Source organism: Gilliamella mensalis (assembly GCF_900103085.1).
GTDB classification, from domain to species: Bacteria; Pseudomonadota; Gammaproteobacteria; order Enterobacterales; family Orbaceae; genus Gilliamella; species Gilliamella mensalis.
Genome location: NZ_FMWR01000017.1, coordinates 57,672 through 167,669 on the forward strand (window position 1 = coordinate 57,672; position 109,998 = coordinate 167,669).

A 109,998-nucleotide genomic window follows, 5' to 3' on the forward strand; every position below is an offset into this window, starting at 1 on the left:
ATCGTTATTTTTTTGTGCAGCTCTTCTTCGTCTTATCTCTTTAGGATCATTGATTAAAGGTCGATAGATTTCAATACGATCGCCATGTTTAACCAATTCATTAAGATCACAACGTTTTCCATAGATACCAATTAGATGATCATCTAATTTAATCTGGCATAACGATAAGATATTAGATCTTGTAATTGCTTGCAAGACATTCGTTTGTTCGTCGACATTGCAATCAATAACTGTTGAGTTATTCGGTAACGCATAAACAACTTGGATATTTATCATTTTAATAAATCTGCCTTGCTCGTTTTGAAAATGCATTAACTAAGCCCATCATCACCTCTTTAAAAATAGGTGTAAAAGTCATATCTAATAACTTATTTTTGAACTCAAAATCTAAGTTAAAACTAATTTTACTTTTGTTTTCACCCAGTGAACTAAATTGCCATCGACCAGATAAGTGTTTAAATGGCCCTTCTAAAAGGGTCAAATCAATTGAGTTAGGTTCATTGAGTTGATTTAATGTTGTGAACGATTTTTTAAAACCAAACTTTTCAACCTCAATAAACGCCTCAACAATATTATCTTGTTTCCTAATAATACCAGCTGCTACACAATCTGGTACAAATTGAGGATAACTTGCGATATCATTAACCAATGCAAACATTTGCTCTATAGAATAAGGCTCGATAACTTCGTGAAACACATGTGCCATAATATTAAAATAAAAAGTTAAAATTAGTGGCATATAGTATCATGTAACTTTATAATAACGTACATTATGACTAAGAAAAAATTACATAAGCCAGGCTCGGCAACCATTGCATTAAATAAACGCGCACGCCATGAGTACTTTATTGAAGAGGAAATTGAGGCGGGATTATCCCTACAAGGTTGGGAGGTGAAATCACTACGCGCAGGAAAAGCTAATATTAGTGACAGTTATGTGTTACTTAAAGATGGTGAGGCGTGGTTGTTTGGCGCTACCATTACACCACTTAATGTTGCATCAACACACGTTGTATGCGAACCTATGCGTACACGTAAATTACTATTAAATGAACGCGAATTAAATTCATTGTTCGGTCAAATTAATCGCCAAGGCTATACCGTTGTTGCACTTTCGCTCTATTGGAAAAATGCCTGGGCAAAAGTAAAAATTGGTGTTGCCAAAGGAAAGAAAGAATACGATAAACGCACCGATATTAAAGAACGTCAATGGCAAGTCGATAAAGCGCGTATTATGAAAAACGCCAACCGCTAATATGTTATTACTTGGTAAAGCATAGGTCTAGTGGTGGCGTATAATTTGTGGCTTGATAAAAAATGCATGGTTTTTTAATTGTTTAAAGTTAAGTAAATCATCAATTACATTAACACAAGTATGAGCCATACTTTGAAAGTCTTGTGCAATAGCATTAATCGGATAGTAAGAATAATTAAGATAAATATTATAATCATAAGAACACAAACAGATCTGTCGCGGTTTAGCGTCCACTTCAACTAAATAGCTCAGCACTTCTTGCAGTAAATTACATGAAGGTGTAAAAATAGCTTTAGGCAGTCTTCCCAATTTTTTGTGAAGATTTTTAAGTAATTCATATCCTTTATTCGGGCAATAGTCATCACTGACTAACCATTGTGGCTTAACAGTTAAACCTACATTCTTAAGCCCTTGTTTAAATCCCTCAAGTCTTGCTTCAATAGATGTTAACTGTGTGTCACACCCAATAAAATAAAATTCATCTAATTGCCTTGCATACGGCTGAATTAGCTCAGCGACTGAGTTTAGTGATTCACTGGTAATAAACGGTAAAGGTGTATCTTTAAGGTAACGATCAAACAATAACACTGGGGTATTTTGATTAATACCAATATAAAATTCGTCGCTATCTAATGAAGTAACAACAATCATTGCATCGACTTTTCGCTCAACTAAGTTTTGTGCCACTTTAATTTCTACTTCTTTATTATAATGACTACAAGTGATTAACAATTGGATGTTTTTCCGTCTAAAAGACGCTTCTAAATAGTGCAGAAACATAGAAAAAAAAGAATTGGACATGTCCGGTACTATCACACCGATAGTATCAGTACTATTTGCTTTAACCAAATATTGACGTATATGAGCCTGTTCACTGTACTGCTCAGCAATAGATAATACCCGTTGCCGTGTTTGTGGTGAAATACGATATTTTTTATCTCGTTTATTAAAAATATGGCTGACGGTCGTTGCCGACACGCCAGCTAAACGAGCAATATCATTGATTTTTAATTTATTACTCGCCATAGATATCACTATCCCCTTTTCTATTAACGAGGAGTACGTTGTTGTTTGTCAGGAAATATGGGATTAAAGTTAACCGATGGATTTTGATACCAATATGCAACACTGGCAATATCATCACAACGCTCATATAATCTTATATCATCATTGCCTATTTGTTGAAAGGCAAGCTTGATATTTTTGTGAAATGCAATCGGATCGGGTAAATGCCAACGGTATAAACCATGCATAGGTAGAGCATCATCACCAAAGCCGTGCACTGGATTTGCATCTCCAGTTTGGAAAAAGTCGCGCGTTGCATCGCGTTTAGTCTGATAAGGATAACCCATAAATAACGTTTGAAAACACTTAGCTGATGGGCGACCTTGGCTATCACGATTGTGAAACGCCCATGCCCCACCAAAATAGTCTTCAGTGCCTGTTGAATGTTGAGTTGGATATTGACTATCATCATCAAGATAGAACTTAAATTCCCCTTCTCCCCACCAGTAACGCTCCAAAGCGGTTAAGGCTAAGTAAGTACCAACATAATAGCCATAGCCTTCGATATTATCTAATAATACATAATCTTCAGCATAATTAGTTACTCGTTGTCTACGCCATTGAGCATGAAAATAAAGTGGTGCTTCAAATGGTTTAGGCATTAAGGCATAATTAATAGTGAAAAAGAAATGCTGTAAATCTGCTTCATGTTCATTTTGAATTTCAATCCTCGCTTTTTTATTAAACGGCATTCTAAAATAGCTATTAAATCCACCTGTTGGATTGACTACAATTGGCATTGAGTTAATATCACACCGTGCGCCAAAACCATTACAGAAAAAATCACCGATTGGACTCTCAACTGATGGTACTAGTTCATCATCCCAATAAATCCGGATAACAACATCACGTAACACAAAACTGCCGCGATGAGTTTTATCTGTTAAGGTAAACCACATATGACGAATCTCTGCTGGTCCTGTAATTTCAGCTATAGTGACTGTTTTACCTGCTGGAATTGATATATAACCTTGTCCTTTACGACTTGGACCTAAAGCACTCGCTTTCATGCAAGATTGACCTTTTTCACCTGTCATATTTTCAGGTGAAATGGTTCTAGTTTGTTCAAAGTGAAACTGCGTAACTGAATTATATATGTTCATTGTAAATCCTTACTAACGTTTATTAAATATAATGTGCTAAAACTACGACTATTTTCTTTCTTTAACTATTTTTTATTTATCTCTTTTGTTTTTTTATCACTATTTAAGAAGAAAATAGCAAAAATCATAAACCCTAAAACAACTAGTCCAAGATTATTAAATGTTGTTGCCGCACCGGTGGTATCGTAAAAATCACCAACAAGCGTTGAAAACAAAATAACACCAACAGAGCCAGCCACCTGATAACCGATTAAAAAGACAGTTGCGGAAAGTCGAGCATTAAAATTAATATCAATGTATTTAAATACCGAGACTAAAATGGTGGAAATTTCTAAGCAATGCATAAGCTTAATGATGGAAATAATCGCAATACTATTCACATGTCCAGTAAGGAAGATACGAGAAGCTGAAATAAACGCTGCAAAAATCAACGCATTTTTTGCGCCCACACGATTTACAACAAATGGAACACAAAACATGACCCCCGCTTCTAAAAAAACTTGAAACGAATTTAATATGCCATATAAGCGATAACCATCATTGATATCGTTAAACTGCTGAGTAAAATAAACAGGAAATAACTGTTGATCATAAATATTATAAAGACTATAAGTTCCAAGCACATAGATAACAAATATCCAGAATTTTTTCAGTGTAAAAACTGATATAATTTCATTAAAACTTAACTTGTTCTTGTTTTTGAAGACGGCTTGTGATGATTGGCTTAAATCGGGTTTAAAATTGAGATTAAGTAGCATAAAGCAGATACCTATCCCCGATGCAGCCCAAAAATTTAGATGTGGATTAAGGCTAATTAAAATACCAGCAATAAAGGTTCCTACTGCATAAGCGATGCAACCCCATGTGCGACATTGACCGAATTCGAAACCGAAAGCACGGCTGATTTTTTCACAGTAAGAGTCAATTAACCCCATTCCTGCAACCCAACCAAAGCCTAAAAAGAAACTACCAAAGATGACACCAATGTAAAAACTATGCTTTAGTAGCGGTTCATAAACATAAATTAATGCAGGCGCGGCTAAAGTGATAATAATACTTTGAAACCAGATAAGCTGTTTTTTCAGTACTAATTTATCTTGATAAACACCATACACAATCATAATAATGAGCGAGACAAAATAATTAAATGAATAAATAATGCCAGTGTGTTTTGCCGTTAAACCAATCTCCTTACTTAGCCATATGGCATAAAACGAAAAAACGAAACTACCTGCAGCGTAATACATAAAACTGTAACAGGAAGCGAACCAATAAGACGGCTTGTTATAAAATGCACTTGTCATAATTTATCCTATAAAGAGTGAACCACTGCAATTGAGTATGCAGAGCTAAAAATTTAGCTTTAAAAGGTTTATTGGATAAATGTGATCAACATCAAAATTATTTTAATAGCCTTACTAATAAAAACATCCGAATCAGAAAATATAATATTTAATATCAATTGGTTATATATAAATAAAATAAATTTTTTATAAAAAGGGAGATATATTAAAACTAACCAAGATGTAATATAAACGATGAAAAAATAAAAAAAACAAATTAAAAACAGAAAAATATTATCCAGACCACAATCGAACAAACAATTCCTTATCTAAATCAATTTTTTCTCTACTATCAATATAGCCATTTTAGTGAAATGACTTATTGGTTAGTCATCTTTATTATTGTTACCCAAACTAAGATAACTAAATGAATATATTATTAAATAATTTATAGAAAGAGGTTTTTTATGCCTAAAAAAAATAGTCGTGTTCGATTCCACATAGCAATACTTATGTTATTTGCTATTGTGATTAATTATTTAGATAGAACTGTCATGTCTGCAGCTGCACCTATTATTGCGATTGATTTAGATATTTCACCTGAAGCAATGGGATGGATCATGTCTGCATTTTTCTTAAGTTATGCCTGTTGTCAAATTCCTGCTGGCTTCCTTGCAGATCGTTTTGGGCAAAGGAAAACACTTGCAGGATCGGTAACTTGGTGGTCTTTAGCAACTGGTGCAACGGCATTAGCAACCTCCCCTATCGGTTTTATTTTTGCTCGCGTGTTTATGGGCATTGGAGAAGCTGCAGCATATCCTTGTAATGGGGGAATAACTGCAAAATGGTTCCCTGATAGAGAAAGAGGACGCGTAACTGCACTATTTGATAGTGGTTCACGTTTCGGCACAGCATTTGCGATGCCTCTTGTTGTTTGGATTATTGCTGCTTGGGGGTGGCATGCGGCGTTTTTTATTTGTGGATCTTTAGGTCTTATTTGGGTTGTTTGGTGGATATATATTTACCGAGATCCAGAACAACATCCAAGTATTAGTACAACAGAATTAAAATATATTCGTGACGGCCAAATCAAAAAAGAAGGCATCGATACCATACAACCAATGAAATGGTATCAATTATTAAAATATCGCAATGTGGTTGCTATGTGCATTGGATTTTTTATGCTTAATTATGCGGTCTATTTTTTCATTACTTGGTTCCCTACTTATTTAATGAAAGAACGAGGTTTAAGCTTAACAGAAATGGGCTTTTTGGCTATGTTACCGCCTTTATGTGGTATAATTGGACAATGGATTGGAGGGTGGTTAACTGATTTTATTTACATAAAAACCAATAATATCAATCTTGCTAGAAAATGTAATTTGGTCGGAGGAATGTTAATTGCAACCTCAATTTCATTTGCTGGCTTAGTTGACTCTATAACCATAATGATGGCTTTACTTTGTATTTCATATATTGGTCTTGCCTTTGCTGGTTCAGCTATCTGGTGCCTACCTGGCGATGTAGCACCAAGAAATATGACATCGGTTTTAGGAGGTATTCAAAATACGGTTTCAAATTGCGGAGGAATATTAGGTCCCATTGTAACAGGATACATTATTGGCGCAACAGGCTCATTTATGTATGCTCTCGTGGTTTCAGGTTGCGCTTGTGCAATAGGTGCGCTTGTCTACTTACTTGTATTAAAAGATATTAAACCGATTACAGAAAATTAATCTACTTTATAACTTAGCCATTTTATTAGAAAATCCTATTAAAAATATTCGATAGGATTTTCTTAACCTCCTATTATTATAATAACATTATTGAGAAAATAATATGGGCAGAAGTCAAACATTAAGGCAAAATACCATTAATCAATTTATTGATTGCATTAATAACAAAATATTATCTTTTCCATTACCTTCTATTTCAATTCTAGCTGAGGCTTTTAATGTTAGTAGAACAACTATCCGAGCAGTACTAGAGCATTTATGCAAAAAACAAATCCTACTGTTTAATAATAATGAATACCATTTATTACGAGAGCCAACAAACGAAGATAAAATAGTCTGTATTTTTGAAAAAAGGTCGGTACAAGATAAAAAATTTGAAACCTATTTTTACCATTTAATAAATCATAAGAAGTTATTGCCAGGTGATAATTTTAACGAAATCCAACTTGCTAAAGATACAAAAGTAAATCCCGTTGTTGTACGTGAATTTTTATTACGTTTTTTACACTATGGGCTTATTAATAATATAAAAAAGGGGGAGTGGGAATTAGTTACATTTGCCAAAGATTATGCAGAAAAACTTTATGAATTTAGGAGTGTGTTAGAAATATTTGCACTTAAAGCATTTATGGCTCAACCAGATAATCATTTCAACTGGATAAAAGCACGAGAATTATTACAACGCCATAAAAATTTTCAGAAAAATATACAAGATGAATATACTCTTTTTTCAACGCTTGATCGTGATTTTCATAAGTTAATTTTATCTTGTAATGATAATCCGTTTTTCATGCAGTCTTTTGATTTAATTTCGGTCATATTTCATTTTCATTATCAGTGGGATAACAGCAATCTAAAAGAACGTAATAATATTGCCGTATCAGAGCATATTGCTGTTTTAACAGCAATTTTACAAAAAAATGAACAAGCGGCCATCGCAGCGTTGTGTCGACATTTAAATACAGCGAAAACATCAATGCAAGAGTCAATTGGTCGAGCATTAGCTATAAAAAACAGATAAAAAACAAAAAAATTTTATATTCAACACGAAACAATAAAAAAAATAAATACGACTTTGTATCTTCTTTTATAGTTCTCTTTACTTACTAGCTAATAAATTAAAGAGAACTATTCCATGGTTAAACAATTAAATAGATCTAACTTTTCTGGACCAAATTACCCTGAAAAGATTATCCAATTCGGTGAGGGTAATTTTTTAAGAGCATTTGTTGATTGGATTATTGATAATCTAAACCAAAAAACAGACTTCAATAGCGGTGTAACAGTTATCAGACCTATTGATACCCATCACCCCTCAATTAACGAACAAGATGGGCTTTATACAACGATTATTCGAGGTCTTAATGAACAAAATGATGCTATTGCTACTCCTCGAATTATCTATTCAGTTAATCGCGAAATCTTGATATATCAAGATTATCAGTTATATTTAAAATGTGCACAAAATCCTGATTTAGAATTTATTTTCTCAAATACCACTGAGGCAGGAATAGCATTTAGCGAGAAAGATAAAGCTACTGATACGCCACCAACAACCTTTCCTGCTAAATTGACTTGTTTTTTACATCATCGATTCAAATTTTTTAACGGAAAGAAAGATAAAGGTTTGATCATTATTCCATGTGAACTAATTGATTATAATGGCGAAAAACTCAAAGAGTTGGTACTAAAATATGCAAAATTATGGCAACTTAGTAATAGCTTTATTGCATGGATAAACGAAAGTAATACATTTTGCTCAACGTTAGTAGATCGTATTGTAACAGGTTACCCAAAAGATGAAGCCACTCAACTTGAACAACAACTAGGTTACCAAGATCAATTTTTAGACACAGCAGAATACTTCTATTTATTTGTTATCCAAGGACCAAATTGGTTAAAACAAAAATTAAAGCTCGATCAAGTAGACCTAAATATTTTAATTGTTGATGATATTAAACCTTACAAAGAAAGAAAAGTTGGCATTTTAAATGGCGCCCATACAGCAATGGTTCCGGTTGCGTATCTTGCAGGACTACGCACTGTAGGACAATGTATGGATAATTTGCAAATTGAAACGTTTGTTAAAAATTTGCTTAATCAAGAAGTTATCCCGACGCTATCTTTGGATAAAGAACAACTAAAACAATTTGCAGATGAGGTATTAAAACGTTTTAAAAATCCATTCATAAAACATGAATTAATATCTATTTCACTAAATTCATTAACTAAATTTAAAACTCGCTTGTTACCGCAGTTATTAACCTATAGTAAACAATTTAACCAACCACCAAAATATATTTCGTTTTCATTAGCTGCACTCATTGCTTTTTATCGTGGAAAATACCAAGGTCAAACTATTTCATTAACTGATGATGCTCATTTATTAGCAAAATTTAATGAATGGCAACCCCTTTATCAAAATGATGTAAAAACATTAGTCACAAATGTCTTAAAAATGACAGAACATTGGGGAGAAGATTTAAATAATGTCCCTGGATTAACCAATTTAGTAACGGAAAATTTGAAAAATATTTTATCCCACGATATTAAAAACTATATTCCAAACAATTAAACATTAGGAGTCAATTAAATGCCTAAAATGAAATATATTGTTATTCCAGAACCAGGAAAAGTTGAAATTAAAGAGATGGAAAAACCAACGTTACAAAAGGGAGAAGCAATCTTAAAAGTATTATATGGTGGGATTTGTGGTTCAGACATGGGAACGTATAAAGGGACTTTTCTTTATGCCAGTTATCCTCGTATTCCTGGTCATGAATTCTCGGCCGAAGTTGTCGAAGTCCAAGACAATGATCATGGTATCCAAAAAGGCATGATAGTTACGGCAAATCCTTATTTCAACTGTGGTCAATGTTACTCTTGTCGACGTGGATTTGTTAATTGCTGCACAAGTAATCAAACACTTGGCGCACAACGCGATGGTATTTTTAGAGAATATTACAGTATGCCAATTGAACGTATTTATGATGGTAAAGGATTAGATGCATTAACACTTTCCATGATCGAACCATTTTGTATTAGCTATCATTCCATTCAACGAACATCAGTAAAAAAAGGAGATAAAGTCTTAGTGGTTGGCGCCGGACCTATCGGCTTATTTGCAGTTATGGCTGCTGTATTAAAAGGGGCTGAAGTTTATGTCAGTGATGTAATGCAATCACGATTAGACAAGGCATTATCACTAGGTGCAAAAGGTGTTATTCGAACAGATAAAGAAAATTTTGAGGAAAGAGTAAAAAAACTCACTGAAAATGACGGTTTTGATGTTTGCATTGAATGTGCAGGACTACCACAAACTTTCCAAAACTGCATTGATGCAGCAGCTTTCCGAGGACGTATTGGGTTAGTTGGTGTAAGCAAGCAAAAGTTAGATTTTGCCTTTACCCAAATTCAAACAAAAGAGTTGGATATTTTTGGATCTCGCAATGCCCTAAAAAAAGACTTTATCGAATTAATTGATTTAGTCAGTTCAGGAAAATGTGATGTCAAAAAAATCATTACCGATGTATATGAGTTAGCTGATGCTGAAAAGGCATTCCAAGAAATGCGAGATGATCCAAGTGCTCGACTCAAATCAGTCATAAAAATAAGTTAAAACAATAACAATCTGCCAATTGTTTCCGCTACCAAACGTAGCGGAAATGAGCATTTATAGGAATTAGCTATGAAAAAAACAATTAAAATCAATGATAATGATAATGTCATTATTGCATTAGAACAATTACATCAAGGCGATAAAATCATTAGCGAACTATTGGTAGATCAACATCAAATTACTGCATTACAAGATATCCCTGCCGGTCATAAAATAGCAATAAAACCAATTGCACAAGGCGAAAATATTATAAAATATGGTTTTCCAATTGGTCATGCCACACAAGCGATTCAAGTTGGTGAGCATGTTCATACGCATAATGTAAAAACCAATCTTGGCGCACTTAATGAATATCAATATCAACCGGCTATAGGACACATTTCAACGCAATTTGATGATAGAGAAGTCAAACTTTATCGAAGAAAAAATAAAGATGTTGGTATCCGTAATGAGCTTTGGATTATTCCTACAGTTAGCTGTGTTAATGGTATTGCCGCACAGATTCGCAATCAATTTTTAGCCGATATTTCTCAAGAACTTTTACAAAAATCATATAATTTTGATGGTGTTTATTTACTTTCTCATCCCTATGGTTGTTCACAATTAGGTTTTGATCATCAAACAACCAAAACTATATTACAAGATATGGTTAAGCATCCTAATGCCGGCGGAGTTTTAGTCATTGGCTTAGGGTGTGAAAATAATCAACTCAATTCTTTTAAAGAAAGCCTTGGAGAGTATGATAGCGAGCGAGTACGCTTTATGATTGCTCAAGAAGTTGAAGATGAAATAAAACAAGGTGTCAATTATTTATTTGAAATCTACCAAGTAATGAAAACAGATCAACGGCAATTAGGTAAACTAAGTGAACTTAAATTTGGGCTTGAATGTGGTGGTTCTGACGGTCTATCGGGCATTACTGCTAATCCCTTATTAGGCAGATTTTCTGATTATATAATTTCACATGGAGGGACAAGTGTACTAACAGAAGTCCCAGAAATGTTCGGCGCGGAAACAATTTTAATGTCTCGTTGTGTTAATGAACAAATATTTGAAAAAACCGTAAATATGATTAATAACTTCAAACAATATTTCATGTCATACAATCAACCTATCTACGAAAACCCCTCACCGGGTAATAAAGCAGGAGGTATTACTACACTAGAAGACAAATCTCTAGGTTGTACGCAAAAAGCAGGTAATAGTACGGTTATTGATGTATTAGAATATGGTGATAGACTCCAAAAAACAGGCTTAAATTTATTATCTGCACCCGGTAATGATGCAGTTGCAACAGGCGCATTAGCTGCTGCTGGTTGCCATATGGTGTTATTTTCTACAGGAAGAGGAACACCTTATGGCGGAGTTGTACCAACCGTAAAAATTTCAACTAATTCAGCTTTAGCTCATAAAAAGCAACACTGGATAGATTTTGATGCAGGGCAGTTAGTAAATGGCATCAAAATGGATAAATTATTAGAACAATTTATTGATCTGATTATACAACTGGTTAATGGTAAACCCACATGTAATGAAATTAATCAATTTAGAGATTTATCGATTTTCAAAAACGGCGTGACTGAATAATTTCTTTTATTCTAAATCAGGGCTCAAATTTAATCACAGTGATAACTCTGGCATAGAACAACAAGTCAGTTACGACAAATTAAATTTGAGCAAAAGAAAATCAACTAACGTTGATCATCAATTGTTACACCTGCTGGCGGAGTAAATTTAAATTTATTCAGTTCTACTTTACCTAGCACTTGATGAGATAATTCGTAAAAGCTACGCTGACCGTCTTCTTCAACTATCGTAAAATTTGAGATCATTCCTGTTGGTAAAACCGAAATAACAAAGTCTTGATTAGAACCATCAGTCGCTTTAAGTGCAAATGAATCTTGCTTACGTGTAACGTTATAAGCATTCCAAATTGGATTATGGCTATCAGTAATCAATAGCATTAATCGGTTATCAATTGCTTTTTTTAAGTCCATCACACTTACTTGCTCAACCGCTGGCATATACACCCACATATTTTTTCCATCAGAAATAATTGAGGTTTCATCAGGCTCGTTCATTGTCCAATTAAAGTAGTAAGGTCTGCTGACCCATAAATCGCCTTTACCGTCTTGCACAACTTGATTATCGGCTGTTTTCACATTTTGAGAAAACCTAGCATAAAACCCTTCAATTTTATCTAAACGTTGTTGTAATACTTCTTTATCACCAGCCCATACTGATAAGCTCACCAATAATCCAATTAACAATAAACACTTGTTCATGCCCAATCCTTACTTTTCATCTAACCACTAAATAATAAAGTCCAATAACTAAATTAGTTCAAAATATTAACGTTTTTATTCTAATGGGAAAAGATATTTTCTTTTCTTTTTTCACTTATTAAATAACGAGTATATAATAGATTCAATTTATCAATTTGGATAATGACCTACCATGCCAAGTATGTCTTTTGAATTTACCACTGATGAGTTTAAACCATTAGCAGCGAAAATGCGTCCTCGAACCTTATCTGAATATATAGGGCAAGCCCACTTGCTAGGTAACAACAAGCCATTACCAAAAGCCATTGAAGCTGGTAATTTGCACTCAATGATTCTTTGGGGACCACCAGGCACCGGCAAAACAACATTAGCAGAAATTATTGCCCACCATGCCAATGCAAAAGTTGAACGAGTGTCTGCCGTTACATCTGGTATAAAAGACATTCGCGAAGCGATTGAACGCGCTAAAATTAATCAACAAGCTGGCATTCGCACTATTTTATTTGTTGACGAAGTTCATCGCTTTAACAAAAGTCAACAAGATGCCTTTTTACCCTATGTTGAAAACGGTACCATAACATTTATTGGCGCTACGACCGAAAACCCATCATTTGAACTCAATTCCGCCTTACTATCGCGCGCACGAGTTTATCTGCTTAAATCATTAACCAACTACGACATTGAACAGATTTTACAACAGGCAATGGACGATCCCGACCGTGGTTACGGTAACCGAAATATTCTGCTGCCCGAAGAAACCAAAAAACAGATTGCTGAATTTGTAGGCGGGGATGCAAGGCGTGCGCTTAATACACTTGAGCTATTGGTTGACATGTCCGATGGTCAAGATCTATCCCCTGAACTACTCAAGGAGGTAATGGGTGAACGCAGCGCTAGGTTTGATAACCAAGGTGACCGTTTTTATGATTTAATTTCAGCTGTCCACAAATCGATTCGAGGCTCAGCACCCGATGCTGCACTTTATTGGTATGCTAGGATTATCTCGGCCGGTGGCGATCCCCTTTATGTCGCTCGTCGGTTATTAGCTATCGCCTCAGAAGATGTCGGTAATGCCGATCCAAGAGCGATGCAAGTTGCACTAGCCGCATGGGACTGTTTTACCCGAGTTGGTCCAGCTGAAGGAGAACGCGCAATTGCACAAGCTATTATCTACCTTGCTTGCGCCCCAAAAAGCAATGCGGTTTACCTTGCTTTTAAACAAGCAATGGCCGATGCACAATCTAAACCAGATTATGATGTTCCAGAACACTTACGTAACGCACCAACAAAATTAATGAAAAATTTAGGTTATGGTGCTCAATATCGTTACGCTCATGATGAACCTAATGCTTTCGCTGCAGGAGAAAATTACTTTCCACCAGAAATGGCTAATACAAAATATTACCGCCCAACAACACGAGGCGCAGAAAAAAATTATGCTGATAAATTAGCATGGATAGAAGAACAAAACCGCACCAGCGCCATCCAACGCTACAAATCTTAAAAAAGAGCTAGATTTATGACATGTTTTTGTTTGTAATTTAATCAGAGATAATTTAGTTATTTTTTCCAAAATAACTAAATTGAATCAGAAACAAAAATCATTAAAATCCTAACTAAATGATTAATAGTAAAACCCTATTGTACATATAACCATTAATTTGTTTATGCTATTATTTATATCAAATTATTCATTTCATAGAATCAGTACTTTAAATCAAAATTTACGGTAAATGCGTAACAGATAGTTTTAAGTAAAATAGAAATAAGTAGTAGGTAGTAAAAAGAAGCAATATGAATAAAATCATAACCCCAAAAAACGTTAATAAAATGATATGTGCAGTCATTCCATTTCTTTTTTGCACTATAAGTCATGCATATCTAACAGTTCGAACCGCTAAAGAAATTCAAAGTAATCTTCCTTCGTTATCAACAGAAATCGAACAAAATATAGAATACTTCGAATTTTTTAGATTGACTATTGATGGTAAAAATTATTACGGCAATCAAGTAGCAAAAATGCCCCTATCATTTCCTTATCCATTTAAACATAAAATGACAATAACACCAAATTTAGAACAATATATCGATGGGGATGAATTAGGGTATCTTGCTATACAATCTCCCGCTAAAATAACTTGGTATGATGCCAATTCCGGTACATTCTGTGCACTAGCAAAAGAAGGAAAGTACTATCCATATAACATAAAAATATCTGGTCATTTAATTTTAGCTTTTAAATATGGAATTTTGTTTATTAATCACTACCTGAATAATAGTGTTATCAAACAACCATCGATAATGTATACAAATGAAGTAAGTCATGCGCCAATGGGTAAAAGATGAGGTAACATTCACCCAATAGATAAGTACATTATTAAGTCAATGGGGTAATTCTTCTCCAGAAGCTTACCCGAATTCTTAGGTAGCAAAACTTACTGGACAAAATAAACAAAATCATAGTTATCAACATATTTGGTTATATGATACTGTTGAACAAGAATTCTGTGACCCACACACTTATCAAGTTAAATATCACTGCTAAGGTAAAAGTGAAGGCAAACATGCCTAATGCCTCACAATTAAAATCATCTATCACATTAAAGATTCTAAATGCACTGCATTTTCCACTGCTGTCACTCATAAAATTAATTGCCCTGCATTTTACCTTGTTGATTGAGTTCTAACAACGTATCTAGACTTCTCTATGGAATATATTTTTATACTTTATTCTGACATTAAGCTGTAATTGACAATATACCCCAATACACACTTTCATAACGCCATTTATAGCTGAGCTTTTTGATACGATCAAAACATGTTAGTAAAACTCTTTCACTGGAATGTTGACTTGCGTATTTTTTAATAGTGATAAAATTTAATGCGAAACCATTTTGTTAGCGCTAAATACTCTTTTATTTATTATCATAAATAATTCTCTACTTTTTGATGAACTATGTTAGGTGGCAGTTGCAATATCAATATAAAAGCACATTAACAAAAAATCAAAAAAAACCATTAGTTACTAAATATAATAAAACAAATTCTACATATTAGAATCCCTTTTGTAGTTCAATTAACCATTATCGATAGGTATTACAATATATTTTTATACAAATCTATTGAATTAAACTATTTGTTTCTATCCCCAAAATTGCCTATTCTATTTAACGTTATATATATGTTTATATACAAATATAAAAAACTTTTTTGATTAAAGTCAATATAGTTAATTTTAAACGAAAATGATTAATATGGAAGATAAACAAACAATGAATCTTAACAAAAACCCTATTAAAACAATTATATATGTTTTATGCTTATTACAGTTCTCAACAATAAGCCATGCTGTTTTGTCTACAAAAAGTACCCTTACAATTGAGGGAAATAGACCAAAACTTTCCGATGCTATTGAAAACAGCATTGAAGATTTTGAACTTTTTGGTTTAACTGTTGATGGTAAAAATTACTATGGCGACGAAGTAAATAAAATGCCAATTCCTGTTAGCTATCCATTTGCAAACCGTATTCGCGTTGCACCATTAAAACAACCTGATGATAGTCAATTTTTAGATATTGATGGCGATGAATTAGACATCCTTAATACAAAAAAATCCCCTAATATAACATGGTATTATACAAACTCATCAAATCAATTAGTTGAATTTACGCCTAACAAAAGTGATACTTTTTGTTCATTAGCAAAAACTGAAAAATATCCTCCTTACAAAGTAAAAATATCGGCTGATTTAATATTATCGTCAAAATATGGTATTCCCAATTCAAATGAATATCCAAATGAAAACATCATTCAACACCCATCTAAAACTTATACAATAATTTCTGAGTCACCAATTTGTTACGCAAAACCAGAACTAACCCCGAAAGAGGCAACGGCAAGTAGCGCACAACAATGGGATTCAAATAATGGATTTTTAGTTCAATCTATTGTTGATCCAAGTAAAAACTTTCCAACGACCGCTTTTTATGGTGCTAAATTTGACCTTTTATTAGCCAAAAAAGGGATTGCTAACAATTACGATTGGACAATTGTGAAAGGAAGTGAACTTGTCACTATTTCTCACAATGAAAATTTTGTTACCGTCAAATTTAATACTTCCCAAGCATTGAAAAACGGAACCGCTTGGCAACATGTTATGAAATCGGGTGACGGATATACAGTTATCATTCAAGGGAGAAATAAAACCTCAGGCAATATTATTCAATACCCATTTAAAATTACCAAATGGTTTACTGGCTGGGATATACAAACTCATGGCACAGATATGGCTAGTAAGGGCGATGTAAAAGAGGTAGTTGCTGGATGCCAATCATTATCGGGTCGTTATCGAATTAGTTACGCAAATGAATTAAGTAATGCACAGCTTGGTAAAAAAGGCCATGCCGTATACACTCGAGAGATTGGCAAATTATTAGGTGAATGGGGAGATCCTTCTCAAGATGCTTATCCTAATTCTTGGGCAGCAAAAACTTCTGGTAAAAAACATCAAAGCGACTCTTTTCAACGTATTTGGGTCTGGGATACCAATGAGCAAGACTATTGCGACTATCACCCTTACAATGCAAAATATCACTGTCGTGATAAAGAAAAAGAGCATAAAAATGCGGTCTGTGTTGCCATAAAATAAGTAATTTCAATTAAACTTTCTAAAAGATCTGCTTAAAATAATAGGTAGATCTTTTTATTCATGATTTCATTAATATATTATTTTCTATATTATTACTTAAAAACCGGCCAATATTTAAATCAAAAGAAATATTGGCATCAAATTGGGTTATAATCATTTAGCGAAAAACATAATCATAAACGTCTAGAAAAACTTCAGCTATATTCTAATTCTAACTGATAATATTTTATGTTAATCATTAACCAATACAAGTTTTTATCCATTAATAAAACATCTATTTATTGATATTAACTATTATTCCCCCCCGCATTGAACGAATTAAACGATTTGTTTATATCCAATAAAGCGCCTACCCTAAACAAGATTTAATATAAACTTTAAACTAAGAACCTTGATTGTCATCACGATGATTGTTTTTAAATAAAGATAATTAATAATGGAAATAAAATAACAATGAATATAACTAGAAAACATTTAAAAACAATTACATATTTAATAGGACTACTACAGATCACAACCACAAGCTATGCGGTTTTATCGACCAATACAATACAGATAATTCAAGGAACTAAACCAAAATTTTCATCTACCATCGAAGCAAGTATTGATGACTTTGATCTTTTCGGCTTAACCGTTGATGATAAGAATTACTATGGCAATGAAATAAGTAATATGTCAGTACCCATTAGCAACTCATTTAAAAATAGAATCAAAGTAGCACCATTAAAACAACCCAGTAGCACCCAATATTTAGATACTGATGGCGATGAGCTAGATACACTTGATACAAAAGAAAATCTAAAAATGATTTGGTATTATACAAATGGTTCTAATCAATTAGTTGAATTTATACCCTCAGATAGCGATACCTTCTGCTCATTGGCAACAAAAGGACAAGTAGGTCCATATAAAGTAAAAATATCGGCTGATTTAACACTATTTTCAAAGTATGGTATTCCCAATGCTAATGAATATCCAAATGAAGATATTATCACGCACCCATCTAAAATTTATACTGTATTACAAGACTCAGGCATTTGTTATGCAAAACCTGAGCTCGCACCTTCACAAGCAGAAACAAGTACAAAATATCAATGGAACAAAAACTATGGATTCTTAACTCAATCTAATGTTAACGCCAATGAAAACTTCCCTACAACCGCTTTTTATGGTGCTAAATTTGACCTTTTATTAGCCAAAAATGGGCTTGCTAAAAATTATGATTGGCAGATCGTTAAAGGAAATGAACTTGTCACTATTTCTAGCAATGCCAATATAGTCACCGTCATGTTTAATACAGCTGAAGCAATGGATACTGAAAGAGCTTGGCAGCATGTTATGCAATCTGATAACGGATATACCATTATTATTCAAGGAAAAAATAAAGTTACAGGCAATATTATTCAATATCCATTTACCATTACCAAATGGTTTGCTGACTGGGATAAAAATTTTATTGGTAAACCAAAAGCCAATAGAGGTAAAGCAGAAGAAATTGTTTTAGGATGCAAAACACTAAATGGTAATTATCGTATAAGTAAAGCAGATGAATTAAGTAATGCTCCATTTGGAAATAACGCCGGTTCAGCCAAATTTACTCGAGAGATAGGATCGTTATTAGGTGAATGGGGAGATCCAAATCAAAAAGCCTACCCTAATTCTTGGGCGGCCGCTTCTAGCCAACTTTCGTCATTTAAACGTATCTGGGTGTATGATCCCGATAAAAAAGAGTACTGTGATTTACATCCTTACAACGCTAAATACCACTGCCGCCCAGAAAAGGAACACAAAAATGGAGTATGTATTGCAATAAAATAGACACTTTCAAGTAAACTATCCAAAATATCTACCTATAATAGGTAGATTTTCTATTTCATAATTTTATTTCCCTACGTTAATCAATTTTGATGATAAAAATATACTTTTTTATATAAATAAAAGTAAATTTGTTTTATTTCTTTTCAGAATATGATTAATAAATAATACTACATCTAGTAGTTAATAAATTAATAGGTACCATATATTGTATATTTTGATAAATATCAATTATTATAAATGAAAATATACTTTAAGATTAGGCTTAAAAGAATGAATAAATCTATACTAGTTACAAAACGTGATGGCAATAAAGAACCAATTAACCTTGATAAAATTCACCGTGTTATTACGTGGGCAGCTGAAGGTTTGGAAAATGTTTCGGTTTCTCAAGTTGAATTACGTTCACATATTCAATTTTATGACGGAATTCGAACATCGGATATTCATGAGACAATCATCCGTGCAGCTGCCGATCTTATCTCGCAAGATGCTCCAGATTATCAATATTTAGCAGCGCGTTTGGCCATTTTTCATTTACGTAAAAAAGCCTATAACCAATTTACGCCTCCATCACTATACGAACATGTTAAAAAATTGGTCGACAGTGAACGTTACGATAAACATCTACTTGAAGATTATACCCAAGAAGAATTTGAACAAATGGATAAAATTATCGATCACTGGCGAGACATGTCGTTTTCCTATGCTGCGGTCAAACAGCTTGAAGGAAAGTATTTAGTACAAAATCGTGTTACTGGCGAAATTTATGAAAGTGCACAATTTTTATATGTTCTAGTCGCAGCCTGTTTATTTGCCAACTACCCAAAAGAAACACGCCTTAGCTATATAAAACGCTTTTATGATGCAGTATCTACCTTTAAGATTTCACTGCCCACCCCTATTATGGCAGGTGTGCGCACCCCTACTCGTCAATTTAGTTCCTGTGTATTAATTGAGTGTGATGATAGCTTAGATTCAATCAACGCAACTGCAAGCGCTATTGTAAAATATGTATCACAACGGGCAGGCATTGGAATAAATGCAGGGCGAATTCGTGCTTTAGGTAGTTCAATTCGCGATGGAGAGGCCTTTCATACTGGTTGTATTCCATTTTATAAATACTTTCAAACTGCCGTTAAATCTTGTTCGCAAGGTGGTGTACGTGGTGGGGCTGCAACCGTCTTCTATCCTCTTTGGCATTTAGAAGTCGAAAGCTTATTAGTTTTACGTAATAACCGTGGAGTCGAAGAAAATCGTGTTCGCCATTTAGATTATGGGGTGCAAATTAATAAATTAATGTATCAACGGTTAATCAAAAACGAAAATATTACTTTATTTAGCCCATCAGATGTGCCAGGACTTTATGATGCTTTCTTTGCCGATCAAGATAAATTTGAAACGCTTTATCACCAATATGAACAAGATATAAATATTCGCAAACGAGTTGTGAAAGCGGTTGAACTCTTTGCACTATTAATGCAAGAACGCGCATCAACTGGGCGTATTTATATCCAAAATGTTGATCACTGTAATACCCACAGCCCATTTAATGCTCAATTAGCGCCAGTTCATCAATCTAATTTATGTATGGAAATTGCGCTACCAACAAAGCCACTTAATAATGTCAATGATGAAAAAGGTGAAATTGCACTTTGTACGTTGTCAGCCTTTAACCTTGGTCAAATCGAATCATTAGATGACTTTGAAGAACTTGCTGACTTAACGGTACGTGCGCTTGATTCGCTACTGGATTACCAAAATTACCCTGTTCCTGCTGCTCGAAACTCTTCAATCAATCGTCGCACATTAGGCGTTGGCGTTATTAACTATGCTTATTATTTAGCCAAAAATGGCGTTAAATATTCTGATGGTAGCGCTAATAATTTAACGCATCGTACTTTTGAAGCCATGCAATATTACTTGTTAAAAGCCTCTAATAATCTTGCTAAAGAAAAGGGTGCATGCCCACTATTTAACGAAACAACTTATGCTCAGGGCATTTTACCAATCGATACTTACAAAAAAGATTTAGATACTATTACAAAAGAACCTTTACATTATGATTGGGAATCATTACGAGAATCTATCAAAGCCCATGGGCTACGTAATTCAACTTTATCGGCATTAATGCCATCAGAAACTTCTTCACAAATATCCAATGCAACAAATGGCATTGAACCACCTCGAGGCTTTATTAGTGTTAAAGCTTCAAAAGATGGTATCTTAAAACAAGTTGTTCCAGATTATAATAATCTGAAAAACTTCTACGAATTACTCTGGCAAATCCCTAATAATACAGGTTATTTACAATTAGTAGGTATCATGCAGAAATTTATCGATCAATCAATTTCAGCAAATACTAATTATGATCCGACTAAATTCCCAAATGACAAAGTCCCAATGAAGCAGTTATTGGCTGATTTATTAAATGCTTATAAATTTGGTGTAAAAACACTTTATTATCACAATACACGCGATGGTGCTGAAGATATTCAAGGCGATATAGCACTGACGAAAAACGATGATGGTTGTGAAGGTGGCGCTTGTAAGATTTAGTTGCCATTGTTAAAACAAAATAATAGCTACACGCTAAAACTCAGTTTGTATGGGGGCAACAAACCACTTCCCCCATTTAATTTAACTTTTACACTGTCGGAAGGTAGCGGTAAAAACAACGATAAATTAGTAGGAGTTCTTTTATGAGTATGAATTACAGTACTTTCTCGCATGTGCATAATGATCAACTCAAAGAGCCGATGTTTCTTGGACAATCGGTAAATGTTGCTCGTTATGATCAGCAAAAATATGAGATGTTTGAAAAATTAATTGAAAAACAGCTGTCCTTTTTCTGGCGCCCAGAAGAAGTAGACATATCACAAGATCGTATTGATTACTCACACCTTCCTGAACATGAAAAACATATTTTTATTAGTAATTTAAAATATCAAACATTACTCGATTCAATTCAAGGACGTAGTCCCAATGTTGCATTGCTACCCTTGATATCAATACCGGAACTCGAAACCTGGGTAGAAACTTGGTCGTTTTCCGAAACCATTCACTCACGTTCTTATACTCATATTATTCGTAATATTGTTAATGACCCATCAGTCGTTTTTGATGATATTGTCACCAATAAAGAAATTCAAAAACGTGCTGGCGACATTGCAGGTTACTACGATGACCTTATTAGCTATGCAAGTTACTATAATTTATTTGGCGAAGGTAAGCACGACATCAATAATCGCACTGTTTCCATTAATTTACGTGAACTCAAAAAGAAACTTTATCTATGCTTAATGAGTGTCAATGCGCTTGAGGCCATTCGCTTTTATGTCAGTTTTGCCTGCTCATTTGCCTTTGCTGAACGAGAACTAATGGAAGGTAACGCAAAAATTATTAAACTAATTGCGCGCGATGAAGCACTACATTTAACCGGTACACAGTTTATGATAAACACACTTCGTAGTGGTGAAGACGATCCTGAAATGGCCGATATTGCCAAAGAGTGCGAACAAGATTGTTATGATCTATTTTTACAAGCCGCCAATCAAGAAAAAGAGTGGGCCGAATATCTGTTTGAAGGCGGTTCAATGATTGGTTTAAATAAAGATATATTATGCCAATATGTCGAGTATATTACTAATATTCGTATGCAAGCAGTCGGGCTAAAATTACCCTTTGAAGTCAAGTCCAACCCAATTCCTTGGATCAATAACTGGTTAGTGTCAGATAATGTTCAAGTTGCCCCGCAAGAAGCCGAAATGAGCTCGTATTTAGTTGGGCAAATTGATTCTGAAATAAATGAAAATGATTTAAGTGATTTTACATTATAATTTTATACTCAAACGCATACTTTCCTGAAACTTTTTAACAAAAGGAACAAATCATTGTTCCTTTTTTAGGATTAATATCATTATCTAATACTTTGCTTTCTGCCAACTGTAGCTTGACAGTCATTTAAAATCGAGTAACGATATGGCTATTGAATTGTCTTGACTTAATAATATGGCTATGACTAAAACGCATGTGTATTACCCTATCTCCCCCCTTGATTTTAGTGATGATCAGATAAATGTTAGCTACCTTAAACAGCAACTTGATGAATTTCAGCAATGGTCAATGGCTCAATTCAAGCAACAAACAGATATTGATATATTAGTGCATTTGCGCAGCCAATTTATTGATCGTTTACTTCAACGTTTATGGTATTTTTACCAAATTCCTAAACATGTTTCTTCTTTCTTTAAACGCAATCGCATCGCTTTGGTTGCCGTTGGTGGCTATGGTCGAGCTGAATTACATCCATTGTCAGATATCGATATTTTGATTTTAAGTGACTACCCATTGACTAAAGAGATTGAAAAACAGATCGGTGATTTGGTTCGCTTGTTATGGGATTTACATTTAGATATAGGACACAGTGTTAGAACATTAAGAATTTGCCTACAAGAAGCAAAAAATGACATCACCATAATGACCAATTTGATTGAATCGCGACTTATTTCAGGCAATCAATTACTGCTAGATGAACTACGCAAGCAAATTTTTAGCAAAAAAATATGGCCTTCTCGAGCTTTTTATAAAGCAAAAATTAAAGAACAACAAGATCGCCACCAGCAGTATCACAGTACCTCTTATAATCTAGAGCCTGATTTGAAAAATAGTCCAGGCGGATTGCGCGATATGCAGATAATCCAATGGATCGCCATTCGCCATTTTGGGGGTGAATTTTTACAAAAAATGGCTGACTTCAATTATTTAACCCCTGAAGATATTGAAGACTTCAAAACGTGCCGTAAATTTTTATGGCGAATGCGTTTTGCGTTGCACTGCGTTATCGCTCGTTATGATAACCGCTTGCTTTTTGATCGGCAGCTTAGCATTGCCAATATGTTAGGTTACAAAGGTGAAGGTAACACACCAGTAGAAAAAATGATGCACGACTACTACCGTGTCGCTCACAATATTACTGAACTCAATCAGATGTTATTACAACTGTTTTATGAATCGATACTTGAGCATACCCCCAAAAATAAACCTTATGATATTGATGAATATTTCCAAATTAGAGAAAGTCTAATTGATATAAAAGATGATAACCTCTTTAAAAAAGATCCTGTCATGATTATGCAGCTTTTTTATACCATTTTGCTTAATCCACAAATTACAGGGCTTTATTCAAACACCATTAGGCAGTTACGTTCAGCAAGAAGAAAATTAAAAGCTTTGCTATGTGAAGATCCTAAATCTCGGCAAATTTTTATGAGGATTATCAAACACCCTGATGCAATAAAAAAAGCCATTTTACCCATGCATCAATATGGCATATTAGCCGCATATATTCCAGACTGGAAGCATATCGCTGGCATGATGCAATTTGATCTTTTTCATGCTTATACCGTTGATGAACATACCATTCGGTTGCTAATTGAATTAGATAACCTAAAAACAGATAGCGGCAAACAAAAGCATCCTAATAGTTCAACCGTATTTGCGAAATTATCCAAACCTGAACTACTTATTATCACGGGTTTATTTCATGATATAGGTAAAGGACGACATGGTGATCATTCTGAAATAGGCGCACAGCTCGTTGAAAAATTTTGTCAATTACACCAGCTAGATGCCAAAGATACCGATTTAATTATTTGGTTAGTACGCTATCACTTACTGATGTCGGTAACCGCACAAAGTCGCGATTTGCAAGATCCCGCAGTGATTCGAGAATTTATTCAACAAGTAAAAAGTAAGCGTCGCTTACAGTATTTGCTCTGTTTAACTATTGCCGATGTTTGTGCAACCAACGAAACACTTTGGAATAGCTGGAAACAAAGCTTAATGCGTGAACTTTATTTTACCGCAATGCGATCTTTTGATTCAGGTATCCACCAAATTCCAGAGCAACGAAGTATTGCAAGGCAACACAAACAAGAAGCACTCGCGACTTTACTCAAACAAAATTACGATGAATGGCAAATCAAGAATCTTTGGCAAGACTGCCGAGTTGACTATTTTCTGCGGTATACAACGGAACAAATTGTTATACATGCTCAAAATTTATTACATCATGATTTAACGCAAACCTTAGTGTTAATCAATCCAAATCCATATCATGGTGGCAGTGAGATTTTTATTTATTCGCCTGATAGACCTTATCTATTTGCAACTGTTTGTAATACACTCAGTATGCATAATTTAACTATTCATGATGCACTCATTATTACCAATAAAAAAGGATTTGCCCTTGATACATTTATTGTACTTGAACCAAATGGGCAAACAGTGCAAGAAGATCGGCACCAAGGTATTATAAAAGCACTGGAAAAAGCACTACACCACCCCGTTTATCAAGGAGTGACAATTAAACCACCAAAGAAAAGATTGCAATCTTTTTCTGTACCAACACAAGTCAATTTTTTATCCGCTTTCAATGAGAGGCAAACGTATATGGAGCTCATTGCATTAGACATGCCTGGCTTACTTGCTTGTGTCGGCGAGATATTTGCTAATTTAGATTTATCATTACGGAGTGCTAAAATTGCCACTATTGGTGAACATATTGAAGATTTATTTATCTTAACAGATAAATACAACAATGCACTGGATGACACTACCTGTAATCAATTACGAGAATTTATCGTAACTACCATTGATTCAATGAACTAATTAATCAAATTAAAGACATCGCTTATGCAATTTTTTATTATTTTGTTTCCCATTTTTGCTATTTTTATTGTCGGATTTATCGCACAAAAAGCCTTAAATTTTGATGTTGCTAATCTATCGAAAATGTCACTTTATGTGCTATCTCCCTTTTTGGCATTTAAAACATTTTATACGCATACATTAACTATAGATTATCTATTTTATATCGGTTATGTTTTCGGTCTCTGTTTTTCATTAGTCATTATCATCTCCATTTGGTCTATGATACTGAAATATTCAGCCAAAGAGCGCTGTGCCATGATTTTAAGTTCATGTTTTATGAATAATGGTAATTATGGGACTCCAGTACTGTTAGTCTTTTTTGGCACAGTAGGATTTGACCTTGGCGTGATTATGATGGTATTGCAACAATTTGTAATGAGCACAGTTGGCATCTATTATGCAGCAAAAGGCAGTGCGCGTAGCGATATTGTCAGCCAAAAAGATGTCATCAATAAAGTTATCCGCATGCCGGTAGCTTATGGCGCTTTATTAGGTATGCTTTTTCAACTGTGCCATATTCCTTTGTCCAAATCCATAATGACATCCATTGGCATGATTGGCGATTGTTCAATCGTTGTCATTATGATTATTTTGGGAATGCAATTAGCCAAAATCAAGATCCAACAACTGGATTATCCTAAACTTTCATTTTCATTACTAACCCGAATGATCATTTCACCGCTAGTCGCATTTGGCATAGTCTATTTTATGCCTATTTTGCCAGTTTATAAGCAAATATTAATCGTATTAGCGGCCATGCCAAGTGCCGCCAATACAACTCTCATGTCAGTACAGTTTGATACTCATCCAGAACTGGTATCAAGTGCAACCTTAGTTAGTACATTATTAAGCTTAATCACATTACCTATTGTGCTATGGATTGTTGGTGCACCAATACCGTTTTAATCGTAAAAAGCGCTCTCTAGTCAGAGAGCGTTGCGCCAGATAGTTTAAAATCCGTTTTACAGTCGCCAAAATTATTGCCCACACTTTACCGTTTATAAAAATAAAACAGCGAGTAATTAATCCTTACCTAGCCACTCTTTTTCAAACTGATTTACAAACTGAACCAAAAAATGATGCCGTTGCTCAGCGAGCTTTTTAGCTATTGGGGTATTCATCTTATCTTTAAGCAAAAAAAGTTTTTCATAAAAATGATTAATGACGGTATTGCCTTGTTTATAATTATCTTCATTCAATGCAGTTCGTGGTGAAATATCAGGATCGTACATAATATGATGTTTATTGCCGCCATAATAAAAGGTGCGAGCAATACCAATTGCTCCCAATGCATCTAACCGATCAGCATCTTGCACAATTTGCCCTTCTAATGATAATGTTTTTTTCTGATTAAGATTTTTTCGATATGACATATTTTCAATAATGTCAAAGATCATTTTAATTTCACTCTCGGTTAATGCCTGTAATATTAAATAATCACGCAACTCCATGACAGCTTGATTCACATCAGCAACCACTTTTTCATCAATCACGTCATGTAAATAAGCACTAACAATCACAATAAAGCCATTCGCTTTTGGTTCATGCTTTAAAATCTGCTCGGCCAATCTCACCACGCGCTCAATATGCGCCATATCATGACCAGAAAAGTCATTAGCTAATTTTTGTTTAACAAAAACTTGTATGGCTTGAATCACACTCTGTTTATGCTTATTTATTTTATTATTCATAATATAATATCGCTAATTTAATTGACACAAACTGTGTTTCCATACAGCCAAATGCCAGCACTTCCCGTACTGGAGTATACGAGAAGATTATAAAGAGGTTCGAATGGAGGTTTATATGTATTTTGAGTCCAATAAGGTGTACCACCTTCAAAATTATTGCCAAGATAGTATCCACTCGGTTCTCCCCATTCTGAAAATAGCCCTCCACCAATACGACGTTGATAATTATTACCCTGACCTGCTAAACCTTGATTCCAATATTGAGAATTAGCATTAGTCAGTTGATCAACTGTAGGTATTTGATAACCCAACTGATTACAGTATTGTTCAGCCTGAGCATAACTACGATTGCTACCACTATAATCCTTTCTTGCGATAAACCATTTTTTGATGGTAAAACTATATACTTTATTAGTTTTGGCTTTATCGGAATACAAGAAAAAGGTCGTCGGCAGTGCGGTTGCTGCCTCAGCGGCGCTAGCCCCCTCTTTGGGCCCGACTAATCGAATCTTGGCAATACTGCCATTGCCCGTTATAGTTAAATCAATGCCCGATGTTGCTGGTGACTTGTCAAACGTCATCTCACTGCCTAAGCTATCAACCATATCCATGGTAAAAAATAGCCCATATGCCCCCATGGTTGGAAAGTTTGATGCCGGATTATTTAAATCTTGACGTTTAAAGCCTTTTGCATCGTCCCATTCGCTCGGTGGCCCTGAATAATTCGACCCACCCCAACTATTTCGACTATTACTTAAATATAAGTTAGGCTTGGCAGAATAAGTACAAGCGCCTTTTGGAGGATTTAGGTAATAAGTGGCGCTATTAGCCGCTATTCGAATTGAATTTGGGTAGCCATAAGCTGTTGACAAAATACTATTATCACTCTGCATTGTTACACTATATGGCGCATTGCAATCCTGAAAGGTATCATCTAATCCCATTTCGGCACCATTGGCATCTCGACCAATAATGGTTAAATTCCCCGTTGCGGTAATATCGCCATCACCATCTTTATCGGCCCAAAAACCATTATTATTCAGTAAATCGGTCATTGAAATAGTATTTTGACCCGTTGGAATAAGCGTTTTAATATCACTAAGTTTTATACCATCACGTAGCAATGGTATCGGATTGGCTTTAGATGAGGGATTGTTTTTTGGGGTTAGCACCTGACCATCAGGTAGCTCGATATCTAAAAATCTATCCGTATCCCATGATTGGGTTTGCCCACCATCAAACGTTAAATAAGGCGCCGAACCTTGTATTGCTTTTGCGGTTTTTGCGGGTTCAACATTAGGTAACTGAGCAAATAAAGGATGATTAATGCCTATACAACAATACAAAAATAAAATGGATTTAAAAGAGATGAAATGATTTTTTAATATCAAAGGTAAATCATTACAAGAACATAATCTACACGTATCAAAAAATGGCTTACTACGTAAAATTAGCTGTCTAATTGGTCGAGTTTCATCCTTCTTTTTTAAAGTCTGACCTTTTGAATTCATAATAATGTTCCTTATATATTTATCCACATTATAATTCGCAAAAAAACAGTGCTAGCAAAGTTGTCACTAGCTTAGCATATCGTATGGCGATTGTACGATAATGTTCCATTAATAACCAATTAAGTCAAGACTATTATAAAATGATAACTTTTAATACAAGATTTAGATTTACTGATCAACTATATAGGAAAGGACACTTGCCTGAATTATAAATATTCAGATGAGTTATTATAAATTAATAAACACAGTACCATCATTCGATAACGGATATAAAAATCTTTAAAATTATTAAAAAAAAGAAGCTAATGCTCCTTTTTCATATTCACTTATTACTCATAAAAGAAATTATTTTCTTCTTACTCTAACTTTACCTTCTGATAATAACACGCCACAAAGCGTAAACAATGTCCCAATAGCGGCAATCCAAGTAAACGGCTCATGCAAAATCACAACGGCAGCGATAATAGTAAGAATCGGAACCAAATATAAATAAATACTAATCTTAACTGCTCCTACTAATTTAACGGCATAATTCCAAGATGCAAAACAAATGGCCGAAGCGCCAACACCCAAAAACAAAATATTGAGTAGATTTACAGGATCGGTAAAACGAGACAAATGCCATTCAAAATCGAAGAAAGGCAATACAGGAAGCATCAACATCAGACCATAAAAAAAGAATCTTCTTGTTAATAAGATTGTATTGTAACCATAATTACTACTCTTTTTTACCAAAATTGAATAGCAAGCCCAAAACAAACAAGCTAACATAGTTAGCAGATCACCAAGTGGATTGAGCGAAAGAACAAACTTGCCATTAAAGCTAATGATCCCAACACCAACAACGGCAAATAAACAACCAATATAAAAACGCTTCGGCGGCGTTTCGATCTTTAAAAAGAATATCGATAATATCGCAGTAAATATTGGTGCTAAAGTAGTAATAACCCCAACATTAGACGCTGTTGTATAGGTTAATGCAATATTTTCGCACAAAAAATAACAAGTGACACCACACAGCCCAGCACACAAAAACATAACCTCTTTTTTAAAACCCTGCCATGCAAAAAAACGTGGTGCTAAGATCCAAAGAGTTAGATAACCAAGTCCAAATCGAAAAAACAAGATCTCAACAGGTTTAAAATCAATTAATAATATTTTAGTTGCAATAAATGTTGTTCCCCAAAGAAACACTGTCATTAATGCAATTAAGTGTCCTTGTGTCCTGTTTGAAAATAACATAATAATTCTCTCTGCTCACATAATGATTTCGCAACCCAAGCACAAATTATTGCCTAATTTATTATTAAAAATAATGATACTCAAAATAGTTTTAAACAATTTTTTGAAAAAGCTTGATAACGAATAAAAAGGAGCTATTTAAATAACTAAAATTTTAGCAATACTATCTTTCTGCCTATATAAGCGCAAATTATTTCTAGCAAAAATAATAAAAAAACTAGCGCCAACTGTTAATAATAAATAAAGGATTTAATAAATTGCTTTAGAGGGGGAAAATATAAGACAAAAAAAATCCACTCGAATATTCGAGTGGAAGGCAAAAAATGAAAAACGTAATCTGTTAATATAGACAGATTAAACGGCAAAAAGTTCAATTTAATTTCATATATTTTTTAACTTTTAACCAAATAACAATTAATACATTGATTTTAAATAACAATTATTTTCAAAAATATTTAAAAATAATTATAAATATTATAAAACTTGCTCATTCACCTTCATCAAAATACAAAATAATTAGCGTGTTATATACCTAATTTGTAAAAAATGTGGTTATGCCACATCACCATAAAAGTCCCTATCACTTTCGATTTGCCCATTCATTTGTTAGCTGGCAGGTTTTATGAGTGTTTGATTGATACCATGGTTATTACACGATCTAATAAATACTGCAAAGTCTCAATGGTTCACGAAACGGTATAGAATCCTGAATATTTTTTACAAAAAAATATAACCTGAAAAGCAAACCTCACATCTTCACTAAAGCACCTATCGCTTTCAGCTTGCCTATTCATTTATTAGCAGACAGGTTTTATGAATATTTGATTGATACCACGGTTATCACACAATTTAATAAATAGAGATTGAAAATTCTCAAATAACCATAAAACGGTATAGAATCCTGAATATTTTTTACAAAAAATTTAGCCTAAAAAGCAAATATCACATATTCACTAAAGTCTCTATCGCTTCCAACTTGCCATTCATTTATTGGCTGGTGGGTTTTATGAATGTTTGATTAATACCATGGTTATTACACAATTTAATAAATAGAGACTGAAAATTCTCAAATAACCATGAAACGGTATAGAATCCTGAATATTTTTTACAAAAAATTTAGCCTGAAATCAGACTTTTTTAGCGTGTTATATATGGTCAAACGACTGAAACATTGTGGCGGTTATTTTTCTTTATGATATAAACGCTATAGAGTTTGTCTGTGATTTGACGTTAGTTTTGTTTTTTATATCTATTTATAACTTATAACATTCGTTTCTCAAATTACAGTAAATAACGCGATTAATTCCGAAACCTAATTTAGCGGTTACAAACTTTATTTTTATACTGAAACACATAGTTACCTGAAACTTTTTTACACAATTAAAATTGGTAAATTTTGATTAAATAGCAAGCCTAAAACGATCGCGATATACTCCGCTCAAAAATCCGGCTAACTCAGATATTGCCTAACTTGTATTCCATCTTGAATTCACCTATAATGCCCTGATATTGTGCTTAGGTACAATTCACAATTGGGGCTGATTCTGGATTCGACGGGATTTGCGAAACCCAAGGTGCATGCCGAGGTGCGGTAGGCCTCGTAAATAAACCGCAAAAAAATAGTCGCAAACGACGAAAACTACGCACTAGCAGCTTAATAACCTGTATAGAGCCTTCTCTCCCTAGCCTCCGCTCGTAGGACGGGGATCAAGAGGAGTCAAACCCAAACGAGATCGTGTGGAAGCCTTGCTTGGGGCGGAAGCATTAAACTTAATCAAGCTAGTTTATCAGTGGCGTGTTTGTTCGCAGCGGGTAGATGAAATTCAAAAACAAACTACGCATGTAGTACCGAGGATGTAGAGATTTCGGACGCGGGTTCAACTCCCGCCAGCTCCACCACTTAGTCCTTTGCCATCCGCATTAAGTTAAATTTATAAATAAATTTTTACTTAACATACAATTCAGATGTATCTAATTTAAATTCATCATAAATATCAAGTTTTTTCATAATATGCGCTAAAACTTGATTAATAGTACGCATTCCAACTAATAACTCATCCATATAAATATCTGGATGTAATCGCTGTAAATACCCCCAAACTTAGTACACAACTCATGTAGAAAATTAAGCTACTTGTTTTAATGTTTTATACTCAATCGGTGTCATGTTATTTAATGCCTCATGCGGTCTTTCGGTATTATAAATCGTTAACCATTCTTCGGTTATTCTCCTTGCTTGTGCTAAATTGTTAAAAAGATATAAATCGAGTACTTCAGTACGATAGGTACGATTAAATCGTTCAATATAGCCATTTTGATAAGGGCTACCGGGGTTGATGTACTCTATAGTTATACCATGTTATTTTGCCCAGTTAATAAACGTATTTCCTGTAAATTCTGGCCCATTATCGACCCGTATTTTTAATGGATACCCATGATATTCTGCCAGTTTATCTAAATAACGGGTAATTCTCCCTGCCGGTAAGCTTACTGCAATATCAATGCCTAGCGCCTCACGATTAAAGTCATCGATGACATTGAATGTCCTAAAGCGACGTTGATTACCACTACTGTCACTCATAAAATCCATTGACCAACATTCACCTTGTTTATTGGGGACTAATAACCTTTCCGGGCATCGTGGAGGAATACGCTACCCTGAGATTAAGCTTTAATTCACAATACACCCTATACACCCGTTTATGGTTCCATTTATGGCCCAGCTTTCTGATACGATTAAAGAATTTAGGAAAGTCCCAGCGTAAATGCCGGTCTGTGATAGCATTCAACACCGAAACAATCACCGAATCATCCAGTAACTTAGATTGATAATAGTAAGCACAACGGCTTAAGCCAACAATGGCACAACTCATAGCAATAGTAACTGAATGATTTTGTTGTAGTTGCTGTGCCCACGTTTTACGTGCCTTTGTGAGCACTAAAGCTTTTTTATGATTTCTTCCTGAAACCGGGATTTTAAGCTCAGTTCGGCAAACATCTGTTTAAGCTTACGGTTTTCGGCCTCTGGCTCCTTTAAGCGTTTGATGTCTGAAGTTTCCATTCCTCCGTATTTATCACGCCATTTATAGAAAGTTGAATTACCCATGCCATATTTACGGCACCGTTCTTTAACGGGAATATCCGCTTCAGCCTCTTTTAAAATAGCTACGATTTGATGTTCAGTCATTTTTTTCATAATTAAATCCCCTTTACTTTTATCATAGAGAATTTCTACTTTTTTGCTGTACTATTTTAGGGGGTAGTTACATAGCGAACACATAAATTTCAGCCATCTTTAATTTGTCACAAACAAAATCTTTACTTTTATGTATATTTTTAGCTAATTGACGACAAGACTGTTGATTGATATAAATTGATTTAAGAATAGAATAAGAAATAGTATCTATTTTTGATAAGCATAAAATAGCTTTATCAACTATTTCAGCTTCATCTTCACTTAGTAATGGGCGAGAATCAAAGCCATTATTATTGTTAAGTATTGATGGGGATTTGTAAGGGTATTCTAAACCCGTTCTCATACTACGTCTAACATTAGCCCATGCGACAAGGACTTGTTTAATATCTCTCTTCATATACTCTCCGTAAAATTATAGAGAGGACTTTCACAAAAACAGTCTGCACTCTGTTTATTGCTCAAACTCCACAATTAGACATCTTAACATCTAGATGTCTAAAAAGAAATATTTGAGGTACTTAAAATTTTTGATGTTAATCACAAAACCATAATAAAATTATGGTACTAAGTTTAGATTGTTTATAGACTATTACATAAAAATATTAAATCTAAGGAGAATAAAATGGTTGGCACAATAAAACTCCCCCATACATGCCCACACTGTAAAAAAACCACAGCAAAAACAGCAGTTGAATTAGAAGAAAAATTTGGCTACAGAACTTTGCCTTCTGGCGCAACTAATCAGAGTTGGTGTAGAATGTGCAGAAGCGATAATAAATAACAGCATTTTTATTTTAAATTAATCCCTTTCGGGCTTAGTTTATTGGACATATGGCAATAACATATTACTGCGTTATGTTTAATTAATAAAATTGTATATAGTTGATTTTATTTATTAGTAATGTTAACTTGATCAAAGAATATTTATAAAATATAATTTTGCGGCTAAAAATTATCGTTGTCTGTAATTACTCGAATTTTTTGTGAGGAGAGTAGAATGAAACACACTAAATTATATACTATTGTAGCTACGGCTTTTGGTGGCTTATTAACATTTAGCCCTGTAACAGCGGTTTATTCTGATTTGCCGTCATATGAAAAAGATGTATGCAATATGAGTTCTGATTGGACCAATGTTGGAAGTTATCTTTATAAAGGTATAGCCAGTGAACACCAAAAAGAAAAAACAAAATAACCAACAAAACCATAAAGACGTTGTAGCTAAGGAGTCCGAACAGATAAAATCGGATTCTTTGCTTGAACTAACTCCTGAGGTTTTGGAAAATATACCTTTATCTGAAAGGAAAAAAATACAACAAATCATGGTAAGTAAGACGCACGTCGGTCCACTTCCCTCATCAGAAGATTTGCAAGAATATGATAGAACATGTCCTGGGCTGCCAATAGAATTATAGCGATGGCAGAAAAAGAACAGAACCATAGAATTGATGCAACCAAAAGAAGAGATAGCAGTGAGCATACATTAGCCTCACGAGGTCAAATATTTGCTCTTATTTCTCTGGTTTTAATACTTCTATTTTGTGTCTTTTTAGCATTTATTGGTTCAACTAGCGGTGCGGTTACTGTTGCTTGTACTTTAGTGGTTAGTATTGTAGCTGTTTTTATTACTGGCCAAAAATCATCTAGCAGAAATACTAAAAATCAGCCTCAAGATAAAACCGACACAAAATAGACTAAAAAATAACACTCATCCCAAAAACACGATCCAAAAATTGAATTAACAATAATATCTGTGAACCGTGCTTTTGTTCCCACTCTTCGGCGTTCTTATGCAACTCGTTATGATGAATTCTGCATAGTGGTAAAGTAAAGATATCATGAGCCTTTCCTCCCATCTTGCCTTGTCCATAACCGATTATATGGTGAGGATCATCAGCTTGTTTACCACAGCATACACACGGTTGAGTTTTTACCCATTGGGTATATTTTTCACATTCCCAGCGTTTTAATTTTGGCCTTAACATGAATGATTCGGGTGACTCATGATCTACCACTATTTTCTTAACTGGTTTAGATAATACTTGTAGATGTTGGTGTGTGTTATTTATTTCATTTTGTAATCTAGGTTTTGAGCGATCATCACTAGCGACTAAATCAGATTCTTTGTAAACAGACTTTATCTCTTCAATTGGTCTATTATGCAGTAATCTGGTCATATTCTCAGGTATGAGTTCATGTAGTTGATTGATTACAGCCCACCAAGCTAATTCTTGAATTGATAATTGATGGTTACTATCGTGTTTTAACTGGTTTATAACACATTCGATTAGAAATTGTTTTAAGTTGCGCTTTGCTAGCGTTTTCACATTATCATCAATAACTAAATCTTTATTGTGATGCCAGCACACACGAATAGCTGAATTGCCAACTTTTTCATTCACTAATTCATGATGACAATATTCACCATCTTCTAACTGGCATTTATATCGTTGATTTAACCAATAATCAAAGTTATATAGATTTTTTAGTTTATCAACTACTGTGTCATGTAATATAAATGGATCGATATATTTATTATTTAATAACGGTTGTTCATCTTGAATAATACCCGATTTAATACCCGCGTGTTCCTCACCGCTTTGAGAAATAATAATACGATTACCTGTGCACATTTTTTTTAATAACTCTGCACCAGGTTTGAGAATGACTAGTCCAAGTTCTGGTTGGCAATATGGAGTAAGTATTGCTTTCATTATGCCACTTTAGCGTTTTGCATTAACTTTAGTAATTCTTTAAATCTACTATCATAAAAATGAGGCTGTGTTTCTCTAGGGTTATTCGGTGGGGTGAGATTTTTACCATATAACAATCCATACGCAGTGATTGACCAAAACTCTTTTTCTTCACCTGTTTTAACACTCTTACGTTTATTGCGCTCAACAATGCCTAAATCTTTCAATATCGCATAAGCCACGGTCGTTTTTAATGGAACTTCATATTTTTGTAATAAATGCGTTAATGAAAAAGATACACGGCTAGAACCATCAACTGAGTCACTTGGTGCATCTATTGCATAATTAGGTAATAGACAGGGTACACCTGAATATTTTTGTAATTCTTGGTACCCTTTTAATTTGGCCGAATTAGATAAATTTAAAGTTCTAGATGCAGATTCTAAAATCATCAATCCAATATTAACCTTATCCACTTCTGATGATTTTCTAGCTACAACAGAATCAAATGTACGAATAACCTTTAGATTAAATGTGGGACTAATCCACATTGCATAGGCATAAACAAGCTCTTTACAAGCGTATGTTCCTCGCTCAATACCACCATGCACCACTTCCAAAGCAGGAATTCCTGCTTTGACAAATTCTTCAGTTATTTCTTGTATTAATTCTTGGGCTTGTTTATTTTCAAGCCACAAAGATGGGCGATTTTTATTTAGTTGTCCTGATGCTCGATGAAGATCGTTTAAGCAATACAACCCCTGCTTATTTTGACGAATAATAACATTTTCAATAGCAATTAATTGATTCATTTTTTTAATACTCCACTTGTTTTGAATAAACGCTTAACATCTGCCTTGTTAAACACCTTTCGCACTATGTCAGTCTGCACTCTGACATAGTTCTAATATATCACTTTTTATAATATTAGTGAAAATTGCATAAATATAATTGTCTTTCTTATTAAAATGAAATTTTTAGTAAAATAGACTTGTATTATAAATATAATCAAGTTAACCTATACAGGCTTTCAACGCTAATTGAGACAATTAGCAAAAAATCAGGCTTACCTTTTTAGGTGTTTCTGGGTCATGATATTGAATTATTACATCGATGTTTTGTCTCGAAGAAAATTTATTTAATTGTTCTTTAGGAATGTTAGACTTATGAATAAGACCATCTATTGAAAATTTATCATTAGTATCAAGTGCAACAAAAATTCCAAAAGGAGCCTTGTTTTTTATGACTCCTTTCAATTTTGTGCCTATAGGGTATTTTTTACAAAAATCTTTCCAATCATCATCTGAATCCAACATTCTCTTAAATCGATCAATAGTTAATCTTGGCTTTTCCATTGAAATTAATTGAGGTAATAATTCAGAAGTAGAGAATACTTGATTATCAGTTAACATCTTGAGTGAAATTTTTTCTATATACTCAACAAAGCGGCAAGCCGTCTTACAAACCTTAGCTAATTTATAGGTATTTTTGGGATTGATCATTACATTTTTAATATCGGTCACTAATTTTTTGTCTGTTATTAGAGTGTCTTCAGAAACGGTAGCTAAATATGTTATATCATTTTCTAATAACTCTAAATGGGCATAACCCGCTGGAGCTAACTTTACATTAGTGTTTAATGTTATATTTTCACACTGAAAATCTTCACTTACAATGCACATAGCATGTGCGAGATAAGTGATTTGATTAAGCACTAAACTTTCAGAAAAACCTATATTATCTAAATCAGCTATTATATCTTTAACTAAAAAATAACCTTTTCGGAAATTTTTCTTTGAATCTCGTTTCTTTATCATAAGCTTAAGCCATCTAAGTATAGCTAAACGAATTAAATAAATCGGTATATTTTCATCGGTTATTTGTGCATCTAGAAGATTTTTTATTTTTGAGTACTTACTGATATAATATCGATGATTACCTCTCATTAATGCTCGAATAGCAACATGTTCTGGCATAGTATAACTACTATTATTAAATTTTCTTATTTTAACTATTTCTTCATTTGGAATATGCCCACTACTACAAAAATTCAAAAACATTTCTAATGCAATCCTAATATTTCCCCCTGAAAGCCCTGTTAATAATCTCCTAATTGAATTTTCATTATTTAATACAGAATTCAACATACATAATAAATATACAGAACCATCACTATTTGGATCAAACTTCACATGCATACTATTTTTTAGTATAAAATCACTATTTTTAGAGTTGACTGAGTTAGAATCAAAAATCAACTCTAATGCCATTTGAACTCTTCTAGTTAATACAGTTTGGAACTTAGGTGCATCTATCCTGAAGCTATATTGCTTTATTGCTGTATCTAAAGGCTTTTGGTCTTTATAATTATCATATGTTTCATCTCTTAACGGTAAAAAAATTATAGATTTTAAAGAATCTTTCGCCCAATTAGCTACTTCAAACATTAATAATTGAGAATCTTTGTCTTTTTTGTCACAATTATCGAACACTATAATCATAGATTTAGCTCGTTCATTGGCCAAATGCCTAATATAGCACTTTAAAGTTAAATCTAAATTATTTTGACTATTTTCAAGTAAATCAAACAAACTTTTCTTATATGACTCAGTGTCTTCACTTAAAATAGCACCTCTTCCCTTTTTAAAACTATTTACTTCTACTGAATAAAGTTTCATTAAAAAATCGAGGCTATCAAAATCATATTCTGAGCTAAATTGTTTCTGTAAATTTTCAATTATCTCTTTTTGAACCCATGTATATATTTTTTCTTTGTCTAAAGGGGCATTATTTAAATCCAATCTTACCCAAATTAAAGAGTCCTGAATCTTTTCGGGTATAGTATCTGTATATTGTAGTAAATCAATAAATGTAGATTTACCAACGCCGACCTTTCCAATCAATAAAATAATTTGAGAATAAGAATTTTTAGAAAGAACTTCAAATATTTCTACTGGTTTATTGGTTTGTTGAATTTGTTGAGATATTAACTCACTTGCTGAGTTCGACATTCTAACTACTCGATCAATTTCATGTTGAGTTTTTTTATTGATATCTGTGTTAATATAACCTTTCGTAACTATATATTTTCTGTGATCTTCTGTAAAAGGATCAAATATCCACCTATAAGTGTCACTAATATTTTCGCCTAGAGGATTCTTTTTAATTTCTTCTTCTTGAGTTGTTTTACCGCCAATTGTTTTTCTTGGTTTTTGTATATATGGTGGTTTGATTTTTTGACTGATTTTTTTAATGCAAGAATTTAATCCCATTTCACCTATTGTTTCAATCAGGATATTTAAATTTTGTGATCCATAAATTAATTGATTAACTTTACACGTAATAATAGGAGTATCAGAACCTACTGCTCCAAACATTAAATCAATACCATTACTTGCTAATATGTAATTGACTGGATTTAATTCTCTATCAAATTTATCATTAACTTCATGTGCATATAGTCTGGCTTCTCTAAATGCTTCATCTAAATTTGTATCAGAAGGTTTTTTTACTTCAATTACAACAATCGGATATCCTCCATTAACTAATAGATAGTCCGGGTAATAAATTTTAGCTGAATTCCCCTTTCCAATAGAATATTTATTGATATTATGTTTTGTTAAAATATTGCTATTAGATAGACCAAGACCATATGGCTTTGGCGCTTTTAGGAAATTTATCATAAATAACTGTTCTACGTCACTTTCTGTCGAATTCTTATCAAAATTCAAATTACTCATATTTAAATCAGCACCTGTCATCTTTTCACCTAATAAGAAACAATAGTTAATTTAACCATAATAAAATATTATTGGTAATAGTACCATTTATTAGAAAACTAGACTAACTCCATTTGAGGGAAACATTGGTTAATACTATTTGTGCTATACTTGTACAACATATCATCAGTTTTTATAGGGTTATCAAGCATTGTTATTAACCTTTTATTAACCTAATATTGATTAATACTTTACCATTTTTAATTGACTCACACCAGTCAGATTCAATTTGCTTGATCTGACTATCATCAACCCAAACCCCTGCTGTTGTAAGTGAATCGAACAAAGCCTTGAAATGCTGATTCCATATTTTTTCTTAAATATCCGCCCTTTCGGTCCTTTCTTAAATGAATATCTGGACACCCTTTTTTACGCATTGTTTTTTCAAACTCCATGCGTTCTAAATTAATATTTATCATTATTTAACCTTACATTCATATACAACATCACCAACATAAAAGGCATTAAGCTTTTGGCATAGCCTCCATTCTATTTACCAAAAACCGAGCAGCATTATTGATTTGCTCTGGCGATAGCCGATCAATAATCATTTTGTTAATGCTTTGTTTAACTTTTGTTTGATGTTCAATTGTTAAATTTTTTGCATACTCAAATGAACCTCGGTTATTACCGTTAATTTTTTGCTTATTATCAGAACGGACAAACGAAATACGACCATTCACAATAAAATAAATTTCACTAGCTAATTTTCGTAACTCGTTAAACCACTCAACCGACGTATCAACGGGTAACAACATCACGGTACCAACACCGCGATCTGCGGCTTCACGTGCTTTTTTAACCCACGGTAAGATTCGAGAATAAGGAGGATTACAGAACGCAAAACCGCTTTTTAAGTGAGCCCAACCGTTCAGTAACGAATCATATGACTCAGTTAAATAATTCAAATGCAAATGATTGTGATCACTAGCAGCCACATCACAAACAAAACTAAAACGAGCATTTAAAAATTCATATAACTCAATCGGCGTTTGCCATAGATCTTTTATATCTGAATCAGTTTTGCTTTTTGAATGTTTATAATCAACTTTACCCATTTTCTGCTATACTCCTTTTTGCTTTCTCTCTCGCCCTTTCTCTCATCGCGTTGACTGCATCAGAATTGCAATAATATACGCCGTACCCTGATTTTTTTTCTTCAAGTTGGACACGAATTTCAGGTATTACTTCACCGTTACTCAATTTTTTTGCCCATTTGTTGATTAGCATTTCGGCACGCTTTTCAACCTCGAACTCAGATTGATTGTATTGGCGCATGTGCTTTCTCAGATCGGTAACAATCCAGTACATAACTGGATGAGACCATGGGAATTGCTCCGCTGTTAGACATGAAAAACCAATCTCAGCACTATACTTGTTGAACTCTCGCATAACTTGAGCAACTGTTGGTAACCCCATATCTGATGCCTCGCCCTCTTTGCACCATGAAATAAATTGACCAGGCGATGGGACAAATGGCGTGCTTTGTTGACGTGCTTTCTTCATACCAATTTCAAACTGATGTAACGTTGTTATGCCGTTTTCTTTAAATGCCAGTAACCATTGGTTTTTGAACTCATCAAGATCTATCTGAGTTTTTATTAACGCCGTTATTGCAGGGAATACCTGTTTTAATTGGATAAATAATTTATTAAAGTTTTTTTCAATTTCACAATTAAATTTTGGCGTTCCAATACTTGTATTTTTTGAGTTGAAATTTTGCTTTATTGCAATTTCAGATGCGCTGTAAATTTCGTTTAAAGGTTTCATTGTAGAACCTCCTCACGTAACCAACCTGTACTATTCCAATCAATTTCAGACGATTTGTTTACCGCTGTTTTACTATCAGATAACATTTGAGTCGTGAGGATCATCCATTTCTCAGAAAGGCTCGACGGTGACAAAATGTTTTTAAACCAAAATTCATGATGATTAGCCCAATTAAAAACTTCTAATATTTCTCGTGTCCGCTTGTTGACTCGTTTTTTTAACAACCGAATCTCATTGCTCCATCGTGGCCAATTAGGTTCTTGGTAAGTTGGGTTAATCTCAAGCACTTTTTGATAAATATACTGGGCTACTTTCAAATCATCTTTTGAACCCCAGTATTTTCCGTTTGCTGAATAAATTTCAGCTTGAGGATGTTTTTCTAAAAATTGGGATAATTTATCAGCGTCGGAAATTTGGCTAAAATTTCCAGACCCTAATTTATTATTATTTATATTATTATTTATATATGGATCGGGGTCAGATTCTGTCGGGTCAGTTTTTGACCGGTCAGAATGTGACGGGTCAGAATTTGGCTGGTGAGAATTAACAATTTCTAAAGCTAGTTTTTGTAGTTTTTGGACATTTATACAATACAAATTACTGTCATTCCGTTGACCATTTCGACGAGCTTTTACATATAACCAATCATCTTTCTTTAGGCTGCTAAGGGCTAACTTAACAGCACTTTTACTTGAGCCAGTTTGGCTGACAATTGTATCAATTGAGGGGAAACTACCCCCCTCATCATTGGAAAAATCAGCTAACCTTAGTAAAACTAATAATTTAGTTCCTTTCATTCCACTTGTAGCACAAACATCCCAAACATAGGAAGTTAACTTGGTACTCATAGATTAACCTCTTTGTTATTGTCGTTATTCAAACTTTGTTGTTTGATTAGAAAAGACCACAAAAATTCGACAAATTGGTGGCTGACAGGTGTCCAGATGTGATTTATCATGGCTTCATATTCAAAGCCTGATTGTGAAAACTTGCAACGCAATTGCGTTACAGTACAATTTAGTGTTAAACTATTCATGCGACTAATACTCCACAAGTGTTTTTTCGCAACCGACCGATAGCCTTCTGCAAAATTGCTATCGGTCACCCTTTCCAAAAATCATTTCAGTTATAACGATAATTTCACTCAATCTACATTGAATTGCATACGACGTAGCTTTTAATGACTTTTTCTCTTTTTTATCTAATATTCCATCTGCAGTAAATTCATTATGTTGCCGACAAAATTGACCCAGTTCTGCAATAAGATTATTAAATTTATTTAATAACTCGTCGTTATCAAATTCATTAAATTCAGGCAACTTAACAAAAACACCGCCTCGATATTTTGCAATTGCCTCTGTAATAACATTAGAATTGGCTTCTGCTTCCATTTCTAATATCATCCCCAGCGGTACCATTTGCCCATTTAATTGCCGCACACGATTGCGTAATGCATTTTCTGTACACTGACGTTGGATCTAGTCGTTTCGCCATTTCAGGGTACTTACCGTCAAATGATGTGATTAAATGATGAATTGCATCGGTTATCTCTTTCGGTGTTGGATAATTTCTATTGTCCACATTTACCTCTATTCTTGGTGGTTGTTTTAATTATGGTTTTCTTTATTTTGATAAAGGGTCTCATCAAATGCTAATTCCGAATTAGTTCTAAATGCGGCTTCAATAGCGCGATCCTTTGGAATTAACTTCTGAGGTCTTTTTTGCCACTGATAAAAAGCTTCCGGGCTAATATTAAAAAACTCGGCCACTTTTTTGGGTGTTTTAAAATATGAAATTAATTGATCTGTAGTCATAACTACTCCTTATTATCTAAGTTAAGTTAGATAACACTATCGAATTTAAACTAGATCAATAAAAACTAAGATAGATTAGAAAAAAATTTTTAGGTTTTATTATGGAAACAGTTGGACAAAGAATAAAGAAATTACGAAAAGAGAATAAAAAAACTCAGATTGAGGTAGGTAAATTTTGCAATGTTTCCGATGTTACGGTTGGATTCTGGGAAAGAGATGTAAATGAACCAAAAGGCAGAGCATTGCAATTATTAGCTAAGTTGTTTAATGTAGACATAAATTATATTTTATACGGATCATTAAATAATCTGTCACCAGTAAAATCATCAACTGTACAAACAGTTCCTTTACTATCGACAGTTCAAGCTGGGAATTTTACAGAACACATGATAAACAATAATGAAGTAGACGAATGGATCAATACTACATTTTCGATATCATCAGAATCATTTGCGCTTAAAGTTGTCGGGGACTCAATGTTAAACCCTTTGGGTAACCCAAGCATACCAGAGGATTCAATTATAATAGTAGATACTTTGCAGTTTGCAGACAATGGAAAAATAGTTGTAGCAAGAATTGATGGAACGGATGAAGTAACAGTAAAAAAATTAGTAATAGATGGACCAAATAGATATTTGATGCCGCTAAATCCACAATATAAAAGTATCCCAATTAATAATAATTGTGTAATTATCGGTGTCGTCAAAGGCGTTCAAATTGAATTATAAAAGGAGATTTTATGAAAAATATAGTTCTAAGATTAATATTGATAATCTTATCAAACAATATTTAGAACTTTCGAAATCTCAATAGTAAAAATAAAATGCAATAAGAAGTGACCACGCTTGGTCACTATTCTCCACGTCTTCTTTCGCTATGTTTTTCATAAAATAAGAACTTGTTGACTAAATTTCTAAGATAACTTAGAATTTAATTATTAATTTTACATAGCTCTTTAAAAATCAAAACATCTAATTAATTGTTCTTGTTTTCAGTTCGTCGTATTTGAAACCCGTTTCTGATTCCATGAATTCTACTGCTGAAATTGGATAACCGCATAAAGCGCATGAGATGCTTTTAACAAAAATAGCCTCATCATTTGGGTTTAGCTTAGGTTCATGTTCGAAAAGATATTCGTGGCTTTGGCATATAACACAACTGTGTTTTATTGTTTTAATCTCGTCCATAGTCTTAGATCAGTTAATCAGTTAATTAGAGTTATTCATTATAATAATAACACTGAATTTATATACAGTGTTTTTTTGATGAATTGTTTTGATAGTTCTTTAAAAATTAGGAACAGCATTAACCAAGTGTATTTTATTCGATAAATTCATTATAAATTTCGGTAATAATGCCTGCATAACTTGGATGTATATGGTAGATCATGGATAACAAGTGACGTCCTCTTAAATCACCTCCCAGCGGAATAATAATATTTTTGCTTTGCAATGATTTAACATACTGATCAGAGCCATCTAAGCTGAGCGAATTTGTGCGCTGGTGTACAAACATGAATAAGATTTTTAATTCATTTTCATCTAATTGATGAATTATTTTCTTGATATGTTGATCTCTGTTTTTTATTTTTATTTTTTGGTTCTTGTTTTTTAAAATTTTATTAAAAACCAAAACAACAGTATCAACAACCAAGTAACTGATGATAAAGAGCACAATATAAAACACTGTCTTTCCAGAAACAAATGGAACCTCTATATTTTCAATATATGTTATTACTGCCTTTGGAGTAAAAACACAACCACAAATAAACAAAAGAACGGTATACATAATTCGCCTTATTGATACTTTCCCTGTTACAAAAGAAAAAAGATGAGTAACCCATTCCGGCATGATTGAATATCCAAATTTACTGTTGTGGTAATTCAATTATACCAGATTCCTTGCTGTTGTGGTGACAAAAAGGACACTTGAGCCTAACAAGTATAAAGATAGGCACACTTAGTTAATGCAATTCCTGATTACAGAATGTTAGTGGAGTAAATCGTACGCTCTCGGAGTGCAGACCAGAGCGTTTTTAAAGATTTTTTTATAAACAACGTGGAGTATTAGTATGACTTGGATTACAACCCATTCAGGGTTAAATTTTGATTATCAAAACCCTACAGCCAATACAATCTGTATTGAAGATATCGCAAAAGGCTTATCTCATGAATGCCGTTACACTGGCCAGCTTGATAGATTTTATTCTGTAGCTCAACATTCTGTTGAATGTAGTTACGTTGTTGCCGATAAATTTAAATTAGAAGCATTGTTACATGATGCTGTTGAAGCGTACTGCAAAGACATCCCATCACCACTAAAAAAATTATTACATGATTACCGCCTAGTTGAAGACAAGGTTGATCAAGTTATCAGGCAAAAATTTAATTTGCCATTAACTATTTCTCCCGAAGTTAAACAAGCTGACCTTATTTTATTAGCAACTGAGCATCGTGATATAGCTAATGATGGCAAAGAATGGCCAATGCTAAAAGGTATTCCATTGCTTGAGAGAAAAATAGAGCCAGTGCCAAGTGGCATTGCTTATAACCGCTTCATGCGTCGGTTTTATGAGTTGATCAAACAGGAGATGTAAAAATGGCAGAATATGGCGGGCGTTATTTGTCGAGATCAACTAAAACGCGAATATTTAAAAACAGACACATTTATAACGGCTAATGAGTATTTTACATCTGAACTATCTGATTATCTGGTTGAGTTTCAAGCTGATCTTTGGGAAACGGCCAACCCATTACATAGATTAACTCAATTCTGGTTAGCTACACCAAATAAAACTGAAATTACAGAACAAGTTGTCATGAAAATGATTAATAGTAAAAAAGGTTTTAATAATTTTATGACTGGGCATGAATAAAATCATATAGTTAACAGAAGATCAATTATTGGAAATAGCTGGAAGTTACGATCGTGAAAAACCACCAACCACTGAGATGGTTATGGCTGTCGAAATACTAAATCGTAGAGCAGAAATTAGGTTAATAAAAAGTAAAGTTTATTCAACAAAACAAAGAATAGATAACGATATTAAAGAACTATATTTAGATTTAGAACGACTATAAAGCATGGAACAAGCGATTGAGGGCTGAATATGACTAGATATAGCAAACAAGGAAAAAATTAAAATGACAATTAATACAGTTATTATTGATATTGAAACATTAGATACAAAACCGACGGCAATTATATTGTCAATTGGAGCGTTTGCATTTGATAGATTTAATTTAAATGAAACGTCAGAAAAAATAGAAATGGTTGAAATTTCAGGTTGTTACAGTGATCATCATCTATACCTGTCATGTGACCTGCCAGACCAATTATTTTATTCCAACCGAACGATCAGCAATGAAACGCTAGAATGGTGGAGATCTCAAGTTGATAAAAAAATTGCATTCCCTGTACCAGGGCATTCTCACTTAGAAGAAGCTCTTAAGAAATTAATATCTAAAATAAATGAATGGAAAAAAATTAACCCTGATATTGCATTTTATTTTAGAGGAACAAATTTTGACCCGATTATTTTAGAAAATGCATTCAATGAATATTCATTACAAACGCCGTGGTTATATTACCAAGTCAGAGATGTTAGAACATATATTGACGCATTAACACGAACAGCAAAAGGAAAAATTGAAGACTATACGCCGTCATTTAATTTTTTAAAACATAACGCACTACATGATGCAATGTTCGATGCAGAGCAAATGTGTTTGGTTTCAAAATAATTGTTAAGTTGCAGATAACAATTATTTAATAATTTTGTGGAGTAAAAGGAGTGCAAAAAATGATACGTTATTTACCAATTTCTAAATATTGTAGTGAATATGGCGACACGGTAGGTGCTGTTGATAAAAGGCTAAAACGAGGCATTTGGGCTTTCGGAGTACATGTTTTCCGTGTTGAAGGTATAAAAGAACGTCAGGTAGATATAGTAGCGGTTGATGAATGGAAAGGAAAGGAAAGGAAAAGCAAAAATGTCGCGTGGTGTAACAATTCGAAAACACGCAAACGTTCAAACATTAATTATCACATTTACATTTAAAGGTGTTTGTTGTCGTGAACCGCTACGTGGACTACCCGTTACCCCATCAAACATAAAATATGCAGAACGACAAAGAGGTGAAATATTAAATAGTATTGAACGAGGAACTTTTAATTATGCTGATTTCTTTCCAAAGTCAAGTAAGCTGAAAATATTTGGCTATTCAAGTAAAGGATTAAAAGTTAAGAGCTATTTAGATAGTTATTTATCTTTATGTGAAAAACGTAAGTTATCTCCATCAACGATCAACGGCTATCAGAAGTGCATTAATGCACTTCATGATCTTCATGATATTTGCATAACCGAATTAACACCAGGAATTATAAAAAATTGGGTACAAGAACAAACAACATCAATTAAGACTAAACGTAATAACTTATCTTACCTTAAGTCATCTCTTGATGATGCTATTATTGATGGGATAATTTCTATTAATCCCGTTCAGTCTGTATCAGTATCTAAATATCATGACAAAAGCACAGAGCAAGATAAAAGTGATTACGTTGTTGATCCGTTCTCGCCAGATGAGGTTAACACAATATTACAATGTTGTAGCAATGAACAATGGGAAAATTTATTTAGGTTCGCTTTAGCAACAGGCATGAGGTCAAGCGAGCTTTGCGCATTAAAATGGAAAAATATCGACTTTATTAAAAACAAAGTACATGTAAATTCTGCTCGAGTAGTTGGAGTTGAAAAAGGAACAAAAACAAAAGCAGGAACTCGTATTATTGATCTGGATAACAATGCATTAATAGCATTAGCTAAACAAAAGAAATTTAGTTTTTTACATAATGAGTATGTTTTTTTGGATCCAAAAACAAATAAACAATGGGAGGGGGCTGATGCAATACGAAAAAAAGCTTGGGTACCAGTGTTAAAACGATCTGGAGTACGCTACCGCAACCCGTATCAAACTAGACACACGTTTGCAACATATCATCTAAGCAACGGCGTTAATCTATTTTGGTTAGCAGAGCAAATGGGGCATAAAGGTCCAGAAATGTTATTCCGGCATTACGGTTCGTACCTTGAATCATACGACGGTAATACATCAATCAAAAAAGCATCAAAATAAAATGCACGTCTAATGCACGCAAAAAACAAATAAAATAAAAAATCATTATTATTTATATTGATATTAAAATCTAGACGCGGGTTCAACTCCCGCCAGCTCCACCACTATATTGTTCATTAAAATTCACCAACTATTATTAATTCATTATAATTCAAATGTTTTATAGTGTTTTTTATGTCAATGAGTATTACGTTAATTCAATGACAATCAATAGTTTTAGTTATATAATTGGTTATACGCTAAAAACACAACATCAACGTATAGCTATAAGTATATAACTATGGCACGTATAACTACACCACTCACAAATACTAAAAATCAGAACAGCTAAGTCCTTAGAAAAAGATTATACTTTATCTGATGGGAATGGTTTGTATTTACTTGTTAAATCAATAGGTACAAAGATTTGGCGTTTTAATTATATCGGCCACCTCTAAAGTAAGAGCCCTTGTAAGTTTTGGATCATATCCTGAAATTAGTTTAGCTGATGCTAGACTAAAAAGGGATGAAGCAAAACAATTACTTGCTAAAGGAATAGATCCTCAACAATATAAAAAAGATCAACTAAAACTACTTAGAGATGAACAGAATAATACTTTTGAAAAGGTTGCTACTGATTGGTTTAAATTAAAATCTTCATCTAATTTCAAAGCTGCTACATTAAAAGATATTTGGCGTTCTTTAGAATTACATGTACTACCTTATGTAGGTAGTATTGCTATCACAGAAATTAAAGCAAGAGATTTTATAAATGCTCTTGAACCAATTAAACAACAAGGAAAGCTAGAATCTATTCGACGAATATGCCAACGAATCAAAGAAAAAATAACCGTCACAGATTCTCATAAAGCGATTTTTGATAAAACGCCTTATGAGCTTTAGTGGATTATTTTTATAATGAAATGCAAACACAGAGGTATTTTCTGCGCATTATGCACCCTTTTCGTCTATAGCATGAGTTGACGGTTGAGCGTGCGGAGCATTGTTAATTTGAATTGAAATATTATTTGGTGACTGCTGATTATATTTACTTTTATAGATGCAATTAGCATAATCAACCATACTGCTAGTTAGAAAAATATCTACAATCCATCCAATACCGAACAAACCAAAAGTAAATAACCAAATAAAACCAGAAATCCATTTACCACAGTACATTCGATGGATTCCTCCAACCCCCAAAAAGAACCACAATAAATAAGCAACACCTTTACTTTTCATAAGTATCTCCATTTTTATAATTAAATGATGTTATCCAATAACAATTAATAAATTTTTTAACGAATCTTTATTGATATCTGATCACTGACTAAGCGTTTTTTTAGTTTTGTGATTATATCTGCTGATGCCATGTTTACGCTTTTTTATTTATAGTGCAAACATTGAATTATCTAGACATATACTTTTGCATGATATCACTTATTAAAACAATATTATAGTAAATTAAGCCGATTATCAACATAGTAATAGTCTCTAGTTTATTTCGTTTCATTTTTAAGTAATGATAAACGTTTGGTGTCAACGTGTAGCATTTCGCCCAGATAGGTTTTGTTATAGCGTTTAGCTTGCCATCTTAATTTATCTTCAATAGATTTTTCAACTTTAACCAGACGTTTAATACCATATAACTGATAGTTTTATAACGTTCATTCTTACTGGTTAAAGGGACAAAAAGCTTTAATCGAGCTTTCTCTAGTACGTTATAAATGGTCGGGCGACTAACCATAAAGCATTTAGCCAAATCAGTGATGGTTATTTTTTCTTTATGATATAAACGCCATATCTCTTGTCTGTGATAAGGCGTTAGTTTTATTTTTTTATGTATATTCATTACAGTATTCTCTCTAATTACTGTAAACAATGCGAGGAACTCCAACAGATAATGAAAAACAGAAAAGTAATAAAAAGATGGATCGAGATTATTAACTATTATGTGATCTTTACAGATCACTTATTTAAAATTTTGGTTATTTTTTCTCACCGTAATTAGGGAAAATACTATTGAGATTATGATTTGCCGCAGATCTTGCATTTTCACATGCTTGTGAATTTTTATCTATTTCACCATTATGGCATTTTTTTAAAAATACTTTAAGTTCATCTTGATGTTGTTTCCAGCATTTCATCGTTTTAATATCCTCACTACAGGCAAATAAAAAAATTGCTAAATCCAAATTTCTTATACAGAACAATTGACGCTCATTGAACGATATAAACGATCAAAAATAATGATGAACAAATTCTATTAGTTTTATATCGAATATATTTTAAAAAATATGAAATTTAGGGTAAACCACAAATTTTGATACAATCACATTTATTATTTATTATTTATTGTTTATTTATAATAAATAAATTAGAATTAATTTATATTCCGATATTAGGAAAATATAATGATATTTACTAGATTGAAAATCGATAATCTATTCAGTTTCAAAAATGCAGAACTTGAACTAAGTTTTAAACGTAAACCTACTTTTCCGACTATAGATGGTGAACATATTTTAGGAAGAGAAAATTATTATTTTAAAAAAGTTTGCATTTTATCTGGAACTAATTCAAGCGGTAAAACCTCTGTTGGAAAAATTCTTTGCGATATACAAAATTATATTTTGCAAAATCATCCATTACAGTCTGGAGATAAAATTTACAATAAAAGTAAATTCGGTGTTATTGAAGTTGATTATGCTACTACAACGCCTAAGCCCTATGCACACAGGCTTAAAATTGAAATCACTGAAAATAATGTAATAAATAATATTCTTTATGTCAATTCACCTATAGGTAAAAACGATAGCTGTTTTCAGCTAAGAAAAAAAATTGACAAAATAATTTTAAATAAAGAAGCACCTAGAGGAGCTTGTTTTTTTAAAAGAGATGGCTCAGAAGTCATTAATTTCCCCTTTGAATTTATTAAAAAACATGGTGTTAATGGTTGTTGGTATTATTTATTCTCTGAAAATGACGAGACTAGTATTCCTATTAGAGATACTTTTGATTTAAAAATTATGAAAAGTATTTTGTCTTCTTTTGATTATACAATTGAAAAAGTAGTAGAAATAGCAATAAATGGCTCAGGTAAAAAGAAAGAGAAAAAAGAGGTAACTGGACACAGAATATATTTTAAAAATGGAGATGCGGTTGATATTAATGACAAAGGTGATATAACAAATAATAAAAATCGATTATCTAAAGGGACTTATGATGCAATAAAAATAGCCTCATTAATAGGGAAAATTGGACAGGAAAAAGAGTTTTGTGATAATGATGTTACGTGTGCAACTTACTATTTAGATGAGAAAATGTCGTACTCTCATTCTGAACTTGAAGTTTCAATTATTAATTTAATTATTAGTAAAATGGGAAGAAATTGTCAATTTTTTTATACGACTCACAATTATGAAGTTTTAGACTTAAATTTGCCAATTCATTCATTTACTTTTTTAGTAAAAGATTCTGGTAATTCTTTCTTTATTGAAGCTCAGGAAAAATACAAAAAAAATGATAGAAATTTAATTAATCACATTAAAAACAATTTTTTCAAGACTCTCCCATCTACTAATGAACTAGAAAGATTAATAGAGGATTAGTTTCTATGAGCTATTGTTTTGTTGAAGGTGAGTGTGAGCAAAAACTTGTTCAGGAACTTATATCTAGTAAAAAAATAAAATTGTCTCATATTAAAAAAATCAATATGTGGGAGTCTGCTATCGAAAGACATTTAGTCCAAATTAAAAGAAATGACAAAATTTTTGTGATATTTGATACTGATGTTATTACTCCGAAGCGGAGCGATGTTTTTATAAACAATCTTAGAAAGCTTATAAAAAATGGAAATAAAATAGTATTATTAGAACAAAATACTAATTTTGAGGATGAGTTATGCCATTGCTTAGCTCTAAAATTACCTCTTTTATTTGCAAGTTTTCATGCTCAAGGAAAGAATGAATTTAAAAAGAAATTTATAAATAATTCAACCCTTATAAAAAAATTAACAGATTTAAATATAAAATGGGTGGGATTGTGGGATAGAGGTGTATTTCATCCAAACCTTACGAATACTATACGTAAAAATATAAGTGTGGGAAACTTTTTAAGTTTACAAAATAGTAAAAATTTAAGCCTTTTTTAGAAAATTAATATTTTCTCATATGTATTAACCGTGAATTTTGCTGACATAACCATGTTGAAAAGTTATTGGTGGCTAGCCTCCAACAAATTTTCAACATTTATTCACCATTACTACACAATCGAAAAATCAACATCGGCGTTTATTTTTAATTTGCGCTCCGCGCTCAAGTAGTAATAAATTTTTTATTTTTTTAAGCCCAACTAAGATTATTTTTTCAAGAAAAGTTTAATTTTTATTAAAAAAATAATAAAGGAACAAATAAAGGGAATTACTTATTATGAATTGTGAAAAGTTCAATGATAATAATGGGTTGTTTACATTAATTCAACTCCCAGTAGCCCCACTGTAAATATTCACCAAAAATAGTACAGCAAAAAATAGAAAATAATCTATTATAAACCTACTCGTGTATTGATTAATTCAGAGGAATTATTATCATCATTATAGTTGGATGCAGTTTTGGACTTTTTAAATTTTAACGAAAAATAACTATAGTGATAGTGGCTGGGCAAAGGGGGGATGTGAATCTCTTTTTTTGCGTAATTTATTTAATAATAATTAAGCTTTAATTCGTTATTGATTTTATCTCATCGCTATTTTATTCAACTAATACAAGGTACTATCTGCTAAAATCAAACCACTTAATAAATTAAAAAAACAATTAAATCAAATAGATATTTTATAGTGGTAACAGTTTTTTGCATTTGTAGCAACAATGAATGAGGTGACTAAGTAAATATTTTACTGACATAAAAAAACCTGCTATAAGCAGGTTCTAAGAATTCTAAAATTGGCTCCTCCAACAGGACTTGAACCTGTGACATACGGATTAACAGTCCGCCGTTCTACCGACTGAACTATGGAGGAACACTTAACAGGCAGAATATTAACTATCTATAACAACAATGTCAATCTATAAAACACCAAATAGAATCAACTGCTCAGCTTGTAAGCAAATCAGGCGATTACTGTGTTAAAATAATGAGTAAGTGACATAACAGGTAGAATAAAATTGATGAAAAAAAATATTTGTGTTTTTTGTGGTGCAAGTGAAGGAAGCCGCCTAGAATACCGGACTCATGCTGAACAATTAGGTAAAATATTAGCGGAGCAACACAGGCGTTTAATCTATGGTGGTGGTAATAAAGGCTTAATGGGTATTATTGCTAATGCAGTCTTAGCTCATGGAGGCGAGGTGATTGGTATTATCCCTGAACGTTTAGTCAAAGCCGAAACGGCTCACCACGGTATCACTCGTTTAGAAGTGGTAGATAATATGCATCAGCGCAAAGCAAGACTGTCTGAACTTGCCGATGGCTTTATTGCAATGCCGGGCGGAACAGGTACGCTAGAAGAGGTTTTTGAAGTCTGGACGGGTATGCAAATTGGTTATCACGAAAAGCCGGTTGCTTTATTTAATCCAGCTGAATTTTGGCAGCCTATGCTCAATTTTTTACAACATGCTGTGAACGAGGGGTTTGTTCGAGATAGTTTTTATAAAACATTAATCGTTTCGGAAGATCCGAAATTGATGCTACAACAAATAGATCACTTTATTCCTAGAGATTTACAACGTTGGATAAAAAAATAACGTATTGATGATAAAAAAAGCGCCATCATTTGATGGCGCTTTTTTTTATTTATATTTCAGAATTAAGCTACAGTTGTAGATTCTAACTCTGGTTGTTTAATAAGTGCATAAGCTACACCAGCAATAACAGAACCAGCCACAATAGATAACAAGTAGCCACCTACTGGTTTAACCACGCCAGGAATGGCTAAAGCAAATAACCCTCCATGTGGCGTCATTAATGTTGAACCAAAAGCTAACGCCATGCCACCTGTAATTGCGCCACCGATGATACAACATGGGATTACACGTAAAGGATCGCGAGCAGCAAATGGAATTGCCCCTTCCGAGATAAAGCATAAACCTAATACCAATGAAGCTTTACCACTTTCTTGTTCAGTTTTAGCAAATTTTTTGCTTGCAATGAGTGTTGCAATGCCCATCGCTAAAGGTGGAACCATACCGCCCGCCATAACTGCCGCCATTGGGGCATAAACTTGTGCTGAAATTAAACCTGTACCAAATGCATAAGCAACCTTATTAATTGGCCCACCCATATCAGTACACATCATTCCGCCTAAAATAGCCCCCAATATAACAGCATTGGCTGTACCCATTGAATTTAACCATACTGTTACAACGTTCATTAACCATGCAATCGGGGTACCAACAATAAATTGCATCACAAGACCTGTAATAAGCGTTGCAAATAGTGGTACGATTAGTATTGGCTTTAATGCCTCTAGCGTTTTTGGTAATGGTAAATATTTTGTGATTAATAACGCCAAATAACCTGCAAAATAACCAATAATAATCCCACCTAAAAAGCCTGCGCCAGTCGATACGGCAAGTAAACCACCCACAAGCCCCGGTGCAAGCCCAGGTCTATCCGCAATAGAATAAGCAATATAACCTGAAAGCAATGGCACCATCAGTGAGAAAGCAAGCCCTCCAATTTGAGCTAAATGCGGTTCACCAATTAATTTTTGCACCCCGTCAACCATTTCAAACGAACCAAAAGCAAATGAAAGCGCAATAATCAAACCACCTGCAACCACCATTGGTAACATGTAAGATACGCCGGTTAATAGATGTTGATAAACACCTTTTTTATCATTGCTTGATTCAGTTTTTGCAGCATTTGCTGGCTGATAAACCGTTGCTTCTTCAAATGCTTTATCAAATTCTTGTGCTGTTTTTTTCAGGGCTGGTCCTGTTTTGGTGCGATAAAGTTTTTTACCTGTAAATTTGCTTAAGTCGACATCGATATCGCAAGCTGCGATAACTACATCGGCAGAAGCGACTTCTTCTGGTGTTAATTCATTGCCAACACCGACTGAACCACGAGTTTCAACTTTACACCACCAACCCCGTTTTTTGGCTTCTTCTTCAATCGCTTCTGCCGCCATAAAGGTATGTGCAACCCCGGTTGGACAAGCAGTAACAGCAACAATGCGTTTTATACCATTATTTGGCGTTGATGTTGGTGCCTCCTCAGCAGATTGTTCATAAACACTCGCTTTACTTTGTGCATCAGTTAAAATCTGTTTTGGATTAGCAAAAAGCTGATTTAAGTCTTCAACAACATACACTTTTTTACCCACCACTGATTTATCACTAATGGTCCCCGAACCGACAGCAACAATAACATCTGCTGATGCCGCATTTTCAACTACGTTTAAATTTAAGGCATTTGCCGCTAAAGCTAATTCTGCTTTAGCTAAACGTCCATTAACTGGACCTGCATGACTACCTTCAATAATATATATATTCATGAATACTCCTTATGCAGCAATTATTTCAATTTTTTCTAGCATATTATTTACAGCTTGGCGCTCAGCGATACCCACACCAGCCTGTCCAACCGATAAAGCTGCAACACTTGATGCAAATACTAAAGTGTCTTTAATTGATTGCTCAGTGATTAAACCATATATTAAACCAGCGACCATTGAATCACCGGCACCCACAGTGCTAACTACTTGGCATTTAGGTGGTTTTGCTAACCATGCTTCATTTTTAGTGACCCATAATGCACCTTTACTTCCAAGCGAAATAATGACATTGTCAACGCCACCATTAACTAATTCCATAGCAGCATTTTTTACATCATCGAATGTAGATAATTTGCGACCTATCCACATTTCGAGCTCTTTATCATTTGGTTTGATTAACCATGGTTTTGCTTTTAATCCTGCGACCAATGCATCTCGACTACTATCGAATACAATTTTTGGACAAATCGCTTTAACTTGTTCCATCCAATTTGTAAATTTATCAAGTGATACTCCAGCAGGTAAACTACCGCTAATAGCAACCATATCAATGTCTTTTAACCATTCAAGCGAGTTTTTTACAAAGCTTTGCCAGTCTTGCTCACTAATAGTAAAGCCAGAAAAATTTAGATCGGTCACTTCGCTATTTTCTTCGGTTAATTTGACATTAATACGTGTACGACCGTCAATTGTTTCAAATTTATCAACCACATTTAATGATTTAAATAATAAATTAAAGCCATCACGGTTTTCTTTACCTAAAAAACCACCAACAGTTAATTGAACATCTAAATCCGACAAAACTTTAGCAACATTGATGCCTTTACCAGCAGCTAGTAATGCATTGGTTTGAACTAAATTAACATCGCCAAGCTCTACTTTTGGGCAAAAACCTAAAAGATCATAAGCAGGATTTAAGGTGATTGTTGCAATACGATAAGTCATTTAAACACCCTCACCTAAACCGCTTTCAATCGCTTTGCCAATTGCTTCAAGCGCTTGTTCGGCATCGTCACCAACGGCGGTAAATTGTAATCGACTGCCTTTTTTGGCACCTAGCGCAACAATTTTCATTAAGCTCGTTGCACTTACTGCTTCACCTTTACCATCTAAATTAGCAACGGTGACTTTACTGTTAAATTCTTTAACGAGTTTAACTAAAACAGACGATGGACGAGTATGTAAACCATTCTCGTTAGGAATAATAAATTCTCGACTTAATGATTCATTATTCGATTCAGTAGCTGTCGACTCATTTGTAGAGGTCGATTGCATTTCTGATTTATCAGCACCTCCTGTCGTTTCAGAGCCAGATAAAAGAAGATTGATAAACCCATCGCTATTTGCTGATAATAGTAATGCTAATTTTTGGTTAAACACTAAAGTTGCAATGTTATTTACAACGTCAGAAACAGAATCATCAACGACTGACATGGTGATAAGTAACTTAACTGGCTTACCATCTTCATTAAGATTACTAGTGGTACGACTAATTGCTATAGCATTTTTTAAATTACCTTCTTTACTATCATTTAACCAAACACCATCACCTAGATAAGTAGGTTTATTATCTAATACTTCAGTAATAAAACTTGTATTGACAGCATTTTGCTGTTTTAAACGCGATGCATTTAATGCTTGTAGTGTTGATAAACTATCAGCAGGAATATCCAATAATAATGCAGATTCATTTACTGTGAATTGACTATCTTCTAGACTTGTTTTGCCGGTTAAAATGGCAATTGCTTCGTCCGCCGATTGAATTTTTCTGATGCGCTCCTCTACCCCATCAGCCCCAAGTACGTGAGTTAGTTGACGAAGTAATTCTAGATGCTCATCAGAGCTTGCTGCAATACCAATTGCAAGATAGGCCTTTTCACCATCATCCCCCCATTCAACACCATTAGGAAAACAAAATACTTGTACCCCTGTTTTTTTGACCAAATGACGTGTTTTTGTTGTGCCATGGGGAATAGCAAGACCGATACCTAAATATGTCGCCGCTTGAGCTTCTCGTTCAAGCATGCCATCGACATAACCTTCTTCAACAAATCCTGCACTCGTTAAGGCTGTAGCAATTTTTTTTATCGCTTCAGTTTTATTGGTAGCTTGTTCATTTAAATGAATGTTTTCTTTAACTAAATGAAACATATAATAAATACCTCTGGGTTAAAATGTTGGGTCGACTAAATTGACTCAGCCAATATAAATCCTTGAATTAACATTATTGAATCGTTTCAGCAATAATGAATAAATTAACATTAATTATCAAATAAATTATGTCTATTGATAAGTAATTTGTGATCTGGATCTTATTTTTTATTTAAACTATTTTAAAACTAATATTACTTTTGGTGCCTATCAATATCTTAACGGCTTAAGCTACCTCGATAGATCAATCTCCTCGGAATTATTGTCGTACCCGATTGGTAATTTTCATTATGCAAATAGTTTAAAAACAGTTTCATTGTTATATTCGCAACTTCTTTATGATCTTGTGCAAGCGATATGACATTACATGGTAAAAAATCTAACAACTCATTATCGCCAAAGGTAGCAATAGTTAAAGTATCGGGTAAATGTCCAAATTTTCTTAAAATTGCATCAATACTTCCTTGTAATAAAGAAAAGGAAGTAGTAAAAATGCCATTAGGCATCTCATGACTTTCTAACCATTGGCTAAAGGCAAAATCAGCATCTTGACGACTATAGTTATTTGCATATAAAAAATCAATTTTATTGCAATTATTAAGCTGGATATCTTGAAAGCCATCTAGACGAAGTTGACTAACAGACAAGTCTGGTAAAGCCCCAATATAAACCGCTGAATCTTCTACAAAATTATTAAATGCTTTGGCTAGTGATTTAGAATCCTGTCTATCCGCCCCTACAATATTTCTAAATTTAGAGATGGATAATATTCTATCAAGTGCAAATAATGGGATCTTTTCGTTTTGCCAGCTATCATAAAAAAGATAATCCTGAGTAGAAACAAATGACGATGAAATAATTAAAGCATCTACTCGGCGTTGCTGAAGATGCTTAACGCACTCTTTTTCGATGTGTGGATTATCTTCTGAACATGCAAGTAATAACTGATATCCTTCTTTTCTTACCAGCTGTTCTAAATAATTAGCGATGCGGGTATAACTGTTGTTTTCTAAATCAGGAATAATAAAACCGATAGTACGGGTTTTACCGGCTCTAAGTCCTGCTGCTACGGCATTAGGTTGGTAATTATGCGCTTTTACCACCGACATGACTTTTTCAACTGTTTTGTCACTCACGCGATACTTTTTGGCTTTTCCATTAATCACATAACTCGCTGTTGTTCTTGAAACACCCGCCAAAAGAGCGATTTGTTCTAATTTCATAACACTATCTCAGCTAAAATATAGTTAGTTATTTAACCTGAATCAGAATAATTTGTAAATACTGATTCTAATGTCTACTCAATAAGTTAGCTATATTTTACGTTTTGCAAAAAGCCTAAATACAAAAAGGGTTGATCCAAAAAAATAGGATTTCGCAAAATCCTATCAATAACAATAAGTACATTAGTCACTAGTAATAAATAGCAATATTTTGATCATGGACATTTTCAATTTTGACTGGAGTATCAAATATATCTTCTAAAATAGTCGCATTCATAATTTGTTGAGGGCTACCTTGGTATATTAGTTCGCCATTTTTCATGGCTAAAATGTAATCAGAATACACAGATGCAAAGTTGATATCATGAATAACAATCACAATTGTTTTACCCAGTTCATCGGCAGCACGGCGCAACTGTTTCATCATAGCAACAGCATGTTTCATATCGAGATTATTGAGCGGTTCATCAAGTAATACATATTCAGTATCTTGGCAAAGTACCATGGCAACATAGGCTCGTTGTCGTTGCCCACCTGATAATTCATCTAAAAAACGATCTTTATATTCGGTAAGATTTAAAAAATCAAGGGCACGATGAATATGGTTATAATCATCAGCATTTAATCGACCTTTGGTATAAGGGTAGCGTCCAAACCCGACTAACTCGAAGACAGTCAATCTACTGGTAAAACGGTTTTCCTGCCTTAATACGGATAAATAGGTGGCAAGTTTATCACTCGGTGTATTTACAACATCCATATTTTGGATTTTAACTTGCCCTTCGTCAGCTAATAAAAGTCGACTGATAATCGATAGTAACGTCGATTTACCCGCACCATTTGGACCAATAATGGCAGTAATGCCGCCTTGTGAAATGGTCGCACTGACATTTTTTAGTACAGGTATTGTTTGATAGTTTTTACTAACATTAGCAATTTTTATCACATCCTAACCTTTTTCAATAATAAGAAAATAAACAAAGAACCACCAATAAATTCGATCACAATGGATAATGCACCAACCATATTTAATACTCGCTCTAAGAGCATTTGCCCACCAACAAGAAAAATAACACCTAATAAAAAAGCAGTAGGGAGTAAAAAACGATGTTGGCTTGATCCACTAATACTATAAGCTAAATTAGCAATTAAAAGACCTAAGAACGTAAACGGTCCAACTAATGCTGTTGATATCGACACCAAAACAGAGACTAGCAACAAAATAATAGTGATATTTTTTTGGTAATCAATACCTAAATTTATTGCATTATCACGCCCCAAAGCTAGCACATCAAACTTAAATCGCATTCGCCATAAAAATAGACCAATAATAGTTGTAATCACCAATGAAAAGATGATCAATATAGGCTCTGCGCGTGTAAATGTCGCAAAAATACGACTTTGTAGCACAGCAAATTCAGACGGCGTCATCAAACGCTGCAATAAATTAGAAAAACTACGGAATAATGTACCTAAAATGATACCGATTAATAACACCAAATGTAAGTTTTGCTTGAGCTTAGTAAATAAACCTCGATACAAAAATAGAGAGAATAAGATTAATAACAGTGATTCAACTATAAATTTGCCAACAATACCGATATAAGGAATGCCTTGTGAATCAATAAAAAAGATCACAACAGTTTGAATGAGTACAAATAGAGATTCAAACCCCATAATTGAAGGAGTTAAAATTCTATTATTAGTGATCGTTTGAAAAAGCAATGTTGATGTTGCTGCCGAAAAAGCAACTAAAATCATAGTTAGCATAATCCATGTTCGATGGATCAAAATGTAACTGATATTGCCCTTTAGGCCAAAGACCATAAAGCAAATTACGCAAATTAGCGCAATAATAAACAATAAAAATACTCTTTTTTGGCATAAACAATGGCGTTTTTGGCTAACTAACATGGCGTTTTCGACTCAACAATATTAAAAAAATAATAGCACCAACTACACCAAGAATTACGCTAACAGGAATTTCAAAAGGATAGCGAATAATACGTCCAATAATATCGCAAATTAAAACTAATCCACTACCAAATAAACAGATCCATGGAATGGTTTTACGGACGTTATCACCAAATAATAAACTAACAATATTGGGCACAATCAATCCTAAAAATGGTAAAACGCCAACTACCACAACAACAATACCACCGATTAATGCAATAACAATCAGTCCAGTCAACATAACACGGCGATAATTAAGTCCCACATTGATCGAAAAATCTCGACCCAATCCGGCCACAGTAAATTGATCTGCGCTCCAACAAGCGAGTAATGTCAATCCACCGACCAGCCATAATAGCTCATAACGACCTTGTAAAATGCCAGAAAAATCACCTGATTCCCAACCACCCAGTGATTGTAACAAATCAAAATACATAGCAAAAAATGTGGTAATTGCGCTAATAACAGATCCTAACATAATACCAATAAGTGGTACCATCAAAGTGGATTTAAAAATTACTTTTCGAGAAATTGCCATAAAAATCATTGTACCAATCATGGCAAATAAGCTGGCAATAACCATTTTAGTCATAACACTTGCGCCAGGTGCTAAAACCATCATTACTAATAAGCCAAGACTAGCAGATTGAGTTGTACCAACCAAAGAGGGTTCAACAAATCGATTTTGTGTTAGCAGTTGCATAATTAAACCAGCAACACTCATAGCACTGCCAGCTAATAATAAAGCAGCTGTTCTAGGTACGCGGCTTACAAAAAAAATCTCGCGCATATTGCTATCTGACCACAGTTCAAATAGCGTTACATGCCCTGCACCAATAAATAGACTTATTGCAGTCATTATCAATAAAATGAAAATGCCTGCAATAAAATAAAACGACTTAACCATGAGTCACATCAATTTGTTGATGTTTTATGTAAAGCTTCACTAATTTGATCCATCAAACGACTATAAGTTTGAATACCGCCTGCGATATACATTGAAGTTGAATCTAAATAGATAACATGTTGATTTTGCCATGCCGCTGTTTTTTCAATTAAGTCATTGCTTAGTACTTGCTGTGCAGATTGTGCTTCTTTATTACCTATTGCACTATCTCTATCTAATACAAACAACCACTGTGGGTTAACACTTAAGATAAATTCAGAGGTCACCGGATTACCATGACGTCCAGCTTCTTGAAATGTGGTTGCAGGTTTAAAACCAAGTATATCAAACACAAAACCAAAACGAGATTTTGGACCATAAGCGGACATTTTACCGCCATTAACCATAATGACTAATGCACTTCCGGCAGTGCTTGTTTTTGGTTTTAGTTGTTCAATTTTTTGATTAAAATTAGCAATAAGCTTTTTAGCTTCATCTTGCTTATTAAAAATAGTGCCTAATTGCTCTGTTCTTTGCGTTAAACTACCTAAAAAGTCTTTTGAGTCAATATCTAAAGAGACCGTTGGAGCAATGTCATTTAATTTTTTATAAGCATCATTAGCGCGACCACCAGCAATAATAACATCAGGCTCAATTGTGCTTAATACCTCATAATTTGGTTCAAATAAGGTCCCAACATTAGTATAGGTTTTATCGCTATATTTAGATAAAAAATCAGGTAAATGTACATCAGATTGCGGAACAGCCGACACAGGAATATTCAAAGCATCAACAATATCAAGTGTTGCAATATTAAAAACAACGACTTTTTTAGGATTTTCAGGTACATCAGTTTTGCCTTGAGCATGTTCAACGGTAACCTTTTTCACAGGTGTTTGCTGTTCTTTTTTATTGTCACATCCAACTAAAACAAGTAATACAGTAAGTAAAACTAAAAATTTTACTTTGATATATGAATACATTATAACTCCTAATTATCAGCCTAAATAAAAAACCAAAAAATGATAATTATAATAATTATCATTTACATTATGATTGTAACCAAAAAATAGGTAGGGTTCAATGAACTTTAAATTTTTAACAACGCAATATGCTATGAAAGATGGGGTAAATAGCTGTAAAATGAATAAATAGATTAAAAAGCTATCGATTCATTCGATAGCATAATGAATATTGGCAGTTATAGGCCGCTATTGGGATCAAGCGATAACTCTTTAAGTTTTCGAGTCAATGTATTACGTCCCCACCCTAATAGATGGGCAGCATCTTGTTTATGACCACGAGTAAAATTCAGTGCACTTTTTAATAAGATACATTCAACTTCATTTATTACTTCAGTCAAAATGCCAATTTTACCTTCTATTAGAGCTTGTTTTGCCCATTGTTCTAATAATATTTTCCAATCAGCCTCTTGTTGAGAAACATGATCGGCAGGTAAAGTAATATTATCATTTTTAACACATGTTTTAGCTGTTGGTAACTGTAACAACTCTGGCGGCAAATCTTGAACCAAAACCTCTTGATTAGAAGACATCACCGTAATCCAACGACAAGTGTTTTCAAGCTGGCGTACATTACCAGGCCAATTAAATCGACACAAAACACTTAATGCTTCGGGACTTAATACTTTACTTTCTACGCTTAATTCTTTTGCTGTTGTATGTAAAAAATGCTCAGCAAGTTTTGGAATGTCCTGGGCTCTATCACGTAAAGGAGGAAGTAATATACGAATCACATTTAAACGATGAAACAAATCATTTCTAAATTTTCCTTCTCTTACTCTTGCCTCTAAATCTTGATGTGTAGCAGCAATAATACGAACATCAACTTTGACGGGCGAATAGCCGCCAATACGATAAAACTGTCCATCAGCAAGCACTCTTAATAACCGAGTTTGCACATCAAGTGGCATATCACCAATTTCATCTAAAAATAAAGTCCCTCCATTAGCTTGTTCAAAACGCCCATGTCTAATTTGAGCCGCACCAGTAAATGCGCCTTTTTCATGTCCAAAAAGCTCAGATTCAATCAAATCTTTAGGGATTGCCGCCATATTTAATGCAATAAAAGGTGATTGAGAACGAGGGCTATGGGTATGTAATGCCTTAGCAACCAACTCTTTACCTGTTCCTGACTCACCATTAATTAACACACTAATAGAAGATTTAGATAATCGACCAATAATACGAAACACTTCTTGCATTGAAGGCGCTTCGCCAATAATACTTGTCGATGCTTTTACTGTAGTATTATGGTTAGTTTTGTTACTTTGAGTTTGTAAAATAGCCCGTTCAACAAGCTGAATAACTTCGTCCACATCAAAAGGCTTAGGAATATAATCATAAGCGCCTTTTTGATAGGCATTTACTGCCGCATCGAGATCGGAATGGGCAGTCATAATGATAACAGGTAATTCAGGCAATTTTTCTTTAACATAATGAAGCAATGTTAAACCATCAATTCCTGGCATTTTAATATCTGAAATTAATACCGATGGCTTTTGAGCATAAGTAACCAAGGCATCCATCACCTCTTGACCTGTCGAAAAACTGACACAATTTAAATGAGCATTAGTTAATGCCTTTTCTAGTACCCACCGAATAGAGCTATCATCATCAACAATCCAAATATTCATTTTAATACACCTCATTGCCTAATTGGCAAATAGACACAAAACGCGGTATGCCCAGGCCAACTATTAAATTCAATTTTACCATGATGTTGATCAACAATATTATGCGCAATTGAAAGCCCAATACCTGTACCGCCTTCATAACCGCTCACCATAGGATAAAACAAGGTATCTTGTATATGAACAGGCACACCGGGCCCGGTATCTTCAACATCAATACGAGCACACAAACGATAACGCTGTCCATGTAAAGTAACCTGAAAAGCCGTTCTTGTCCTAATGATAATTGTGCCGCGATTAGAACCGATGGCCTGTAAAGCATTACGCACAATATTCAAAATTACCTGCTCTATTTGTTCTGAGTCATGAATAAAATCAGGTAGACTTGGATCATAATCACGCAGAATTTCAATATTGACTGGTTTTTCTAAACACAACAAAGCATAAATACGCTCTATTGCTTGATGTATACTTTGTTCTTTTTGTTGCAATCGTTGTTGTGGTCCTAATAATCTATCTACGAGATTTCGCAATCTATCTGCTTGCTCAATAATAATTTTTGTATAATCTTGCAATTCATTGTTCGGTAATTGTCGTGATAATAACTGCGCTGCCCCTCGAAGCCCACCTAGTGGATTTTTAATTTCGTGAGCAAGTCCACGAACCAATTCGCGAGCGGCACTCTGTTGCGCTTGTTGCAATTGTTCTTGACTAAGACGCTTGTGATTATTTAATGGTGCCATTTCAATTAAAATTTGACCATTAGTTAATTGTTGAGCCGTTAACGTTAAAATATGTAACTCATTATTAATAACTAAATTGACTTCATTATCTGTAAACCCTTGATTTTGCTTTAATGTACTGAGCATTAAATCAATATTCAAAGAGAAATAACTTGATAAATCAGGAAGATATTTATCTAATATTTTTTTAGAACTTTGTCCTAACAACTGCTGCGCGGCAGTATTGACATAAAGAATATTAAGTTTGGTATCAAGCAATAAAATACTTGTAATCATAGAATCAAGAACAAGATTAGCATCAGATTCATTATAAAATGTCATCGTTGATTTTCCGTCCTGATTAAAAACCACCACAAGTTAGCGGTGGTTTAATGATTTAAATTACTATAAATTAACTTATAGACTATAGTACATTTCAAACTCAACTGGATGTGGTGTCATACGTACACGATCAACATCTTGACGTTTTAAATCAATGTATGCATCAATAGTATCATTAGTAAAGACATTACCACGTGTTAAGAATTCACGATCTGCATCTAATGCATTAAGAGCTTCTTCAAGCGAACCCGCGACTTGAGGAATTAATTTAGATTCCTCTGGTGGTAAATCGTATAAGTTTTTATCCATCGCATCACCAGGGTGAATTTTATTGATAATACCATCTAAACCGGCCATTAACTGTGCAGCAAATGATAAGTATGGATTACCAGCAGGATCTGGGAAGCGAACCTCAATACGGCGTGCTTTAGGGCTAGTCACAACAGGAATACGAATTGATGCAGAACGATTACGAGCAGAATAAGCGAGCATAACTGGTGCTTCATAGCCCGGTACCAGACGTTTATAAGAGTTAGTTGCAGGATTAGTAAATGCATTAATGGCTTTAGCATGTTTAATAATACCACCAATATAGTATAGTGCCATTTCAGACAGACCCGCATATTTATCACCAGCAAATAAATTTACACCATCTTTCGCTAATGATTGGTGACAGTGCATACCGGAACCATTATCACCAAAAATTGGTTTTGGCATAAAGGTCGCTGTTTTACCATATGCATGTGCTACATTTTGTACAACATATTTGTAAATTTGTACTTCATCAGCTTTTTTAGTTAGCGTATTAAAACGACATGCAATTTCGTTTTGACCCGCTGTTGCAACTTCATGATGGTGAGCTTCAACTACTAAGCCAAGTTGCTCCATAATTAAGCACATTTCAGAACGGATATCTTGTGATGAATCAACAGGTGGAAGTGGAAAATATCCCCCTTTAACACCAGGTCGATGCCCTTTATTACCTTCTTCGTATTTTGTACCAGAATTCCAAGCCGCTTCAATATCATCGATATGTACGAAGCTACCTGACATCGGAGAACCAAAACGAATATCATCAAATAAGAAAAATTCTGGTTCAGGTCCAAAAATAACAGTATCAGCAATACCTGATGATTTTAAAAATTCTTCGGCACGTTTAGCAATTGAACGCGGGTCACGATCATACCCTTGCAGCGTTGCAGGTTCTAAAACATCACAACGGAGATTTAATGTTACATCTTCAAAAAATGGATCGATAACAGCACTTGATGCATCTGGCATTAACACCATATCTGATTCATTAATACCTTTCCAACCAGCAATTGATGAACCATCAAACATCTTACCATCTTCAAAAAAATCTTCATCAATTTGACTAACGGGAATCGTAACATGTTGTTCTTTACCTTTTGTATCAGTAAAACGTAAATCAACAAACTTGACATCATTTTCTTTAATAAGTGTTAAAACTTTTTGTGTAGACATGTATCTTCTCCATTGAGGACAAATAATAATTGTTCAGTTTATAAGGCATTCTAACTAAGTTGTTATAGCGTATGCAAATATGATGCCATTTTTCCAACTCTATTTTTCAGTGGATTTACCAGCACCCATAGTAACAGAAATATCGCAGTTGCACCAAAAAAAAGCAAAAGCGCACCAAGTTTGTGTATTAACTTACTTCATAATATGCCGTTAGTTAAATATAAAATTCATATACCCATATTTAAAACTATAATAAATTGTCATATTACTACTACAGTAAAAAGGTAAAGATAACATTATTCAAACTATATTGGCTCTTTGTGACCTAAGATGATTAACTGCAATGTTATCTGCCCTCTGCCATGCTTAATTGCATATTCTAAAAAATAAAAATATAAACAATAAGATAACTTAATTAAAGCACATGAAAGTATGCGATTATGCCAAACATTTTTTATGACCATTTAAAATAAAACAAGTTGCTATAAAACAATTTTTCAGTTATTGGCACTGTATTTCGTTACACAATATCGCTATAATCTCTTCTTATATTGAAAAAAACTAGGTAATCATACAAGTATGGACTTTATTACACTCGAAATTCTACCTTTTGTAAAAAATCATCTTTTACTCTCATTGGGTTGGATTGTGCTGTTTATTGCAATCATTGTACTAACCATTAAAGGTAAGCTATCTAAAGTTAAAATTATCAATAATGCTCAAGCAATCCATATGATTAATAAGCAAGATGCAGTTATTATTGATATTCGTTCTGCAGATAGCTTTAAAAAAGGGCATATAACAGATTCTCATAATATTTTGCCTACCGACATTAAAAATGCAAGTGCAAAAACAATTGAAAAATTTAAAGAAAGCATTGTTATTTTGATTGATGAAAATGGTTTATCATCAGCAGGTATAGGTGAAATACTTGTCAAACAAGGTTTTTTAAATGTCTTTACCTTAAAAGACGGAATTGCTGGATGGAACGGCGAAAATTTACCACTAGTTAGAAAATAATATATTGAAAAATAAGGTTTTATCATGACAGAACAAAACAATACACAACAACCGGAAACACAGTTTGCTATTCAACGTATTTATACTAAAGACGTGTCGTTTGAAACTAATAATGTTCCAGAAATTTTCACTAAACAATGGAAACCGGAGTTAAATCTTGAATTAAATTCATCTTCACAAGTTTTAAGTGAAAATGTCTACGAAGTTGCACTTCGTGTCACTGTAACTGTAAAACAACAAAACGAAGTTGTGTATATCTGTGAAGTTACTCAAGCAGGTATTTTTTCACTTGTCGGATTTGATGAAAGCCAAATTCAACACTGTGTTGGCGCTTACTGTCCAAATATTTTGTTCCCTTATGCGCGTGAAGTTATTTCAAGTTTAGTCAGTAAAGGGACATTCCCACAAGTGAATTTAGAACCTGTAAATTTTGAAGCACTATTCATGAACTATATTCAGCAACAACAAGCTGAGCTTGATTCTAGTTCTAAAGAAATACTTCAATAATCACTGTGTTACAATTAACAAGCAATAAGTTTATTAGATTATTATGAAAAAAAATGCTGCTGTAACAGTAATTGGCGCTGGATCTTATGGAACCTCTTTAGCTATTTTACTAGCACGAAATGGTCATTCAACTTTACTATGGGGTCATAACCCTAATAAAATGGCCATTTTGCAGCAAAATCGGCAAAATAAACAATTTTTACCAGATATTCTTTTTCCGGATCTATTACACGTTGAAAGTGATTTAAAAACGGCAGTTTCAGCTGCACCCATTTTACTTATTGTGGTTCCAAGTCATGCGTTTGCAAACATTTTGACTGAAATTAAGCCTTTTTTACGTCAAGATACAAAAATCGTCTGGGCAACAAAAGGGCTTGAAGCAGATACCGGTCGCTTACTACAAGATGTAGCAAAAGAAATTCTAGGCGATAAAATTCCACTAGCGGTTATCTCTGGTCCAACTTTTGCCAAAGAAGTCGCATCTGGATTACCAACAGCAGTAACTGTTGCATCAACTGACCAATATTTTTTAAATCAACTGCAAACTTTATTCCATTGTAGCAAAAGCTTTCGAGTTTATAGCAGTAGAGATTTTATTGGCGTGCAACTTGGTGGCGCAATCAAAAATGTGATTGCTATTGGTGCTGGATTATCTGATGGACTTGGTTTTGGCGCCAATGCCAGAACAGCATTAATTACGCGCGGGCTTGCCGAAATGATGCGATTAGGGGCAGTATTAGGTGCAGATCCTGCAACTTTTATGGGAATGGCTGGACTGGGCGATCTGGTTTTAACCTGTACCGATAATCAATCTCGTAATCGTCGTTTTGGTATTTTACTTGGTCAAAACAGATCAATTCAAGAAGCCCAAGAAGCCATTGCTCAAGTTGTTGAGGGTTGCAAAAATACAAAAGAAGTTTGGTTACTCGCCCAAAAATATCATGTTGATATGCCAATCACTGAACAAATTTATCAAATCCTTTATGAGCATAAGGATCCGAAACAAGCAGCAATGGAATTACTCGGGCGAGCACAAAAAGCTGAACTAAAAAGCTAGTTTATACTTAATGGGCTAAATTACTAAAAGTTTTGACAAAATATTACTTAAGCTTAACGAGTAACGACTATAAATACGTCCCTATTCCTTTTTCTTTGGCTTTAAGATAGATATCGTAACCAATATACACATCTAATACTGCGGTTCCAACCGTTTTAAATAACGTAATTTGTTGATCATTTTGACGACATAGCATTGGATTTTGCACTAAATCCCCCAACTCTAGAAAGTCATTTTTCGACACTAATTTTTGTTTAATTGGATCAATAATATCACCGGCTTCAGCCAACACGCCCTCTTTGGTATCAAGCACTCGAATATTCGCGTTTTTAACAATGACTTCAGGAATTTCGTGCATGTGTGGTGTATAAGCACCTATGCCGTTAATATGGGTACCGGGTTTTACTTTATCGCCATTAAATGTTACAACTTTTGACGTTGTGACCGAAGTGATAATATCTGCTTGGCTAATCTCCTCATCCAAATTTTGTGAAAAATAAAGATTAGTCGAAAAATGGGAAAAATGGTGTTTCATATCAATCGTAAATTGTTTCGCTTTTTGGAAATCAATATCAAAAATAGCCACATCAGTTAGTGGACGAACAGTTAACATTGCTTCTAATTGGGATACTGCTTGTCCGCCTGTACCTATCAACACAGCTCGACTGGCATCTTTACGAGCCAATAAATCAGTTGCCGCGCCTTGAACAGCGCCTGTACGGAGCTGAGTGACAAAGGTACCATCTAACATTGCACAAACTTCACCTGTTTGTGGATCTAACATTAAAACTTGAGCGGGTACTGATGGTTTACCCAATTTAGGGTTGTTAGGAAATACTGAGACAATTTTGATACCCACAATATCGCTACCTTTAATATGTGCCGGCATAAACAGACATTGACCTTTTTGCATATCAAAGTTGATTCGTAATGGCACGTCACTATTTCCTTGAGTATAGATTTTCAAAGCTTGTTTATCCGCAGCTATCGCGGCTTTCATGGTATAACACTTTTCAATATCTTTGGCAGTTAAAATAAGCATTACTGTTCCTTATTATTAGTTTTCAAATTTATTTCATTTTTTAGTATCTATTATCTATTTTTTATATCAAGAATTATTATTGATTAAATTTCGATCATATGTTTTATATAATAAATTTACATTCCTTGTATATTCTATCTATTTTAACTATTATTACATGGTGCAATTTTGCCCGATAATTGAGAGATCAAATGTTATTTAAAATATTAAAATTTTTTTTAAAGGTTTTATTCCATGTCAAAATTCGCGGTAATCTTAACAATTTAAAACAAAACAAACTTCTTATTACACCTAATCATGTTTCTTTCCTAGATGGAATTTTAATCGGTGTGTTTTTGCCAGTAAGACCCGTTTTTGCTATTTATACTGGTTATATCAATCATTGGTTAGTCCGCTTAGCCAAACGCTATGTTGATTTTTTGCCAATGGATCCTCTTAGTCCAATGGCCATAAAGCGATTTGTTCGCGAAATTGAAAAAGGTCGTCCAATAGTCATATTTCCTGAAGGAAGAATTACTGTCACAGGCTCATTAATGAAAATTTATGATGGTGCAGCTTTTGTGGCAGCTCGTTCTCAAGCCACAATTGTGCCTGTCTGGATTGAAGGGGCTGAATTTACATTAACCAGTCGCTTGAAAGGATTATTTAAACGTCGTTTATTTCCTAAAATCACCATTCATGTGCTTGAGCCAACATCTATTACAATGCCCAATGCATCTAAAACCAGTGACAAACGTTATAGTGCAGGAGAAAAACTTCATCAAATTATGATGAATGCGCGTATGGCAAGTCGCCCCAAATTAACGCTATTTGAAGCACTACTTGAAGCACAAGTCCGTTATGGCGTTAACTCAAGAATGGTGCAAGACCCAACAACTGACGAAGCATCTTATCGTAATTTGTTAAAACAAATCATAGGTGTTAGCTGTATTATTGCTAAATTCACTAAGAAAAAAGAACGTGTTGGCGTCTTACTGCCTAATGCAACTATTACCGTTGCAACAATTTTTGGCTTATCGGTTAAAGACCGAATTCCAGCAATGTTAAATTATACAGCAGGCACAAATGGACTGACTTGTGCAATTATAGCTGCTGAAATTAAAACTATCATTACTTCACGCAAATTTATTCAAAAAGGAAAACTCGATTATCTTCTTGAAGAAATAAAAGATGTTAAATGGTGTTTTCTTGAAGATCTACGTAACAGTTTAACCTTTAAAGATAAACTTTATGTTGCAATTCATCAATATATCCCTCGTTTAGTTAAACGCTCTCAATCAAGTGATGATGAGGCTCTAATCTTGTTCACGTCCGGTTCAGAAGGTAATCCTAAAGGTGTTGTCCATAGTCATGGTAGTTTGCTTGCTAATGTTGAGCAAATTCGAACTGTTATCGATCCAACTCCAGCTGACCGCTTTATGTCCGCATTACCATTATTCCATGCTTTTGGTATTACAGCGGGATTATTTTTACCGCTGTTTTCAGGTAGTCGCACATTTTTATACCCAAATCCTTTACATTATCGTATGGTGCCTGAAATTATTTATGATCAAAATTGTACCGTCTTATTTGGCACGCCAACTTTCTTGGCAAACTATGCTCATTATGCGCATCCATATGATTTTATGCGTTTACGCTATGTTGTTGCTGGAGCAGAAAAATTATCAGACACAGTACGCGAGCAATGGAAAGATAAATATGGCATCCGTATTTTAGAAGGTTACGGAGTTACTGAATGTGCGCCGGCAGTGGCACTTAATGTCCCAATGGCGTTTAAAATGGGTACAGTAGGTCGATTATTGCCAGGTATGACATCAAGATTAATTCACATTCCAGGTATTAGCGAGGGCGGTCAGTTACAAGTTAAAGGCCCTAATGTTATGAAAGGCTATTTACGTATTGAAAATCCAGGTAAACTCGAAAAACCAGTTACAGTCAATGAAAATGGGCAGTTCGAAAAAGGTTGGTATGATACTGGTGATATTGTTACTATTGATAACGAAGGCTTTATAACAATCAAAGGACGCTTAAAACGATTTGCTAAAATTGCTGGCGAAATGGTTTCATTAGAAAGTGTTGAAACCTTAGCAAAAAAAATCGACGCTGATGCAATGCACGGTGCAACAGTTAAAACCGATGTAGCTAAAGGGGAAGCTATTGTCCTATTTACAACCTCAACAAAGTTAAATCGACAACAACTTACCCAAACGTCTCAAGAACTCGGTATTCCGGCATTAGCTATTCCGCGTGATATTCGTGTAGTTACACAATTACCGCTATTAGGTACAGGTAAAATTGATTTTATTACTCTACGAAAAATGGCTGAAGAATAAAACAAAGGATGTCGCATGAAACAACATTCACTGTTAAGCAAAGGCATGGTTGCTACCATGCTAGCGCAGTTTTTTTCAGCATTCGCCGATAATGCAATCTTTTTTGCTATCTTAGCTTTCATCAAAAACCTACATTATCCAGCATGGAGCCAATCGGTATTACAGATAAGTTTTGTAGTGCCGTTTATCATCCTTTCCCCTTTTGTTGGTCAATTTGCTGACAGCATACCAAAAGGCAAAGCAATGATGATTTCAAATAGTATAAAATTACTAGGCGCCGGTTGTATCTGTTTAAACATTAGTCCTTTTATTGGCTATTTTTTAATTGGCATAGGGGCAGCCGCATACTCTCCAGCTAAATACGGGATTTTAGGCGAACTCACTACGGGCGATAATTTGGTGAAAGCGAATGGTTTAATTGAAGCATCAACCATTGCAGCAATTTTACTTGGTTCGCTAGCTGGTGGTCATATCGCTGATCTTAATGTAAGCACTTCCTTACTCGCTTGCATATTAATGTATGGACTGGCCATTCTTGCTAATTTTTTTATTCCTAAATTACCTGTCGCACGACAAAACATTTCATGGCAATTTATGAGCATGATAAAAGATTTTGCTAATACAGTTAAATGCATCTTTACCGATAGGTATGTCTTATTCACATTATTAGGTACCAGTTTGTTTTGGGGAGCGGGTATTACTTTACGTTTTCTGTTAATTAGTTGGGTTCCTGCTATTTTAGACATACACGACAATGCAACGCCAACAAATCTAAACGCAATTGTCGCTATCGGCATTGTGATTGGAGCCGGACTAGCAAGTACATTTATTTCAATTAACAACACATTACGTTGCATTCCGGCGGGGATACTGATGGGCATAGCAGTAATCGCTTTCACATTGCAAAGCAATATCATTTCATCTTATATTTTACTCATTGTTATTGGAATATTAGGTGGCTTTTTTTTGGTGCCCTTAAATGCTTTTATTCAAAAAATAGGTAAAGCTTTAGTCGGTACTGGCAGTATTATTTCGGTACAAAATTTAAGTGAATATACAGCAATGATGGTAATGCTCGGGCTTTATACGTTAGCTGTCTACCTGAATTTATCAGTAATTACTATAGGAGTTGGCTTTGGTAGTTTATTTGCTATAGTGATATTTTTGTTATGGCTAGGATTAAGAAAAAATGCAACAAATTAACCTATCAATGATGTTAACCGAAAGTCGTAATCCAAACAGTCAAAAAATTGATAGCTGTTCAACGCTAGAAATATTACAAATCATCAATCGTGAAGATAAAAAAGTCGCATTGGCAGTAGAAAAAGAACTATCTAATATTGCAAAAGCTGTTGATGCAATTAGTTTAGCATGTTCAAATCAAGGTAGACTAATTTATATAGGAGCTGGTACTTCTGGCCGTCTGGGTATTTTAGATGCAAGTGAATGCCCACCGACTTATGGCACACCAGCAGAGCAAGTCATTGGTTTAATTGCTGGGGGACAGCCTGCTATTTTTAAGGCGGTTGAAAACGCCGAAGATACCCCTGAATTGGCAATTAATGATCTTAAAAACATTAATTTTAGTTCAAACGATATTTTAGTTGGCATTGCTGCTAGTGGGCGCACACCTTATGTAATAGGCGGTATGCAATATGCTAAATCAATCGAAGCAACGGTTATAAGCTTATGCTGTAACCCCAAAGCCCCAATGATTAATTTAGCTGATATTGCCATTACACCGATTGTTGGTGCTGAAGTGATTACCGGCTCATCAAGAATGAAGGCAGGCACGGCACAAAAATTAGTGCTCAACATGTTAACCACCGCCAGTATGATCAAACTTGGCAAAGTTTATAGTAATTTAATGGTTGACGTAGAGGCTACCAATGCCAAGCTTATTGAACGACAAATATCCATTGTTATGCAAGCCACCGATTGCAGTCGAGCAAAAGCTGTTGCCACATTAGCCGAGAGTAACAGACACTGTAAAACCGCCATTTTGATGATCCTTACAGGTTTAAATGCAGAGCAAGCGAGAAAGAAACTAAAAAAAGAACATGGTTTTATTCGTCAAGCATTACAAACAAATTTACCTTGATGTGTAATAAAAAAATCGTTTTTTTATCAAAATGTGATGAGTTCATATTTATCATCTTATTTTGTGATATAAAATAACTCAGTATTTTTATTTGATAGACGTTATACTCTACAACTAAGATAAAAATAAGGAGGTAGTTGTCATGGTTGGAATTATCCTAGCAACTCATGGTGAGTTTGCAGAAGGTATTCTACAATCAGGAACGATGATATTTGGAGAGCAAGAAAATGTTAAAGCTGTTACCTTGCATCCAAGTGATAGTCCTGAAAGTTTAAAAGAACGAATGCTTGAAGCAATAGCAACATTTGATAATCAAGAAGAAGTACTTTTTTTAGTAGACTTATGGGGTGGCACACCATTTAATCAGGCTAACAATTTATGTGGAGCACATGGTAATTGGGCTATTGTTGCTGGTTTAAACTTACCCATGTTAATTGAAGCTTATACTTCACGTTTTTCTCTGGAAACTGCGAAAGAAATTGCGGCAGCCGTTATAGAAACAAGTAAAGAAGGCATTCGAACAACTGTCGAAATACCTACACAATCCTCAGCGAACGCTAAAAGCGCAAATAGCATCCCAGAAGGAACCGTGCTTGGTAATGGTAAAATGAAAATTGTGTTAGCTCGTGTCGATTCACGCCTATTACATGGACAAGTTGCAACAGCATGGACAAAATCAACTAACCCTAACCGTATTATTGTTGTTTCTGATTCAGTTGCAAAAGATGAATTAAGAAAAAAACTCATCCAAGAAGCTGCGCCTCCTGGCGTAAAAGCAAATGTTGTTCCAATTAAAAAAATTATTGAAGTTTCACGCGATCCTCGTTTTGGCAATACCAAAGCGTTACTTTTATTTGAAACCCCACAAGATGTACTGCGAACTATAGACGGTGGTGTCAATATCGGCATCCTTAATATTGGTTCAATGGCACATTCCGTTGGTAAAGTCATGGTTAATAAAGTTTTGTCAATGAATGCTGATGATGTTGAAACTTTTGAAAAATTAAAAGCCAAAAACGTGAAATTTGATGTTCGTAAAGTACCTAATGATTCTAACAGCAATATGGATGAATTGTTAAAAAAAGCAAAAGAAGAGTTAGCTGAGCAAAAGAATTAGTTTATATTAAGGGGTTATATTAAGGGGTTATATTATGACATTATCAATTATTTCCATCATGTTAGTAATAGTTATTTCTTTTCTAGCTGGAATGGAAGGTATTTTAGATCAGTTTCAGTTTCACCAACCTTTGGTTGCTTGCTCATTAATCGGGCTTGTAACCGGTAATTTAGAAGCTGGTGTTATACTAGGCGGCTCGTTACAAATGATTGCTTTAGGTTGGGCCAATATCGGCGCTGCGGTTGCACCTGATGCGGCACTGGCAGCGGTTGCTTCATCCATCATTTTAGTATTAGGTGGTCAAGGTGAAAATGGTGTATCGACCGCCATTGCTGTTGCCATTCCACTCGCTGTTGCTGGATTATTCTTAACTATGATTGTTCGAACCATTGCGGTTCCTTTAGTCCATATGATGGATGCTGCTGCAGAAGAAGGTAATATTCGAAAAATTGAATGGCTACAAATTTTAGGTATCTGCTTACAAGGTCTACGTATTGCAATTCCCGCCACTGCTTTATTATTTATTCCTGCAGAAACGGTTAAGGGAATATTAAATTCAATGCCTGAATGGCTAACAACGGGTATGGCTATCGGTGGTGGTATGGTGGTTGCAGTCGGTTATGCCATGGTGATTAATATGATGGCAAACCGCGAAGTATGGCCATTTTTCATTATTGGTTTTGTCGTTGCAGCGATATCACAATTAACACTGATTGCACTCGGGGCTTTAGGCATCGCATTAGCACTCATTTACCTCAATCTTTCAGAACGTGGCAACTCATCCAATGGTGGTGGTAAAGGTGATCCACTTGATGATATTTTAAATGATTACTAGAAACTTGGAGAAAAAAATGATTGATAAAATTCAATTAAGCAAAAAAGATCGTTTGGCGGTCGCTTGGCGTTCAACCTTTCTCCAAGGATCTTGGAACTATGAACGAATGCAAAACGGCGGTTGGGTTTATGCAATGATCCCAGCTATAAAGAAATTATATTCTACTAAAGAAGATCGTTCTGCTGCGCTTAAACGTCATTTAGAGTTTTTTAATACTCACCCATATTTAGCTTCACCAGTACTTGGCGTTACACTTGCTTTAGAAGAAGAACGAGCAAATGGCGCCGCAGTCGATGATGTTGCCATTCAAGGGGTAAAAGTCGGTATGATGGGGCCATTGGCTGGTGTGGGTGATCCTGTATTTTGGTTTACCGTGCGCCCAATGCTCGGTGCGCTAGGCGCTTCACTTGCGCTTAGTGGCAACATTATGGGACCTATTTTATTCTTTTTATTATGGAATATTATTCGTTGGGGCTTTATGTGGTATACCCAAGAGTTTGGTTACCGAACTGGTTCTAAAATCACGGATAATCTATCAGGGGGATTACTACAAAAAATCACTAAAGGAGCCTCTATTTTAGGGATGTTTGTTCTAGCAGCCTTAGTTCAAAGGTGGGTATCAATAAAATTCCAACCAGTTGTATCTACTGTCAAACTTGACAATGGTGCGTTTATTGATTGGAATAACTTACCAGTAGGTGCTGAAGGTATTCAAAAAGCACTCATTGATATGCAAAGTGGGCTATCACTTACTCAAGAAAAAGTCACTACTTTACAAAATAACTTAGATCAATTGATACCAGGTCTAATACCACTACTATTAACATTTTTCTGTATGTGGTTATTACGTAAAAAAGTATCACCAATTTTAATTATTCTTGGTTTATTTATAGTAGGCATTGTCGGACATGTTATTGGTCTTTTATAATTGCAAACATTAAGTAAAATAGATAAGCGCATAATTTATAAATTATGCGCTTATCATTATTAATCATTTTTGAAAAATCAGTTAGCAACTTTATAACTTATCAAGCCATGATAAAAAATTATATTAGCCTTATTTTTATATGGAAGTCAGATAAATGGTCCAATCATTAAACACAAAAATAGACCTGACAGTTAAAGCCACATCTTTTACCGCTTTTACCGAGTATGGACAAATTGTAATTGGCGACAAAGCATTTGAATTTTATCATGAATATGACCCTCGCAAATATATCCAAATACCATGGAATGAGGTTGATTATGTGATAGCATCAGTCCTATTTAAAGGCAAATGGATACCGCGTTATTCCATCGAAACTAAAAAAAATGGTACATTTACCTTTGCATCTAAAGAACCTAAAAAAGTGTTAAAAACGATTCGGATTTACGTTGACGGACAAAAAATGGTCAGGTCACTAGGTTTCTTTGACGTGCTAAAACGCGCTTTTTTTGCAAAAAAGAACAAAAAATAGTATTGCCACAATAATGAATGCCAATAAATTAACCATAAAATAAAACTTCCTGTTTTGTCATATCTATTGGTTTACGCTTAAATTAAATAAATCATAGTCGTATTATTTTATTCACTCTTTTTTAAATTAATATAAAGCAAGCAATATCACGCCACATCATCAACAAACAGTCATTGCACTTTTTGCTAGAAAGAGTATAATTCTGGGGCTTTGATTTTGTCCATGTTGGGCAGAAAGAAGATTATTTTTTAATTTAAGAGGATGTTATGGTAACTATTCGTTTAGCTCGTGGTGGCTCTAAAAAGCGCCCTTTTTATCAAGTAGTTGTCACTGATAGCCGTAACCCACGTGATGGTCGTTTTATTGAGCGCGTTGGCTTTTTTAATCCAATTGCACAAGGTAAAGCAGAAGAATTACGTTTAGATCTTGATCGCGTAAATCATTGGGTTGGTTTAGGTGCAACTGTTTCTGATCGTGTTAATGCACTAATCAAACAAGCACAAAAAGCTGCTTAATTTAGTAATTAATAGTCACTGTAATGATGAATACTGAGAATCTAATCGTTGTTGGTAAACTTGGTTCAAGCTACGGCATTCGCGGGTGGCTCAGGATTTTTTCGTTTACAGAATGTCCAGATAGCATTTTTGATTACACACCTTGGTATATCCAGCGTGCTGGGCAATGGCAAGAAGTAATCGTAGAAAGCTTTAAACCACATAATCATGATATGATTGTGAAACTCAAAGGCATTGATGATCGTGATCAAGCAATTGCATTAACCAATATCGAGGTGTTTGTTGATGCAGAAAAATTACCAGAACTTAGTAATGGTGATTTTTATTGGAAGGATCTCATTGGCTGCCGAGTCAAAACAGTTAATGGTTATGATTTAGGTCAGGTGACTGATTTAATGGAAACCGGTTCTAATGATGTATTAGTGGTAAAAGCAAATCTAAAAGATGCATTTGGTGCAACAGAACGTTTAATTCCTTTTGTTGACAATCAATTTATCAAACAAGTTGATTTGACAACAAAAATGATTGTGGTCGATTGGGATCCAGCTTTTTAATTGGTAAGGTAAAACTATGTGGATTGGCGTAATTAGCCTTTTTCCCGAAATGTTTCAAGCTATTACCTGTTATGGCGTAACTGGTCGAGCCGTTAAAAATGGGCTGTTAACAGTAGAATATTGGAACCCACGCGATTTTGCGCATGATAAGCATAAAACTGTCGATGATAGGCCTTATGGTGGTGGTCCTGGCATGTTAATGATGGTACAACCACTTAAAGATGCAATTCATGCAGCAAAAGCAGTAGCAGGTAACAATACAAAAGTAATCTATCTTTCTCCACAAGGGCGCAAATTAAACCAGCAAGGTGTTTGCGAGTTATCACAAAATCAAAAATTAATTTTGATTTGTGGACGATACGAGGGCATAGATGAACGCGTTATTCAAACCGAAATTGACGAAGAATGGTCAATTGGGGATTACGTGTTAAGTGGCGGTGAATTACCGGCGATGACCATGATTGATGCATTAGCAAGGTTTATTCCTGGCGTGCTAAATCACCAATCGTCAGCAAAAGAAGACTCTTTTGCTAACGGTTTACTTGACTGTCCACACTATACTCGACCTGAGGTGTTAGATGGAATGGCGGTGCCTGACGTGTTAATGTCTGGTCACCATGAAGCGATTCGTCGTTGGCGATTGAAACAATCACTAGGACGAACTTGGTTAAGAAGAGAAGATCTTCTTGCAAATCTAGCTCTGACTGATGAAGAGCAATGTTTACTCGCTGAATTCCAACAAGAATACAGTGACAAACTAAGCAATTAATATTTCAGTATAACTAGTAAGAGATAATATTATGAAAAATGCAATTATTCAGCAATTAGAACAAGAACAAATGAAAAAAGACATCCCGTCTTTTCGTCCTGGTGACACAGTTGAAGTAAAAGTATGGGTTGTTGAAGGTAACAAAAAACGTCTTCAAGCTTATGAAGGTGTTGTTATTGGAATTCGCAATCGTGGTTTACACTCTGCATTTACAGTACGTAAAATTTCAAATGGCGAAGGTGTTGAACGAGTATTCCAAACTCACTCACCAATTGTTGATTCAATTACTGTGAAACGTCGTGGTCAAGTACGTCAAGCTAAACTTTACTACTTACGCGCACTTCGTGGTAAAGCGGCTCGTATCAAAGAGCGCCTTAACTAAATTTTATTGGTTTAATAATTTAAAACCAATTAACACATATCAGATTAAGCATGGTCACCTTTGTGGTGGCCGTTTTTATGTCTGACAAAAATTATTCCCCTGCCAACTAGTTAAAGTTGACAAAATTAAAGCGGATTTTATTGTATTCTTTAAAAGGTAATGCTATGGATGACTATCTTGTTAATATCCTTGCCACAACTGTAAAGCTGTTTGCATTAATGACACCACCAGCGGTTTTAAGCGCATTTTTGAGCGGTACAAAACAGTATGATGAACAACTTAGGCGTAAAACAGCACTCAAAACATCTTGTGCCGTATTTATCATCGGTATTGTGCTATTCTTTTTTGGTAATACCATGTTTAGCGTTTTTGGTTTTACGCTTGATGCATTCCGAATTGGTTCGGGAGCATTACTGTTTATCACCGCAGTTTCGCTAATGAATGACTCACCAGAAAAAAATAAAATTAGTAGTGATGATGATATTAGTGTTGTCCCACTAGCAATCCCACTGTGTATGGGACCAGCATCCATCGGTACCATCATCGTTATGGGAACAAGTTCAATTGGCATTATACCAAATATGGTTGGTGCGATTTCATTATTTATCGCATCAATGGGTATTTATATCATGCTATTATGCGCCAAAAGCATTGCAAAAGTACTCAAAAATACAGGGATTGCGATATTATCAAAACTAACCGGGTTACTAATATCAGCTATTGCTGCACAAGTAGTTTTTACGGGAGTATCTGCTTTTTTAAAATAATGGGCATACATAATGGAAGGTATTTCATCATAATCATACAAAGCAAACACTCTCTTAACTCGGAGAGTTAAAACCAACGTGAATGGAATATTAAAAGCATTAACATCGAATATAATCACCTAAACTGATGCATTAGGTGATTACAAACTAATTTATGTCAATAAAGTTAATCTAATGTATTAGTTATTAAACAATTGCGTTTTTTATAGAAAACGTAAGAAGCTAAAATAATCATCACTAAAACTACTTCTGATAATAAAATAAAATAACCTGACTCACCAAACCAAACCCCAATAATAATCACAACATTAACAATGATAGAAATACCAGCAAGCCAAGGAAATAGCGGTGATTTAAATTTTATCGTTTCTTTTGGATATTTGCCGCTATTTACACCCTTACGAAATTGATATTGACACCAAGCGATAATAATCCATGCAAAACAGCCTACTTGACCAGTGCCTGCTACTAAATAAATATATAATTTTTCAGCTGCAATATATTTCGAAAATAGTGAGACTAATGCAATAACTGCAATAAATAATATGCCTTTTGTTGGTACGCCTCTTTGATTGACTTGAGAAAAGTATTTTGGAGCTAAGTTATCTTGCGCCATAGACCACAGCATTCTTGAACTGGCATAAATGGCTGAATTCGTTGCTGATATCGCTGCACAAAAGATCACAAAAAGCATCGCATACGAAGCAAATGTAATTCCTGCTTTATTAAATACCCACACAAATGGACTAATTTCAGAATGCACTGTTCCATATGGGTAAACGAGGGCTAATACAGCAATAGCTAGGATATAAAATAGAATAATGCGAAAAGCCACACCAGTAATAATTTTAGGTAACACCGACTGTGGGGATTGCGCTTCGCCAGCTGCATTACCAATTAATTCAACCCCTTGAAATGAGTAAGTCACGATAGTCATACACACCAATATGGCTAAAAAGCCATTAGGAAACCATCCACTTTGGGTTTTGAATGTTGGTAAGATATCAGTTTGGGTATATTGATGATAAAGTAAATAAATTCCCACCCCAATAAAAGCAATAATCGCGAGTACTTTAATGGTTGAAAACCAATACTCACTTTCACCAAAAGCACGAACAGAAGTTAAATGTACTGAAGTTATAACTGTTAAAATTAATAAACAAAAAAGATAAATAGGAATCGAAGGGAAAACTTGGTGGGCAATCATTGAAGCAGCAGTTAAATCTGCAGCCATAGACAAAACCCAACTTAGCCAATACAGCCAGCCTATGGTATAGCTCCAAATTGGATTTGGAATAAACATCAATGCATAGTGTTGAAATGAACCGGCATGAGGAAATGCACAAGAAAGTTCGCCTAAACATAGCATAGTTGAAAGCATTATGCTTCCGGCCATTAAATAAGCAATAATGGTGCCTAATGGACCCACAGTGCTCAGTGGAGCAGCAATACCAATAAATAATCCGGTACCAATTGATCCGCCTAATGAAATCATCAACAAATGACGATTTTTTAAGTTTTTCTTTAAATTACTACTGGGATAAGGGCTTTCTTGTGATTCAGATGTTGTCATATAAACCGCCTAGTAATTAATAAAAACTGCTGGTTACCCAGCAGCTAACATAAATTAATAAATAAACCGTTTTTCTACACCATTAGTTTGACAAGCCATTAGCAAGGCAGTGTAATCGAGTTCAAATCCAATCATATCGCCAACCCGAAGAGTTTTAGCAACATCTTCAATGTCGACCAACGTATGATCACTGGTTTGACCCAATACAGTAATATCATCATTGATAGGTATACAACTTTCAGCAGGCACATCTTGACGACCAAAAGCCAGCAAGGCTCGTTTACGTATACCATGATCAACAAAGGTTTTACTATTTAAAAAAGCATCTACTCCTAACTCGCCAACAGGCACTGTCGGTTTACTATTGAGTTCAATGATTTGCGCATATAATTTATAAATATTACTACATGCCTTATCAACAGGTTTATTTGAATGATGAAATTCGTCAAGATATTTCATATCTACATATTCAATACCAAACTCGTGTAAACCACCAATTCTCAAATGATTCAATCCTTCTGGCCAAATACCTTTGTCCAATAAGTGGTAACTCGTACAATTACCGGCCGATAAATATTTTATCTTAATATTACAAGATTGTTCTACTTTACGCGCTATTTCTAAAAAGTCTACTCCATTTTTAACTGTAGGTAGCACCGTACCATAGCAGTTAAAATTAGTGCCAAGCCCATAAAGCTCAACACCTGGTAAAGAAAGAATTAGTTTAACCGTATCTATAATTTCATCAATATGCTCAAACCAAATCCCTTCGCGTAAATCCCCCATATCGACCATTAATAAAACTTGATGAACTTTTTGTTGTTTAACCGCTTCATCAGAAAGTGCTTGAATTACTGCTTTTTCACTATTTAAGCTAATATCTGCATACTTAACAACATCACTGATTTCGCTTAAACAAGGGCTACGTAATAAGCAGGTTTTACAACCTAAAGCATCTTTTAATTTCTTAAGATTATATGTTCTTGACTCCGCAATCACATCAATACCGCCGTCAAGGACGGCTTTGGCCGTTTCAACGCAGCCATCGAAGACTTTATTAACAGCCATAACTTCAATGCCGTGTTTAGCTAACAGATCTTTTTCAACACGAGCATTGTTTTTTAATTTGCGTAAATCAATTTCTAATATAGGCTTGTACATATTTTTACTCCTCTATATATTATTACTGCTGCAAACGATTACGTTTTTGTGCTCGGTAATAGATCCATTCAGCTAAACCAATAGCAAGCACGGCACCACCAACAATTTTAGCGATATACTCAACATACCCCCCCATATCAATTTGGGCAGGAGGAATAAACACTAATATCACTGCAAATAGAGTAGATAAGAATCCAAGTGCTGGTAATACAACCGGCATCACTTTACCTGGAATTTTAAAGCTACGCGGTACATCAGGTTGAGTAATACGCAAACGATAATATGCAATAAACATCACTAAATATGGAATAAAGTAACAAATTGTCGTTAATGCAGTTAACATCCAATATGCCGCTGCAATGCTCGGTGATACAAAGGTTGAAAAACAAAGTACAGTTACAATAATGGCTTGAATAATGAGTGCAAAAGCCGGCGTTTTGTATACTGGGTGTAAACGACCAATACGTTCGCCAAGTAAATTATCTTCTTTTGATGCTTCTTGTAGCATATAGATAGGACCAACTAACCATGAGTTGATTTGTCCTAATGCACCAAAAAATAAGCAAATTGCCATTATTGGTAATAACCAAGGCATATGTAACTCTTTGGCTGCTGCCTCCATTGCCTGCATAACACCCGCTACAATATCAGTATCAGCTGCCGGTAATAAAGTATTAATAGCCCATGTACCAACCATATAAATACCGACAATTACAACCGCTGAAACCAACATCGCTTTAGGGAAGTCGCGTTGTGGATCTCGTGTACGCCCTGCAATCATTGGTGCAACTTCAAGACCTGCAAATGCAAACATCATACTAGATAAAAATACGATAGTATCCCAACTACTTAGATCAGGAAGCCAATCACTAGCATGACTATAGCTTGTTGCCATAGGGTGCCCCATTAATAACCACACAATAGCTAAGACAACAATAATAGCAGCAGGAATAAATACACCAAGCCATGCACTAACACTATTAATAATCTTAGTCCATTGCATCCCTTTAATATTCATCAGTGTCAAAATCCAGAATACAATCATAGAACCTACACCAATAAATACCTGATTCTGAGCTAGCTCGGCACTAAACATGTATCCAATTGCAGTAAAACCGAATTGCAACATTAACGGGAAGAACAGCACACACGAGAATAGGAAACACACCACAACAATCCAACCAATGCGTTTACCAAAGGCCTCTTTAACCCATACAAAAATCCCACCATCTTTTGGCCAGCCAGTTGAAAGTTCACCACAAACCATGGCTAATGGGAAGAATAGACAAAATGCAGCAAGTAGCCAAAGCACCATTGCTGACGCTCCGTATGGAGCAACATTAGGAATTTGACGTAAACTCAGTATCGCAATGACATTCATAAACACAATGTCTTTGATACCAAGTAAACTTGAATCTTTAGAATCACTCATAATAACCTCACATTATCATATCTGGGGCATAAATTGCCCCCAGATAATTGATGATTAATATATGTCATATCCAACCATATCTTCGTAAGTATCTTCACGACGAATTAATCTATCTTTACCGTCTTTATCGATCATTACAACCGATGTACGAGGACGATTGTTATAGACTGTTTGGCTTTCAATGGTATAAGCACCTGCATCAAGAAAAGCAACGATATCACCAACTTGTGTGTCTTTTGGCATTAAGAACTCTTCACCTTTCACACCGACATGGTAATAGTCACCACCATCACATAAAGGACCGGCTAATTTAATATATTCATCATGTGCTTCATTGATTTTTGAAGCGTTATAAACATAGAAGAACCAATCAAAATGCTGACTATCAGATAAAACGCTATAACCTGCATCAACAAATTTCCATTCAACATGCTCTTCAATGTTGCCGTCTAAATCGTAATTAGTTTTACGTTTTTCACAGGCAACTTCAGTTACAAGCACGCCCGCTGAACCTGTTACTTTACGCCCAGGTTCAATACAAATTTCAACATCGGTGCGCCATTTGTGCACTTCGCTAATCACTGCATCAGCAAAGTCTTGTGCGGTTATGCCTGCATACATATTATCTTGCAATGGGTTACCATTTTCTTCGTCATATTTATATGGAACAGGAATACCACCACCAACATTGATTAAATCAAATTTAATACCAAGTACTTCTTCTAAACGACGTGATTCATCAACTAATACTTTAGTTGCTTTTGCAAAAGGTTCTGCTTCAGGTACTTGATCCCCTACATGCATATGTAAACCACGTAAATGTACATAAGGCATATCCAAAATTCGACGACAAGTCTCTTCTGCTTGTTCTAAATCGATACCTGATTTAGCATGATAAGCCGTTACTAGTTCTGCGTGAGTAGCAGATGGGACATTCGGTTCAACGCGCACACAAACATTTGCTACTTTTTTCAAACGTGTTGATATTTCATCAATAATATCAAGTTCATATAAACTATCGACATTGATGATATACAGATCATTTTGGATAGCAAATTCTAAATCCACCGGTTTTTTTACCACGCCGTTAAACACAATTTGACTACCACTAAAGCCGATTTCTAAGCATTTGCGTACTTCAAACATAGAATTCGCCTCAGCATAGATACCCGCATCTTTAATCGCTTTTAGCACGCCCATAACAGAACAAGTTTTTGAAGCATAGAAAATTTTTGTATTCGCATGGGTCTTAAATGCATCTTTAATTTCTTGCACATTACGATCAATTTCCTTTTCAGAAAACACATAAAAAGGGGTAGGATATTTTTTTGCTAACTCTTCTAAATTAACGCCATCTAAACATAATTTACCGTTTTCGGCACTGAAACGGCGATCTTTAGTTACAAGATCTGTGCGTAATTTGTTATAATTTGACATAATTGCGTCGGACATATGACCTCCAGTTAATTAGTGCATAAAAAGTACAAAAAAATAAAAAATGGTTTCTCACATATAGTGCAATCAGCATGCCAACTTTAAAATTACAAATAATCAATTTGTTAATAAAAAAAGTATAAGTAAAGATTTAGTCATTTAGTATAAAATATGTTTTTATGACAAAAATTTGTCATTTTCATATGATGGTTGAAAGGAATGTAAATTAAATTTGGCTAAATTTAGCAAATAATCCAAATATTGAAGGTACTAATATCATGACCATTGATCCTGAATTATTACAAGCATTGGAAATATTTAAACATTTTTTCGATTTAATCCATCAGCCGATAGCTATTATCGATAAAAATGGCAATTATATTTATTATAATCAGGAAAGCGCTGAACTGGATGGTTATCCTAAAGACCAAGCGATTGGCAAACCAATGCTTGAGGTTTATCCTAATTTAAAAAAGGAAGATAGTACGATGTTGCAAGCCTTGCAACTCGGTAAAGAATATCAAGACAACTACCAATCTTATTATAACCATGTTGGTAAAGTGGTTGATTACTTGCATACCACCGTTCCACTTTATAATGATAAAAAAGATATCATTGGTGCTATTGAAATAGGCAGAAACCTATCAGCAGTTCGACACCTACAAGATCAAGTTTTGAAATTAAACAGCAAATTATACCAAAATAAAGAACAGCCATTACCCGATATTGTTTTTGTATCAGAAAAAATGCAGAAAGTTATCGATCAAACCAATATGTTAGGGCGCAATGATGTTCCAGTATTAATTGTGGGCGAAACCGGAACAGGTAAAGAGCTATTTGCTCGTTTAATACACAAAACAAGCCAGCGCCGAGATAAAGCTTTCATCTCGCTTAATTGTGGTGCACTACCGACTACACTGATCGAAAGTACTTTATTTGGTACAGTAAAAGGTGCATTTACAGGTGCTGAAAACCGTCAAGGTTACTTAGAACTCGCTAATGGGGGTACATTGTTTCTTGACGAATTAAACGCGATGCCACTTGAAATGCAAAGCAAATTATTACGATTCCTTCAAGAAAAAACTTATTGGCAATTAGGTGGTAATAAAGAAATGCATTCTGATGTTCGTATTGTTGCTGCCATGAATGAATCACCAACAGAACTATTGAAAACAGGAAAAATAAGAAGCGATTTATTTTATCGATTAAATGTCGGTTTAATAAAACTTCCCGCTTTACGTGACAGAACAGAAGATATTCCCGTTTTAGCACGCTATTTTATTGATAAACATAAAAACGATGTTAATGTCGTAATTAGTGGTATCAGTCAACAGGCTCTACAACAATTAATGACCGCCCCTTGGCCGGGTAATGTGCGTATGCTTGAAAATGCAATTGTCAGAAGCATGGTATTACAAAACAAATCAGGTGAATTACAGCATATTACTCTTGATGAAGAGCTCTTTGAACTTAACAGTTCATTTTTCCAAGACGATAAGATACATAAACCTGACAAAACACCTATCAATAAATCTACTCATGAAAACAACTTAACTGAACAAGTTGAGAACTATGAACGGCAACTGATCATTGATGCATTAAATCAGGCCAATGGCAAAATTATCACGGCCGCAAAACAATTAAATATTTCGCGCACAACGCTACAATATAAGGTCAAAAAATACAATATTCACATGGGTGTCATTGATGATTAATGCAATCATCAATTAAACGCTTGAGCACACGCAAATGCACTGCTCCATGCCCATTGGAAATTATAGCCTCCTAACCAGCCTGATACATCAACAACCTCACCAATAAAATAAAGGTTCGGGTATGTTTTAACAGCCATAGTTTTGGATGACAACGCATCAGTACTTACTCCCCCTAGAGTCACCTCGGCGGTACGATAACCTTCTGTACCATTTGGAGTAATGCTCCAGTGTGTTAATGTATTATACAAGTCTTGCTGTTGTTTAAGATCTAGCTGCTTAACTGTTATGTCCTTTATCAAATTCAGTTTTATTAATTCTTCAATAAGCCTTTTAGGTAAAATTTTTGCTAAGCAATTTTTTATAGTTTGATTACGATTTTGTGCTAATAATGGTTTAAACGATGAATCAAATGTTAAATCGGGTAATAAATTGATAGTAATTGACTCACCTGCTTGCCAATAACTCGATATCTGCAAAATAGCAGGTCCTGAAAGCCCTCGATGGGTAAATAATAGATTTTCTTTAAAACTAATTCTTTTATTAGAAACTTCAACAGGAATTGCAATGCCTGACAAGGTTGATAACACATCCAGTAAAGGTTTATGTAATGTAAATGGAACTAGCCCTGCTCTTACCGGCACCACTGGAATATCAAATTTTTCGGCAATTTTATAACCAATTGAAGTCATACCAAGAGCAGGCATAGATAAACCACCAGTTGCAATAATAAGATTTTCACAATCAATCATGCCACGAGAAGTATGCAACTTAAATCCAAGCCCATCACTATCAATATCTTCAACTTGAGTTTGCATCATAAACTTAACATGCCCTTTTTGACACTCGTTTATGAACATATCAACAATATCTTGCGCTGAATTATCACAAAATAATTGCCCATGATCTTTTTCATGATAGGCAATATTATATTGATTCACTAATTGAATAAAATCCCACTGGGTAAAGCGTTTTAAAGCCGATTTACAAAAATGCGGGTTGCTAGAAATATAATTACTCGACTCCACTGTTAAGTTAGTAAAGTTACATTTACCCCCACCAGACATTAAAATTTTACGTCCCAGCTTTTTACCATTATCAAACACAGTAACATCATATCCTTTTTGACCGAGTAAGCCCGCACAAAAAAGCCCAGCAGCGCCAGCACCTACAATTGTAATTTTAGTTTGCATTATCGATAAATTTAGAATAAAAGATAACAAATTATAGCAGTATACAATTATCACTCATAGTCATTGGATTAAACTGTGGATTTTATACTTAAACAAATACCTTCCTCAGACTTCTTAACAAGAAAGAAAAGGACTTATGTCTAACATATTTACGCTAATTGAGCATAGGTAGCTTTAACTTATAAAAAATTATTATGGCATGTACCATTATTAGCTTCATTAATAATGCCAATATAAGTTATTATAAGATTAACTTATAAGTAATATTTATTTGACTAATATCCCTATGTTCTCTAATTTCTGATTCATTTAAGAAATGTGCAATTATGAGATGATTACATTGATAACCGCATGTTTACTTTTGTCGGTTTCAAGTGGCAAAGATGCTTAGCATCTTTGCCAAGTTCACACTCCTGCTGTTGATTCTGTTACTGTAAAAGCATCACGATCAAATGGATCGAAATAAACTTTTACTTTTGTGAGTTTAACAATATAAAGGCTCGAATTAAGGATACTTATTAACTCATAGACTTTTACTGTAGGTACTAAATACTCATAATATCATAATAATCAGTTGCTTATAATTTTTAAAGTTTTTATAGTTTTCTATCTTTCTATCAACTCTTTTGTATTTTTGCTTTGTTAAAAAATAGATAAGCAAGTATAGCAACAATAAAATTACCTAAAGCTGCAAATATCGTTACAACATTAAGAGTAAAATAGCTAAATAAAATAAATCCTGTTAAAGCTGCACCAACTGCCGCACCAAAAGTATTAATAGAATAAAGATGTCCAGTGGTTTGACCTATATTTTTCCAAAATTGAGCAATATAAGTAATTAAAATTGGAAGTGTTGCCCCCATTAAAAGTGCCGGAACAAGCACCAATAAAAAATTAACAATCGCAACAACGATCAAACTATAAACAATAAAAATATCCCCAATAAATAAGATAAGTTGATAACTAATTAGCCCAAATAAACCAATGCCAAATTCACTAAAACAAAAAAACTGTAGTGCTTTATTAGGGTATTTATCGACAATTTTTCCGCCACCAAGTGCACCTAAACCAAGGCCTAACATAAAGGCCGATACAATAATTGCAACAGAATCAACATCGGACCCAAACGCAGAATAAAGTGCCCGTTGCCAAGCAACTTGATAAGTTAATCCGCTCATTCCAGAAATAAAAAATAGAGTACTTAATAGTAGTAATTGTTTTTTGGTTAACATAAAGGTTCCTTATTTATTTCCAAAAATTCCGTATTTATATTCTGTTATCATATTGCTATCGGTAATAATTTCCGTTTCCCGCTCCAAATTATAAAGTTTTTCAACATCATCTAAACTTAATAATTTTGTCACTAAGGTTTTCTTATAAGCACCGTTTGCAAGTTGTTTTGACTCTTCATTAAATAACGGTCTACCATCTAAAACTAGCTTATCAAGACGCTCTTTACCAACACTTTCATCAATTTTAATTATTGAATCAGAAGCATAAATAAAGCCAAGTGTGCCCCAATATGCATGGTTAAATACCGATTGGGCGGTTTTTAATGTATCAGGTGAACGAGTACTATTAAAAGCCAAAATACCATCAGGATTTAATGAATCATGTAATATTTTCATCATCTCTTGCGATAATAAATTAGTTGAACCTGAACGCCAATGATAAGTGGTATTCATAACGATTAAATCATATTTTTTGTCACTATTTCGTTTAAGCCAACGCCGACCGTCATCAATGTAGATATTAATTTTAGGATCATCTAATATTGGTGAGACAACCGCATATTGCTTAATAATATCTAGATAGCCTTTATTGATTTCAATAGCATCAATGGTTTCTAATGTTGGGAAACTTGATAATGCACGAGTCCATGCCCCACCACTCACTCCAATAACCAGCGCTTTTTTAGGGTTTGGGTGGATTGCCGCTAATAAGTAAAGTCGATTTAGGTCATTTATATCAGTATCTGGATCTACATTTAAAATACCATCATACATCCTATTACCTAATATAATATTTTTTCTTCCGTAACTATCATCATCGACGATATGAATTACACCATAACGATTTTCTATATAATAACTGATGGATGCCTCTTCTTTGAGCATATTTTTGAAAATATAATCAGTATGTTTATCCACTAAATAAAAGCAACTACTACCAACTACAACAACACCAATAATAGAAAATATCGATTTTTTAATTATCATCAACCCGCCTAATAAGATACAAACGATACCGATTAGAATGAACATTGATGAAATAGAGATATAATCAAGAAAAATACCACCAATTAATAAGCTACCTAGCGTTGAGCCAACAATATTAAAGAAATAGACTTTAGATACAGATGCACCTACTTTTCCATCGGCAATGCGCGTACCTAAATGGTGTACGAGGGGAAATAATATTGCCTTTAAAGCTGCAACGATAAATATTAAAATACAACATATAGATAACCATAGTCCTAATGCGCTTACTTGAGTGGCGCATTGAATGATAAATGGCGTCAATATATCAATAAAACCCGCAAAGATTAAAACTATCCCACCAGCCAATAATAGGTTTGAATAGCGTGTACAAATCGCCTTACCTCTATTTGCTCCAAAGGCAATACCTAATAGGAAAAAGAACAGCACGATTGCAAAAGCATAAGGTGCGCCTCCCAACATAAAACTAACTATTCTAAACCAGAGCATTTCTTGCCCTAAGCTCATAAGTCCAACTAAAAGCGAAATACACCAAGCAAAATATTTCATAGCGATTTTTCCAAAAGGATGCTTATTATTTATGCTGAATTATAGTTAATAAAGCAATTAATTGCTACTATTTTAACCGATTAATAGTTTACCTCTAATTATGAAATATGAACATAATACAAACCACTATTAGCCTTATTAATAACACCAATATAAATTATTAGAAGATTGACTTATAAGTAATATTTATTTGACCAAAAACTGATTTTTAATTAACTTCACACCTAATATGGGATTAATGCCTATACTTTCTCAAATTATAAAAGCGATGAACTAGAGGCAATGATATGTTATATAATCAGCATCATGAAAAAGATAACTGCGGATTTGGGCTAATTGCTCACATTGAAGGGCAACCAAGTCATAAAGTGGTGCGTACTGCAATTCACGGTTTAGCCAGAATGCAACACCGCGGCGCCATTTTATCTGATGGAAAAACTGGCGACGGTTGTGGTCTTTTATTGCAAAAACCCGATCGATTTTTTAGAGTAATGGCACAAGACGCGGGCTGGCGTTTAGCGACTAATTATGCCGTTGGTATGCTATTTTTAAGCCAAGACGAAAAAGAAGCGCAAGCAAGCCGCGAGATTGTTGAAGAAGAATTAGCTGAAGAAACCTTATCTATTCTAGGTTGGCGTGAAGTACCGATTGATAAAAGCGTACTCGGTGAAATTGCGTTATCTTCATTACCAAAAATCGAACAAGTCTTTGTTAATGCGCCCGCCGGTTGGACAAAAATCGATTTAGAACGTCGCTTATATATGGTGCGTCGCCGAATTGAAAAACGGGTGAAAGACGATACATTTTACGTTTGTAGCTTCTCCAATCAGGTCAATATCTATAAAGGCTTATGTATGCCTAAAGATTTACCTCGGTTCTATTTAGATTTGGCTGATATCCGCATGGAAACGGCTATTTGTTTATTCCATCAACGGTTCTCAACTAATACCGTGCCACGTTGGCCATTAGCGCAACCTTTTCGCCATCTGGCGCATAATGGTGAAATCAATACCATCGAAGGTAACCGCCAATGGGCAAAAGCGCGCTCATACAAATTTAAAACGCCACTCATTCCAGACTTACAAGATGCCGCACCGTTTGTGAATGTCACTGGTTCTGATTCGAGTTCATTAGATAACATGCTAGAGCTATTCCTTGTTGGTGGAATGGATATTGTACGAGCTATGCGCCTGCTTGTTCCCCCTGCTTGGCAAAATAATCCTGACATGAACGAAGACCTGCGTGCCTTTTTCGATTTCAACTCAATGCATATGGAACCTTGGGATGGACCTGCGGGTATTGTCATGTCAGATGGACGTTATGCGGCATGTAATTTAGACCGTAATGGATTACGTCCTGCGCGTTATGTAATAACGACAGACAAACTTATTACCTGTGCCTCTGAAATTGGTATCTGGGACTATCAACCTGATGAAGTTGTCACTAAAGGTCGTGTTGGCCCGGGTGAATTATTAGTTATCGATACCGAAGAAGGTCGCATATTACAATCGTCTGAAACAGACAACGATTTACAAAAACGTCATCCTTATAAAGAATGGATGGCAAAAAATGTTAAACAGCTAATACCATTTGAAAACTTACCTGATGATAACATTGGTTCACGCAATTACGACGATACATTACTTGCCACTTATCAAAAACAGTTTGGTTATAGCGCTGAAGAGCTTGACCAGTGCATTCGTGTACTCGGTGAAAATGGTCAAGAAGCCACTGGGTCAATGGGTGATGATACGCCGTTTGCCGTATTATCAAGTAGACCTCGTTTAATTTATGACTATTTCCGCCAAAAATTTGCACAGGTCACAAATCCACCTATCGATCCACTACGTGAAGCGCATGTTATGTCGCTTTCAACCAGCATCGGTCGAGAAATGAACGTATTTGCCGAAGCAGAAGGTCAAGCGCATCGTGTGGCATTTAAATATCCAGTTTTAGTTTATTCTGATTTACAACAATTAACCTCGTTAGAGTCGCGTTACTACAAATCAGAAACATTAGACATCACTTATGACATTGATGGCAGCTTACGTGATGCCATTGAACAATTATGTGGTGATGCCGAAGCAAAAGTGCGTAATGGCACAGTCTTACTGATTTTATCAGATAAAAACATCGCGGCCGATCGCTTACCAATTCCGGCACCAATGGCTGTTGGTGCTGTACAACAGCGCTTAGTTGAAAAAAATTTACGTTGTGATGCCAATATCATTGTTGAAACTGCAAGTTGTCGTGATCCACATCAATTTGCAGTGCTGCTTGGTTTTGGAGCAACAGCAATTTACCCTTACTTAGCCTATGAAACCTTAGGTCAAATGGTCGATAATGGCACAATAAATAAATCTTATCGCGAAGCAATTCTTAATTACCGCAATGGGATCAACAAAGGCCTATACAAAATCATGTCTAAAATGGGGATATCAACCGTTGCCTCTTACCGCTGCTCAAAACTGTTTGAAGCGGTTGGATTACATAAGGATGTGGTTGAGCTTTGTTTCCAAGGTGTCACTAGCCGTATTAGTGGTGCTAATTTTGATGATTTTACACAAGACCAATTTAACTTATCGAAAAGTGCATGGTTAAAAAGAAAACCATTAGAACAAGGTGGACTACTTAAATTTGTCCATGGTGGCGAATATCATGCCTATAACCCAGATGTGGTACAGTCACTACAAAAAGCGGTCAATAATGGCAATTATGACGATTACAAACGTTATGCTGATATCGTCAATCATCGCCCTATTACCACATTACGTGATTTATTAAAACTCAATCCACCTAAAGATGCAGCTATTCCACTGGAACAAGTCGAACCTGAAGAATCGCTATTCAAACGCTTTGACTCAGCAGCCATGTCAATTGGTGCGCTGAGCCCAGAAGCGCACGAATCGCTTGCCGAAGCCATGAATACACTCGGTGGTTTTTCCAACTCAGGGGAAGGTGGTGAAGATCCGGCACGCTACAACACCATAAAAGTTTCGCGCATAAAACAAGTTGCATCAGGCCGTTTTGGCGTAACGCCAAGTTACTTAATGAGTGCTGATGTTATCCAAATTAAAGTCGCACAAGGCGCAAAACCGGGGGAAGGTGGTCAGCTACCCGGTGATAAAGTAACGCCTTATATTGCAAAATTACGTTTTTCGGTACCCGGTGTTACTTTGATTTCGCCACCACCTCATCACGACATCTATTCAATTGAGGACTTAGCGCAACTTATTTTTGACCTTAAACAGGTTAACCCTAACGCAATGATTTCAGTCAAATTAGTATCTGAACCAGGCGTTGGTACCATTGCAACTGGTGTTGCTAAAGCTTATGCTGATCTCATCACCATTTCTGGTTATGACGGTGGAACCGGTGCGAGCCCATTAACATCGGTCAAATACGCAGGCTCACCTTGGGAGCTTGGACTGGTTGAAACACAACAATCGTTAGTCGCCAATGGGTTACGCCACAAAATCCGTCTACAAGTTGACGGTGGATTAAAAACCGGTACCGATATTGTCAAAGCTGCTATTTTAGGGGCGGAAAGCTTCGGATTTGGAACTGGTCCAATGGTCGCATTGGGTTGTAAATATCTGCGTATTTGTCACCTTAATAACTGTGCAACAGGTGTTGCAACACAAGATGAAAAATTACGTAGCGAGCACTATCATGGCCTGCCTGAAAAAGCCATGAACTACTTCCGCTTTATTGCACGTAATACACGAGAAGTGATGGCAGAACTAGGCGTAAGTCGAATTGTCGATTTAATCGGACGGACTGATTTATTATTAGAACTTGACGGCATCACTGCGAAACAACAAAAACTGGATCTATCTGGACTGCTAAAAACCGCCACCCCACTCGAAGGCAAACCGGTTTACTGCATAGAAGATAACAAACCCTTTGATAAAGGGGTACTCAATAAAGAGATCATCACGCAAGCACAACAATTTGTTGATAACCGTCAAAGCAAAAGCTTCTATTTTGACATTCAAAACACCGATCGCTCGGTTGGCACAAGCCTATCAGGCTATATTGCCCAAAAATATGGCGATCAAGGCTTAGTCACCGATCCGATCTCGCTAAACTTCAACGGCACGGCGGGGCAAAGTTTTGGCGTCTGGAATGCCGGCGGCGTGGACTTAACGCTAACCGGTGATGCCAATGATTATGTTGGTAAAGGTATGACTGGTGGTCGTATTGTCATTCGTCCACCACAAGGTTCGGCATTTCTAAGCCATGAAGCAACCATTGCAGGTAATACCTGCTTATATGGCGCTACAGGTGGTAAATTATTTGCCGCAGGTCGAGCAGGTGAACGTTTTGCTGTGCGTAATTCTGGCGCAATTAGTGTGGTTGAAGGTATTGGTGACAATGGCTGTGAATATATGACTGGTGGCATTGTCTGCGTATTAGGCAAAACAGGCGTTAACTTTGGTGCGGGTATGACCGGTGGTTTTGCTTATATTTTAGATACAGATGGTGATTTTCATAAACGCATTAATAAAGAGTTAGTAGAACTATTAAATGTTGCCGATTATTCAATTCATGAAGAACATTTACGTGGTTTGATAATGGAGCATGCTCAACTTACTCATTCATCACGGGCTGAAGAAATTTTGGCTAATTGGAATGATTTTGCCAAACAATTTGTATTAGTCAAACCAAAATCCAGTGATGTCAAAGCATTACTTGGACACCGCAGTCGCTCATCGGCAGAACTGCACGTCCAAGCACAGTAAGGAGAACACGAAAATGAGTCAAAATGTTTATCAATTTATCGATTTACAACGTGTTGAACCACCGAAAAAACCGTTGAACATACGCAAAATTGAATTTGTTGAAATTTACGAAGGATTTTCATCTTCACAATCCCAAGCTCAAGCTGATCGCTGCCTCGCTTGCGGTAACCCTTATTGTGAATGGCGTTGCCCTGTTCATAACTATATTCCAAACTGGTTAAAATTAGTTAACGAAGGTAAAATTTTAGAAGCGGTTGAACTCTCGCACCAAACCAACAGCCTGCCCGAAGTTTGTGGTCGAGTCTGCCCACAAGATCGCCTTTGTGAAGGCTCTTGCACCTTAAATGCTGAATTTGGTGCTGTCACCATTGGGAATATTGAACGTTATATTACTGATGAAGCTTTTAAAATGGGATGGAAACCTAACCTATCGAATGTTGAACAAACGGGGTTAAAAGTCGCGGTTATTGGTGCAGGCCCTGCTGGTCTTGCTTGTGCTGATGTTTTAGTACGAAATGGCGTAATGCCCGTTGTATTTGATCGACACCCAGAAATTGGCGGATTACTCACTTTTGGCATTCCGGCGTTTAAACTCGATAAAGAAGTATTAATCAATCGAAGACGCATTTTTACTGAAATGGGCATTGAATTCCGTCTCAATACCGAAGTGGGTAAAACTATCCAACTAGATGACCTACTCAATGAGTTTGATGCGGTTTTTGTTGGCACAGGCACTTACCAATCAATGCGAGCCGGTCTTTCAAATGAAAATGCTGACGGCGTTTACGATGCACTGCCATTTTTAATTGCCAATACCAAGCACCTCATGCAACATCAACAAACCCAAGATGCACCTTACATTGACATGAAAAATAAACGTGTGGTTGTGCTTGGTGGTGGTGATACGGCAATGGACTGTGTACGAACCGCGATTCGCCAAGGCGCTACCGAAGTAACTTGTGCTTATCGCCGAGACGAAGCCAATATGCCGGGCTCTAAACGAGAAGTTAAAAATGCAAAAGAAGAAGGTGCAAAATTCCAATTTAATGTACAACCACTAAGCATTGAAATTAACAGCACTGGACAAGTGACAGGCGTAAAAATGGTCCGAACCGAGCTTGGCGAGCCCGACACAAAAGGTCGACGTTCACCAGTCATGATTGAAGGTTCAGAATTTGTCCTACCTGCCGATGCAGTGGTAATGGCATTTGGATTTAAGCCACATGCTATGCCGTGGTTGGAAGAACAAGGGGTTGATTTTGATGCACAAGGTCGAATCATTGCGCCAGAAGCTAACGGTTACCAAACGAGTAATGCTAAAATCTTTGCCGGTGGCGATGCCGTTCGGGGGTCGGATTTAGTGGTAACGGCGATTAATGAAGGGCGCAAAGCGGCAGAAGGCATATTGGATTACTTAGAAGTTTAACTTATATACCATTTCAACTTAAGATAACACCCGCTTATTTTAAGCGGGTTTATTTTCTACATCCTACAGTAGATTTTACATAATAATAAAAAAATAACTGATAATTTAGCTATAAAAATAAAGCAATTTCAAGCTGAAACGGTATAAAATCAAATATAACTTTATTTCACGTACATGTATCTTCGTATCACCAAACCTGAACTTTTTTGATTAAGCTTTTGATGAAAAATCCTCAAACCTTTTTTCAAAAACACTTGCCAAAAGCTTCAGGTAATTAAATAGTTGAACATAAAATAAGTTTTTGAGTTCTGTTGCGAGAGGTTTTCTTGTTTTTTACATTACGGAAAAGAACTTTTATTGTAAGTTAGCTATAAAAGCGTATTGATCACTAATTTTGTTAGTTCATTCCCATAACGAGGGCAACTTTTCCTTAGTTGCTAAATCTTGATTACTTCTAATCCAGTTAGCAACATTAGCAACAAGACCAAAGAGCAAGTGCTAAAATTTAAGGATAAACACATATCCCAGAGCGGAGGCTCGATGAATCTTCGCCGACAATAAAGCCCATATATGAGGAGACACCAAAGCTTTTACTCTTATTACTTATATCACTTGTCCAATAGATTACGTATTCAAATTCTGAATCAGGATAAGCATCCATCGCCCCCCATTCACTGAAAAAACCACCAGCTATTCGGCGATGGTAATTGTTACCTGATGATGACGGAGTGGCGCCAACTGATCCTTCGCAGGAAAGACCACTTGAATTATCACAAATCGCATTAGTAAGGTCTCTTACTTGTGTCAAACGATATCCTAAGTTTGAACACCAAGTTGCAGTACCGGAAGCTGAATTGTATCGACTTCCGCTACTGACGAACCACTTATTTAATTCAAATCCATAAGTTAATATCACTTTACCACTACTATCTTTACCAAGTAACTCAAATTTCTGTGGTAAGGCTGGTTTAACAATAGGACTAGAAGTTTGTTCTGCTACTGGGCCTGTTAAGGTAACTAGCACCCTGGAGCCTGTTGAATTTGGTTTTGTAGTGACTGTTATACCGCCCTTTGTGATAGTTGATGGCCAAGTCAGAGGACCAACACCTTCTATTTTCAAATAAAAATATAGACCATTCGCACCTGTGGTTGGAAAGTTAAGGTTGTAAGATTTAGGTGTAAAGGATTGAGGTATAAAACCCTCACTTGGTTCCCACATGTAAGCAGGACCAGCGTAATTACCTAGGTCCTCCACTGAACCAGTTGCTAAGTAGCAAATTATAGGGGAAGGCTTTGGTGTGATATAATAAGTTACTTTATTACCCCAAAAAGTTCGGCTATTAGGTATACCGTACTTCGTACTTAGACTACCAACAGAACTACTCAGCTCCACTTGGTAAGGTGCGTTACAAGTTCTTAACACATCATGACGTCCAACTGTGTGACCATATTTATCCGTGATATTAACCGTTAAAGTACCAGTTGCGGTTATTCCATCTACCTCTTGTCCATCACCATCATCATCAGCAGCCCAGTAGTTATTTTGCGTGCCATCAATGAGTTGGTTGTACTCAATTGAATTAGTTGTTGTTGGTACAACCATACCAATAGTTGAAAAGTTATCCTTTAGATCGGGCAACTCTATTGGTTTTGTATGTGATGAAGGATTATTTTTTGGCGTAATAATTTGACCATCTGATAGAGTGATACTTAATAAATCTTCCGTTGTACTAGCTTTAATTTTACCTCCATCAAGCATAAAATATGGTGCCGTACCTTGAATCGTGCTTGATGTATAAGCTGATAATGCCCGCGAACATGATGAATAAGGCAATAGAAACAAGAACATTAATGCTAAAGGGACTTTAGATGATAATAATAAGATTAGTGAAAATAATCGGCTAGAGTGATACCTTAAAACATAAAATACATAAGGTTGCCATTTCCAGTAGCTAACATAATACCTCATAACATTCCGCCTATCAAGTAATCTCTTTTATTAAACTAACTTAGCTTTACAATTAATTAAGTATAGACGTTTCAAAAAAACTTGCCACTTTTTTGGTAAAAGAATTGTAAAGTTTTGTTAATCATATCTTAATTATACTTTTGCATAAAATCTTAGAAACTTTATTAAAAATTTCCAAGTAGCACACACTTGAGTATAAAAATTAGTTTTTTATCGAGACGTTTTGTTTCAGCTGTTTTTGTTTTAGTGAAAGATTAAAATTTTCAGATGAACAAGAAGATGATAGATGCTATTTCAAGCATAAGATTGGTGCTAGTACATGTTTATTAATTTTAGTAATAATTCCTTTTGTAGTTTTATATTCATATTATCTTTCGTTAAGAACAAAATTCGTTTGATAAACGACTATTGATGAATAACTAATAATCATTGTTTAGATATGAATAATATTGCTTTGTGTGTAAACTAATAACATAACCTCAAAAATTTGAGGCTATCACATGACTAATTCAGCAATATTTTAGAACCTGCTACTTATCTATGTAGACGATAAGGTTGATCCATTACAATAAAGTCTTTTTCTTGCATTGCGCCATTTATCCATTCTTTAACGCTATTAGTTTGACAAATAGTGTCAATGTAGTTGGCTAACGTTGCCGATGTTTTAATACCAAAATTTTTGAGTCTTAAGCACATTGGCGCATAGAAAGCATCAGCAAGAGTAAACTCACCAAATAAGTAGTCAGATTCAGATGAATTAAGATTTAAGAAAGAAGATAACAATTCATCAAGATGAGAAATTTCGTTTTTAACATCAGCATGATCACGTAAAATAATTTGCCCTATTTCGAAAAACTCCGCTTCAATATTCATCGGTAAATGGTTTCGTATTGCTGGAAATCCTGAATGCATTTTAGCCACTAAACTTCGAGCTATAGCTCTTTTCTTAGTATCTGTCGGCCATAAAGCTAAGTTGGTATGTTTTTCAGCCAAGTATTCACAAATAGCCAAAGAATCAGATATAACCACATCATTATCAACTAAAATGGGGACTGTTCCATATTTCGATATTGCAAATACGGTTGCTTTAAAAGTAGAATTATCGTCAAAGTTATCAAATCGAATAAGCTGTTCATCAAAAGGGATGCAAAAATGCTTCATTGCAACCCAAGGTCGCATAGACCATGTTGAGTAGTTTTTATTGCCTATATAAAGTTTGTAATTCATCCCCAATCTCCATTTAATTTAATAATATAATGGATAATTCATATTTATCTGTTTTCGTGGTTTTGTTTTTATTACAAATAAACCACATGCTTACCTTTTTCTGGTTGGAAAGTCGCTTTGCCAAATTCATCTAAGAAATAGGCAATATGATCGGCTTTATCCCCCACTAAACGCCCTTTTACTTTGTTCCATGTCATAAGTACTATCATGGCATCAGGTTCACAGCAAATTAACATGGGTTGTTCAAACTCTTCGTTCCAATAAAACTCACCACCGTATAATTTATGGGCGGTGAGTAATAAATAACATCCGTATTCCTGCGATATCATGTTGAGTTGTTCTTCTGATATGCTGAAGTTCTTTTCAGCCAGTTCACTGATAATCATTTCAACGACAGAGATACTCTTTTCGGAATAATCGAGCTGATTAATACTCCAAGTTGGGCTGTTTAAAATGGCATTTTGTGCCCATGCTTCGATTTCTTGATACAGTTCGTTTTTTTGTTCAGTCATGATGAGTTACTTCACTATTAGGGTTAATTTGTTCTAGTTGTTTAACACTTTGCCACGCGTCTTCCATTTGTTCAAGCGTTGCATCAATTAAAGACAAATTTTTTTGTTTAAGTATCGATTCTACTTGCTGAAATCGCCGAGTAAATTTTTTATTAGCTTGCTGTAAACAAAGTTCTGATTTAACCCTTAAATGCCTAGCTAAATTGACGGTAGCAAACAATAAATCACCTAACTCTTCTTCAATTTTTTGTGGATCTTGTTTGGTTCGTTCTAATTCTTGCTCAACTTCACCAATTTCCTCTTTTACCTTATCAAGTACAGGTTTTATATCATGCCAATCAAAACCAACCGAGGCGCAACGCTTTTGAATTTTTTCAGCTTGCATTAAGGCGGGTATTGCTTGGGGAATATCATCAAGCAATGAGTATTGTGCTTTTTGATCGCGCTCTTTTTGTTTAAGTTGTTCCCAGTTAGGTTTTTCAACCTTATTTTCGGTAAAAATATGGGGATGACGATAAACTAATTTATCAGCAACCGCTAAACAGACCTCATCTAAATCAAAGCTTCCTTGTTCTTGGGCTAAATCAGCATAAAAGACAATGTGAAATAGTAAATCTCCAAGTTCTTTTTTTAATTCATCCATGTCTTGTTTATCAATGGCATCAAGTACTTCGTACGTTTCTTCTAATGTATATGATTTTAAAGACGCAAAAGTTTGAACTCGATCCCATTCACAACCATTAACAGGATCACGAAGTTGTTTGATAATAGCTTGTAAACGCTGTAATCCGTTCAAAATATCCTCCACAAATAAGTAATTGCTTAGTTTCATTGTAAAGGTTTCATCGCAAAAAGGTTATTTTTTAAAGATTAATTTCAATATATTTTGATGTTATTGGTAATTATTTCACCAAAAATAGCGATAAAATCCACAAAAATACGTCTATTTACAGAACTTCTAGCCGATAAAAGCGAATTAAGTATATAATACCCCCCTATTAAATTGACTTTATTAAAAATATGAATAATTTACGTGAACTTACTTTAAGAGGCACCATCCTTGGTGCCTTTATTACTGTCATTTTTACTGCATCGAATGTTTATCTTGGTTTAAAAGTGGGATTAACGTTTTCATCTGCAATTCCTGCTGCAGTGATTTCAATGGCAATATTGAAACTGTTTTCGGGATCAACTATTTTAGAAAATAACATGGTGCAAACTCAGGCATCGGCAGCAGGCACATTATCTTCCATTATTTTTGTGCTTCCTGGTTTGTTAATGATTGGTTACTGGCAAAACTTTCCCTTTTGGCTAACCTTTGCAATATGTGCCGCTGGTGGAATGCTTGGGGTTTTATTTTCAATCCCATTGCGACATGTAATGGTCGTTAAAAGTAATTTGCCTTATCCTGAGGGAGTGGCTGCCGCTGAAATTTTAAAGGCTGGTTCGAAATCCGATAATAACGAAGCTAATGATGGATTAAAGGATATCTTATTTGGTGGTGTTATTGCCTCTATTGTTAGTCTATTTACTAATGGTTTTCGTCTTTTATCTGAAAGTACCGCTTATTGGTTTACTGCTGGCAAGTCCATTTTTCAACTACCTTTGGGATTTTCTTTAGCATTACTGAGCGCCGGTTATTTGATCGGGATTATGTCAGGAATTGCTATTTTAATTGGAACCATTATTGGTTGGGTATTTGGCGTTCCAATTTTAAGTGCAATTACCGATTATGATACCAGTCTGCCTTTATCTAAAGTTGCAATGGGATTTTGGGCAAAAGATATACGCTTTATTGGTGCGGGAGTGATTGCTATTGCAGCGGTTTGGACACTACTTACGTTAATAAAACCAATGATAGAAGGATTAAAAATCTCATTTAAAAGTATGCGTTCAGATGTATCAGGAAACGATATCGCACCAACCGAGCGAGATTTATCACCAAAAGCTATTTTATTAATCATGGGCAGTATGTTAGTCATTTTGCTAACAACATTTTATTCATTTATTGCTGATAGTGGCTTATCGACAGGCGTGGCTTGGACATTAGTTTTTTGCGCAGTATTATTTGCTTTCATTATGGGCTTTTTAGTGGCTGCAGCTTGTGGGTACATGGCAGGGCTTGTTGGCTCATCAGCAAGCCCAATATCAGGAATAGCAATTGTTGCTGTAGTTGTCATTTCATTAATCTTATTGGGCTTAGGCGAAGCGAATGGTATGCTAGCTTCTATCGAAGGCTCCAACTTTGCAACAGCACTTGCACTCTTTACTACCAGCGCTGTATTAGCAATAGCTTGTATTTCAAATGATAATCTACAAGACTTAAAAACAGGTTATTTAGTTAATGCTACACCATGGAAGCAACAAGTGGCATTATTACTTGGCTGTGTTGTTGGTGCCATTGTTATTGCGCCTATTTTAGAAATTTTATATAACGCTTATGGCTTTACCGGCGCTTTACCTCGCGCTGAGATGGATGCAACTCAAGTTTTGGCTGCACCACAAGCAACGCTTATGACAACAATTGCTAAAGGTATTTTTGCCCATCAACTTGACTGGACTATGATTTTAATAGGACTTGCTTTAGGTGCTGGTATTATCGTTATTGATTTAATTCTTGCTAAAAATAAATTTAACTTTCGTATACCTGCGCTTGCTGTTGGTTTAGGTATTTATTTACCGCCAAGTATTACAACACCGATTATTATCGGTACTTTATTATCATGGATAATTAAACGTAATACTTACAAAAAAGCTAAAGCACAAAATTTAGATCCACAAGAGCAATTCAAAAAGGCTGATCGAAAAGCGGCATTAATTGCATCTGGATTGATTGTTGGGGAAAGCTTAGTGGGCGTTCTATTAGCCATTGTAATTGTGATTAGCATTACCAATGGTGGAAACGATGCCCCACTTGCAATACCTCTCGATTTAGGTATGTTACCTGATCTTTTAGGTCTCTTTGTTTTTGTTGGCATATGTACTTTTTTTATTCGCCGTGCTTTATCAGCAGTAAAAAAATAGTCCTGTGAATAATTAAATTTAAGCCCTTTTTGTTTTAACAAAGGGCTTTTTTGTTTAAATTGATTGTTTTATAACGTTCCTAATTTTGGATGATTAAAACAATTTTTTATTAACCTATTTTACTTTGAATAATAGACAAAAATACCATGATAGTTTTTGATTCAATCCAAGTGCGCCGAGGCGTTAACTTACTTTTAGATAATGCTTCAGCAACCATTAATCCTCAACAAAAAGTGGGATTAGTAGGTAAAAATGGTTGCGGAAAATCGACACTCTTTTCACTAATTAAAGGTGAAATTCAAGCAGATGCTGGCACATTAAGTATACCATCGCAATGGCAACTTGCTTGGGTCAATCAAGAAACACCCGCATTAGATATCCCTGCGATTGAATATGCTATTGATGGCGATCGTGAATATCGTCAATTAGAAAAGCAGTTAAATATTGCCAATGAGCAAAATAATGGTCAACAAATTGCGGTCATTCATGAAAAGCTTGATACCATTGATGCTTGGACAATTCGCGCTCGAGCGGCAACCTTACTACATGGTCTTGGTTTTTCTAATGAACAATTAATGTTACCGGTTAAGTCCTATTCCGGTGGTTGGCGAATGCGATTAAACTTAGCTCAAGCATTGATGTGTCGTTCTGATTTATTATTGCTTGATGAACCAACCAATCATCTTGATTTAGATGCTGTCATTTGGCTTGAAAAGTGGTTAAATAGCTATCCGGGAACGTTGGTTTTAATCTCTCACGATCGTGATTTTTTGGATCCATTAGTTAACAAAATTATTCATATTGAACAAAAAAGTTTATTTGAATACACCGGTAACTACTCTTCATTTGAGATTCAACGATCTACTAAGTTAGCACAACAACAGTCTCTTTATGAAAGCCAACAACTAAAAGTTGCACACTTACAAAATTATATCGATCGCTTTAGAGCCAAAGCAACAAAAGCTAAACAGGCACAAAGCCGTATAAAAATGTTAGAAAGAATGGAACTGATTGCACCTGCTCATGTTGATAATCCATTTCATTTTAATTTTAAGCCATCTGAATTCTTACCAAGTCCTTTGTTAATGATGGAAAAAGTTGTAGCGGGTTATGATGATAAAATTATACTAGAAAAAATTAAGCTTAATTTAGTCCCTGGTTCACGCATTGGCTTATTAGGGCGTAATGGTGCCGGGAAATCAACGCTTATTAAATTACTCGCCGGAGAACTTGCACCTAAAGAAGGACATATTAATCTCGCTAAAGGTGTTCAATTAGGCTATTTTGCTCAACATCAATTAGAATATCTACGCCCCGATGAGTCACCGCTTTGGCATTTAACGCAACTTGCCGAACCGAAAAATACAGAGCAAGAATTGCGTAATTATTTAGGTGGATTTGATTTTCAAGGCGATAAAGTCACCGAGCCAGTTAAAACTTTCTCAGGTGGTGAAAAGGCGCGACTTGTTTTAGCCTTAATTGTCTGGCAAAAACCGAATCTTCTTTTATTAGACGAACCAACTAACCATCTAGATTTAGATATGCGACAAGCGTTGACTGAAGCGCTAATTGATTTTGACGGTGCATTAGTTGTGGTGTCACATGATCGCCATTTACTACGTTCGACTACCGATGAATTCTATTTAGTCCATGATCATAAAGTTGAACCATTTGACGGCGATCTTGATGATTATCAAAAATGGTTAGCCGAAGCACAAAAAAATGATAACCAATCAAATGACGAAATAAATTCCCAAAAAAAAGAAAATACAAGTAATATATCAGCTCAAGATCGTAAAGAGCAAAAACGTAAACAAGCTGAATTACGTGCACAAATGCAGCCAATAAAAAAACAGTTACAAAAAGAAGAACAGATGCTTGATAAATTAACCCATCAATTAAAGCAAATTGAAGAACAACTTTCTGATCCTACAATCTATGACGCGAGCAATAAAAACGAACTTACAACTTTGTTACTAGAGCAAAGCCAACTTAAAAATCAATTAGAAGAAACAGAACTACAATGGTTAGAATTACAACAACAGCTGGAATCGTTTAATTTAGATTAAATTGATCATTTCGGTTAATAGGCTTGAGGTAATGGCTATCCATTGTCTATAAGCCAGCTATTTAAATTCATAGGTTATCCTCGCCAATGTTATCGACGATATCATAGATATACATTTTTGCCTGTTCAAAATCATATCCCTCAATACCAAAAACGGATGTGCAAGATATCATACCTTCAAGTATTAACATAATTAGGCAAGATGCTTGTTCACATGACTTTGTGCCTCCTAGACATTCAAAAATCCTATCTTGAATCCACTTTTTATGTTCACTAACAATAGCGCATATTTCTTCGCTTTTATTGTTATATTCAGACTTGGCTCGTACAAACATACAACCACGGTAATTATCATTCTTAAACCATTTTATATGCCATGAAATAATTGCATTGATTTTGTCTTTTTTTTCAGAAAAAACAGCGATAACATCTGTAAGTGATTTTTTAAAAAAATCATTCCGCCTAAGTAACACTTTACTTACAAGCTATAGGTTCGGTTTTATTAGTCATGGTTGCTTTAATAGTTAATAATATAGGAATCGAAGCACGCTGGCCTAACTATTGGTTGGGATATCACATTGATATGGGTAATTGATATGGGTAAAAGAATAAAAAAATCTAAAAAAGAATAGATTGCCTATATTATATTAATAATAAACTAAATTATGATCCTATAGTGGTTTTATCTACCTTGGCGACTCACTTTAATAAAATATATTAGATATAGAACTATTATTCTTAAATTCTCGAAAGGCATTATATTTATTTTATAAAAGAAAAACCACAAGATAGACTCTTGTGGTTTTGTAAAAGATATTGCTAATTCAGTAAAAAGCTATATCAAAAGATTAGCTCTTTTCAACTTGACTAAAATCTAGTTCTACAGGTGTCGAACGCCCAAAAATAGAAACGGAAACTTTTAAGCGGCTTTTTTCGTAATCAACTTCTTCAACTACACCGTTAAAGTCAGCAAATGGACCTTCGTTAACACGAACAAGTTCACCCGGCTCAAATAACGTTTTAGGACGCGGTTTATCACCAACTTGTTGTAAACGATTCATGATAGCATCAACTTCGCGTTGGCTAATTGGCGCAGGACGATCCGAAGTACCACCAATAAAGCCCATTGTTCTTGGTACGCTTTTTACTAAATGCCAAGTTGCATCATTCATCATCATTTCAACTAATACATAACCGGGGAAGAACTTACGTTCACTTTTGCGACGTTGACCACTTTTCATTTCAACAACTTCTTCGGTTGGAACCAATACTTCACCGAATGCATCTTCCATATTATGTAATTTGATATATTCACGTAATGATTGTGCAACACGTGCTTCGTAACCAGAATAAGCTTGAATAACATACCATCGTTTTTGTTGTTGTGTTTCACTCATATTAACGCCCTATTGATGTTAAATAAAAGATTATTGAACGGAATAAAGAATCCATTCCCCAAAGCGCTAAACCAACAATAACTGTGATAGCTGCAATAAGTAAAGTTGTCTGTGTCGTTTCTTTACGAGTTGGCCATACAACCTTTCTTAACTCTTTTCTAGATTCTTGTAAAAATGACAAAAATGACTTACCTTTGTTTGTTGTGATCGCAATAAGCAAAGTTAACAGCGAAATCACAACAACCACAATAATCCGAACGATTGTATTAGGTTGATATATATCATTAGGTTCAGCAAAATAAAAATTTCCCCAAACAACAAACGCAATCAATACTAGAACTAAACCCCATTTGAGTTTATCTAGAATAGTATTTGTATCTTGACTCTCGTTACTTACTAGCATATAAAACCTATGATTATGTTATTTATAGTAATATCTATTTTCCAAAATGCTCTTTTTATAAAAGCATTTTGCTAAACAGACTAGATAAGAAAGGGCATCAAATGATACCCTTTTCTCTTGCCACGAAGGCTTAATCACATTATTTGATAACTTTAGCAACAACACCTGCACCAACAGTACGACCACCTTCACGAATCGCAAAACGTAAACCTTCTGCCATCGCAATTGGGTGAATTAATGATACT

101 protein-coding genes, 1 tRNA gene, 1 other RNA gene and 2 pseudogenes (1 of these 105 cut by a window edge) are annotated in these 109,998 nt (G+C 34.8%); 51 read left to right on the forward strand and 54 right to left on the reverse strand.

Annotated features, from left to right (window positions below):
- Together BQ5209_RS09305 and BQ5209_RS09310 are read right to left on the reverse strand one after the other, a co-directional pair.
- Nucleotides 1-276 carry the 5' portion of an RnfH family protein gene (locus tag BQ5209_RS09305; RefSeq protein ID WP_208610009.1) on the reverse strand. 27 nt of this gene lie to the left of the window's left edge, so the window shows 276 of its 303 coding nt (coding positions 1-276); its start codon is at nt 274-276; its stop codon lies off the left edge, out of view.
- Nucleotide 277: 1 nt separating this feature from the next.
- On the reverse strand, nt 278-739 hold the full coding sequence (locus tag BQ5209_RS09310; protein WP_085248383.1) for a type II toxin-antitoxin system RatA family toxin: 462 nt from the start codon (nt 737-739) through the stop codon (nt 278-280).
- A gap of 33 nt (nt 740-772) precedes the next feature.
- On the opposite strand from BQ5209_RS09310, the gene smpB reads away from it, so the two are divergent.
- On the forward strand, nt 773-1,255 hold the full coding sequence (gene smpB / locus BQ5209_RS09315; RefSeq protein ID WP_085248385.1) for an SsrA-binding protein SmpB: 483 nt from the start codon (nt 773-775) through the stop codon (nt 1,253-1,255).
- Between the two features lie 27 nt (nt 1,256-1,282).
- Here smpB and BQ5209_RS09320 read toward each other — a convergent pair whose 3' ends face one another.
- The 3 genes from BQ5209_RS09320 to BQ5209_RS09330 form a co-directional block, all read right to left on the reverse strand.
- Complete coding sequence (locus BQ5209_RS09320; protein ID WP_085248388.1) at nt 1,283-2,281, reverse strand: LacI family DNA-binding transcriptional regulator; 999 nt, start codon at nt 2,279-2,281, stop codon at nt 1,283-1,285.
- Nucleotides 2,282-2,304: 23 nt separating this feature from the next.
- Nucleotides 2,305-3,423: a glycoside hydrolase family 172 protein gene (locus BQ5209_RS09325; protein WP_085248390.1), complete on the reverse strand. Its 1,119-nt coding sequence runs from the start codon at nt 3,421-3,423 to the stop codon at nt 2,305-2,307.
- A 65-nt stretch (nt 3,424-3,488) separates the two neighbouring features.
- A complete protein-coding gene (locus BQ5209_RS09330) occupies nt 3,489-4,727 on the reverse strand; it encodes an oligosaccharide MFS transporter (protein ID WP_085248392.1) in 1,239 nt (412 codons plus the stop codon).
- Between the two features lie 446 nt (nt 4,728-5,173).
- On the opposite strand from BQ5209_RS09330, the gene BQ5209_RS09335 reads away from it, so the two are divergent.
- The 5 genes from BQ5209_RS09335 (at nt 5,174) to BQ5209_RS09355 (ending at nt 11,648) form a co-directional block, all read left to right on the forward strand.
- Nucleotides 5,174-6,442, forward strand: a complete 1,269-nt coding sequence (locus BQ5209_RS09335; protein ID WP_085248394.1) for an MFS transporter — start codon at nt 5,174-5,176, stop codon at nt 6,440-6,442.
- A 103-nt stretch (nt 6,443-6,545) separates the two neighbouring features.
- Nucleotides 6,546-7,463, forward strand: a complete 918-nt coding sequence (locus BQ5209_RS09340; RefSeq protein WP_085248396.1) for a GntR family transcriptional regulator — start codon at nt 6,546-6,548, stop codon at nt 7,461-7,463.
- Nucleotides 7,464-7,577: 114 nt separating this feature from the next.
- Complete coding sequence (locus tag BQ5209_RS09345) at nt 7,578-9,017, forward strand: tagaturonate reductase (RefSeq protein ID WP_085248398.1); 1,440 nt, start codon at nt 7,578-7,580, stop codon at nt 9,015-9,017.
- Between the two features lie 27 nt (nt 9,018-9,044).
- Nucleotides 9,045-10,061, forward strand: a complete 1,017-nt coding sequence (locus BQ5209_RS09350; RefSeq protein WP_085248551.1) for a zinc-binding alcohol dehydrogenase family protein — start codon at nt 9,045-9,047, stop codon at nt 10,059-10,061.
- 69 nt (nt 10,062-10,130) lie between these two features.
- Entirely contained in the window at nt 10,131-11,648 is a 1,518-nt protein-coding gene (locus tag BQ5209_RS09355; protein ID WP_085248399.1) for a UxaA family hydrolase, read from the forward strand.
- A gap of 104 nt (nt 11,649-11,752) precedes the next feature.
- On the opposite strand, the gene lolA is transcribed toward BQ5209_RS09355, so the two are convergent.
- On the reverse strand, nt 11,753-12,346 hold the full coding sequence (gene lolA, locus BQ5209_RS09360) for an outer membrane lipoprotein periplasmic chaperone LolA (protein ID WP_085248401.1): 594 nt from the start codon (nt 12,344-12,346) through the stop codon (nt 11,753-11,755).
- A 172-nt stretch (nt 12,347-12,518) separates the two neighbouring features.
- Between lolA and BQ5209_RS09365 the strand changes: the two genes are divergently transcribed.
- The 8 genes from BQ5209_RS09365 (at nt 12,519) to BQ5209_RS09400 (ending at nt 26,430) form a co-directional block, all read left to right on the forward strand.
- Entirely contained in the window at nt 12,519-13,850 is a 1,332-nt protein-coding gene (locus tag BQ5209_RS09365; RefSeq protein WP_085248403.1) for a replication-associated recombination protein A, read from the forward strand.
- Nucleotides 13,851-14,140: 290 nt separating this feature from the next.
- Nucleotides 14,141-14,692, forward strand: a complete 552-nt coding sequence (locus BQ5209_RS09370; protein WP_085248405.1) for a hypothetical protein — start codon at nt 14,141-14,143, stop codon at nt 14,690-14,692.
- 1,007 nt (nt 14,693-15,699) lie between these two features.
- Nucleotides 15,700-16,995: a hypothetical protein gene (locus tag BQ5209_RS09375; RefSeq protein ID WP_143421902.1), complete on the forward strand. Its 1,296-nt coding sequence runs from the start codon at nt 15,700-15,702 to the stop codon at nt 16,993-16,995.
- A 453-nt stretch (nt 16,996-17,448) separates the two neighbouring features.
- Complete coding sequence (locus BQ5209_RS09380) at nt 17,449-18,813, forward strand: hypothetical protein (RefSeq protein WP_085248409.1); 1,365 nt, start codon at nt 17,449-17,451, stop codon at nt 18,811-18,813.
- Between the two features lie 270 nt (nt 18,814-19,083).
- Nucleotides 19,084-21,369 carry a class 1a ribonucleoside-diphosphate reductase subunit alpha gene (gene nrdA / locus BQ5209_RS09385; protein ID WP_085248411.1) on the forward strand — a complete coding sequence of 762 codons (2,286 nt, stop codon included), beginning with the start codon at nt 19,084-19,086 and terminating at the stop codon, nt 21,367-21,369.
- Nucleotides 21,370-21,518: 149 nt separating this feature from the next.
- Nucleotides 21,519-22,649 (forward strand): class Ia ribonucleoside-diphosphate reductase subunit beta, encoded by a 1,131-nt coding sequence (nrdB, locus tag BQ5209_RS09390; RefSeq protein WP_085248553.1) that lies wholly within the window; start codon nt 21,519-21,521, stop codon nt 22,647-22,649.
- 172 nt (nt 22,650-22,821) lie between these two features.
- Nucleotides 22,822-25,482 (forward strand): bifunctional uridylyltransferase/uridylyl-removing protein GlnD, encoded by a 2,661-nt coding sequence (gene glnD, locus BQ5209_RS09395; protein ID WP_085248413.1) that lies wholly within the window; start codon nt 22,822-22,824, stop codon nt 25,480-25,482.
- A gap of 24 nt (nt 25,483-25,506) precedes the next feature.
- Nucleotides 25,507-26,430 carry an AEC family transporter gene (locus tag BQ5209_RS09400; protein ID WP_085248415.1) on the forward strand — a complete coding sequence of 308 codons (924 nt, stop codon included), beginning with the start codon at nt 25,507-25,509 and terminating at the stop codon, nt 26,428-26,430.
- A 116-nt stretch (nt 26,431-26,546) separates the two neighbouring features.
- Here the strand turns inward: BQ5209_RS09400 and BQ5209_RS09405 are convergent, their stop codons facing one another.
- The 3 genes from BQ5209_RS09405 to BQ5209_RS09415 form a co-directional block, all read right to left on the reverse strand.
- A complete protein-coding gene (locus BQ5209_RS09405; RefSeq protein WP_085248417.1) occupies nt 26,547-27,215 on the reverse strand; it encodes an HD domain-containing protein in 669 nt (222 codons plus the stop codon).
- A 17-nt stretch (nt 27,216-27,232) separates the two neighbouring features.
- Nucleotides 27,233-28,726, reverse strand: coding sequence for a hypothetical protein (locus BQ5209_RS09410; protein WP_085248419.1), 1,494 nt, complete (start codon nt 28,724-28,726; stop codon nt 27,233-27,235).
- Nucleotides 28,727-29,071: 345 nt separating this feature from the next.
- Nucleotides 29,072-29,968, reverse strand: a complete 897-nt coding sequence (locus BQ5209_RS09415) for a DMT family transporter (RefSeq protein WP_085248421.1) — start codon at nt 29,966-29,968, stop codon at nt 29,072-29,074.
- A 1,534-nt stretch (nt 29,969-31,502) separates the two neighbouring features.
- Between BQ5209_RS09415 and ssrA the strand changes: the two genes are divergently transcribed.
- Nucleotides 31,503-31,867, forward strand: a transfer-messenger RNA (tmRNA) gene (ssrA, locus tag BQ5209_RS09420).
- 226 nt (nt 31,868-32,093) lie between these two features.
- Here ssrA and BQ5209_RS11055 read toward each other — a convergent pair.
- The 4 genes from BQ5209_RS11055 to BQ5209_RS09430 form a co-directional block, all read right to left on the reverse strand.
- The gene (locus BQ5209_RS11055) at nt 32,094-32,321 is read right to left on the reverse strand and encodes an integrase core domain-containing protein (RefSeq protein ID WP_370737839.1); all 228 of its coding nucleotides are present in this window, start codon (nt 32,319-32,321) and stop codon (nt 32,094-32,096) included.
- Nucleotides 32,322-32,327: 6 nt separating this feature from the next.
- Nucleotides 32,328-32,618, reverse strand: a complete 291-nt coding sequence (locus tag BQ5209_RS11060; RefSeq protein WP_370737840.1) for a DDE-type integrase/transposase/recombinase — start codon at nt 32,616-32,618, stop codon at nt 32,328-32,330.
- A 288-nt stretch (nt 32,619-32,906) separates the two neighbouring features.
- Nucleotides 32,907-33,164, reverse strand: a complete 258-nt coding sequence (locus tag BQ5209_RS11065) for a transposase (protein ID WP_370737837.1) — start codon at nt 33,162-33,164, stop codon at nt 32,907-32,909.
- A gap of 67 nt (nt 33,165-33,231) precedes the next feature.
- The gene (locus BQ5209_RS09430) at nt 33,232-33,561 is read right to left on the reverse strand and encodes an antiterminator Q family protein (RefSeq protein ID WP_085248423.1); all 330 of its coding nucleotides are present in this window, start codon (nt 33,559-33,561) and stop codon (nt 33,232-33,234) included.
- 225 nt (nt 33,562-33,786) lie between these two features.
- Between BQ5209_RS09430 and BQ5209_RS10720 the strand changes: the two genes are divergently transcribed.
- The 4 genes from BQ5209_RS10720 (at nt 33,787) to BQ5209_RS09445 (ending at nt 34,857) form a co-directional block, all read left to right on the forward strand.
- Nucleotides 33,787-33,945 carry a hypothetical protein gene (locus BQ5209_RS10720; RefSeq protein ID WP_167370341.1) on the forward strand — a complete coding sequence of 53 codons (159 nt, stop codon included), beginning with the start codon at nt 33,787-33,789 and terminating at the stop codon, nt 33,943-33,945.
- A gap of 216 nt (nt 33,946-34,161) precedes the next feature.
- Nucleotides 34,162-34,359: a hypothetical protein gene (locus BQ5209_RS09435; protein WP_085248425.1), complete on the forward strand. Its 198-nt coding sequence runs from the start codon at nt 34,162-34,164 to the stop codon at nt 34,357-34,359.
- Nucleotides 34,331-34,579 (forward strand): hypothetical protein, encoded by a 249-nt coding sequence (locus BQ5209_RS09440; RefSeq protein ID WP_085248427.1) that lies wholly within the window; start codon nt 34,331-34,333, stop codon nt 34,577-34,579. The genes BQ5209_RS09435 and BQ5209_RS09440 overlap by 29 nt, the downstream gene beginning before the upstream one ends.
- Nucleotides 34,580-34,581: 2 nt before the next feature.
- Nucleotides 34,582-34,857 carry a hypothetical protein gene (locus BQ5209_RS09445; protein WP_085248429.1) on the forward strand — a complete coding sequence of 92 codons (276 nt, stop codon included), beginning with the start codon at nt 34,582-34,584 and terminating at the stop codon, nt 34,855-34,857.
- Between the two features lies 1 nt (nt 34,858).
- Here the strand turns inward: BQ5209_RS09445 and BQ5209_RS09450 are convergent, their stop codons facing one another.
- From BQ5209_RS09450 to BQ5209_RS09490, 10 genes are all read right to left on the reverse strand, one after another.
- Nucleotides 34,859-35,878 (reverse strand): DUF968 domain-containing protein, encoded by a 1,020-nt coding sequence (locus BQ5209_RS09450; protein ID WP_085248431.1) that lies wholly within the window; start codon nt 35,876-35,878, stop codon nt 34,859-34,861.
- Nucleotides 35,878-36,669, reverse strand: coding sequence for a KilA-N domain-containing protein (locus BQ5209_RS09455; RefSeq protein ID WP_085248433.1), 792 nt, complete (start codon nt 36,667-36,669; stop codon nt 35,878-35,880). The genes BQ5209_RS09450 and BQ5209_RS09455 overlap by 1 nt, the downstream gene beginning before the upstream one ends.
- Before the next feature lie 237 nt (nt 36,670-36,906).
- The gene (locus tag BQ5209_RS09460) at nt 36,907-39,618 is read right to left on the reverse strand and encodes a type I restriction enzyme HsdR N-terminal domain-containing protein (protein ID WP_085248435.1); all 2,712 of its coding nucleotides are present in this window, start codon (nt 39,616-39,618) and stop codon (nt 36,907-36,909) included.
- A 482-nt stretch (nt 39,619-40,100) separates the two neighbouring features.
- Nucleotides 40,101-40,694, reverse strand: a complete 594-nt coding sequence (locus tag BQ5209_RS09465; RefSeq protein ID WP_085248437.1) for a phage N-6-adenine-methyltransferase — start codon at nt 40,692-40,694, stop codon at nt 40,101-40,103.
- On the reverse strand, nt 40,687-41,406 hold the full coding sequence (locus BQ5209_RS09470; protein WP_085248439.1) for a replication protein P: 720 nt from the start codon (nt 41,404-41,406) through the stop codon (nt 40,687-40,689). Before BQ5209_RS09470 ends, BQ5209_RS09465 begins: the two co-directional genes overlap by 8 nt.
- The gene (locus BQ5209_RS09475) at nt 41,403-42,254 is read right to left on the reverse strand and encodes a helix-turn-helix domain-containing protein (protein ID WP_085248441.1); all 852 of its coding nucleotides are present in this window, start codon (nt 42,252-42,254) and stop codon (nt 41,403-41,405) included. The genes BQ5209_RS09470 and BQ5209_RS09475 overlap by 4 nt, the downstream gene beginning before the upstream one ends.
- Entirely contained in the window at nt 42,251-42,442 is a 192-nt protein-coding gene (locus BQ5209_RS09480) for a hypothetical protein (protein WP_143421904.1), read from the reverse strand. Before BQ5209_RS09480 ends, BQ5209_RS09475 begins: the two co-directional genes overlap by 4 nt.
- 58 nt (nt 42,443-42,500) lie before the next feature.
- On the reverse strand, nt 42,501-42,824 hold the full coding sequence (locus tag BQ5209_RS10845; RefSeq protein WP_279626447.1) for a phage regulatory CII family protein: 324 nt from the start codon (nt 42,822-42,824) through the stop codon (nt 42,501-42,503).
- Nucleotides 42,775-42,987, reverse strand: coding sequence for a hypothetical protein (locus tag BQ5209_RS10850; RefSeq protein WP_208610013.1), 213 nt, complete (start codon nt 42,985-42,987; stop codon nt 42,775-42,777). Before BQ5209_RS10850 ends, BQ5209_RS10845 begins: the two co-directional genes overlap by 50 nt.
- Nucleotides 42,988-43,013: 26 nt before the next feature.
- Nucleotides 43,014-43,220, reverse strand: coding sequence for a Cro/CI family transcriptional regulator (locus BQ5209_RS09490; RefSeq protein ID WP_085248445.1), 207 nt, complete (start codon nt 43,218-43,220; stop codon nt 43,014-43,016).
- A 101-nt stretch (nt 43,221-43,321) separates the two neighbouring features.
- Here BQ5209_RS09490 and BQ5209_RS09495 point away from each other — a divergent pair, with 101 nt between their 5' ends.
- The gene (locus tag BQ5209_RS09495) at nt 43,322-43,948 is read left to right on the forward strand and encodes a LexA family protein (protein ID WP_085248447.1); all 627 of its coding nucleotides are present in this window, start codon (nt 43,322-43,324) and stop codon (nt 43,946-43,948) included.
- A 592-nt stretch (nt 43,949-44,540) separates the two neighbouring features.
- Here the strand turns inward: BQ5209_RS09495 and BQ5209_RS09500 are convergent.
- A complete protein-coding gene (locus BQ5209_RS09500; protein ID WP_085248449.1) occupies nt 44,541-45,071 on the reverse strand; it encodes a super-infection exclusion protein B in 531 nt (176 codons plus the stop codon).
- 220 nt (nt 45,072-45,291) lie between these two features.
- On the opposite strand from BQ5209_RS09500, the gene BQ5209_RS09505 reads away from it, so the two are divergent.
- From BQ5209_RS09505 to BQ5209_RS11075, 7 genes are all read left to right on the forward strand, one after another.
- Complete coding sequence (locus BQ5209_RS09505) at nt 45,292-45,816, forward strand: hypothetical protein (RefSeq protein WP_085248450.1); 525 nt, start codon at nt 45,292-45,294, stop codon at nt 45,814-45,816.
- Between the two features lie 12 nt (nt 45,817-45,828).
- Nucleotides 45,829-46,095, forward strand: a complete 267-nt coding sequence (locus BQ5209_RS09510) for a hypothetical protein (protein ID WP_085248451.1) — start codon at nt 45,829-45,831, stop codon at nt 46,093-46,095.
- A gap of 268 nt (nt 46,096-46,363) precedes the next feature.
- The gene (locus BQ5209_RS09515; protein ID WP_085248452.1) at nt 46,364-46,963 is read left to right on the forward strand and encodes a 3'-5' exonuclease; all 600 of its coding nucleotides are present in this window, start codon (nt 46,364-46,366) and stop codon (nt 46,961-46,963) included.
- A gap of 59 nt (nt 46,964-47,022) precedes the next feature.
- Nucleotides 47,023-47,280 (forward strand): hypothetical protein, encoded by a 258-nt coding sequence (locus tag BQ5209_RS10855; RefSeq protein ID WP_208610014.1) that lies wholly within the window; start codon nt 47,023-47,025, stop codon nt 47,278-47,280.
- Complete coding sequence (locus tag BQ5209_RS09525) at nt 47,213-48,358, forward strand: site-specific integrase (RefSeq protein WP_208610015.1); 1,146 nt, start codon at nt 47,213-47,215, stop codon at nt 48,356-48,358. Before BQ5209_RS10855 ends, BQ5209_RS09525 begins: the two co-directional genes overlap by 68 nt.
- Nucleotides 48,359-48,675: 317 nt before the next feature.
- Nucleotides 48,676-48,795 carry an integrase arm-type DNA-binding domain-containing protein gene (locus tag BQ5209_RS11070; protein ID WP_370737841.1) on the forward strand — a complete coding sequence of 40 codons (120 nt, stop codon included), beginning with the start codon at nt 48,676-48,678 and terminating at the stop codon, nt 48,793-48,795.
- Entirely contained in the window at nt 48,779-49,240 is a 462-nt protein-coding gene (locus tag BQ5209_RS11075; RefSeq protein ID WP_370737842.1) for a phage integrase central domain-containing protein, read from the forward strand. Before BQ5209_RS11070 ends, BQ5209_RS11075 begins: the two co-directional genes overlap by 17 nt.
- A 48-nt stretch (nt 49,241-49,288) precedes the next feature.
- Here the strand turns inward: BQ5209_RS11075 and BQ5209_RS09535 are convergent, their stop codons facing one another.
- Both BQ5209_RS09535 and BQ5209_RS10725 read right to left on the reverse strand, forming a co-directional pair.
- Nucleotides 49,289-49,579: an NINE protein gene (locus tag BQ5209_RS09535; RefSeq protein ID WP_085248454.1), complete on the reverse strand. Its 291-nt coding sequence runs from the start codon at nt 49,577-49,579 to the stop codon at nt 49,289-49,291.
- A gap of 746 nt (nt 49,580-50,325) precedes the next feature.
- A complete protein-coding gene (locus BQ5209_RS10725; protein WP_306456148.1) occupies nt 50,326-50,550 on the reverse strand; it encodes an EexN family lipoprotein in 225 nt (74 codons plus the stop codon).
- Between the two features lie 201 nt (nt 50,551-50,751).
- Here BQ5209_RS10725 and BQ5209_RS09545 point away from each other — a divergent pair, with 201 nt between their 5' ends.
- Both BQ5209_RS09545 and BQ5209_RS09550 read left to right on the forward strand, forming a co-directional pair.
- Nucleotides 50,752-51,948 (forward strand): ATP-binding protein, encoded by a 1,197-nt coding sequence (locus BQ5209_RS09545; protein ID WP_085248455.1) that lies wholly within the window; start codon nt 50,752-50,754, stop codon nt 51,946-51,948.
- 5 nt (nt 51,949-51,953) lie between these two features.
- Nucleotides 51,954-52,490 carry a hypothetical protein gene (locus tag BQ5209_RS09550; protein WP_085248457.1) on the forward strand — a complete coding sequence of 179 codons (537 nt, stop codon included), beginning with the start codon at nt 51,954-51,956 and terminating at the stop codon, nt 52,488-52,490.
- A gap of 791 nt (nt 52,491-53,281) precedes the next feature.
- On the opposite strand, the gene BQ5209_RS09555 is transcribed toward BQ5209_RS09550, so the two are convergent.
- Nucleotides 53,282-53,357 (reverse strand) — tRNA-Asn (locus BQ5209_RS09555).
- Nucleotides 53,358-53,505: 148 nt separating this feature from the next.
- Here BQ5209_RS09555 and BQ5209_RS09560 point away from each other — a divergent pair.
- Nucleotides 53,506-54,081, forward strand: coding sequence for an LOG family protein (locus tag BQ5209_RS09560; RefSeq protein ID WP_085248459.1), 576 nt, complete (start codon nt 53,506-53,508; stop codon nt 54,079-54,081).
- Between the two features lie 62 nt (nt 54,082-54,143).
- Here BQ5209_RS09560 and fruA read toward each other — a convergent pair whose 3' ends face one another.
- The 11 genes from fruA to glnA form a co-directional block, all read right to left on the reverse strand.
- On the reverse strand, nt 54,144-55,835 hold the full coding sequence (gene fruA, locus BQ5209_RS09565; RefSeq protein ID WP_085248461.1) for a PTS fructose transporter subunit IIBC: 1,692 nt from the start codon (nt 55,833-55,835) through the stop codon (nt 54,144-54,146).
- Nucleotides 55,836-55,844: 9 nt separating this feature from the next.
- Nucleotides 55,845-56,780: a 1-phosphofructokinase gene (fruK, locus tag BQ5209_RS09570; RefSeq protein WP_085248463.1), complete on the reverse strand. Its 936-nt coding sequence runs from the start codon at nt 56,778-56,780 to the stop codon at nt 55,845-55,847.
- Nucleotides 56,781-57,986: a fused PTS fructose transporter subunit IIA/HPr protein gene (gene fruB / locus BQ5209_RS09575; protein WP_085248465.1), complete on the reverse strand. Its 1,206-nt coding sequence runs from the start codon at nt 57,984-57,986 to the stop codon at nt 56,781-56,783. It abuts the gene before it with no gap.
- Nucleotides 57,987-58,204: 218 nt separating this feature from the next.
- Nucleotides 58,205-59,209: a catabolite repressor/activator gene (gene cra, locus BQ5209_RS09580; protein ID WP_085248467.1), complete on the reverse strand. Its 1,005-nt coding sequence runs from the start codon at nt 59,207-59,209 to the stop codon at nt 58,205-58,207.
- Between the two features lie 190 nt (nt 59,210-59,399).
- The gene (locus BQ5209_RS09585) at nt 59,400-60,155 is read right to left on the reverse strand and encodes an iron ABC transporter ATP-binding protein (protein WP_085248469.1); all 756 of its coding nucleotides are present in this window, start codon (nt 60,153-60,155) and stop codon (nt 59,400-59,402) included.
- Entirely contained in the window at nt 60,152-61,123 is a 972-nt protein-coding gene (locus tag BQ5209_RS09590; RefSeq protein ID WP_085248471.1) for an iron chelate uptake ABC transporter family permease subunit, read from the reverse strand. Before BQ5209_RS09590 ends, BQ5209_RS09585 begins: the two co-directional genes overlap by 4 nt.
- Entirely contained in the window at nt 61,113-62,072 is a 960-nt protein-coding gene (locus BQ5209_RS09595) for an ABC transporter permease (RefSeq protein ID WP_085248473.1), read from the reverse strand. Before BQ5209_RS09595 ends, BQ5209_RS09590 begins: the two co-directional genes overlap by 11 nt.
- Nucleotides 62,073-62,080: 8 nt before the next feature.
- Complete coding sequence (locus BQ5209_RS09600; RefSeq protein ID WP_085248475.1) at nt 62,081-63,034, reverse strand: siderophore ABC transporter substrate-binding protein; 954 nt, start codon at nt 63,032-63,034, stop codon at nt 62,081-62,083.
- Between the two features lie 218 nt (nt 63,035-63,252).
- Entirely contained in the window at nt 63,253-64,707 is a 1,455-nt protein-coding gene (gene glnG / locus BQ5209_RS09605) for a nitrogen regulation protein NR(I) (protein ID WP_208610018.1), read from the reverse strand.
- 11 nt (nt 64,708-64,718) lie between these two features.
- The gene (glnL, locus tag BQ5209_RS09610; protein WP_085248479.1) at nt 64,719-65,768 is read right to left on the reverse strand and encodes a nitrogen regulation protein NR(II); all 1,050 of its coding nucleotides are present in this window, start codon (nt 65,766-65,768) and stop codon (nt 64,719-64,721) included.
- Nucleotides 65,769-65,843: 75 nt separating this feature from the next.
- Nucleotides 65,844-67,253 (reverse strand): glutamate--ammonia ligase, encoded by a 1,410-nt coding sequence (glnA, locus tag BQ5209_RS09615; protein ID WP_085248481.1) that lies wholly within the window; start codon nt 67,251-67,253, stop codon nt 65,844-65,846.
- Between the two features lie 579 nt (nt 67,254-67,832).
- Here glnA and BQ5209_RS09620 point away from each other — a divergent pair.
- The 3 genes from BQ5209_RS09620 to gpsA are packed head-to-tail and all read left to right on the forward strand — an operon-like array spanning nt 67,833 to nt 69,837.
- Nucleotides 67,833-68,273: a rhodanese-like domain-containing protein gene (locus BQ5209_RS09620; protein WP_085248483.1), complete on the forward strand. Its 441-nt coding sequence runs from the start codon at nt 67,833-67,835 to the stop codon at nt 68,271-68,273.
- Between the two features lie 24 nt (nt 68,274-68,297).
- Entirely contained in the window at nt 68,298-68,780 is a 483-nt protein-coding gene (gene secB, locus BQ5209_RS09625) for a protein-export chaperone SecB (protein WP_085248487.1), read from the forward strand.
- A 40-nt stretch (nt 68,781-68,820) separates the two neighbouring features.
- Nucleotides 68,821-69,837 carry an NAD(P)H-dependent glycerol-3-phosphate dehydrogenase gene (gene gpsA / locus BQ5209_RS09630; RefSeq protein WP_085248489.1) on the forward strand — a complete coding sequence of 339 codons (1,017 nt, stop codon included), beginning with the start codon at nt 68,821-68,823 and terminating at the stop codon, nt 69,835-69,837.
- Nucleotides 69,838-69,904: 67 nt separating this feature from the next.
- Here gpsA and BQ5209_RS09635 read toward each other — a convergent pair whose 3' ends face one another.
- On the reverse strand, nt 69,905-70,879 hold the full coding sequence (locus tag BQ5209_RS09635; RefSeq protein WP_085248491.1) for an ornithine cyclodeaminase family protein: 975 nt from the start codon (nt 70,877-70,879) through the stop codon (nt 69,905-69,907).
- Nucleotides 70,880-71,070: 191 nt separating this feature from the next.
- Between BQ5209_RS09635 and aas the strand changes: the two genes are divergently transcribed.
- From aas to BQ5209_RS09695, 13 genes and pseudogenes are all read left to right on the forward strand, one after another.
- Complete coding sequence (gene aas, locus BQ5209_RS09640) at nt 71,071-73,212, forward strand: bifunctional acyl-ACP--phospholipid O-acyltransferase/long-chain-fatty-acid--ACP ligase (RefSeq protein ID WP_085248493.1); 2,142 nt, start codon at nt 71,071-71,073, stop codon at nt 73,210-73,212.
- A gap of 15 nt (nt 73,213-73,227) precedes the next feature.
- Nucleotides 73,228-74,415, forward strand: a complete 1,188-nt coding sequence (lplT, locus tag BQ5209_RS09645; protein WP_085248495.1) for a lysophospholipid transporter LplT — start codon at nt 73,228-73,230, stop codon at nt 74,413-74,415.
- Nucleotides 74,402-75,313, forward strand: coding sequence for an N-acetylmuramic acid 6-phosphate etherase (murQ, locus tag BQ5209_RS09650; protein ID WP_085248497.1), 912 nt, complete (start codon nt 74,402-74,404; stop codon nt 75,311-75,313). Before lplT ends, murQ begins: the two co-directional genes overlap by 14 nt.
- Before the next feature lie 142 nt (nt 75,314-75,455).
- A pseudogene (locus BQ5209_RS11080) lies at nt 75,456-75,828 on the forward strand (PTS sugar transporter subunit IIA); the annotation flags it as partial.
- 59 nt (nt 75,829-75,887) lie between these two features.
- Nucleotides 75,888-76,430 (forward strand): annotated as a pseudogene (locus BQ5209_RS11085) (PTS sugar transporter subunit IIB); the annotation flags it as partial.
- 34 nt (nt 76,431-76,464) lie between these two features.
- Complete coding sequence (locus BQ5209_RS09660) at nt 76,465-77,265, forward strand: PTS mannose/fructose/sorbose transporter subunit IIC (RefSeq protein WP_085248500.1); 801 nt, start codon at nt 76,465-76,467, stop codon at nt 77,263-77,265.
- Between the two features lie 16 nt (nt 77,266-77,281).
- On the forward strand, nt 77,282-78,193 hold the full coding sequence (locus tag BQ5209_RS09665; protein ID WP_085248502.1) for a PTS system mannose/fructose/sorbose family transporter subunit IID: 912 nt from the start codon (nt 77,282-77,284) through the stop codon (nt 78,191-78,193).
- A 154-nt stretch (nt 78,194-78,347) separates the two neighbouring features.
- Entirely contained in the window at nt 78,348-78,722 is a 375-nt protein-coding gene (locus BQ5209_RS09670; protein WP_085248504.1) for a DUF956 family protein, read from the forward strand.
- A gap of 266 nt (nt 78,723-78,988) precedes the next feature.
- The gene (gene rpsP, locus BQ5209_RS09675; RefSeq protein WP_034900786.1) at nt 78,989-79,237 is read left to right on the forward strand and encodes a 30S ribosomal protein S16; all 249 of its coding nucleotides are present in this window, start codon (nt 78,989-78,991) and stop codon (nt 79,235-79,237) included.
- A 23-nt stretch (nt 79,238-79,260) separates the two neighbouring features.
- Complete coding sequence (gene rimM, locus BQ5209_RS09680; RefSeq protein WP_085248506.1) at nt 79,261-79,791, forward strand: ribosome maturation factor RimM; 531 nt, start codon at nt 79,261-79,263, stop codon at nt 79,789-79,791.
- A 16-nt stretch (nt 79,792-79,807) separates the two neighbouring features.
- Nucleotides 79,808-80,560, forward strand: coding sequence for a tRNA (guanosine(37)-N1)-methyltransferase TrmD (gene trmD, locus BQ5209_RS09685; protein WP_085248508.1), 753 nt, complete (start codon nt 79,808-79,810; stop codon nt 80,558-80,560).
- 31 nt (nt 80,561-80,591) lie between these two features.
- Nucleotides 80,592-80,942, forward strand: a complete 351-nt coding sequence (gene rplS, locus BQ5209_RS09690) for a 50S ribosomal protein L19 (protein WP_085248510.1) — start codon at nt 80,592-80,594, stop codon at nt 80,940-80,942.
- A gap of 164 nt (nt 80,943-81,106) precedes the next feature.
- Nucleotides 81,107-81,709 (forward strand): MarC family protein, encoded by a 603-nt coding sequence (locus BQ5209_RS09695; protein ID WP_085248512.1) that lies wholly within the window; start codon nt 81,107-81,109, stop codon nt 81,707-81,709.
- 166 nt (nt 81,710-81,875) lie between these two features.
- On the opposite strand, the gene BQ5209_RS09700 is transcribed toward BQ5209_RS09695, so the two are convergent.
- From BQ5209_RS09700 to dokD, 4 genes are read right to left on the reverse strand one after another with little or no spacing between them, the layout of a single operon-like run.
- A complete protein-coding gene (locus BQ5209_RS09700; protein WP_085248514.1) occupies nt 81,876-83,282 on the reverse strand; it encodes an amino acid permease in 1,407 nt (468 codons plus the stop codon).
- A 54-nt stretch (nt 83,283-83,336) separates the two neighbouring features.
- A complete protein-coding gene (locus BQ5209_RS09705) occupies nt 83,337-84,443 on the reverse strand; it encodes an alanine/ornithine racemase family PLP-dependent enzyme (RefSeq protein ID WP_085248515.1) in 1,107 nt (368 codons plus the stop codon).
- A gap of 22 nt (nt 84,444-84,465) precedes the next feature.
- Nucleotides 84,466-85,875, reverse strand: a complete 1,410-nt coding sequence (locus BQ5209_RS09710; protein ID WP_085248517.1) for an APC family permease — start codon at nt 85,873-85,875, stop codon at nt 84,466-84,468.
- A 54-nt stretch (nt 85,876-85,929) separates the two neighbouring features.
- Nucleotides 85,930-87,327 (reverse strand): ornithine/lysine decarboxylase DokD, encoded by a 1,398-nt coding sequence (gene dokD / locus BQ5209_RS09715; RefSeq protein WP_085248519.1) that lies wholly within the window; start codon nt 87,325-87,327, stop codon nt 85,930-85,932.
- A gap of 260 nt (nt 87,328-87,587) precedes the next feature.
- Here dokD and BQ5209_RS09720 point away from each other — a divergent pair, with 260 nt between their 5' ends.
- On the forward strand, nt 87,588-89,024 hold the full coding sequence (locus tag BQ5209_RS09720) for a sigma-54 interaction domain-containing protein (protein ID WP_085248521.1): 1,437 nt from the start codon (nt 87,588-87,590) through the stop codon (nt 89,022-89,024).
- A gap of 8 nt (nt 89,025-89,032) precedes the next feature.
- On the opposite strand, the gene BQ5209_RS09725 is transcribed toward BQ5209_RS09720, so the two are convergent.
- The 3 genes from BQ5209_RS09725 to BQ5209_RS09735 form a co-directional block, all read right to left on the reverse strand.
- Nucleotides 89,033-90,214 carry a BaiN/RdsA family NAD(P)/FAD-dependent oxidoreductase gene (locus BQ5209_RS09725; protein WP_085248523.1) on the reverse strand — a complete coding sequence of 394 codons (1,182 nt, stop codon included), beginning with the start codon at nt 90,212-90,214 and terminating at the stop codon, nt 89,033-89,035.
- A 617-nt stretch (nt 90,215-90,831) separates the two neighbouring features.
- Entirely contained in the window at nt 90,832-91,446 is a 615-nt protein-coding gene (locus BQ5209_RS09730; protein WP_085248525.1) for an MFS transporter, read from the reverse strand.
- Nucleotides 91,447-91,455: 9 nt separating this feature from the next.
- Nucleotides 91,456-92,982: a fused MFS/spermidine synthase gene (locus BQ5209_RS09735; protein ID WP_085248527.1), complete on the reverse strand. Its 1,527-nt coding sequence runs from the start codon at nt 92,980-92,982 to the stop codon at nt 91,456-91,458.
- Nucleotides 92,983-93,269: 287 nt separating this feature from the next.
- Here BQ5209_RS09735 and gltB point away from each other — a divergent pair, with 287 nt between their 5' ends.
- Nucleotides 93,270-97,727, forward strand: a complete 4,458-nt coding sequence (gene gltB / locus BQ5209_RS09740) for a glutamate synthase large subunit (RefSeq protein ID WP_085248529.1) — start codon at nt 93,270-93,272, stop codon at nt 97,725-97,727.
- A gap of 13 nt (nt 97,728-97,740) precedes the next feature.
- Entirely contained in the window at nt 97,741-99,153 is a 1,413-nt protein-coding gene (locus BQ5209_RS09745) for a glutamate synthase small subunit GltD family protein (RefSeq protein WP_085248531.1), read from the forward strand.
- Between the two features lie 505 nt (nt 99,154-99,658).
- Here BQ5209_RS09745 and BQ5209_RS09750 read toward each other — a convergent pair.
- The 4 genes from BQ5209_RS09750 to mazG all read right to left on the reverse strand — a co-directional run bounded on the left by BQ5209_RS09750 (nt 99,659) and on the right by mazG (nt 103,657).
- Nucleotides 99,659-101,122: a hypothetical protein gene (locus BQ5209_RS09750; protein WP_085248533.1), complete on the reverse strand. Its 1,464-nt coding sequence runs from the start codon at nt 101,120-101,122 to the stop codon at nt 99,659-99,661.
- Between the two features lie 534 nt (nt 101,123-101,656).
- Nucleotides 101,657-102,349 (reverse strand): glutathione S-transferase family protein, encoded by a 693-nt coding sequence (locus BQ5209_RS09755; RefSeq protein WP_085248535.1) that lies wholly within the window; start codon nt 102,347-102,349, stop codon nt 101,657-101,659.
- A 71-nt stretch (nt 102,350-102,420) separates the two neighbouring features.
- The gene (locus BQ5209_RS09760; RefSeq protein ID WP_085248536.1) at nt 102,421-102,861 is read right to left on the reverse strand and encodes a phage holin family protein; all 441 of its coding nucleotides are present in this window, start codon (nt 102,859-102,861) and stop codon (nt 102,421-102,423) included.
- Nucleotides 102,854-103,657 carry a nucleoside triphosphate pyrophosphohydrolase gene (gene mazG, locus BQ5209_RS09765; protein ID WP_208610019.1) on the reverse strand — a complete coding sequence of 268 codons (804 nt, stop codon included), beginning with the start codon at nt 103,655-103,657 and terminating at the stop codon, nt 102,854-102,856. Before mazG ends, BQ5209_RS09760 begins: the two co-directional genes overlap by 8 nt.
- A gap of 224 nt (nt 103,658-103,881) precedes the next feature.
- On the opposite strand from mazG, the gene BQ5209_RS09770 reads away from it, so the two are divergent.
- Together BQ5209_RS09770 and BQ5209_RS09775 are read left to right on the forward strand one after the other, a co-directional pair.
- Nucleotides 103,882-105,885 (forward strand): OPT family oligopeptide transporter, encoded by a 2,004-nt coding sequence (locus BQ5209_RS09770; RefSeq protein WP_085248540.1) that lies wholly within the window; start codon nt 103,882-103,884, stop codon nt 105,883-105,885.
- Nucleotides 105,886-106,031: 146 nt separating this feature from the next.
- Nucleotides 106,032-107,954 carry an ABC transporter ATP-binding protein gene (locus BQ5209_RS09775; RefSeq protein ID WP_085248542.1) on the forward strand — a complete coding sequence of 641 codons (1,923 nt, stop codon included), beginning with the start codon at nt 106,032-106,034 and terminating at the stop codon, nt 107,952-107,954.
- Between the two features lie 67 nt (nt 107,955-108,021).
- Here the strand turns inward: BQ5209_RS09775 and BQ5209_RS09780 are convergent, their stop codons facing one another.
- From BQ5209_RS09780 to BQ5209_RS09795, 4 genes are all read right to left on the reverse strand, one after another.
- Nucleotides 108,022-108,426: a hypothetical protein gene (locus BQ5209_RS09780; RefSeq protein ID WP_085248544.1), complete on the reverse strand. Its 405-nt coding sequence runs from the start codon at nt 108,424-108,426 to the stop codon at nt 108,022-108,024.
- A gap of 375 nt (nt 108,427-108,801) precedes the next feature.
- A complete protein-coding gene (gene nusG / locus BQ5209_RS09785) occupies nt 108,802-109,350 on the reverse strand; it encodes a transcription termination/antitermination protein NusG (protein WP_085248546.1) in 549 nt (182 codons plus the stop codon).
- 1 nt (nt 109,351) lies between these two features.
- Complete coding sequence (secE, locus tag BQ5209_RS09790; protein ID WP_085248548.1) at nt 109,352-109,753, reverse strand: preprotein translocase subunit SecE; 402 nt, start codon at nt 109,751-109,753, stop codon at nt 109,352-109,354.
- Nucleotides 109,754-109,892: 139 nt separating this feature from the next.
- Nucleotides 109,893-109,998 (reverse strand): EF-Tu C-terminal domain-related protein (locus BQ5209_RS09795; protein ID WP_208610004.1); only part of this gene is annotated, 106 nt, incomplete at its 5' end.

Coding starts and splice junctions, on each gene's coding strand:
- BQ5209_RS09560 (WP_085248459.1), top strand. CDS start 53,506: ATGAAAAAAAATATTTGTGTTTTTTGTGGTGCAAGTGAAGGAAGCCGC.
- BQ5209_RS09340 (WP_085248396.1), top strand. CDS start 6,546: ATGGGCAGAAGTCAAACATTAAGGCAAAATACCATTAATCAATTTATT.
- BQ5209_RS10855 (WP_208610014.1), top strand. CDS start 47,023: ATGATACGTTATTTACCAATTTCTAAATATTGTAGTGAATATGGCGAC.
- BQ5209_RS10720 (WP_167370341.1), top strand. CDS start 33,787: ATGGTTGGCACAATAAAACTCCCCCATACATGCCCACACTGTAAAAAA.
- BQ5209_RS09435 (WP_085248425.1), top strand. CDS start 34,162: ATGAAACACACTAAATTATATACTATTGTAGCTACGGCTTTTGGTGGC.
- BQ5209_RS09320 (WP_085248388.1), bottom strand. CDS start 2,281: ATGGCGAGTAATAAATTAAAAATCAATGATATTGCTCGTTTAGCTGGC.
- BQ5209_RS09365 (WP_085248403.1), top strand. CDS start 12,519: ATGCCAAGTATGTCTTTTGAATTTACCACTGATGAGTTTAAACCATTA.
- gltB (WP_085248529.1), top strand. CDS start 93,270: ATGTTATATAATCAGCATCATGAAAAAGATAACTGCGGATTTGGGCTA.
- BQ5209_RS09745 (WP_085248531.1), top strand. CDS start 97,741: ATGAGTCAAAATGTTTATCAATTTATCGATTTACAACGTGTTGAACCA.
- secB (WP_085248487.1), top strand. CDS start 68,298: ATGACAGAACAAAACAATACACAACAACCGGAAACACAGTTTGCTATT.
- BQ5209_RS09405 (WP_085248417.1), bottom strand. CDS start 27,215: ATGAATAATAAAATAAATAAGCATAAACAGAGTGTGATTCAAGCCATA.
- glnA (WP_085248481.1), bottom strand. CDS start 67,253: ATGTCTACACAAAAAGTTTTAACACTTATTAAAGAAAATGATGTCAAG.
- smpB (WP_085248385.1), top strand. CDS start 773: ATGACTAAGAAAAAATTACATAAGCCAGGCTCGGCAACCATTGCATTA.
- glnG (WP_208610018.1), bottom strand. CDS start 64,707: ATGAATATTTGGATTGTTGATGATGATAGCTCTATTCGGTGGGTACTA.
- nusG (WP_085248546.1), bottom strand. CDS start 109,350: ATGAGTGAAACACAACAACAAAAACGATGGTATGTTATTCAAGCTTAT.
- cra (WP_085248467.1), bottom strand. CDS start 59,209: ATGAAATTAGAACAAATCGCTCTTTTGGCGGGTGTTTCAAGAACAACA.
- BQ5209_RS09380 (WP_085248409.1), top strand. CDS start 17,449: ATGAATATAACTAGAAAACATTTAAAAACAATTACATATTTAATAGGA.
- BQ5209_RS09705 (WP_085248515.1), bottom strand. CDS start 84,443: ATGTACAAGCCTATATTAGAAATTGATTTACGCAAATTAAAAAACAAT.
- BQ5209_RS09545 (WP_085248455.1), top strand. CDS start 50,752: ATGATATTTACTAGATTGAAAATCGATAATCTATTCAGTTTCAAAAAT.
- BQ5209_RS09330 (WP_085248392.1), bottom strand. CDS start 4,727: ATGACAAGTGCATTTTATAACAAGCCGTCTTATTGGTTCGCTTCCTGT.
- BQ5209_RS10845 (WP_279626447.1), bottom strand. CDS start 42,824: ATGGTACCGCTGGGGATGATATTAGAAATGGAAGCAGAAGCCAATTCT.
- BQ5209_RS09450 (WP_085248431.1), bottom strand. CDS start 35,878: ATGAAAGCAATACTTACTCCATATTGCCAACCAGAACTTGGACTAGTC.
- BQ5209_RS09775 (WP_085248542.1), top strand. CDS start 106,032: ATGATAGTTTTTGATTCAATCCAAGTGCGCCGAGGCGTTAACTTACTT.
- BQ5209_RS09620 (WP_085248483.1), top strand. CDS start 67,833: ATGGACTTTATTACACTCGAAATTCTACCTTTTGTAAAAAATCATCTT.
- BQ5209_RS09505 (WP_085248450.1), top strand. CDS start 45,292: ATGACTTGGATTACAACCCATTCAGGGTTAAATTTTGATTATCAAAAC.
- dokD (WP_085248519.1), bottom strand. CDS start 87,327: ATGTCCGACGCAATTATGTCAAATTATAACAAATTACGCACAGATCTT.
- lolA (WP_085248401.1), bottom strand. CDS start 12,346: ATGAACAAGTGTTTATTGTTAATTGGATTATTGGTGAGCTTATCAGTA.
- lplT (WP_085248495.1), top strand. CDS start 73,228: ATGAAACAACATTCACTGTTAAGCAAAGGCATGGTTGCTACCATGCTA.
- BQ5209_RS09725 (WP_085248523.1), bottom strand. CDS start 90,214: ATGCAAACTAAAATTACAATTGTAGGTGCTGGCGCTGCTGGGCTTTTT.
- aas (WP_085248493.1), top strand. CDS start 71,071: ATGTTATTTAAAATATTAAAATTTTTTTTAAAGGTTTTATTCCATGTC.
- trmD (WP_085248508.1), top strand. CDS start 79,808: ATGTGGATTGGCGTAATTAGCCTTTTTCCCGAAATGTTTCAAGCTATT.
- BQ5209_RS09770 (WP_085248540.1), top strand. CDS start 103,882: ATGAATAATTTACGTGAACTTACTTTAAGAGGCACCATCCTTGGTGCC.
- BQ5209_RS09465 (WP_085248437.1), bottom strand. CDS start 40,694: ATGGGTAAAGTTGATTATAAACATTCAAAAAGCAAAACTGATTCAGAT.
- BQ5209_RS09325 (WP_085248390.1), bottom strand. CDS start 3,423: ATGAACATATATAATTCAGTTACGCAGTTTCACTTTGAACAAACTAGA.
- BQ5209_RS09525 (WP_208610015.1), top strand. CDS start 47,213: ATGTCGCGTGGTGTAACAATTCGAAAACACGCAAACGTTCAAACATTA.
- BQ5209_RS09735 (WP_085248527.1), bottom strand. CDS start 92,982: ATGAAATATTTTGCTTGGTGTATTTCGCTTTTAGTTGGACTTATGAGC.
- BQ5209_RS09500 (WP_085248449.1), bottom strand. CDS start 45,071: ATGCCGGAATGGGTTACTCATCTTTTTTCTTTTGTAACAGGGAAAGTA.
- BQ5209_RS09470 (WP_085248439.1), bottom strand. CDS start 41,406: ATGAAACCTTTAAACGAAATTTACAGCGCATCTGAAATTGCAATAAAG.
- BQ5209_RS09345 (WP_085248398.1), top strand. CDS start 7,578: ATGGTTAAACAATTAAATAGATCTAACTTTTCTGGACCAAATTACCCT.
- BQ5209_RS09430 (WP_085248423.1), bottom strand. CDS start 33,561: ATGAAGAGAGATATTAAACAAGTCCTTGTCGCATGGGCTAATGTTAGA.
- BQ5209_RS09760 (WP_085248536.1), bottom strand. CDS start 102,861: ATGACTGAACAAAAAAACGAACTGTATCAAGAAATCGAAGCATGGGCA.
- BQ5209_RS09670 (WP_085248504.1), top strand. CDS start 78,348: ATGGTCCAATCATTAAACACAAAAATAGACCTGACAGTTAAAGCCACA.
- fruK (WP_085248463.1), bottom strand. CDS start 56,780: ATGACTTATCGTATTGCAACAATCACCTTAAATCCTGCTTATGATCTT.
- BQ5209_RS09665 (WP_085248502.1), top strand. CDS start 77,282: ATGATTGATAAAATTCAATTAAGCAAAAAAGATCGTTTGGCGGTCGCT.
- BQ5209_RS09700 (WP_085248514.1), bottom strand. CDS start 83,282: ATGACAACATCTGAATCACAAGAAAGCCCTTATCCCAGTAGTAATTTA.
- BQ5209_RS09310 (WP_085248383.1), bottom strand. CDS start 739: ATGCCACTAATTTTAACTTTTTATTTTAATATTATGGCACATGTGTTT.
- BQ5209_RS09755 (WP_085248535.1), bottom strand. CDS start 102,349: ATGAATTACAAACTTTATATAGGCAATAAAAACTACTCAACATGGTCT.
- fruB (WP_085248465.1), bottom strand. CDS start 57,986: ATGTTTCATTTAGTTAAAGAAAACATTCATTTAAATGAACAAGCTACC.
- BQ5209_RS09355 (WP_085248399.1), top strand. CDS start 10,131: ATGAAAAAAACAATTAAAATCAATGATAATGATAATGTCATTATTGCA.
- BQ5209_RS11065 (WP_370737837.1), bottom strand. CDS start 33,164: ATGAAAAAAATGACTGAACATCAAATCGTAGCTATTTTAAAAGAGGCT.
- BQ5209_RS09720 (WP_085248521.1), top strand. CDS start 87,588: ATGACCATTGATCCTGAATTATTACAAGCATTGGAAATATTTAAACAT.
- BQ5209_RS09710 (WP_085248517.1), bottom strand. CDS start 85,875: ATGAGTGATTCTAAAGATTCAAGTTTACTTGGTATCAAAGACATTGTG.
- nrdA (WP_085248411.1), top strand. CDS start 19,084: ATGAATAAATCTATACTAGTTACAAAACGTGATGGCAATAAAGAACCA.
- BQ5209_RS09400 (WP_085248415.1), top strand. CDS start 25,507: ATGCAATTTTTTATTATTTTGTTTCCCATTTTTGCTATTTTTATTGTC.
- BQ5209_RS09535 (WP_085248454.1), bottom strand. CDS start 49,579: ATGAAAAGTAAAGGTGTTGCTTATTTATTGTGGTTCTTTTTGGGGGTT.
- secE (WP_085248548.1), bottom strand. CDS start 109,753: ATGCTAGTAAGTAACGAGAGTCAAGATACAAATACTATTCTAGATAAA.
- BQ5209_RS09510 (WP_085248451.1), top strand. CDS start 45,829: ATGGCGGGCGTTATTTGTCGAGATCAACTAAAACGCGAATATTTAAAA.
- BQ5209_RS09750 (WP_085248533.1), bottom strand. CDS start 101,122: ATGAGGTATTATGTTAGCTACTGGAAATGGCAACCTTATGTATTTTAT.
- BQ5209_RS09460 (WP_085248435.1), bottom strand. CDS start 39,618: ATGACAGGTGCTGATTTAAATATGAGTAATTTGAATTTTGATAAGAAT.
- BQ5209_RS09490 (WP_085248445.1), bottom strand. CDS start 43,220: ATGACTACAGATCAATTAATTTCATATTTTAAAACACCCAAAAAAGTG.
- BQ5209_RS09445 (WP_085248429.1), top strand. CDS start 34,582: ATGGCAGAAAAAGAACAGAACCATAGAATTGATGCAACCAAAAGAAGA.
- nrdB (WP_085248553.1), top strand. CDS start 21,519: ATGAATTACAGTACTTTCTCGCATGTGCATAATGATCAACTCAAAGAG.
- BQ5209_RS09635 (WP_085248491.1), bottom strand. CDS start 70,879: ATGCTTATTTTAACTGCCAAAGATATTGAAAAGTGTTATACCATGAAA.
- BQ5209_RS09410 (WP_085248419.1), bottom strand. CDS start 28,726: ATGAATTCAAAAGGTCAGACTTTAAAAAAGAAGGATGAAACTCGACCA.
- BQ5209_RS09590 (WP_085248471.1), bottom strand. CDS start 61,123: ATGTTAGTTAGCCAAAAACGCCATTGTTTATGCCAAAAAAGAGTATTT.
- BQ5209_RS09495 (WP_085248447.1), top strand. CDS start 43,322: ATGGAAACAGTTGGACAAAGAATAAAGAAATTACGAAAAGAGAATAAA.
- BQ5209_RS09595 (WP_085248473.1), bottom strand. CDS start 62,072: ATGGTTAAGTCGTTTTATTTTATTGCAGGCATTTTCATTTTATTGATA.
- murQ (WP_085248497.1), top strand. CDS start 74,402: ATGCAACAAATTAACCTATCAATGATGTTAACCGAAAGTCGTAATCCA.
- glnD (WP_085248413.1), top strand. CDS start 22,822: ATGGCTATGACTAAAACGCATGTGTATTACCCTATCTCCCCCCTTGAT.
- BQ5209_RS09550 (WP_085248457.1), top strand. CDS start 51,954: ATGAGCTATTGTTTTGTTGAAGGTGAGTGTGAGCAAAAACTTGTTCAG.
- BQ5209_RS09415 (WP_085248421.1), bottom strand. CDS start 29,968: ATGTTATTTTCAAACAGGACACAAGGACACTTAATTGCATTAATGACA.
- BQ5209_RS09455 (WP_085248433.1), bottom strand. CDS start 36,669: ATGAATCAATTAATTGCTATTGAAAATGTTATTATTCGTCAAAATAAG.
- BQ5209_RS09370 (WP_085248405.1), top strand. CDS start 14,141: ATGAATAAAATCATAACCCCAAAAAACGTTAATAAAATGATATGTGCA.
- fruA (WP_085248461.1), bottom strand. CDS start 55,835: ATGAATATATATATTATTGAAGGTAGTCATGCAGGTCCAGTTAATGGA.
- BQ5209_RS09695 (WP_085248512.1), top strand. CDS start 81,107: ATGGATGACTATCTTGTTAATATCCTTGCCACAACTGTAAAGCTGTTT.
- BQ5209_RS09660 (WP_085248500.1), top strand. CDS start 76,465: ATGACATTATCAATTATTTCCATCATGTTAGTAATAGTTATTTCTTTT.
- glnL (WP_085248479.1), bottom strand. CDS start 65,768: ATGACATTTTATAATGAATCTGATGCTAATCTTGTTCTTGATTCTATG.
- BQ5209_RS09600 (WP_085248475.1), bottom strand. CDS start 63,034: ATGTATTCATATATCAAAGTAAAATTTTTAGTTTTACTTACTGTATTA.
- BQ5209_RS09480 (WP_143421904.1), bottom strand. CDS start 42,442: ATGAATAGTTTAACACTAAATTGTACTGTAACGCAATTGCGTTGCAAG.
- rimM (WP_085248506.1), top strand. CDS start 79,261: ATGATGAATACTGAGAATCTAATCGTTGTTGGTAAACTTGGTTCAAGC.
- BQ5209_RS09730 (WP_085248525.1), bottom strand. CDS start 91,446: ATGTTAACCAAAAAACAATTACTACTATTAAGTACTCTATTTTTTATT.
- rpsP (WP_034900786.1), top strand. CDS start 78,989: ATGGTAACTATTCGTTTAGCTCGTGGTGGCTCTAAAAAGCGCCCTTTT.
- BQ5209_RS09475 (WP_085248441.1), bottom strand. CDS start 42,254: ATGAGTACCAAGTTAACTTCCTATGTTTGGGATGTTTGTGCTACAAGT.
- BQ5209_RS09515 (WP_085248452.1), top strand. CDS start 46,364: ATGACAATTAATACAGTTATTATTGATATTGAAACATTAGATACAAAA.
- BQ5209_RS09335 (WP_085248394.1), top strand. CDS start 5,174: ATGCCTAAAAAAAATAGTCGTGTTCGATTCCACATAGCAATACTTATG.
- rplS (WP_085248510.1), top strand. CDS start 80,592: ATGAAAAATGCAATTATTCAGCAATTAGAACAAGAACAAATGAAAAAA.
- BQ5209_RS09350 (WP_085248551.1), top strand. CDS start 9,045: ATGAAATATATTGTTATTCCAGAACCAGGAAAAGTTGAAATTAAAGAG.